The 114,552-nt window shown below is 60.2% G+C and carries 104 protein-coding genes, 2 tRNA genes and 2 pseudogenes (1 of these 108 cut by a window edge); 55 read left to right on the top strand and 53 right to left on the bottom strand.

What is annotated here, in order from left to right:
* From pal to BLU46_RS23200, 14 genes are all read right to left on the bottom strand, one after another.
* Positions 1-491, bottom strand: the 5' portion of a protein-coding gene (pal, locus tag BLU46_RS23265) for a peptidoglycan-associated lipoprotein Pal (protein WP_003209827.1). The gene continues 10 nt to the left of window position 1, outside the view; the window shows 491 of its 501 coding nt (coding positions 1-491); the start codon lies at positions 489-491; its stop codon lies off the left edge, out of view.
* A gap of 55 nt (positions 492-546) precedes the next feature.
* Positions 547-1,827, bottom strand: coding sequence for a Tol-Pal system beta propeller repeat protein TolB (gene tolB / locus BLU46_RS23260; protein WP_032868196.1), 1,281 nt, complete (start codon positions 1,825-1,827; stop codon positions 547-549).
* Between the two features lie 17 nt (positions 1,828-1,844).
* Positions 1,845-2,918, bottom strand: a complete 1,074-nt coding sequence (tolA, locus tag BLU46_RS23255) for a cell envelope integrity protein TolA (protein ID WP_017475681.1) — start codon at positions 2,916-2,918, stop codon at positions 1,845-1,847.
* A complete protein-coding gene (tolR, locus tag BLU46_RS23250; RefSeq protein ID WP_161635741.1) occupies positions 2,918-3,370 on the bottom strand; it encodes a protein TolR in 453 nt (150 codons plus the stop codon). Before tolR ends, tolA begins: the two co-directional genes overlap by 1 nt.
* Before the next feature lie 23 nt (positions 3,371-3,393).
* The gene (tolQ, locus tag BLU46_RS23245) at positions 3,394-4,089 is read right to left on the bottom strand and encodes a protein TolQ (RefSeq protein ID WP_003209819.1); all 696 of its coding nucleotides are present in this window, start codon (positions 4,087-4,089) and stop codon (positions 3,394-3,396) included.
* A 1-nt stretch (position 4,090) separates the two neighbouring features.
* Complete coding sequence (gene ybgC, locus BLU46_RS23240) at positions 4,091-4,546, bottom strand: tol-pal system-associated acyl-CoA thioesterase (RefSeq protein WP_063027614.1); 456 nt, start codon at positions 4,544-4,546, stop codon at positions 4,091-4,093.
* Positions 4,547-4,684: 138 nt separating this feature from the next.
* Complete coding sequence (gene ruvB, locus BLU46_RS23235; RefSeq protein WP_017475679.1) at positions 4,685-5,743, bottom strand: Holliday junction branch migration DNA helicase RuvB; 1,059 nt, start codon at positions 5,741-5,743, stop codon at positions 4,685-4,687.
* Entirely contained in the window at positions 5,744-6,355 is a 612-nt protein-coding gene (ruvA, locus tag BLU46_RS23230) for a Holliday junction branch migration protein RuvA (protein ID WP_010169952.1), read from the bottom strand. It abuts the gene before it with no gap.
* Positions 6,356-6,470: 115 nt separating this feature from the next.
* Positions 6,471-6,995 (bottom strand): crossover junction endodeoxyribonuclease RuvC, encoded by a 525-nt coding sequence (ruvC, locus tag BLU46_RS23225; RefSeq protein WP_003209812.1) that lies wholly within the window; start codon positions 6,993-6,995, stop codon positions 6,471-6,473.
* A gap of 180 nt (positions 6,996-7,175) precedes the next feature.
* Positions 7,176-7,922, bottom strand: coding sequence for a YebC/PmpR family DNA-binding transcriptional regulator (locus tag BLU46_RS23220; protein WP_093205691.1), 747 nt, complete (start codon positions 7,920-7,922; stop codon positions 7,176-7,178).
* Positions 7,923-8,073: 151 nt separating this feature from the next.
* On the bottom strand, positions 8,074-9,849 hold the full coding sequence (aspS, locus tag BLU46_RS23215; RefSeq protein ID WP_003209808.1) for an aspartate--tRNA ligase: 1,776 nt from the start codon (positions 9,847-9,849) through the stop codon (positions 8,074-8,076).
* A gap of 108 nt (positions 9,850-9,957) precedes the next feature.
* Positions 9,958-10,179: an FmdB family zinc ribbon protein gene (locus BLU46_RS23210; RefSeq protein WP_003209804.1), complete on the bottom strand. Its 222-nt coding sequence runs from the start codon at positions 10,177-10,179 to the stop codon at positions 9,958-9,960.
* Positions 10,180-10,397: 218 nt separating this feature from the next.
* On the bottom strand, positions 10,398-10,751 hold the full coding sequence (locus BLU46_RS23205; protein ID WP_081253086.1) for a ribbon-helix-helix domain-containing protein: 354 nt from the start codon (positions 10,749-10,751) through the stop codon (positions 10,398-10,400).
* A gap of 213 nt (positions 10,752-10,964) precedes the next feature.
* Positions 10,965-11,438, bottom strand: coding sequence for a Dps family protein (locus tag BLU46_RS23200; protein ID WP_003209800.1), 474 nt, complete (start codon positions 11,436-11,438; stop codon positions 10,965-10,967).
* 429 nt (positions 11,439-11,867) lie between these two features.
* Between BLU46_RS23200 and BLU46_RS33380 the strand changes: the two genes are divergently transcribed.
* Complete coding sequence (locus BLU46_RS33380; protein ID WP_003209798.1) at positions 11,868-12,470, top strand: cold-shock protein; 603 nt, start codon at positions 11,868-11,870, stop codon at positions 12,468-12,470.
* Between the two features lie 83 nt (positions 12,471-12,553).
* Here the strand turns inward: BLU46_RS33380 and BLU46_RS23190 are convergent, their stop codons facing one another.
* Together BLU46_RS23190 and BLU46_RS23185 are read right to left on the bottom strand one after the other, a co-directional pair.
* On the bottom strand, positions 12,554-12,760 hold the full coding sequence (locus BLU46_RS23190) for a SlyX family protein (protein WP_017475674.1): 207 nt from the start codon (positions 12,758-12,760) through the stop codon (positions 12,554-12,556).
* A 3-nt stretch (positions 12,761-12,763) separates the two neighbouring features.
* Positions 12,764-13,189: an HIT domain-containing protein gene (locus BLU46_RS23185; protein ID WP_063027610.1), complete on the bottom strand. Its 426-nt coding sequence runs from the start codon at positions 13,187-13,189 to the stop codon at positions 12,764-12,766.
* An 883-nt stretch (positions 13,190-14,072) separates the two neighbouring features.
* Between BLU46_RS23185 and BLU46_RS23180 the strand changes: the two genes are divergently transcribed.
* Positions 14,073-15,380, top strand: coding sequence for an OprD family porin (locus tag BLU46_RS23180; RefSeq protein WP_063027607.1), 1,308 nt, complete (start codon positions 14,073-14,075; stop codon positions 15,378-15,380).
* Positions 15,381-15,571: 191 nt separating this feature from the next.
* Here the strand turns inward: BLU46_RS23180 and BLU46_RS23175 are convergent, their stop codons facing one another.
* On the bottom strand, positions 15,572-16,414 hold the full coding sequence (locus tag BLU46_RS23175) for a mechanosensitive ion channel family protein (RefSeq protein WP_093205686.1): 843 nt from the start codon (positions 16,412-16,414) through the stop codon (positions 15,572-15,574).
* A gap of 135 nt (positions 16,415-16,549) precedes the next feature.
* Positions 16,550-17,035 carry a YajQ family cyclic di-GMP-binding protein gene (locus BLU46_RS23170; protein ID WP_093205682.1) on the bottom strand — a complete coding sequence of 162 codons (486 nt, stop codon included), beginning with the start codon at positions 17,033-17,035 and terminating at the stop codon, positions 16,550-16,552.
* Positions 17,036-17,160: 125 nt separating this feature from the next.
* Between BLU46_RS23170 and BLU46_RS23165 the strand changes: the two genes are divergently transcribed.
* From BLU46_RS23165 to BLU46_RS23155, 3 genes are read left to right on the top strand one after another with little or no spacing between them, the layout of a single operon-like run.
* The gene (locus tag BLU46_RS23165; protein ID WP_093205678.1) at positions 17,161-18,078 is read left to right on the top strand and encodes a putative 2-dehydropantoate 2-reductase; all 918 of its coding nucleotides are present in this window, start codon (positions 17,161-17,163) and stop codon (positions 18,076-18,078) included.
* A 46-nt stretch (positions 18,079-18,124) separates the two neighbouring features.
* Positions 18,125-20,161, top strand: a complete 2,037-nt coding sequence (locus BLU46_RS23160) for a sensor histidine kinase (protein ID WP_017475667.1) — start codon at positions 18,125-18,127, stop codon at positions 20,159-20,161.
* Positions 20,162-20,163: 2 nt separating this feature from the next.
* Positions 20,164-20,742, top strand: coding sequence for a cob(I)yrinic acid a,c-diamide adenosyltransferase (locus BLU46_RS23155; RefSeq protein WP_063027599.1), 579 nt, complete (start codon positions 20,164-20,166; stop codon positions 20,740-20,742).
* 73 nt (positions 20,743-20,815) lie between these two features.
* Here the strand turns inward: BLU46_RS23155 and BLU46_RS23150 are convergent, their stop codons facing one another.
* From BLU46_RS23150 to secA, 3 genes are all read right to left on the bottom strand, one after another.
* Positions 20,816-21,760 (bottom strand): Nudix family hydrolase, encoded by a 945-nt coding sequence (locus BLU46_RS23150; RefSeq protein ID WP_093205674.1) that lies wholly within the window; start codon positions 21,758-21,760, stop codon positions 20,816-20,818.
* Positions 21,761-21,801: 41 nt separating this feature from the next.
* Complete coding sequence (gene argJ / locus BLU46_RS23145) at positions 21,802-23,019, bottom strand: bifunctional glutamate N-acetyltransferase/amino-acid acetyltransferase ArgJ (RefSeq protein ID WP_063027595.1); 1,218 nt, start codon at positions 23,017-23,019, stop codon at positions 21,802-21,804.
* A gap of 121 nt (positions 23,020-23,140) precedes the next feature.
* On the bottom strand, positions 23,141-25,876 hold the full coding sequence (gene secA / locus BLU46_RS23140) for a preprotein translocase subunit SecA (RefSeq protein WP_003209775.1): 2,736 nt from the start codon (positions 25,874-25,876) through the stop codon (positions 23,141-23,143).
* A 305-nt stretch (positions 25,877-26,181) separates the two neighbouring features.
* Here secA and BLU46_RS23135 point away from each other — a divergent pair, with 305 nt between their 5' ends.
* On the top strand, positions 26,182-26,637 hold the full coding sequence (locus BLU46_RS23135) for a DUF721 domain-containing protein (RefSeq protein WP_008432358.1): 456 nt from the start codon (positions 26,182-26,184) through the stop codon (positions 26,635-26,637).
* Between the two features lie 122 nt (positions 26,638-26,759).
* On the opposite strand, the gene BLU46_RS23130 is transcribed toward BLU46_RS23135, so the two are convergent.
* Complete coding sequence (locus tag BLU46_RS23130; protein WP_093210185.1) at positions 26,760-28,238, bottom strand: helicase HerA-like domain-containing protein; 1,479 nt, start codon at positions 28,236-28,238, stop codon at positions 26,760-26,762.
* A gap of 197 nt (positions 28,239-28,435) precedes the next feature.
* On the opposite strand from BLU46_RS23130, the pseudogene BLU46_RS33605 reads away from it, so the two are divergent.
* Both BLU46_RS33605 and BLU46_RS33600 read left to right on the top strand, forming a co-directional pair.
* Positions 28,436-29,467: pseudogene (locus BLU46_RS33605) on the top strand (HAMP domain-containing protein); the annotation flags it as partial.
* 93 nt (positions 29,468-29,560) lie between these two features.
* A complete protein-coding gene (locus BLU46_RS33600) occupies positions 29,561-30,325 on the top strand; it encodes a methyl-accepting chemotaxis protein (protein ID WP_373568943.1) in 765 nt (254 codons plus the stop codon).
* A gap of 10 nt (positions 30,326-30,335) precedes the next feature.
* Here BLU46_RS33600 and BLU46_RS23120 read toward each other — a convergent pair whose 3' ends face one another.
* A complete protein-coding gene (locus BLU46_RS23120) occupies positions 30,336-30,536 on the bottom strand; it encodes a hypothetical protein (protein WP_093205669.1) in 201 nt (66 codons plus the stop codon).
* A gap of 83 nt (positions 30,537-30,619) precedes the next feature.
* Complete coding sequence (gene purU / locus BLU46_RS23115; RefSeq protein WP_003209762.1) at positions 30,620-31,468, bottom strand: formyltetrahydrofolate deformylase; 849 nt, start codon at positions 31,466-31,468, stop codon at positions 30,620-30,622.
* Between the two features lie 350 nt (positions 31,469-31,818).
* Here purU and mvaT point away from each other — a divergent pair, with 350 nt between their 5' ends.
* Positions 31,819-32,193 carry a histone-like nucleoid-structuring protein MvaT gene (mvaT, locus tag BLU46_RS23110; protein WP_005790963.1) on the top strand — a complete coding sequence of 125 codons (375 nt, stop codon included), beginning with the start codon at positions 31,819-31,821 and terminating at the stop codon, positions 32,191-32,193.
* A gap of 90 nt (positions 32,194-32,283) precedes the next feature.
* Here the strand turns inward: mvaT and sbcB are convergent, their stop codons facing one another.
* Positions 32,284-33,711 carry an exodeoxyribonuclease I gene (gene sbcB, locus BLU46_RS23105; protein ID WP_063027591.1) on the bottom strand — a complete coding sequence of 476 codons (1,428 nt, stop codon included), beginning with the start codon at positions 33,709-33,711 and terminating at the stop codon, positions 32,284-32,286.
* Positions 33,712-33,900: 189 nt separating this feature from the next.
* On the opposite strand from sbcB, the gene BLU46_RS23100 reads away from it, so the two are divergent.
* Genes BLU46_RS23100 through BLU46_RS23075 form a run of 6 tightly spaced genes read left to right on the top strand, consistent with a single transcriptional unit; the run spans position 33,901 to position 40,556 of the window.
* On the top strand, positions 33,901-34,593 hold the full coding sequence (locus tag BLU46_RS23100) for an RDD family protein (RefSeq protein WP_093205665.1): 693 nt from the start codon (positions 33,901-33,903) through the stop codon (positions 34,591-34,593).
* A complete protein-coding gene (locus tag BLU46_RS23095) occupies positions 34,590-35,570 on the top strand; it encodes a stage II sporulation protein M (protein WP_093205661.1) in 981 nt (326 codons plus the stop codon). Before BLU46_RS23100 ends, BLU46_RS23095 begins: the two co-directional genes overlap by 4 nt.
* Complete coding sequence (locus BLU46_RS23090; RefSeq protein ID WP_093205657.1) at positions 35,557-37,086, top strand: DUF4129 domain-containing protein; 1,530 nt, start codon at positions 35,557-35,559, stop codon at positions 37,084-37,086. Before BLU46_RS23095 ends, BLU46_RS23090 begins: the two co-directional genes overlap by 14 nt.
* Positions 37,083-38,240 carry a DUF4350 domain-containing protein gene (locus tag BLU46_RS23085; protein ID WP_093205652.1) on the top strand — a complete coding sequence of 386 codons (1,158 nt, stop codon included), beginning with the start codon at positions 37,083-37,085 and terminating at the stop codon, positions 38,238-38,240. The genes BLU46_RS23090 and BLU46_RS23085 overlap by 4 nt, the downstream gene beginning before the upstream one ends.
* Positions 38,237-39,217, top strand: a complete 981-nt coding sequence (locus tag BLU46_RS23080; RefSeq protein WP_017475652.1) for an AAA family ATPase — start codon at positions 38,237-38,239, stop codon at positions 39,215-39,217. Before BLU46_RS23085 ends, BLU46_RS23080 begins: the two co-directional genes overlap by 4 nt.
* 7 nt (positions 39,218-39,224) lie before the next feature.
* Positions 39,225-40,556, top strand: a complete 1,332-nt coding sequence (locus BLU46_RS23075; protein WP_063027581.1) for a DUF58 domain-containing protein — start codon at positions 39,225-39,227, stop codon at positions 40,554-40,556.
* A 17-nt stretch (positions 40,557-40,573) separates the two neighbouring features.
* Here BLU46_RS23075 and BLU46_RS23070 read toward each other — a convergent pair whose 3' ends face one another.
* Positions 40,574-40,933 (bottom strand): PilZ domain-containing protein, encoded by a 360-nt coding sequence (locus tag BLU46_RS23070; protein WP_063033907.1) that lies wholly within the window; start codon positions 40,931-40,933, stop codon positions 40,574-40,576.
* Between the two features lie 226 nt (positions 40,934-41,159).
* Entirely contained in the window at positions 41,160-41,534 is a 375-nt protein-coding gene (locus BLU46_RS23065; RefSeq protein ID WP_093205647.1) for a tetratricopeptide repeat protein, read from the bottom strand.
* 175 nt (positions 41,535-41,709) lie between these two features.
* Between BLU46_RS23065 and pyk the strand changes: the two genes are divergently transcribed.
* Positions 41,710-43,161, top strand: coding sequence for a pyruvate kinase (gene pyk / locus BLU46_RS23060; protein ID WP_017475648.1), 1,452 nt, complete (start codon positions 41,710-41,712; stop codon positions 43,159-43,161).
* 196 nt (positions 43,162-43,357) lie between these two features.
* Here the strand turns inward: pyk and BLU46_RS23055 are convergent, their stop codons facing one another.
* Both BLU46_RS23055 and BLU46_RS23050 read right to left on the bottom strand, forming a co-directional pair.
* On the bottom strand, positions 43,358-44,107 hold the full coding sequence (locus BLU46_RS23055; RefSeq protein WP_093205642.1) for an enoyl-CoA hydratase-related protein: 750 nt from the start codon (positions 44,105-44,107) through the stop codon (positions 43,358-43,360).
* A gap of 30 nt (positions 44,108-44,137) precedes the next feature.
* Positions 44,138-45,070, bottom strand: a complete 933-nt coding sequence (locus BLU46_RS23050) for an iron-sulfur-binding ferredoxin reductase (RefSeq protein WP_093205637.1) — start codon at positions 45,068-45,070, stop codon at positions 44,138-44,140.
* A 216-nt stretch (positions 45,071-45,286) separates the two neighbouring features.
* On the opposite strand from BLU46_RS23050, the gene BLU46_RS23045 reads away from it, so the two are divergent.
* The 4 genes from BLU46_RS23045 to BLU46_RS23030 all read left to right on the top strand — a co-directional run bounded on the left by BLU46_RS23045 (position 45,287) and on the right by BLU46_RS23030 (position 51,743).
* Positions 45,287-46,810, top strand: a complete 1,524-nt coding sequence (locus tag BLU46_RS23045) for a fumarate hydratase (RefSeq protein ID WP_003214142.1) — start codon at positions 45,287-45,289, stop codon at positions 46,808-46,810.
* A gap of 232 nt (positions 46,811-47,042) precedes the next feature.
* Positions 47,043-48,809, top strand: a complete 1,767-nt coding sequence (locus BLU46_RS23040) for an ATP-binding protein (protein ID WP_093205633.1) — start codon at positions 47,043-47,045, stop codon at positions 48,807-48,809.
* Positions 48,803-50,134, top strand: coding sequence for a sigma-54-dependent transcriptional regulator (locus BLU46_RS23035; RefSeq protein ID WP_017475644.1), 1,332 nt, complete (start codon positions 48,803-48,805; stop codon positions 50,132-50,134). Before BLU46_RS23040 ends, BLU46_RS23035 begins: the two co-directional genes overlap by 7 nt.
* A gap of 289 nt (positions 50,135-50,423) precedes the next feature.
* A complete protein-coding gene (locus BLU46_RS23030) occupies positions 50,424-51,743 on the top strand; it encodes an MFS transporter (protein ID WP_093205628.1) in 1,320 nt (439 codons plus the stop codon).
* A 62-nt stretch (positions 51,744-51,805) separates the two neighbouring features.
* Here the strand turns inward: BLU46_RS23030 and BLU46_RS23025 are convergent, their stop codons facing one another.
* Positions 51,806-52,561 carry a COG4705 family protein gene (locus tag BLU46_RS23025; protein WP_010169988.1) on the bottom strand — a complete coding sequence of 252 codons (756 nt, stop codon included), beginning with the start codon at positions 52,559-52,561 and terminating at the stop codon, positions 51,806-51,808.
* Between the two features lie 196 nt (positions 52,562-52,757).
* Between BLU46_RS23025 and BLU46_RS23020 the strand changes: the two genes are divergently transcribed.
* The gene (locus BLU46_RS23020) at positions 52,758-53,390 is read left to right on the top strand and encodes a flavin reductase family protein (RefSeq protein ID WP_063027570.1); all 633 of its coding nucleotides are present in this window, start codon (positions 52,758-52,760) and stop codon (positions 53,388-53,390) included.
* A gap of 141 nt (positions 53,391-53,531) precedes the next feature.
* On the opposite strand, the gene BLU46_RS23015 is transcribed toward BLU46_RS23020, so the two are convergent.
* Positions 53,532-53,780 carry a hypothetical protein gene (locus tag BLU46_RS23015; protein ID WP_093205623.1) on the bottom strand — a complete coding sequence of 83 codons (249 nt, stop codon included), beginning with the start codon at positions 53,778-53,780 and terminating at the stop codon, positions 53,532-53,534.
* A 43-nt stretch (positions 53,781-53,823) separates the two neighbouring features.
* Entirely contained in the window at positions 53,824-54,165 is a 342-nt protein-coding gene (locus BLU46_RS23010; RefSeq protein ID WP_003214130.1) for an antibiotic biosynthesis monooxygenase family protein, read from the bottom strand.
* A gap of 327 nt (positions 54,166-54,492) precedes the next feature.
* Between BLU46_RS23010 and BLU46_RS23005 the strand changes: the two genes are divergently transcribed.
* Positions 54,493-55,422, top strand: a complete 930-nt coding sequence (locus BLU46_RS23005; RefSeq protein WP_063027566.1) for an AraC family transcriptional regulator — start codon at positions 54,493-54,495, stop codon at positions 55,420-55,422.
* 152 nt (positions 55,423-55,574) lie between these two features.
* Here the strand turns inward: BLU46_RS23005 and BLU46_RS23000 are convergent, their stop codons facing one another.
* The 4 genes from BLU46_RS23000 to edd all read right to left on the bottom strand — a co-directional run bounded on the left by BLU46_RS23000 (position 55,575) and on the right by edd (position 60,685).
* Entirely contained in the window at positions 55,575-57,044 is a 1,470-nt protein-coding gene (locus tag BLU46_RS23000; RefSeq protein ID WP_003214126.1) for an ATP-binding protein, read from the bottom strand.
* Positions 57,034-57,765, bottom strand: a complete 732-nt coding sequence (locus tag BLU46_RS22995) for a response regulator (RefSeq protein WP_010169994.1) — start codon at positions 57,763-57,765, stop codon at positions 57,034-57,036. The genes BLU46_RS23000 and BLU46_RS22995 overlap by 11 nt, the downstream gene beginning before the upstream one ends.
* A 140-nt stretch (positions 57,766-57,905) precedes the next feature.
* Positions 57,906-58,862 carry a glucokinase gene (locus tag BLU46_RS22990; protein ID WP_063027562.1) on the bottom strand — a complete coding sequence of 319 codons (957 nt, stop codon included), beginning with the start codon at positions 58,860-58,862 and terminating at the stop codon, positions 57,906-57,908.
* A complete protein-coding gene (edd, locus tag BLU46_RS22985) occupies positions 58,859-60,685 on the bottom strand; it encodes a phosphogluconate dehydratase (RefSeq protein WP_093205618.1) in 1,827 nt (608 codons plus the stop codon). The genes BLU46_RS22990 and edd overlap by 4 nt, the downstream gene beginning before the upstream one ends.
* A 221-nt stretch (positions 60,686-60,906) precedes the next feature.
* Here edd and gap point away from each other — a divergent pair, with 221 nt between their 5' ends.
* The 8 genes and pseudogenes from gap (at position 60,907) to BLU46_RS33590 (ending at position 69,923) form a co-directional block, all read left to right on the top strand.
* A complete protein-coding gene (gap, locus tag BLU46_RS22980; protein WP_003214117.1) occupies positions 60,907-61,908 on the top strand; it encodes a type I glyceraldehyde-3-phosphate dehydrogenase in 1,002 nt (333 codons plus the stop codon).
* Between the two features lie 197 nt (positions 61,909-62,105).
* Positions 62,106-62,624, top strand: coding sequence for an RNA polymerase sigma factor (locus tag BLU46_RS22975; RefSeq protein WP_003214115.1), 519 nt, complete (start codon positions 62,106-62,108; stop codon positions 62,622-62,624).
* A gap of 61 nt (positions 62,625-62,685) precedes the next feature.
* Positions 62,686-63,654: a FecR family protein gene (locus BLU46_RS22970; RefSeq protein WP_063027559.1), complete on the top strand. Its 969-nt coding sequence runs from the start codon at positions 62,686-62,688 to the stop codon at positions 63,652-63,654.
* 118 nt (positions 63,655-63,772) lie between these two features.
* Complete coding sequence (locus BLU46_RS22965) at positions 63,773-66,352, top strand: TonB-dependent receptor (RefSeq protein WP_093205613.1); 2,580 nt, start codon at positions 63,773-63,775, stop codon at positions 66,350-66,352.
* Positions 66,353-66,481: 129 nt separating this feature from the next.
* On the top strand, positions 66,482-67,090 hold the full coding sequence (locus BLU46_RS22960; protein ID WP_063027555.1) for a biliverdin-producing heme oxygenase: 609 nt from the start codon (positions 66,482-66,484) through the stop codon (positions 67,088-67,090).
* A 170-nt stretch (positions 67,091-67,260) separates the two neighbouring features.
* The gene (locus BLU46_RS22955; RefSeq protein ID WP_093210184.1) at positions 67,261-67,662 is read left to right on the top strand and encodes a YbaN family protein; all 402 of its coding nucleotides are present in this window, start codon (positions 67,261-67,263) and stop codon (positions 67,660-67,662) included.
* A 122-nt stretch (positions 67,663-67,784) separates the two neighbouring features.
* Positions 67,785-69,065: pseudogene (locus tag BLU46_RS33595) on the top strand (PDC sensor domain-containing protein); the annotation flags it as partial.
* Between the two features lie 102 nt (positions 69,066-69,167).
* Positions 69,168-69,923: a methyl-accepting chemotaxis protein gene (locus BLU46_RS33590; protein WP_371103562.1), complete on the top strand. Its 756-nt coding sequence runs from the start codon at positions 69,168-69,170 to the stop codon at positions 69,921-69,923.
* Positions 69,924-70,071: 148 nt separating this feature from the next.
* On the opposite strand, the gene BLU46_RS22945 is transcribed toward BLU46_RS33590, so the two are convergent.
* Positions 70,072-70,635, bottom strand: coding sequence for an NAD(P)H nitroreductase (locus BLU46_RS22945; RefSeq protein ID WP_003214103.1), 564 nt, complete (start codon positions 70,633-70,635; stop codon positions 70,072-70,074).
* Positions 70,636-70,774: 139 nt separating this feature from the next.
* On the opposite strand from BLU46_RS22945, the gene BLU46_RS22940 reads away from it, so the two are divergent.
* The 3 genes from BLU46_RS22940 to BLU46_RS22930 are packed head-to-tail and all read left to right on the top strand — an operon-like array spanning position 70,775 to position 74,398.
* Positions 70,775-72,202 carry a di-heme oxidoreductase family protein gene (locus tag BLU46_RS22940; protein ID WP_093205605.1) on the top strand — a complete coding sequence of 476 codons (1,428 nt, stop codon included), beginning with the start codon at positions 70,775-70,777 and terminating at the stop codon, positions 72,200-72,202.
* Between the two features lie 31 nt (positions 72,203-72,233).
* Positions 72,234-73,298, top strand: a complete 1,065-nt coding sequence (locus tag BLU46_RS22935) for an imelysin family protein (RefSeq protein WP_093205602.1) — start codon at positions 72,234-72,236, stop codon at positions 73,296-73,298.
* Positions 73,299-73,300: 2 nt separating this feature from the next.
* Positions 73,301-74,398: a DUF1513 domain-containing protein gene (locus BLU46_RS22930; protein ID WP_093210183.1), complete on the top strand. Its 1,098-nt coding sequence runs from the start codon at positions 73,301-73,303 to the stop codon at positions 74,396-74,398.
* Between the two features lie 883 nt (positions 74,399-75,281).
* Here the strand turns inward: BLU46_RS22930 and BLU46_RS22920 are convergent.
* The 5 genes from BLU46_RS22920 to colR form a co-directional block, all read right to left on the bottom strand.
* On the bottom strand, positions 75,282-75,512 hold the full coding sequence (locus tag BLU46_RS22920) for a hypothetical protein (protein ID WP_008433604.1): 231 nt from the start codon (positions 75,510-75,512) through the stop codon (positions 75,282-75,284).
* Positions 75,512-76,228, bottom strand: coding sequence for a lipopolysaccharide kinase InaA family protein (locus BLU46_RS22915; protein ID WP_023659223.1), 717 nt, complete (start codon positions 76,226-76,228; stop codon positions 75,512-75,514). The genes BLU46_RS22920 and BLU46_RS22915 overlap by 1 nt, the downstream gene beginning before the upstream one ends.
* 4 nt (positions 76,229-76,232) lie before the next feature.
* On the bottom strand, positions 76,233-76,913 hold the full coding sequence (locus tag BLU46_RS22910) for a class I SAM-dependent methyltransferase (protein WP_017480192.1): 681 nt from the start codon (positions 76,911-76,913) through the stop codon (positions 76,233-76,235).
* Between the two features lie 188 nt (positions 76,914-77,101).
* A complete protein-coding gene (locus BLU46_RS22905) occupies positions 77,102-78,382 on the bottom strand; it encodes a sensor histidine kinase (RefSeq protein ID WP_063027547.1) in 1,281 nt (426 codons plus the stop codon).
* Entirely contained in the window at positions 78,372-79,055 is a 684-nt protein-coding gene (colR, locus tag BLU46_RS22900; RefSeq protein WP_017480190.1) for a two-component system response regulator ColR, read from the bottom strand. Before colR ends, BLU46_RS22905 begins: the two co-directional genes overlap by 11 nt.
* 201 nt (positions 79,056-79,256) lie before the next feature.
* Between colR and BLU46_RS22895 the strand changes: the two genes are divergently transcribed.
* The 5 genes from BLU46_RS22895 (at position 79,257) to BLU46_RS22875 (ending at position 85,575) form a co-directional block, all read left to right on the top strand.
* Positions 79,257-81,206 (top strand): LTA synthase family protein, encoded by a 1,950-nt coding sequence (locus tag BLU46_RS22895; protein ID WP_093205599.1) that lies wholly within the window; start codon positions 79,257-79,259, stop codon positions 81,204-81,206.
* A 54-nt stretch (positions 81,207-81,260) separates the two neighbouring features.
* Positions 81,261-82,004 carry a phosphatase PAP2 family protein gene (locus BLU46_RS22890; protein WP_063027544.1) on the top strand — a complete coding sequence of 248 codons (744 nt, stop codon included), beginning with the start codon at positions 81,261-81,263 and terminating at the stop codon, positions 82,002-82,004.
* Between the two features lie 74 nt (positions 82,005-82,078).
* On the top strand, positions 82,079-82,777 hold the full coding sequence (locus tag BLU46_RS22885) for a response regulator transcription factor (RefSeq protein ID WP_063027542.1): 699 nt from the start codon (positions 82,079-82,081) through the stop codon (positions 82,775-82,777).
* A complete protein-coding gene (locus BLU46_RS22880) occupies positions 82,767-84,062 on the top strand; it encodes a sensor histidine kinase (RefSeq protein WP_093205596.1) in 1,296 nt (431 codons plus the stop codon). The genes BLU46_RS22885 and BLU46_RS22880 overlap by 11 nt, the downstream gene beginning before the upstream one ends.
* Before the next feature lie 85 nt (positions 84,063-84,147).
* Positions 84,148-85,575, top strand: a complete 1,428-nt coding sequence (locus BLU46_RS22875; RefSeq protein WP_093205594.1) for a glycosyl hydrolase family 8 — start codon at positions 84,148-84,150, stop codon at positions 85,573-85,575.
* 131 nt (positions 85,576-85,706) lie between these two features.
* On the opposite strand, the gene groL is transcribed toward BLU46_RS22875, so the two are convergent.
* From groL to BLU46_RS22855, 4 genes are all read right to left on the bottom strand, one after another.
* Positions 85,707-87,350 (bottom strand): chaperonin GroEL, encoded by a 1,644-nt coding sequence (groL, locus tag BLU46_RS22870; protein WP_003208597.1) that lies wholly within the window; start codon positions 87,348-87,350, stop codon positions 85,707-85,709.
* A gap of 50 nt (positions 87,351-87,400) precedes the next feature.
* Positions 87,401-87,697 carry a co-chaperone GroES gene (locus tag BLU46_RS22865; RefSeq protein WP_003208599.1) on the bottom strand — a complete coding sequence of 99 codons (297 nt, stop codon included), beginning with the start codon at positions 87,695-87,697 and terminating at the stop codon, positions 87,401-87,403.
* A gap of 248 nt (positions 87,698-87,945) precedes the next feature.
* The gene (locus BLU46_RS22860) at positions 87,946-88,422 is read right to left on the bottom strand and encodes an FxsA family protein (protein WP_008433587.1); all 477 of its coding nucleotides are present in this window, start codon (positions 88,420-88,422) and stop codon (positions 87,946-87,948) included.
* Between the two features lie 66 nt (positions 88,423-88,488).
* On the bottom strand, positions 88,489-89,220 hold the full coding sequence (locus BLU46_RS22855) for a HugZ family pyridoxamine 5'-phosphate oxidase (RefSeq protein WP_063027535.1): 732 nt from the start codon (positions 89,218-89,220) through the stop codon (positions 88,489-88,491).
* A 75-nt stretch (positions 89,221-89,295) separates the two neighbouring features.
* On the opposite strand from BLU46_RS22855, the gene BLU46_RS22850 reads away from it, so the two are divergent.
* On the top strand, positions 89,296-90,054 hold the full coding sequence (locus BLU46_RS22850) for an SDR family oxidoreductase (RefSeq protein WP_093205591.1): 759 nt from the start codon (positions 89,296-89,298) through the stop codon (positions 90,052-90,054).
* Between the two features lie 30 nt (positions 90,055-90,084).
* On the opposite strand, the gene BLU46_RS22845 is transcribed toward BLU46_RS22850, so the two are convergent.
* Positions 90,085-91,092 (bottom strand): DUF481 domain-containing protein, encoded by a 1,008-nt coding sequence (locus BLU46_RS22845; protein ID WP_063027531.1) that lies wholly within the window; start codon positions 91,090-91,092, stop codon positions 90,085-90,087.
* Between the two features lie 154 nt (positions 91,093-91,246).
* Here BLU46_RS22845 and BLU46_RS22840 point away from each other — a divergent pair, with 154 nt between their 5' ends.
* The 4 genes from BLU46_RS22840 to BLU46_RS22825 all read left to right on the top strand — a co-directional run bounded on the left by BLU46_RS22840 (position 91,247) and on the right by BLU46_RS22825 (position 96,073).
* Complete coding sequence (locus BLU46_RS22840; protein WP_063027529.1) at positions 91,247-91,609, top strand: MGMT family protein; 363 nt, start codon at positions 91,247-91,249, stop codon at positions 91,607-91,609.
* 43 nt (positions 91,610-91,652) lie between these two features.
* On the top strand, positions 91,653-93,185 hold the full coding sequence (locus BLU46_RS22835) for an AmpG family muropeptide MFS transporter (protein WP_093205589.1): 1,533 nt from the start codon (positions 91,653-91,655) through the stop codon (positions 93,183-93,185).
* Between the two features lie 198 nt (positions 93,186-93,383).
* A complete protein-coding gene (locus BLU46_RS22830) occupies positions 93,384-95,099 on the top strand; it encodes a proline--tRNA ligase (protein WP_003208614.1) in 1,716 nt (571 codons plus the stop codon).
* Between the two features lie 20 nt (positions 95,100-95,119).
* On the top strand, positions 95,120-96,073 hold the full coding sequence (locus tag BLU46_RS22825) for a hypothetical protein (protein ID WP_093205586.1): 954 nt from the start codon (positions 95,120-95,122) through the stop codon (positions 96,071-96,073).
* A 113-nt stretch (positions 96,074-96,186) separates the two neighbouring features.
* Here BLU46_RS22825 and dinB read toward each other — a convergent pair whose 3' ends face one another.
* Positions 96,187-97,245 (bottom strand): DNA polymerase IV, encoded by a 1,059-nt coding sequence (gene dinB / locus BLU46_RS22820; protein ID WP_063027521.1) that lies wholly within the window; start codon positions 97,243-97,245, stop codon positions 96,187-96,189.
* A 291-nt stretch (positions 97,246-97,536) separates the two neighbouring features.
* Between dinB and BLU46_RS22815 the strand changes: the two genes are divergently transcribed.
* From BLU46_RS22815 to BLU46_RS22800, 4 genes are all read left to right on the top strand, one after another.
* A tRNA-Met gene (locus BLU46_RS22815) sits at positions 97,537-97,613 on the top strand.
* A 207-nt stretch (positions 97,614-97,820) separates the two neighbouring features.
* Positions 97,821-97,897, top strand: a tRNA-Met gene (locus BLU46_RS22810).
* Between the two features lie 280 nt (positions 97,898-98,177).
* Positions 98,178-100,820, top strand: coding sequence for a bifunctional lysylphosphatidylglycerol flippase/synthetase MprF (gene mprF, locus BLU46_RS22805; protein ID WP_093205583.1), 2,643 nt, complete (start codon positions 98,178-98,180; stop codon positions 100,818-100,820).
* Entirely contained in the window at positions 100,820-102,106 is a 1,287-nt protein-coding gene (locus BLU46_RS22800; RefSeq protein ID WP_017480176.1) for a virulence factor family protein, read from the top strand. Before mprF ends, BLU46_RS22800 begins: the two co-directional genes overlap by 1 nt.
* Before the next feature lie 54 nt (positions 102,107-102,160).
* Here BLU46_RS22800 and BLU46_RS22795 read toward each other — a convergent pair whose 3' ends face one another.
* Positions 102,161-104,062, bottom strand: coding sequence for a potassium transporter Kup (locus tag BLU46_RS22795; protein WP_063027516.1), 1,902 nt, complete (start codon positions 104,060-104,062; stop codon positions 102,161-102,163).
* Positions 104,063-104,363: 301 nt separating this feature from the next.
* Between BLU46_RS22795 and rimO the strand changes: the two genes are divergently transcribed.
* The 5 genes from rimO (at position 104,364) to tsaA (ending at position 108,302) form a co-directional block, all read left to right on the top strand.
* Positions 104,364-105,704 carry a 30S ribosomal protein S12 methylthiotransferase RimO gene (rimO, locus tag BLU46_RS22785; RefSeq protein WP_003208624.1) on the top strand — a complete coding sequence of 447 codons (1,341 nt, stop codon included), beginning with the start codon at positions 104,364-104,366 and terminating at the stop codon, positions 105,702-105,704.
* A gap of 103 nt (positions 105,705-105,807) precedes the next feature.
* The gene (locus BLU46_RS22780) at positions 105,808-106,281 is read left to right on the top strand and encodes a GNAT family N-acetyltransferase (RefSeq protein ID WP_076015379.1); all 474 of its coding nucleotides are present in this window, start codon (positions 105,808-105,810) and stop codon (positions 106,279-106,281) included.
* Positions 106,282-106,352: 71 nt separating this feature from the next.
* The gene (locus tag BLU46_RS22775) at positions 106,353-107,063 is read left to right on the top strand and encodes an rRNA pseudouridine synthase (RefSeq protein WP_003208627.1); all 711 of its coding nucleotides are present in this window, start codon (positions 106,353-106,355) and stop codon (positions 107,061-107,063) included.
* A gap of 77 nt (positions 107,064-107,140) precedes the next feature.
* Positions 107,141-107,602 (top strand): YehS family protein, encoded by a 462-nt coding sequence (locus tag BLU46_RS22770; RefSeq protein ID WP_063027512.1) that lies wholly within the window; start codon positions 107,141-107,143, stop codon positions 107,600-107,602.
* A gap of 4 nt (positions 107,603-107,606) precedes the next feature.
* Positions 107,607-108,302, top strand: a complete 696-nt coding sequence (tsaA, locus tag BLU46_RS22765) for a tRNA (N6-threonylcarbamoyladenosine(37)-N6)-methyltransferase TrmO (protein ID WP_093205580.1) — start codon at positions 107,607-107,609, stop codon at positions 108,300-108,302.
* Between the two features lie 118 nt (positions 108,303-108,420).
* Here tsaA and fpr read toward each other — a convergent pair whose 3' ends face one another.
* Positions 108,421-109,200 carry a ferredoxin-NADP reductase gene (gene fpr, locus BLU46_RS22760; protein WP_003189055.1) on the bottom strand — a complete coding sequence of 260 codons (780 nt, stop codon included), beginning with the start codon at positions 109,198-109,200 and terminating at the stop codon, positions 108,421-108,423.
* 124 nt (positions 109,201-109,324) lie between these two features.
* Here fpr and BLU46_RS22755 point away from each other — a divergent pair, with 124 nt between their 5' ends.
* Positions 109,325-110,251, top strand: a complete 927-nt coding sequence (locus BLU46_RS22755; RefSeq protein ID WP_003208633.1) for a LysR family transcriptional regulator — start codon at positions 109,325-109,327, stop codon at positions 110,249-110,251.
* Here the strand turns inward: BLU46_RS22755 and BLU46_RS22750 are convergent.
* The 3 genes from BLU46_RS22750 to BLU46_RS22740 all read right to left on the bottom strand — a co-directional run bounded on the left by BLU46_RS22750 (position 110,248) and on the right by BLU46_RS22740 (position 112,301).
* Positions 110,248-110,610 (bottom strand): diacylglycerol kinase, encoded by a 363-nt coding sequence (locus BLU46_RS22750; RefSeq protein WP_063027508.1) that lies wholly within the window; start codon positions 110,608-110,610, stop codon positions 110,248-110,250. The two genes, BLU46_RS22755 and BLU46_RS22750, sit on opposite strands and share 4 nt — an antisense overlap.
* A gap of 75 nt (positions 110,611-110,685) precedes the next feature.
* Complete coding sequence (erdR, locus tag BLU46_RS22745) at positions 110,686-111,336, bottom strand: response regulator transcription factor ErdR (protein WP_003208636.1); 651 nt, start codon at positions 111,334-111,336, stop codon at positions 110,686-110,688.
* 254 nt (positions 111,337-111,590) lie between these two features.
* Positions 111,591-112,301 carry a tRNA-uridine aminocarboxypropyltransferase gene (locus BLU46_RS22740; protein ID WP_093205576.1) on the bottom strand — a complete coding sequence of 237 codons (711 nt, stop codon included), beginning with the start codon at positions 112,299-112,301 and terminating at the stop codon, positions 111,591-111,593.
* Positions 112,302-112,510: 209 nt separating this feature from the next.
* On the opposite strand from BLU46_RS22740, the gene BLU46_RS22735 reads away from it, so the two are divergent.
* Together BLU46_RS22735 and BLU46_RS22730 are read left to right on the top strand one after the other, a co-directional pair.
* Positions 112,511-112,951: a PA3611 family quorum-sensing-regulated virulence factor gene (locus BLU46_RS22735; protein ID WP_017480169.1), complete on the top strand. Its 441-nt coding sequence runs from the start codon at positions 112,511-112,513 to the stop codon at positions 112,949-112,951.
* 375 nt (positions 112,952-113,326) lie between these two features.
* On the top strand, positions 113,327-114,436 hold the full coding sequence (locus BLU46_RS22730) for an LOG family protein (protein ID WP_063027504.1): 1,110 nt from the start codon (positions 113,327-113,329) through the stop codon (positions 114,434-114,436).
* Positions 114,437-114,552: the final 116 nt, after the last annotated feature.

Here is a 114,552-nt window from a genome sequence, read left to right as displayed (position 1 = left end):
AGTTCGACGCGACGGTTTTGAGCCCAGGACTGCTCGTCGTGGCCAGTAGCAACTGGACGCTCTTTACCGTAGGAAACCAGTTCCAGTTGGCCTGGAGCAACACCTTGCAGTACCAGGTAGCGCTGAACGGCTTTCGCACGACGCTCGCCCAGTGCCATGTTGTACTCACGAGTACCACGTTCGTCGGTGTTACCTTCCAGAACAACGCGAGCGCCGTTAGCTTTCAGGTCCTTCGCGTGAACGTCCAGAGCGCGCATGGCTTCTGGTTTCAGGTCCGAACTGTCGTATTCGAAGTAGAAAGTGGTGATAGCGCGCAGAGCAGCTTCTTCGCTCAGGGAGCCGTCAACTGCACCAGTGTTAGCGCCGTAACCAGCGTTTGGATCAACAGCTGCGCCTTCACCGGCATTGTCGCCGCCTTTAGACGAGCAACCAACGGCTACGGACAGAGCCAGAGCCAGAGCAGCAAACTTACCAAACTTCAGCATTTCCATCGTGAAACTCCTAATGAACCCCAGTGTGTTAAGTACTTCTTTTTGTAGCGCCGCGTCAGTTCAGGTAAGGGGACCAGGATGGTTCTCTGACTTCGCCTTGTGCGGTAGGAAGCGGGAGCCTTACGCGTCCATTAATGGACACGAGCATCAAGACTCCCCGGCCCTGCTGGCGGGTGGCGTAGATTACCATGGTGCCGTTGGGCGCAACAGTGGCTGACTCATCAAGGTTGGTATCTGTAAGGATTTTTACGGTTCCGCGCTGCAAATCCTGGGCCGCAACCCGGAAATTAGTGAAACCATCCTGACGGTGAATCATCACCAACGTCTTTTCATCAGCCGAAAGCTTAGGTGCAGCGTTGTAGTTACCAATAAAGGTCACACGTTCGGCGCCGCCGCCGTTGACGCTGGTTTTGTAGACTTGCGGCTTGCCGCCACGGTCGGAGGTGAAGTAGATGGTCGAACCATCCTTACCCCAGAACGGTTCGGTGTTGATGCCAGGGCCGCTGGTAACACGGCTCAGTTGGCGCGAAGCCATGTTCATCACGTAAATGTCCGGGTTACCGTCTTTGGACAATACGAACGCCAGGCGAGAACCATCCGGCGACCAGGCTGGCGCGCCATTCAGGCCTTCGAAGTTGGTGATCTGCTCACGGCGACCGGTGTCGATGTGCTGAACGAAGATGCGTGGACGCTTCTGTTCAAAGGACACGTAGGCGATACGCTTGCCGTCTGGTGCAAAGCGTGGCGACAGGATCGGCTCACGGGATTGCAGCAGCGTCACTGCACGAGCGCCGTCATAGTCGGAGCGCTGCAGCGTGTAGCGAGTGTTGTCTACCGAAAAACGCTCTGCTGTTACATAGAGCAGGCGAGTCGAGAAGGCACCCTTGATCCCGGTCAGCTTTTCAAACGACTGGTCGGAGATGTAGTGCGCCATGTCCCGCAACTGATCCGTGGTACCCGACACGCTGCCGGTCAGCACTTGCTGCTCGGTCGCGACGTTGAACAGGGTGTACTGGATCTGCAGGCGACCGCCGGCAGGCGTGATGCTGCCAACCATCAGGTACTGGGCGTTCAGCGCTTTCCAGTCACGGAAGATGACTTCGCTGGCCTGGGTCGGCTGGCTGATCATGTTGCCTTTGTCGATCGGCGCGTAGTAACCGGAGTTGCGCAGGTCATCACTGATGATCTGCGACATGTCGTCCGGCAGCACGCTGCCGCCCTGCCAGCCAAACGGTACAACGGCGATCGGGGTGGCCCGATCGCTACCGCTGGTGACCAGGATGTTCTTTTCATCCGCCGCCGCTATCCCTGCCATGCAGCAAATAACGACAAGCATTCCTCGAAGAAGGTTTCTCACAAGGCTAGATCCTCAGGTGTGAATGTCATCTTGAATGAACGGTAGGGAGCGAAGTCGCTTGGTTTCATTCCCTGCATCTCGGTCAACCGGCCAATGTTCTTGACCGCTGCTACCGCCGAACTGTCGAACGAACCGTCGCCACTGGACTTGGCCACGCTGACCGAGGTCACCGTACCGTCCGGCAACATGCCGATCTGCAGCACTACTGTCATGCCTTTACGTGCCGAAGGAGGACGGGTCCAACCTTCCGCTGCCCGTGAACGAATCAGGTCATCGAAACTGCCCGCGACTTCATCACCACGTTCATCGGCCAAGGCTTGCTGGCGCTGCGGCGTGTCGGAAAGCAAATCGGCCAAGGCCTGGGCCTTTTTGTCTTCGGTCGATTTACGTGCTGCTTCCTGGGCCTTTTTCTTCGAGGCATCGGCGGCAGCTTTCTTCTTCGCGTCGTCGGCGATTTTCTTCTTCGCCTCGTCAGCTTCAGCTTTCTTCTTGGCGTCGTCCGCGGCTTTCTTCTTCGCGTCTTCGACTATCTTTTTCTTCGCGTCTTCAGCGGCCTTTTTCTTGGCCTCTTCTTCAGCAGCTTTCTTGGCTTCTTCTTCAGATTTCTTCTTGGCTATATCAGCCAATTGTTTCTCTTCAGCCTTCTTGGCTTCAGCAGCTTTATCGGCTTTCTTGGCTTCATCAGCCTTTTTAGCCTCGTCAGCTTTCTTCGCCTCGTCAGCCTTTTTCGATTCCTCGGCCTTTTGAGCCGCCTCTTCTTTCTTTTGTTCCGCAGCAGCCTTCACCGCTTCCTGCTCGACCTTCTTCTGTTCCATCTGCTCGACTTCAGTCTGGCGCGCAGCCGACTTCTGGGCCTCACCCGCAATCTTCTGATTGGTCTGGGTGGTGGCCTGGCTTTTCGATTTCAGCTGATACAGGGTCGCCTGCACGATCGGCTTGGCTGGCGGCAGGTCCGGGGTCATGGCAAAGCTGACGAACAGCATGCCAAACACCAGGACGTGCAGGGCAATTGCCCAGACGCTAGGCCAGAAGAAGCTTTCCGAGGCGGACGGCTCTCGCTGTTGGTGCATCAGGGCGCCTCGGTAATCAAGCCAACGTTACCGACGCCGGCCTTCTGCAGCCCGCCCATGGCGCCCATGACGGAGCCATAGTCGACGACCTTGTCGCCGCGGATGAACACCTGGGTGTGCTTGCCACCTTCGTTGCCGGCGCGAATGATCTTGGTCACAGCATCAGTCATCTGCGGCAAGGTCATGGCCTTGTCCTGCTGTTTCTGAGTGTCGACTTCGCTGCCAAGGTTCCAGTAATAGGTCTTGTCAGCCTTGATCGAAATGGTCAGGACCTGAGTGTTGTTGTCCTGCGGCAAGGCTTCGCTGGAAACCTTGGGCAGATCAACCTTCACGCCCTGATTGAGCATCGGCGCGGTCACCATGAAGATAACCAGCAGCACCAGCATCACGTCGATGTAAGGCACTACGTTCATCTCGGCGACCGGCTTGCGCTTTTTGCGAGCTCGAGCGATTAAAGCCATTGGGAATTACCTGCTTATTCTTCGCTGGTGTGCACTTTACGGTGCAGGATCGCCTGGAATTCATCGGCGAAGGTGTAGTAACGGCTGATCAAGGTTTCGCCACGAGCGGCAAAACGGTTGTAGGCGATTACGGCGGGAATAGCTGCGAACAGGCCGATGGCGGTGGCGATCAGCGCTTCGGCGATACCCGGGGCCACGGTGGCCAGGGTCGCTTGCTGGGCCTGGGCCAGGCCGCGGAAGGAGTTCATGATCCCCCACACGGTACCGAACAGACCGATGTACGGGCTCACGGAACCTACGGTGGCGAGGAACGGCAGGCTTTGCTCAAGCTTTTCTTCTTCGCGGGAAATCGCTACACGCATGGCACGGGCCACGCCTTCCATGACCGCTTCCGGGTCAACGCCTGGCTGCTGGCGCAGACGGGAGAACTCCTTGAAGCCGGCGCGGAAGATCTGCTCGACGCCCGAATCCGGGTCCGGGTTGCTGCCGGCCTGGCGATACAGTTTGGACAGGTCGATACCCGACCAGAAGCGCTCTTCGAAGCTCTCCAGGGCACGTCGACCGGCACGCAGCAGGTTGCTGCGCTGAAAAATCATGACCCAAGAGGTAACCGATGCGGCTACCAGGACCAGCATCACCAGTTGAACCACGACACTGGCATTGCTGACCAGGCTCCACATGGAGGAATGGTCGACGACGGTAGGTTCCACGCTAAATCTCCTGCTCTGAATGTTTACCCGCGCCGCTCACGCCGGCAAAGGCCGCGCGTAGAGCTTCGGGAATGGCCCGGGGTTTCAAACTATTGGTGCGAACACAGGCCACCAGGAACTGCCCCTCACAGAGCAGCGTTGCATCCGTAGCCCGCCTGACCTGCTGTTTAAAGCGCAGGCTGGCACGGTTCAATTCGGTTATTTCTGCGCTGACCAGCAGTTCATCGTCCAGTCGCGCCGGCGCGTAATAACGAGCCTCGCTGGAATGCACGACAAACAACAGGTCCTCCCCTGCCAGCTGGGATTGGGCAAAGCCCAGCTCCCGTAGCCGCTCGGTTCGAGCCCGCTCCATGAACTTTAGGTAATTGACGTAATAAACGATGCCGCCGGCATCGGTGTCCTCGTAATAAACGCGACAGCGATGTGCGAACGACTGATCCCCGTTTTGCGCGCGCATACTCTAGTGCTTACTCCTCAGGTTGCCAATCCGGCCAGGCAACTGTTTTTCATTCTGTGGCACATTTCTAACGAAAGAATGACGACGCCAGCCACTAGGACAGCACAAACGCCGAATAAATCGAATCGCCAAGCGTTTTTAATCGTCTACTGCATCAAGGAATTCGTCTACTACGGGCATCTCGCCCAATCGTGACGGAATGTTTAACCCAAAGTGCAGATACGCATGCCGGGTGACCACGCGCCCCCTCGGTGTACGCATGATGTAGCCCTGCTGGATCAGGTACGGTTCCAGTACATCCTCAATTGTGTGCCGCTCTTCGCTGATGGCTGCCGCGAGGCTGTCCACACCCACCGGGCCACCGTCGAACTTCTCGATCATGGTCAGCAGCAGGCGCCGGTCCTGGTGATCAAAGCCGTGTTCATCCACATCCAGCAGGTTCAGCGCCAGGTCTGCCACGGGCTTGGTGATATGCCCTTTGGCGCGTACTTCGGCAAAATCGCGCACCCGACGCAGCAACCGGTTGGCAATCCGCGGCGTACCACGGGCGCGGCGGGCGATTTCAAACGCGCCTTCCGGGTCCAGGGGCAAGCCGAGGATAGTCGCCGAACGGCTGACGATGGTGGCCAGATCCGCCGTGCTATAGAACTCTAGACGTTGAACAATCCCGAAACGGTCTCGCAGCGGATTGGTCAGCATGCCCGCACGGGTGGTGGCCCCCACCAGCGTGAACGGTGGCAGGTCGAGCTTGATCGAGCGCGCGGCCGGGCCTTCGCCGATCATGATGTCCAACTGGAAGTCTTCCATGGCCGGGTACAACACTTCCTCGACGATGGGCGAAAGCCGGTGGATCTCGTCGATAAACAGTACGTCGTGGGGCTCCAGATTGGTCAGCAGCGCCGCCAGGTCACCCGGACGCTCCAGCACAGGGCCGGAGGTGGACTTGATCGACACGCCCATTTCCTGGGCGATGATGTTGGCCAGGGTGGTCTTGCCCAAGCCCGGCGGGCCGAAGATCAACGTGTGATCCAGGGACTCGCTGCGCCCGCGCGCAGCCTGGATAAACAGCTCCATCTGCTCGCGCACGGTGGGCTGGCCGATGTATTCGGCAAGGCTCAGGGGGCGAATCGCCCGGTCCTGGACTTCTTCACGGTCACGGGGGCCGGTGGCCGCGATCAGACGATCAGCTTCAATCACTTAAATCATTCCCTTCAGGGCGCGGCGGATCATGTCTTCGCTGCTCAGGTTCTTGTCCTTGATGGCCGACACTGCCTTGCTCGCCTCTTGCGGCTTGTAGCCCAGGGAGATCAGCGCGCTGACTGCATCGCTTTCGGCACTGGCCACCGGCACACCCGGCGCATCCGGCTGGTTAGGCACCAGGGCAAACATGCTCGGCACGACCTCCCAGGCCTTGAAGCGGTCCTTGAGCTCCACCAGCAAGCGCTCGGCGGTTTTCTTGCCAACGCCTGGCACCTTGGTCAGCGCTGAAGTGTCCTGGGCCGATACGCAGCGCACCAGCTCATCCACTTCCAGGCTCGACATCAGCGCCAGCGCCAGCTTCGGGCCCACGCCGTTGAGGCGGATCAGCTCACGAAAGAAGTCCCGGTCACGCTTGCCAATGAAACCATAGAGCAATTGTGCGTCTTCGCGCACCACCAGGTGGGTGTGCAAGGTCAGCGGTTCACCGACCGACGGTAGGCGGTAGAGGGTCGTCATGGGCACTTCAAGCTCATAGCCCAGCCCGTTTACATCCAGAATCAGGTGCGGCGGCTGTTTCTCAGCCAGGGTGCCGCGCAAGCGTCCAATCACGTTCGAATCCTTAAGAATCGGCTCAGATCAAGGCCTGACCGGTAATAACGCGGGCATGCCGGCCGACAGCACAGGCCGTTCATGCACCCCACGCAGAATGATTGCGCTGATGCTATCAGAGACGCAGGCGGCCGCCACGACTGCGTGCCGTACCCAAGCCGTGGGGCATCAGGCTGGAACGGGTGTGGGCGTGGCAAATGGCAATGGCCAGGGCGTCGGAGGCATCGATTTGCGGTTTGGCGGTGAGCTTGAGCATGTGCATGACCATCATCATCACCTGCTCCTTATTCGCCGCACCAGTGCCGACCACGGCCTGCTTGACCTGGGTCGCGGTGTACTCCGCGATCTCCATGCCCTCCTCGGCACCGGCCACGATGGCAGCACCGCGGGCTTGGCCGAGCTTCAAGGCGGAGTCGGCGTTTTTTGCCATGAACACTTTTTCGATGCCCATGGTGACCGGGCCGTAAGTCTGGATCACTTCACGCACGCCGCGGTAAACGATCTGCAAGCGCTCGGCAAGCTCGCCGGCGCCGGTACGGATACAGCCCGACGCCACGTACACGCAGCCTCGCGGGGTCTGTTGGACCACGCCAAAGCCGGTGATTCGCGAACCGGGGTCGATACCTAGGATAAGAGTCATAACGCCTGCGGGATGGGTTTAAAGCGGATGCGCCAGGCACATGGTTTGTGTAACAGCATAGATCCCTGTGGGAGCTGGCTTGCCTGCGATACAGGCACCTCGGTGCTTCAGTTACACCGGGTTGATGCCATCGCAGCCTCGCCAAGGCTCGACAGCTCCCACATTGGATCTTTGGTGCTCTTAAACGAGCTGTTCGGCCACCAACTCCGGGATATCGGCATTGGAATAGACGTTCTGCACGTCATCCAGGTCTTCGAGCATATCGAGCATCTTGAGTACCTTCTGCGCCCCGTCCAGGTCCAGCTCGGCGCTGGTGGTGGGCAGCATCACGATTTCCGCATCGGTACCTTTGAAACCGGCCGCTTCCAACGCGTTGCGCACCGAGTAGAAGCCCGCGAACGAGGTAAACACGTCGATGGAACCGTCTTCGTTGGTCACCACGTCGTCAGCATCGGCCTCCATCGCTGCTTCGATCAGTGCATCTTCGTCAACACCCGGCGCGAAGGAGATCTGCCCCTTGCGCTCAAACAGGTAGGCCACCGAACCGTCAGTCCCCAGGTTGCCGCCACATTTGCTGAACGCATGGCGCACGGCAGCCGCAGTACGGTTGCGGTTGTCAGTCATGCACTCGACCATCACCGCCACGCCACCCGGGCCGTAGCCTTCGTAGCTCAACTCGACCATGTCGTCGGTATCGGCCGCACCGGCACCACGGGCCACGGCGCGGTCGATGATGTCGCGGCTCATGTTGGCGCCGAGGGCCTTGTCCAGGGCCAGGCGCAGACGCGGGTTGGAACCCGGGTCACCGCCACCCTGGCGCGCAGCGACGGTCAGCTCGCGAATCCACTTGGTGAAGATCTTGCCTTTCTTGGCATCCTGACGCTCTTTGCGGTGCTTGATGTTCGCCCACTTGGAATGGCCAGCCATAACACAACTCCGAAATTCTGTAGAAACCTGTCAATCCCGCCCCTGGCGGGACTTCCCTCTTTAACGTGCAGCCCTTGTAACGCAAAGGCGCATCCGAAGATGCGCCCTTAGCTGACAATGTAAAACCTTATCGCGCTTTCACGCTGCGGCCTTACTCAGCCTTTGGTGTCTCGCGCAGACGGATATGCAGCTCGCGCAGTGCCTTGGCATCCACCACACCCGGTGCTTGCGTCATGACGTCGGCAGCACTTTGGGTTTTCGGGAAGGCAATCACTTCACGGATCGACTGGGCACCGGTCATCAGCATCACCAGACGGTCCAGGCCGAAGGCCAGGCCACCGTGAGGCGGTGCGCCGTACTTCAGGGCGTCGAGCAGGAAGCCGAACTTCTCTTGCTGCTCATCTTCGTTGATGCCCAGCAGGCGGAAGACCGATTGCTGCATTTCCTTGCGGTGGATACGGATCGAACCGCCACCCAGCTCGGTGCCGTTGAGCACCATGTCGTAGGCACGGGACAGAGCGCCAGCCGGGTTGGCTTCGAGCTCTTGCGGCGTGCACTTCGGCGCGGTGAACGGGTGGTGCAGCGCGCTGAAGCTACCGTCGTCGTTCTCTTCGAACATCGGGAAGTCGACAACCCACATCGGCGCCCACTGGCAGGTCAGCAGGTTCAGGTCGTTACCGACCTTGATCCGCAGTGCACCCAGCGCTTCGCTGACGATCTTCGACTTGTCGGCGCCGAAGAACACGATATCGCCGTCGACCGCGCCAACACGATCAAGGATCACATTGAGGTTGGCTTCAGGGATGTTCTTGACGATTGGCGACTGCAGGCCTTCAACGCCCTTGGCGCGCTCGTTGACCTTGATGTACGCCAGGCCCTTGGCACCGTAGATGCCGACGAACTTGGTGTAGTCGTCGATCTGCTTGCGCGGCATGCTCGCAGCGCCAGGAACGCGCAGCGCGGCAATACGGCATTTCGGGTCGTTGGCCGGGCCGCTGAACACTTTGAAGTCGACGTCTTTGAGTTGGTCTTCAACGTCAACCAGTTCCAGCGGGTTACGCAGGTCCGGCTTGTCGGAACCGTAACGGCGCATGGCTTCTTCGAAGGTCATGTGCGGGAATTCGCCGAACTCCAGGTTCAGCACTTCCTTGAACAGGTTGCGGATCATCTGCTCGGTGATGCCCATGATCTCTTTTTCATCGAGGAAACTGGTCTCGATGTCGATCTGGGTGAATTCCGGCTGGCGGTCAGCCCGCAGGTCTTCGTCACGGAAGCATTTGGCGATCTGGTAGTAACGGTCGAAGCCGGCCACCATCAGCAACTGCTTGAACAGCTGTGGCGATTGCGGCAAGGCGAAGAAGGAACCGGCGTGGGTACGGCTCGGCACCAGATAGTCGCGAGCGCCTTCCGGGGTAGCACGGGTCAGGATCGGCGTTTCGACGTCGAGGAAGCCGTTCTCGTCGAGGAAGCGACGGATACTGGTGGTCATGCGCGAGCGCAGACGCAGCTTCTCGGCCATTTCCGGGCGACGCAGGTCCAGGAAGCGATACCGCAGGCGGGTTTCTTCGCCAACGTCGGAGAACTCGTTCAGTGGGAACGGCGGGGTTTCCGACTCGTTCAGCACTTCCAGTTCGTAACCCAGCACTTCGATCATGCCCGACGCCATGTTGGCGTTGGTGGCACCGGCCGGACGCAGGCGAACCTTGCCGGTGATCTTCACGACGTACTCGCTGCGCACGCGGTCGGCGGCGGCGAAGCTCTCGGCGCGGTCCGGATCGAACACCACCTGGGCCAGACCATCACGATCACGGATATCGAGGAAGATCACCCCGCCGTGGTCGCGGCGACGGTGAACCCATCCGCAAAGGGTGATTTCCTGACCTTCCAGGGTCTCGTTCAGTTGGCCGCAATAGTGGCTGCGCATCATGATAGTGGTTTCGCTTCTCGTAATTCGAAATTCGGTGGAGGCCTGCCTCATCACCGTACAGCTAAGTCAGGTGACGGATAATGCAGGAGCCTGCGCGTAGAGTTCAACTCAGTCTGCTTTGTCGCCGCCGGCCAGATTCTTCTTCGAACCGGTCTTGAAATCGGTCTCGTACCAACCGTTGCCACTCAGGCGAAAGCCCGGCATGGACAACATCTTCTTGAGCTCCGGAGCCTGGCAGGCAGGGCAATCGACCAGCGGCGCTGCGCTGATCTTTTGAATGGCTTCCAACTGATGACCACAGGAAGCGCATTGATAGTCGTACATGGGCATGGAGATGTCTCGGCGATCAGATCATTACTGCGCCACGCCCTGCCCTGGCTCTATCCCGTGGGAAAGTCCCGGCATGCGCAGCAAAGCCCGGGATTATATCTGGTAAATCGAGGCTGTGCAGCCGTAGCGGCGCGCTGCTCTTTATATAGGTGGCTGCAGCAGGCTTCTGCCAGGCGCCCGACCCGGGGCAATCCCGAGCCTGGCGACTGGCACAAGGATCATGCCAGGTCCGGATGGACACCCGACGCATTAAGGCGCTCTTTCAATACATGAACCACACAAACTACCCTGACCAGACCGCTGAAGTTCTTTACGCCGCCATATCGCAAGTGCACTTCACGGTCCACGTAAGACAGCAACGCACTGACCGAACATGTATTGATCCGGGCTATTTCCGCAAGGATATTCCAATAGACTTCTTCGAGTCGCAAACACGTCGAAAAGCCATTAAGCCGAACGGATCGGGACAATGGCCTGGCCAAGTTCATATCGAACCCTTTGGCAAAGGGGTCTACCTTTATCTTGTGCAACCCGCACGTTTCCATAACTCCATTACCTGCTCCGCGTGACATACACTTGACACTCCATTGCCTGACGGCCACTCATCAGTGTTGTCGTTGGCCGTTGAGCTATAAAACATCAAGAAGACAAGTGCAGCCAGAAGACAGGGAGCCGATCGCCGTAGGACAAGCCAACGCGTGTATCAGGAAGCTCGCGGGGTCAGGAAAATCGCCGAAAAACAGGCACGCGAGGGGCGTCAGCTCGACGCCCACCCGCCACCGGCATTACTTGTTTTCGAGCAGGGAACGCAACATCCACGCGGTCTTTTCATGAACTTGCATACGCTGGGTCAGCAAGTCCGCAGTGGGTTCATCGCTGACTTTATCCAGCAACGGGAAAATGCCCCGGGCCGTGCGGGTAACCGCTTCCTGGCCTTCGACCAATTGCTTGATCATGTCTTCAGCGCTCGGCACACCTTCTTCTTCCTTGATGGAAGAAAGTCGTGCGTACACCGAATAAGCACCCGGTGCGGGGAAGCCCAGGGCGCGTATACGCTCTGCAATTGAATCCACCGCCAGCGCCAGTTCGTTGTACTGCTCTTCAAACATCAAGTGCAGTGTGCGAAACATCGGGCCCGTTACGTTCCAATGGAAGTTGTGGGTCTTCAGGTAAAGTACATAGGTATCGGAAAGCAGGCGCGAAAGTCCGTCAACGATTGATTTACGGTCTTCTTCACTGATACCAATATCGATTGCCATGTGTTTCCCCTTCAATTGATAAATATTCATTGATCAGGTGCAGGACCACTCTAGCAAGAGTGCCGGCCTTGCGCAGCCCGGCCGCCCCTCTCGAGGTGCGGCAAATTGCCCCTCGCAGAGCGGGTTTACACGGCAGGCAAAGCTTCAAGCCCTGCCGAAAAAATTATCCGCCGCCGGCGAAAAAACCCCGCACCTGTCTAGGACAAGCGTTTGACGCAGAAATGCCGCATGCCTCGCAACAGCCCGAAATGCTTGATTTGAGTAGGCACAGGCTTTGCTGTTAAATAGGCAGCGTGTCGCCGCCGTTTTTGTTTGCGGCAAGTGGCATAGGCTGATACCCGTGTACGTGTCCAACGCCTCCCATTGTTCAGAAGCGAACCGTGCCAGTCAGCTCTTCCTCGTGATCCGTCTTAACGTGAGTTAATCAAAATGTTGAAAATCGTCCACCTGCTAACGGGCGCTGCAGCTTTGCTGCTGTCCTTTATCCCCAGCCTGCGATCAGAAACCCTGCCTTACCTGCAACAACCTGACGCTCTCTACCTGACCTTTTTTGGTCTTCTTAACCTGACACTGGCTCCAGTCATTCCTTACTGGAACAAAGGCCCGCGTCATCAACTGCAAAACCTGGTCAGCGCCCTGCTGGTCCTGGCTGTTGTCGTGCAAACCCTCACCCTGCTGGCGCCTATGCCTGAAGTCGGTGGCCACCCGGCCGTCCTGCTCAGCCTGGCAATCGCACTGGTCGCCATCGTTCTTCATCTGGCCATCAGTTTCTACCGTTCCTCCCCGGCCGCTGCGTCGCAAAGCTACGACATGACCAACCGGGATACCGGTACCGTGAAGTGGTTCAACACCTCCAAGGGCTTCGGCTTTATTTCCCGGGATTCGGGCGACGATATCTTCGTCCACTTCCGGGCGATTCGCGGCGAAGGCCATCGCGTACTGGTGGAAGGCCAGCGCGTGGAGTTCTCCGTCATGAATCGTGACAAGGGCCTGCAAGCTGAAGATGTGATCGCCGCGTTGCCGCGCCGCTGATTCCAGCACCCCGAAAAAAGAAACCGCGATGCAGCCTGGCTGCATCGCGGTTTTTTTATGCCCGGGGATTCATCCCTGCCTTATTAATAATGAGGCGGCGGCGCTTCTTCCTCGGATGACTCGAACTGGCCGCCCATTTCTTCCTGGCGCTTGAGCAACGCAGTCATCTGCATCTGCAGGCGTTCGACCGCCCGCTGCTGGGTGACCAGGATGTCATTGAGGGTCTCAATGGTGTCGTCCTGAAAGGCCAAGCGGCTTTCCAGGTCGGTCACACGGTCTTGGAGGTCCATGACTCAAGCCTCCAGAAACATGAAATCAGCCGGCAGGATCTCGCGCAGGCGTGCACGAATCGCCGCCAGCTGCTCGTCGCTGTATGGCTTCGCCGGATGCTTGCCCCAGACCGGCGCCGGCCAGGCAGCGTCATCGCGCTTGCGCACGATTACATGCACGTGCAGTTGGCTGACCACGTTACCCAGGGCACCGATATTCATCTTATCGGCGCCAAACCCTTCATTAAGCAGTTGCGCCAGCACCGTGCTTTCCTGCCACACCCGCTGCTGGTCAGCGACATCCAGTTGAAACACTTCGCTGATACCGTCGATGCGCGGCACCAGGATGAACCAGGGGTAATTCGAGTCATTGGACAGCAGCAGCCGGCACAGGGGGAAATCCCCAATGGGCAAGGTGTCTTGTTGAAGACGTGGATCTAAGGCGAACACAGCAGTCACTCCCGTTCGGCGGGTCAGGTTTCAGGCGCCCAGCATACCTGCGAATGCCGAGCGCTTCACGGCGAATGCATCAGGCCAAATACGCGCCCAAACAGCACGTCGCGAAAAAAAGCGCACCATTTCGAGACAGACCAATATTTCAGCTACGCTAAATGACCAATGCAGCCAATCCCAGTCAAAGACGGGACGTGGGATACGCTTAAAGACCTTGAGCCAGAGGGCTCTCAGGATAAGAACGCTGGCCTGGGGCAAAAACGCAGACCGGGAACAATCGCACCAAAATGACCCATTTGTGCCTCAAAGGGATCCGCCGACTACCCACCGAACGGGGTGAACCGGTAACGTTTTGCTCTGGTGCAGGTTTTATGCACCACCGGACAGAAGTGCAGCAGGCGCGTCAAGGCCAAACCAAACGGTGTAAAAAGCCCGCGCTTATGCGGTTTTTACACGGCGTTGACAATTTTCACGAAAAAATCACATTCGGTTTCCGGTTTGTGCACGCTTGTTGCATTCACCGTTGCATCGTCGACAACGGCACCGGCAGGAAGCAGGTGTTTCGCGACGGAAAACAACAGCGGTTCAATGCTTTTCAAGGAAGAGTTAAAACTTTGAGAAGGGAGGTTCCCACCCCCATCTCGATGCTTTTAAACAGTATTGAAGTTGTCAGTCCGGTTACAAGCGGACTGTGAATTTGCGACATGGAGCTAGCAATTTACGACAGGCCCGTAAAGAAGCTGAAAGGATAGATGTGCAAGTATCGTCAATAATGTCTGCGTGATATAACTTTGCGCCGACACAAAAAAGAAAGAGCCGCCCAGACAAAAATATAGGTGGGACGGCAGTACTCTTCCTAAAACCAAAGGAGCAAATCACGATGCGCGTGATGAAGTGGAGCATGATCGCCCTGGCTGTTTCAGCAGGCACCTCGCAGTTCGCAATCGCGTCCTCCCAGGACGATGCCAAGGGCTTTGTTGAAGACAGTACTTTCAGCATCAATACCCGTCTTCTGTATTTCAGCCGTGATATCCGCAACGAACCTGCTGGCGGTTACAAACCTGTTAAAGCAGGCAGTACTGAGAAGAAGAGCATCTCCGAAGAAACGGGCCTGGGCTTCAATGCTCTGTACCAATCAGGCTTCACCCAGGGCACCATCGGCGTCGGTGTTGATGTAATCGGTTTGCTGGGTGTGAAACTGGACAGCGGCCGTGGCCATGCAGGTACAGGCCTGTTCCCTAACGGCGCTGATGGCCGTGCACAGGATGACTACTCCAAAGGTGGCGCCGCCGTTAAATTCCGTTTCTCCGACACGGTCTTGAAAATCGGCGACCAATACACCACCGCTCCTGTCTTCGCTTCCGACGACAGCCGCCTGCTGCCTGAGCTGCCACAAGGTGTCTCGATCACCAGCAACGAGATCAAGGGCCTGAAACTGGAAGGTGGTCACTTCACCGCCAGCACCGCGCAAGCCCAGACCTACCATGACAGCCTGGGCCTGAAGGAAACCAACTTTGTCGGTGGCGTCTACGCGTTCACCCCAGAGCTGACCGGTAGCCTGTACTACGCGAAAACCGAAGACTACTGGAAGAAGACCTACGCCAACATCAACTGGACCCATGCCTTGAGCAAGGAACAGTCGCTGGCCTTTGACTTCAACATCTACAGCACCAAAAGTGATGGCCTTGGTCTGCAACGCGCAGAAAAAGACAACACCACCAAGCTCGACAACCGTGCCTACAGCTTGCAAGGCGCGTACACCATCGACGCTCACACCTTCACCCTGGCCTACCAGAAGGTCACCGGTGACGGCGACTACGGTTACGGCGTAGACGGCGGCGGCACGATTTTCCTCGCCAACTCCGTTGCCCGTTCCGACTTCAACGCTGAAGGTGAAAAATCCTGGCAAGCTCGCTACGACCTGAACATGGCCACCTTCGGCATTCCAGGCCTGAGCTTCATGACTCGTTATGTCACCGGTAGCGGTGCTGACAACGGCGTGACCAACAACGCCAAAGAGTGGGAACGCGACATCGAGGCCAAGTACGTGATTCAGAGCGGCCCGGCTAAAGACCTGAGCCTGCGTGTACGTCAAGCCACTTACCGCTCCAGCGATGGTGTGTACTACGGCTCGGCATCGTTGGACGAACTGCGTCTGATTGCGCAATACCCGCTGAACATCTTGTAATTGGCAGTTTGATTACAACGATGACTTAGGGCCTCGGCTCTAACTAAAAAGCCGCTCACTTGTTCACAAGTGAGCGGCTTTTTTATTGCAACTTAATCTCAACAACCCGATAACTAGCAAGCTAACTATCTAGTTTTGTCTCGCGAATTAAACCTGACACATTGGCCAAGTTTAGTCCGCGAGTCATATCGTCACTTCGCTGCACTTTCCTGCATGACGCGAATAACACGCTGCGGAAATGGAATATCAATCCCCGCGGCTTTCAAACGGTCACGTGCCAGTTCATTGAACATGAACATCACATCCCAATAATCCGAAGTCTTGGTCCAGACTCGCAGGGATACAGTGATCGAACTGTCGCCGAGGGTGGAAACTACCGCTGCCGGCGCCGGATCAGCCAATACCCGGGGATCCTTGGCCAGTTCCAGCAGCACTTCACGTGCTTTCTGCAGGTCGGCTTCGTAGTCGACACCCACATCAAACACTACCTTGCGGGTCGGCTGACGGTTGGTGTTGGTGATCAGGCCGTTGGACAGGCTGCCGTTTGGGATGATCACCGTCTTGTTGTCGCCGGTGCGCAGCACGGTGTGAAAAATCTGGATGCTGTCGACGGTACCGGAAGTGCCCTGGGCTTCGATCCAGTCACCAATGCGGAACGGACGGAACAACAGAATCAGCACGCCGCCGGCGAAGTTCGCCAGGCTGCCTTGCAATGCCAGACCGATGGCCAGGGTAGCGGCACCAATCGCGGCAACGAACGATGTGGTTGCGACGCCGATCATCGAGGCCACGTTAACCACCAGCATGACCTTGAGCGCAATGTTCGCAAGGCTGGTAATGAAGTGTTGCAGCGCCAGGTCAGCATTACGCAGTGCCAGCAAACGCCCCACTCGGTGGGTCAAGACGTTGATCAGCCACCAACCGATGGCCAGGGTGACCAAGGCCAGCAAAAACCGGCTGCCGTATTCCATGATCATCGGTAACCACGACTCCGAGGTCTTGATCAGGTGATCCACTTCAGCGTTCAAATCCATCTACATTCTCCTGTTTGCCGGATGCTCGGCATATTGAGTGGCCATAAATGCAATTGAGCCCCGTAGGGCTCAATGGTGGGCGCAGGCTCTGGGGCGTGGGACGTCAAAAACGCCCGCAGGTTCCCCAAAGAGCCATCAGTCGCGGAAGTTATTGAACTGCAGCGGCATGTCGAAGGTCTTGGCGCGCAAGGCGGCAATGGCCTCTTGCAAGTCATCACGCTTCTTGCCGGTGATACGCACCTGCTCGCCCTGGATCGCGGCCTGGACCTTGAGCTTGGCGTCCTTGACGTGAGCGACGATTTTCTTCGCCAGCTCCTTGTCGATGCCTTCTTTGAACACGACTTCCTGTTTCATCAGCTTGCCGGAGGCATAAGCGTCCTTGATTTCAAGGCACTGTGCATCGATCTTGCGCTTGACCAGCGACAGCTTGAGGATCTCAATCATCGCTTCAAGCTGGAAGTCGGCTTCTGCGGTCAGGTTGACGGCGAGGTCTTTCTCCTTGAACTCGAAGCTGCCCTTGCCCTTCAAGTCATAGCGACGATCCAGCTCCTTGACGGCGTTCTCGACGGCGTTGGTGAGTTCGTGCTTGTCCAGTTCGGATACCACGTCGAACGACGGCATGTAATTTCTCCAATAAAAAGGGGCGCGGCTCAGTAGAGATGGAGCACGCCCAGGCTAAAATGCCCGGGCATTATAGCGGTTCTTTCGCCTCGTTCACTGCGGGCAGCCTTACGGAGTAAAAACTGATGTCGACCACCTGGCATGTCCTCGGCGCTGGCAGCCTCGGAACATTGTGGGCTGCCCGCCTGGCCCGCGCCCGGTTGCCGGTGCGCCTGATCCTGCGGGACCACGCGCGGCTGGCGAGCTATCAGACCGGCAAGGGCCTGACCCTGGTCGAGCACGGCGTGGCTCACACCTATCCAGTCGTCGGCGAAACATCCGACAGCCCTGGGCCGATTCATCGCCTGCTGGTGGCGTGCAAAGCCTACGACGCCCAAGAGGCCGTCGCACAGCTTGAACATCGTCTGGCACCCCACGCCGAGCTGATCCTGCTGCAAAACGGCCTGGGCAGCCAGGATGCAGTCGCCGCCCAACTGCCCCAAGCCCGCTGCATCTTCGCCTCCAGCACCGAAGGCGCGTTTCGCGAAAGCGACTGGCGGGTCGTATTTGCCGGCCATGGCTACACCTGGCTGGGAGATGCGAGCCACCCTACCCCGCCTCTGTGGCTGGATGACCTGCAAGCCGCCGGCATCCCCCATGCATGGAGCACCGATATCCTCACCCGCCTGTGGCGCAAACTGGCCCTGAACTGCGCCATCAACCCGCTGACTGTGCTGTATCAATGCCGCAATGGGGAACTGCAAGCCCATCAGTGCGAAGTGGCCACCCTGTGCGCCGAACTCGCCGAACTGCTGGAATGCTGCGGCCAACCCGCCGCCGCGCAGGATTTGCAGAGCGAAGTGGAGCGGGTGATCCAGGCCACGGCGGCCAATTACTCATCGATGTACCAGGACGTGGCCAATGCCCGGCGCACCGAAATCAGCTACTTGCTGGGCTATGCCTGCCAGGCGGCCGCACGTCACCAACTGACCTTGCCGCACCTGCAACAACTTCAGGTCCGCCTGGTACAGCAACTGTCTGCACGCGGATTGCCCAGCGACTGAAGCACGCGCTACCCTGCCTGCTTGTTCCTTTGCAGCGAAAACCTTGATGCCACTGCGCCAGCGTCTCGAAAATCTACCGGTTGGGCAAAAACTGCTGGCGGCCCTGCTGGTCTTGTTGACCACCGTCTTGCTGGTGGCCAACCTGACCTTTATCAGCGCCGCCTACTGGATCTCCCAGGAAAGCATGGCGCCCCAGGCCTTGCAGGCCATCGGTCGACTGGTGTCGAACCCGTCGCTGGCTGCCCAAGCCCTGGACTCGCCGCTCAAGGCGCAAAACCTGCTGGATGAACTGACCAGCTATTCACCCTTGCGGGCCGCGGCCTTATATGACGGTGAAGGTACGCGCCTCGCCCAACTGCAACATGCCAATCGCCTGCACCTGCCAGCCAATTACAATGAGATCGAAATCTGGCGCGCCACCGAGTTTCGCAGCAATCAGGTGATCACCCTTCCCCGTGCCGGCCAACCGTCCGGGCATTTGCTGCTGGTGGCCAGCAGCGAACTGCCGGTGGCCTTTTACACCGGGACCTTCACCGCCAGCCTGGGCATCCTGATTTTCAGTGTGCTGCTGTGGCTGGTGATTGCCCGACAGATCAAGCGCCTGATTACCCGGCCGATCCATGAACTGGAAGAACTGTCGCGTCAGGTCACCCGGGAAGAGAACTACGCCTTGCGCGCCGGTCGCGGCAACCATGACGAAATCGGCAGCTTGGCCGAAGCCTTCAACACCATGCTTTCGCGCATCGAAGCCCGCGAGCAACAACTCAAGCGCGCGCGGGACGATTCCCAGGCCGCCTACGATCAGGCCCAGGGCCTGGCGGAAGAAACCCGCCACACCAACCGCAAGCTGGAACTGGAAGTCCAGGTGCGCAGCAAGATCGAGAAAAAACTCACCGGTTTTCAGAACTACCTCAACAGCATCATCGACTCGATGCCCTCGGCGCTGATTGCCCTGGATGAACAGCTCTACGTCACCCAGTGGAACCAGGAAGCCAGCGCGCTTTCCGGCACCCGTCTGGATGAGGCGTTGAACCAGCCAATCTTCCTTGCCTTCCAACCGCTCAAACCCTTTTTGCCGCAAATCAAGGCCACGGTGGAGCAACACACCGTGGAGCGGATCGAGCGGGTGACCTGGGTCAAGGATGACGAGCCCAAGCACTACGCCCTGACCTTCTACCCGCTGATGGGCGGCGCCGGGCGTGGCGTAGTGATCCGGATCGACGACATCACCCAGCGCCTGTCCCTGGAAGAGATGATGGTACAGTCAGAGAAGATGCTCTCAGTCGGCGGCCTGGCCGCCGGCATGGCCCACGAAATCAACAACCCGCTGGGGGCGATCCTGCATAACGTGCAGAACATCCGCCGCCGCCTGTCCAACGAACTGCCAAAAAACCTTGAGCATGCCGAACAGGTGGGCATCGACCTGGACATGGTCAACCGCTACCTGCAAAGCCGCGAAGTGCCGCAATTGCTCGATGGCATCCAGCAGGCCGGAGCCCGGGCGGCAAAAATCGTCACCCACATGCTCAGCTTCAGCCGCCGCAGCAACCGCCAGATGGCGCCCTGCGACCTGCCGGCCTTGATCGACCAGGCCGTAGAAATTGCCGGCAACGACTTCGACCTCATCGTCGGTTTCGACTTCAAGGGCCAGGCGATCATCCGCCAGTTCGACCCACAACTGGGCCCGGTGCCCGGCACCGCCAACGAACTGGAGCAGGTACTGCTCAACCTGCTGAAAAACGCCGCACAGGCGATTCACCAGCGTGAAAATGACAGCGAGCCCGGGCGTATCATCCTGCGTACCCGGCTCAACCCGCCGTGGGCGGAGATCCAGGTGGAAGACAACGGCATCGGCATGAGCGAGAACGTGCGCAAACGCACGTTTGAGCCCTTCTTCACCACCAAGGAGATCGGCCAGGGCACCGGGCTTGGCCTGTCGGTTTCGTACTTCATCATCACCAACAATCACAAGGGCCAGATGGAAGTCCAATCGACCCTCGGCCAAGGCACCTGCTTCACCCTGCGATTACCTTTGGCGGGCAGCCAATTGCCCCCCAACGAACTCACTCAACTGGAGCGCTAACCATGGGCTTTCGCCTGTCGAAGATTTACACCCGTACCGGCGACAAGGGCGAAACCGGCCTGGGCGATGGTCGCCGCGTGCCCAAGGACCATCCACGGGTCGAGGCGATTGGCGAAGTCGATGCGCTGAACAGCCAGCTGGGTTTGTTGTTGGCGGGTCTTGAGGAACAGAGCGGGCAGCATCCGGCATTGAAGGATGTGATCGAGGTGCTGACGCCTTGCCAGCATCGGCTGTTTGATCTGGGCGGCGAGTTGGCGATGCCGGTGTACAAGGCGCTGAATGCGGCGGAAGTCGACCGGCTTGAAGCGGCGATCGATCGCTGGAATGAAGAGGTCGGGCCGCTGGAGAACTTCATTCTGCCGGGGGGATCGGCGTTGATTGCCCAGGCTCATGTGTGCCGCAGCCTGGCTCGCAGTGCGGAGCGTCGGTGTCAGCACCTGAATGCTGTGGAACCGCTGGAAGGCGTGGGGTTGGCGTATATCAACCGGCTGTCGGACTTGCTGTTTGTGGCAGCCAGGGTGATCGCCAAGCGTCAGGGCGTTGCGGAGATTTTGTGGCAGGCGGCGGCAAAGCCGCACTAATGCTTACTGACTGATTGAGATTTGTGCCGAGGGAGCTTGCTCCCTCGGCACAACAAGCTCATCGGCCTGGTCCTTACACCTCAGGCCAAAACGCCCGAATCCCCGCCACGCCTTGCGCACCGGCTTCCCAGGCCTTTTCCCGCTCTGCAGGACCCACCCCACCCAGCAAGAACACCGGTTTGCTGAAACCACTGATCAACTGCTGCGCCTGCGCCCAACCTAACGGCTCGGCATCCGGGTGAGTCTGGGTCGGCTGAACCGGCGACAAGGTGACGAAATCCACGTCCATCAACTCCGCCAACGCCAGTTCTTCAGCATTGTGGCAAGACGCCGCCAACCAGCGATCCTTCGGCAAAGGACGTCCCTTGCTCGCGTATTTGCGCAGTTGCGCCGAGGTCATGTGCCAGCCGGCTGCGGGAAAATCCCCCAGCCATTCAAACGGCCCTTTCAGCATAAGCTGAGCCTTGCCCGCACACAGGCCCACGGCGTCCACCGCCAGGTCGCGGTACTTGGGGTCGTAACCGTTGGGAGCACGCAACTGAACCAGCTTGATGCCGCCAGCGATGGCCTTTTGAATCCCGCGCAGCAGGGTCGGCGTTTCCAGCTCACCCGGAGTGATCAGGTATTCAGCCGGCAAACGCGCTGCCGCTACGATCGGTGCGTTGGCCGCCGGAAACTCATAGTTAGGCAGGTCCCGTTGGGCCACCCACTCAAGGGGTTGCCCTTCGGCACCGTGAGGTTCGCCGGTAAAGGCCGAGACTTCCCAGACATCCAGCAACACCTGCTTGTCCGGGTAATCATGCTGCACCTTGATCAACGGACGAGCCGCCGTAACCTGAATACCCAACTCTTCCTGCAATTCACGGGACAGCGCGGTAGCGACCGACTCATCGGCCTCCACCTTGCCCCCGGGAAACTCCCAGAGCCCGCCCTGATGCTGGGTATCGGCGCGGCGCGCCAGCAGAATCCTGCCGTCGACACCCCGGATGACCGCTGCTGCTACATGAACTCGTTTCACCGCACTATTTCCTCTGAATCGGTTTGAAGACCTGCCTGGTATCAGGTGCGGTATTCCGCGTTGATCTTCACGTACTCGTGGGACAGGTCGGTGGTCCAGATGGTTTCGCTGCACTCACCGCGGCCCAATTCGATACGGATGGTGATTTCTTCCTGCTGCATCACCGCAGAACCCTGGGCTTCGGTGTACGTCTCGGCCCGGGCGCCACGGCTGGCGATGCACACCTCGCCGAGGAACACATCGATCTTGCTCACGTCCAGGTTCGGCACACCGGCACGCCCCACAGCGGCCAGGATACGGCCCCAGTTTGGGTCGGAGGCAAACAGTGCAGTCTTGATCAGCGGCGAGTGGGCCACGGTGTAGCCGACGTCCAGGCATTCCTGATGGTTGCCGCCGCCGTTGACTTCAACCGTCACAAACTTGGTGGCGCCTTCGCCATCACGCACAATGGCTTGGGCCACGTCCATGCACACTTCGAACACCGCCTGCTTCAAGGCTGCGAAATACGCGCCGTTGGACGAGGTGATTTCCGGCAGGTCGGCCTGGCCGGTGGCGATCAACATGCAGCAGTCGTTGGTCGAGGTATCGCCGTCGATGGTGATGCGGTTGAACGACTTGTTGGCGCCGTCGAGCATCAGGTTTTGCAGCACATCACGAGAGACTTTGGCGTCGGTGGCGATATAGCCGAGCATGGTCGCCATGTTCGGGCGAATCATGCCAGCACCTTTGCTGATGCCGGTGACGGTCACGGTGACGCCTTCGTGCACAAACTGGCGGCTCGCGCCTTTAGGCAGGGTGTCAGTGGTCATGATGCCGGTGGCCGCGGCCGCCCAGTTATCCACCGACAAGTCATCCAGTGCGGCTTGCAACGCGCCTTCGATTTTCTCGACCGGCAACGGCTCACCGATCACACCGGTGGAGTACGGCAGCACCTGGTTGGCATCAACGCCAGTCAGCTCTGCCAGCTTGGCGCAGGTGCGAGCAGCAGCGGCCAAGCCAGGTTCGCCGGTGCCGGCGTTGGCATTGCCAGTGTTGGTCAGCAGGTAACGCACCGGGCCTTCAACCCGCTGCTTGGCCAAAATCACCGGAGCCGCGCAGAACGCGTTCAGGGTGAACACACCCGCGACGGTCGAGCCTTCGGCACAGCGCATCACCACCACATCCTTGCGCCCCGGGCGTTTGATGCCGGCCGAAGCAATACCGAGTTCAAAACCGGCAACCGGGTGCAACGTGGGCAAAGGACCAAGACCAACAGCCATGAATGCGCTCCTAAAAATAGTGGATGTGTGACCCGTCACTCTCGACGGTGACAAAATGGCAAAACGCCGCGACGGCTGATGCCGGTCGCGGCGCGGGGTGTTGCAGCGTCAGACGAAAATCTTAGTTGATTTCGCCGTGGCAGTGTTTGAACTTCTTGCCCGAACCGCACCAGCACAGTTCATTGCGACCCAGCTTCTGCTCATTGCGCACCGGAGCTTGAGCCAGGGCCACATCGACCTCTTCACCCAACACTTCCGGAGCCTCAAGGCCAGGTGCTTCGTCGTGCTGGAACTGCATGCGCGCAGCCAGTGCCTCGGCTTCCTGACGCAGGCGGGCTTCTTCCTCGATCGGGTCTTCGCGACGCACCTGAACGTGGGACAGCACACGAATCGAATCGCGCTTGATCGAATCCAGCAGCTCGGAGAACAGCGTGAACGACTCGCGCTTGTACTCCTGCTTCGGGTTCTTCTGGGCGTAGCCACGCAGGTGGATGCCGTGACGCAGGTGGTCCATGGTCGACAGGTGGTCTTTCCAGAGGTCGTCCAGCACGCGCAGTACGATTTGCTTCTCGAAGGTGCGCAGTGCTTCGGCACTCGCCTGCTCTTCTTTTTCGTTGTACGCGGCCAGCAGCTCGGTCATGAGCTTCTCGCGCAGGGTTTCTTCATACAGGTGGTCGTCTTCGTCGAGCCATTGCTGGACCGGCAAGTCGACACCGAAGTCGCTCTTCAACGCGGCTTCCAGACCGGCAACATCCCACTGCTCAGGCAGGGACTGTGGCGGAATGTGTGCGCTGACGGTGGCGTTCAGCACGTCCTGGCGGAAATCGGCAATGGTCTCGCCGATGTTGGTGGCGGCCAACAAACTGTTACGCATGTGATAAATCACTTTACGCTGTTCGTTGTTGACGTCATCGAACTCGAGCAGTTGCTTACGAATGTCGAAGTTGCGGCCTTCTACCTTGCGCTGGGCCTTCTCGATGGCATTGGTCACCATGCGGTGTTCAATCGCTTCACCGGACTGCATGCCCAGGGCTTTCATGAAGTTCTTCACCCGGTCCGAGGCGAAAATACGCATCAGGCTGTCTTCCAGGGACAGGTAGAAACGGCTGGAACCGGCGTCACCCTGACGACCGGCACGACCACGCAACTGGTTGTCGATACGACGCGATTCGTGACGCTCTGACGCGATCACCTGCAAGCCACCGGACTCCAGCACTTGCTGGTGACGCTTCTGCCAGTCGGCCTTGATCTGCGCGATCTGCTCTGGGGTCGGGTTGTCCAGGGAGGCGACTTCCACTTCCCAGTTACCGCCCAACAGGATGTCGGTACCACGACCGGCCATGTTGGTGGCGATGGTCAGTGCGCCCGGGCGACCGGCCTGGGCAATGATCTCGGCTTCTTTTTCGTGGAACTTGGCGTTGAGGACCTTGTGCTCGATGCCTTCCTTGGCCAGCAAGCTGGACATGTGCTCGGAAGTTTCGATGGTGGCAGTACCCACCAGCACCGGACGACCCTGGGCCATGCATTCCTTGATGTCGGCAACGATTGCAGCGTATTTCTCGTCGGCGGTCAGGAACACCAGGTCGTTGAAGTCTTTACGCGCCAGCGGCTTGTTCGGCGGGATGACCATCACCGACAGACCGTAGATCTGGTGGAATTCGAACGCTTCGGTGTCGGCTGTACCGGTCATGCCGGACAGTTTGTTGTACAGACGGAAGTAGTTCTGGAAGGTGGTGGAGGCCAGGGTCTGGCTTTCAGCCTGGATGTTCAGGGCTTCCTTGGCTTCGATCGCCTGGTGCAGGCCTTCCGACAAACGGCGACCCGGCATGGTACGACCGGTGTGTTCGTCGACCAGCACGACCTGGCCGTCCTGCACGATGTATTCAACGTTGCGATGGAACAGTTTGTGAGCGCGCAGGCCGGCATACACGTGGGTCAACAGGCCCAGGTTGTGCGCCGAGTACAGGCTCTCGCCTTCGGCCAGCAGGCCGATCTGGGTGAGCATGTCTTCGACGAACTGGTGACCGGCTTCGTTGAGTTCGACCTGGCGGGTCTTTTCGTCGATGGTGAAGTGACCTTCTTTGGTCACCACGCCTTCCACTTCCTCGATATGTTGCTCAAGGCGCGGGATCAGCTTGTTGATTTCGGTATACAGACGCGAGCTGTCCTCGGCCTGACCGGAGATGATCAGCGGGGTACGGGCTTCGTCGATCAGGATGGAGTCGACTTCGTCGATCACGGCAAAATTGAGTTCGCGCTGGAATTTTTCTTCCATGCTGAACGCCATGTTGTCGCGCAGGTAGTCGAAACCGAATTCGTTGTTGGTACCGTAGGTGATGTCGGCAGCGTAGGCGGCGCGCTTCTCTTCCGGCGGCTGGAACGGCGTGACAACGCCGACCGTCAGGCCGAGGAATTCATACAGCGGACGCATCCAGTTGGCGTCCCGGCGAGCCAGGTAGTCGTTCACCGTCACAACGTGCACGCCCTTGCCGGACAATGCGTTGAGGTAAACGCCCAGGGTTGCCACCAGGGTCTTGCCTTCACCGGTACGCATTTCGGCAATCATGCCTTCATGCAAGGTCATGCCGCCGATCAACTGAACGTCGAAGTGGCGCATGCCCATGACACGCTTACCGGCTTCACGGGCGACCGCAAAGGCTTCGGGAAGCAGCTTGTCGAGGGTTTCACCTTTGGCTATGCGGGCCTTGAACTCTTCGGTCTTGGCGCGCAATTGCTCGTCCGAAAGGGCAACCATCTGCTCTTCGAAGGCATTGACCAGCTGCACCGTCTTGAGCATGCGTTTGACTTCGCGCTCATTCTTGCTTCCAAAAAGTTTCTTTAACAAAGGCGCAAACATATCGGCAGGTTCTTCCACACATAGGGATGGAGGGCGCCCCGTGAGTCGCCCGAGCAGCCCTCACGGCCGCATGCGAACGAGCATTCTACCCGGAAACGTGGGTGAGGAAAGTGGCGTTATTCCACGATGCTGGCACGGCGCTCTTAGAGGGCTTGTTTAAAATAAGGGCTTTTTGCTGAACTTCAACCCATTCAGGCAATAAGTTACTCATTGATTTAATGGATAAACTGCCGGTAATGCAATGGCCGCAGCGGTGCAGACGCTTTCTGCTACCATGGCCGCTCTGTTACTTAAGGTGTCTAGTCATGGCATTTCGCCCTCTTACGGCTCGAGCTCCCGCCGTGTTGCTTCGCGAAGCCAAGCCTTTAAAAGCCATCTTCGGCCATGCGCAACGCCTTGGTCATCTGCAACGCCTGGTAGAAAGCCAACTGCAACCCGCCGCCCGCGAACACTGCCATGTGGCTTCGTGGCGTGAAGGCAATCTGCTGCTGATCGTCACCGATGGCCATTGGGCGACGCGCCTGCGCTATCAGCAAAAACGGTTGCAGCGCCAATTGATGGCCTTCGATGAATTCGCCAGCCTGACGCGCATCCAGTTCAAAGTACAACCGCCGACCGTACCGCAAGGTGCAGTGGGGCATACGATGGATTTGTCGGAAATCGCAGCCGAAACCATTCAGGCCACGGCCGACGGGATTACCGATCCGAATTTACGCGCGGCACTGGAGCGGCTGGCCGCTCACGCCAAACCCAAAACCTGAGACCTGGCGCATAACCAAATGTGGGAGCGGGCTTGCTCGCGAAGGCGGCGTGTCAGTCACTGCATATATTGACTGATCCACCGCTTTCGCGAGCAAGCCCGTTCCCACATTTGATCGCATCGTTATTTACGCTTGCTGCCACCCAACAACGACCCGAGTAACCCGCGCACCAATTGCCGGCCCATCTGATTGGCCGCCTGTTGCATCGCCGACTTCAGTGCCTTGCCTGCCGTAGTCCCCAGGAACGCGCCGGCCTTGTCGGTAAAACTCGGTTCTTCAGCAGCGGGCGCCGCCTCCTCCTGCGGCCCCAGGTCCTTGCGGGCCATCAACACTTCGTACGCCGACTCTCGATCAATCGGCTTGTCATAGCGCCCCAGCAACGGCGAACTGGCAATCAACGCCGCCCGCTCGGCTTCGCTCAACGGCCCGATCCGCGATTGCGGCGGCGCCACCAGTACGCGCTGGACTACCTCAGGCGTCCCCTTTTCCTGCAAGGTTCCCACCAGCGCCTCACCCGTTCCCAATTCGGTCAGCACCGCCAGCGCATCAAACGCCGGGTTAGGGCGGAAGCCATCGGCCACGGCTCGCAGGGATTTCTGCTCTTTGGTGGTGAATGCCCGCAGGCCGTGCTGGATGCGCAAGCCTAGTTGCGCCAGTACCGTGTCCGGCAGGTCTCCCGGAGACTGGGTGACGAAATACACACCGACCCCTTTCGAACGAATCAGCCGCACCACTTGTTCCAGGCGATCCTGCAGGGCTTTTGGAGTATCGGCGAATAACAGATGCGCCTCATCGAAAAACAGCGCCAGCAGCGGCTTGTCGGCATCACCGCGCTCCGGTAGTTGCTCAAACAGTTCGGCCAACAGCCAGAGCAGGAAGGTCGCGTACACCTTCGGTGCCTCATGCACCAGCCGGCTGGCGTCCAACAAATGAATACGACCGCGCCCGTCACTGGCGGGCTGCAGGATATCTTCCAGTTGCAACGCCGGCTCGCCGAACAACGCTTCGGCACCCTGCTGTTCCAGCACTGCCAGGCGCCGCAATAGCGCCTGGCTGGAACCGGTGGTCATCAAGGCCGCGTCTTCCCCCAGCAATTCCGGGTGGTAGCGCAAATGATTGAGCAGCGCCTTGAGGTCCTTGAGGTCCAGCAGTAACAGACCTTCGCGGTCGGCCACCTTAAAGGCCGCATAAAGCGCTGATTGTTGACTGTCGGTGAGTTCCAACAGGCTGCCGAGCAACAGCGGGCCCATTTCACTCATGGTGGTACGCAGCGGATGACCGGACTGGCCGTGGATATCCCACAACGTCACCGGATACGCCTTGGGCGTGTAATTAAGGAAAGGCATGCCGGCAATCCGCTCGGCAACCTTGCCCTGAGGGTTGGCCGCGGCGCCCAGGCCACACAGATCGCCCTTGATGTCGGCGGCAAACACCGCGACACCGGCATCGCTGAAGGCTTCCGCCAGGCGCTGCAACGTGACGGTCTTGCCGGTACCGGTAGCACCCGCGATCAGGCCGTGGCGGTTGGCCAGGCGCATCGACTGGGCGATCGGCTGACCTTGAAGATCTGCACCAATAATGAGTTGCGAGGAGTCAGGCATTTTGTCACCCATGGTTAATCTTTAGCACGGCGTGGTCGATACAGTTAAAGCGAGAGACCCAAGAAGTCTTAGAAAAAACGGGCCGGATAATTCCTGCAGGAGCAGATGGAAATATCACACTTTTTTTGACGCAGCCATTTTGCGCGCCCCAAAAGGACGTGCATCGGATATTAAGACCATAGCGGACCCCACAAGCCATGAATAAAAATCTGCGTTTCAGCCATAAAATCCTGCTTGCCGCCGCTCTTATCGTCATTGCCGCCTTTGCGTTGTTTACCCTTTACAACGACTACTTGCAGCGTAATGCGATTCGCGACGATCTGAACAACTACCTGCATGAGATGGGCGACGTCACCGCCAGCAATATCCAGACCTGGCTCACCGGGCGCATTGTGCTGATCGAAAGCGCCGCGCAGAACATCGCCATCAACCCGGATTCAACTAACGTCGCGAGCCTCCTGGAACAGAAAGCCCTGACGTCTTCGTTCATGGCCACCTACCTGGGCGACAGCAAAGGCGGTTTCGTGATCCGCCCCGACACCAAGATGCCCGACGGTTTCGACCCGCGTGTACGCCCCTGGTACAAGGGCGCACAGGGCAGCAACGGCTCAACCCTGACCGAACCGTACATTGACGCGGCCACCGGCCAGTTGATCATCTCCATTGCCACCCCCAGCAGCAAAGCCGGGCAGAGTGTTGGCGTGGTGGGCGGCGACCTGAGCCTGCAAACCCTGGTGGACAACATCGGAGCCCTGAACTTCGGCGGCATGGGGTATGCCTTCTTGGTCAGCGCCGACGGCAAAGTGCTGGTGCACCCGGACAAAAGCCTGGTGATGAAAGCCCTGGCTGACGTCTATCCAAAAAACACCCCGAAGATCAGCAGCGATTTCAGTGAAGTCGAAGTCGACGGCAAAACCCGCATCGTCACCTTTACCCCAATCAAGGGCCTGCCTTCGGTGAACTGGTACCTCGGCCTGTCGGTGGATAAAGACAAATCCTTCGCCATGCTCAGTGAATTCCGCACCTCGGCGATCATTGCCACGATCATCGCGGTGGTCATCATCATCGCCCTGCTGGGCATGCTGATCCGCATCCTCCTGCAGCCATTGCACATCATGACCCGCGCCATGGAAGACATCGCCGACGGCGAGGGCGACCTGACCCGCCGCCTGACCATCCAGAACCACGACGAATTCGGCGTACTCGGTACCGCGTTCAATCGCTTCGTGGAGCGGATTCACACCTCAATTCGCGAAGTGTCCTCGGCCACCGAGCACGTCAATGAAGTGGCCCTGCGGGTGGTCAGCGCCTCCAACTCCTCGATGGTTAATTCCGACGAGCAGGCCAACCGCACCAACAGCGTAGCGGCCGCCATCAACGAACTGGGGGCCGCCGCCCAGGAAATCGCCCGCAACGCCGCACAGGCCTCCAACCAGGCCAGCGATGCCCGACAACTGGCCGAAGACGGGCAGCAGGTGGTGGAGCGCAATATCAAGGCGATGAACCAGTTGTCGCAGATGATCAGCGCCTCCAGCACCAATATCGAAGCGCTTAACAACAAGACGGTGAACATCGGGCAGATTCTGGAAGTGATCACCAGCATTTCCCAGCAAACCAACCTGCTGGCCCTCAACGCGGCGATTGAAGCCGCACGGGCCGGGGAAGCTGGTCGCGGGTTCGCCGTGGTGGCCGATGAAGTGCGTAACCTGGCACACCGTACCCAGGAATCGGCGCAGCAAGTGCAGAAGATGATCGAGGAGCTGCAAGTGGGCGCGCGGGATTCGGTCAGCACCATGAGTGAAAGCCAGCGTCACAGCCAGGACAGCGTGGAAATCGCCAACCTGGCCGGCGAGCGCCTGAACAGCGTGACCCAGCGCATCGGCGAGATTGACGGGATGAACCAGTCGGTGGCCACCGCTACCGAAGAACAGACCTCGGTGGTGGAGTCGATCAACATGGACATCACCGAGATCAACACCCTCAATCAGGAAGGTGTGGAAAACCTGCAATCAACGTTGCGCGCCTGTTCCGACCTGGAACAGCAGGCAGCGCGCTTGAAACAACTGGTGGGCAGTTTCCGGATCTGATTCAACGGCGTCAGTGGCGACCTTGCGCAGGGGCTGACGCCTTTTCTTCCGGCGATTCGGACGTGTCCTGCAGTTGTTCCCACAACTCGGCGGCGCCTGGAAACTCGGTGCCGTCGTCACCGCTCAAGTCATCCGGGTCATATCGACTCAAACAACCCTCTCCCAGCGTCGCAGGGGCTTTGGACGTGGCTTTATCAAGTGGATCGCTCATTCTCCAATCCTCTCCCGAGGCAAAAAAAGGGCCTGTAGCGATTTAACGCCCAGGCCCTTCATTCTTCAATCAGAACACTTCAATCAGAACACGACGGTCTTGTTGCCGTGCACCAGCACCCGGTCTTCCAGGTGATAGCGCAGGCCGCGGGCCAGCACCATCTTCTCGACGTCACGGCCAAAACGGACCATGTCTTCGATGCTGTCGCTATGGCTGACGCGCACCACGTCCTGCTCGATGATCGGACCTGCGTCCAACTCTTCGGTGACGTAGTGGCACGTAGCGCCGATCAGCTTTACACCGCGCAGGGATGCCTGGTGATACGGCTTTGCGCCCACAAACGACGGCAGGAAACTGTGGTGAATGTTGATCACCTTGCCGGCGTACTCACTGCACAGTTCCGGCGGCAGGATCTGCATGTAGCGCGCCAGCACCACGACGTCTGCGTCGTGCTGCTTGACCAGGCGCGAGACCTCGGCGAAAGCCGGCTCCTTGTCCTGCGGGTTGACCGGGACATGGTAGTAAGGGATGCCGTGCCACTCGACCATGCTGCGCAGGTCGTCGTGATTGGAAATCACGCAGGAGATTTCGCAGTCCAGTTCGTCGCTGTGCCAGCGGTGCAGCAAGTCTGCCAGGCAGTGGGACTCACGGCTGGCCATCAGGACCACGCGCTTTTTCTGTTCCGTGTCGGTGATGCGCCAGGTCATCGAGAACTCTTCAGCGATCGGCGCAAATGCCTCGCGAAATGCCTCTAGACCAAAGGGCAGCGTATCGGCACGAATTTCGTGACGCATGAAGAACCAGCCGCTGAGATTGTCCGAGTGATGGCTCGCTTCGGTGATCCAGCCGTTATGGGAAGCCAGAAAGTTACTGACCTTGGCAACGATGCCAACCCGGTCCGGGCAAGCAATCACCAGCCGAAAAGTGCGCATTAGGGGGAAACTCCAGAACTTCACAAAGGCCGCCATTCTAGCGATTGCGCACAAAAACTGCAGTATTCCTCTACGCTTATTCTGATCACGCGAGCCGGCCCTGCCCCTTAATAGCGTAAGGTTTTACCCACTATATGTGTGCTATCCCATGGACTCAGGCAGTAAGCCAGGACTTAACGAGAGTATCTTTAGGCCTTAACCCTTACTAATTAACTCAATTCCACCCTTTTGCCACAAACAACCAAAGTAAATTACATAAATGCGGCCTTAAATGTTTACTTGGGCAAACTGTCTGACTATTATTGGGCCACTATCCCCTTTCACCCAGCGCCCTACATAAGGTAGTCCCCATGTCCCTGATCAACGAATACCGTGCCACCGAAGAAGCTATCAAAGAGCTGCAAGCCCGTTTGAAGAACCTGTCCCAAGACGACAAACTGCAAACCGAGCTGGAATTCGAAGGCAAATTGCGCACCCTGATGGGCGAATACTCCAAATCCCTGCGTGACATCATCGCGCTGCTGGATCCAGAGTCGAAAGTTAAGGCTCCACGTGGTGCCGTAAAAACTACCGGCACCAAGCGTGCACGTAAGGTTAAACAATACAAAAACCCGCATAACGGCGAAGTGATTGAAACCAAAGGTGGCAACCACAAGACGCTGAAAGAGTGGAAAGCCAAGTGGGGCGGCGACGTGGTTGAAGGCTGGGCTACCCTGCTGGGCTAAGCCTCACCAGGACGCCGCGTGATACGCAACGCAATAAAAAACGCCAGCTAGCTGGCGTTTTTTATTGTCCGCATTTTACCTGCGTGCCGATTACAGGCTCATTCGTGCTGCTAAAGAGTCAACATATTCCTGCCACTCATCAAGCACCTGCTGCTGAAACGGTGTAGCACTAACAGCCAACTCAAGACGTGCCTGTTTAAAAGCTTCAAGGGTGTTTGGCGCCCCCCATTGAGGGTCTGACAAACGTTGCTGACAGAAAACTCTCCAGCGTTGTTGCTCCTCACTATTCAAGGTGTCAGGGAAGTTACGCGCGCGATAGCGAAATAATAATTCAGGTAAACGCTCATCATCGAAAGGCCATTGCTGGCGCGCTAGTTGCGCAGGCTCGGCGACTCTCACTTGTTCACATAAACGTCGATCACGATCCCCGATAAAACCATCGTATAGCTGCTGCTCGGGATCAGCGCTTGGCGCAAAATCTTCCTCGGCATAAATCAGCGCTAATTTATCGCGCCATAGTTCCTGTGCGTCGCTTAGCCGCAGGGCTCGCGCCTCACACTCATCCATATCCAGTTGCAGACGCTCGCGGTCTTGTGCCCGAAGCACACTCAACGGTGCGACTACCGGGCAGCGATTGATGTGCAACAATTTGAGCGGTACCGGCAACTCACCTTCGGCAAGGTCATCACGACGGGTATATAAGCGCCGGCGCAAGGTATCGGCGTCCTCGTCCAACAACCCTTGGGGATCGAGCCCAAGGTCACAGACGATCAACGCATTGCGATTGCGCGGATGCCAGGCCAGCGGCAACACCACTCCCAGGTAATGACGCTCGGCGGAAAAACGGCCGGAGATATGCACCATCGGCTGTAATAACCGCACCTGGTCCATCACCCGTTGCTTGCTGCGCAGTTGAAACAGCCAGTCATAGAGCCTGGGTTGCTTTTCGCGGATCAACCGCGCCAGTGCGATGGTGGCGCGCACATCGGACAAGGCGTCGTGGGCCTGGCCGTGGTCGATGCCGTTGGCAGCCGTCAATCGCTCAAGCTTGAGGGTGACGCGCCCATCCTGTTCCGGCCAGACGATCCCGTCCGGGCGCAGGGCGTAGGCGGTGCGTACTACGTCGATCAGGTCCCAGCGGCTATTGCCGCCCTGCCACTCCCGGGCATAGGGATCAAAAAAGTTGCGGTACAGACTGTAGCGCGTCATCTCGTCGTCAAAACGCAAGGTGTTGTAGCCAGCCCCGCAGGTGCCCGGGGCGGCGAGTTCGGCGTGTACCCGGGTCATGAAGTCGGCTTCGGCCAGGCCTTTTTCCGCCAGCACCCCGGGCGTGATACCGGTAATCGCGCACGCAGCCGGGTGCGGCAGGATATCGTCGCTGGGGTGGCAATAAAGATTGACCGGCGACCCGACCTCGTTGAGTTCAAGGTCAGTGCGAATGCCGGCTACCTGCAGTGGGCGGTCGGTACGCGGGTTGATGCCGGTGGTTTCATAGTCGTACCAGAAAATGGTGGTCACGGGCTATTCCTGTGCTGAAGACCGGCAAAGTCTAGGCGCTTGACGGCACCGGGGGCCAGCGCTGTGTTCACTGTACAAACATTCAGTAAATCGTTGAGTGGTTGCTTCCACCGTCGACACTGCTAGCATCCGTCTTTCCAACCCCGCCGCTGCCGCCCAGGCGTCAGCGCAGCACTGCCAAGGACCGCGATGCCATCTGCGCCACTGGATACCCGCTACCAGATCGAGACCCCAGAGGGCATCGACCTGCCCCTGCGCCCGGCCGGCCTGCTGGTCCGCTCACTGGCCTTCGCCTTCGACCTGGGGTTGCGCGGCCTGATTCTCGGCATCCTGTTCATCGCCCTCGCGTTTCTCGGAAACCTGGGCATCGGCCTGGGCTCGCTGCTGCTGTTCCTCGTCAGTTGGTGGTACATGGTGCTGTTCGAAGTGCTCAACCAGGGCTGCTCACCCGGCAAGCAGATCATGGGCTTGCGAGTAGTGCAGGACGACGGTACGCCCATCGGCTGGTCCGCCTCGCTGATCCGCAACCTGCTGCGCTTTGTCGACATGTTGCCGTTCGGCTACGTCCTCGGCGCCATCAGTTGCCTGCAACACCCCAACTTCAAACGCCTGGGTGACCTGGCGGCCGGGACTCTGGTGATCTATCGCGAACAACCACTTTCCCGTCCGCAGGTTCCGCAAGCTCCGGCGCTGCGTCTGCCGTTCGCCCTGGAGCTGAACGAACAACGGGCAATTCTCAGCTTCGCCGAACGCCAGGGCGAACTGTCCGCCGAGCGAGTCAACGAACTGGCCGCAATCCTGGCCACTCCCCTGCAGGTCTCCCCTGCCCGCGCCGTCGCGGAACTGAACGGCGTGGCTCGTGGATTGTTGGGGCCAGCATGAAGCAGAGTCTTTTCGAAAGCCGCCACCAGGCACAATGGCAAGCCTTTGCCACGCAACTGACACAGCTTGAAAAGGGCAAAGCCAAGCGTGCTGACTTCACCGACTTCCCTCATCAGTACCGGCAGTTGTGCCAGCATCTGGCGCTGGCCCAGGAACGCGGCTACAGCAGTTATCTGGTTGATCCATTGCAGCAGCTTGCCTTGCGCGGCCATCAACAGCTGTATCGGCATCGCAGCCAGTTGAGCGCAAACGTACTGAGCTTTCTGCTGGCCGACTTCCCCAGGCTGGTTCGCGCGCAATGGCCATTCGTGTTGGTCGCCAGCCTGCTGTTCTTTGGCAGCCTGATCGGCATCGCGTTGCTGGTGTACCTGTACCCAGACCTGATCTACAGCATCGTCAGCCCCCAGCAAGTGGCCGAGATGCAGGGCATGTACGACCCGGATGCCAGCCGTCTGGGTCGGGCAGCCGAACGTGCCTCCAGCGAAGACTGGATGATGTTTGGCTACTACGTGATGCACAACATCGGCATCGCATTCCAGACCTTTGCCGCCGGGCTGTTGTTCGGCCTGGGCAGCGTATTTTTCCTGTTCTTCAACGGCCTGATCATTGGTGCCGTTGCCGGGCACCTGACACAAATCGGCTACGGCCAGACCTTCTGGTCATTCGTGATTGGCCATGGCGCCTTCGAACTCAGCGCCATCGCCCTGGCTGGCGCGGCCGGCCTGCAACTGGGGTGGGCCTTGATTGCACCGGGGCAACTGACGAGAGGTGAATCCCTGCGACTGGCCGCGCGTAAAAGCGTGCAAATGATTTGCGGTGTGATGGTGTTCCTGCTGATCGCCGCGTTTATCGAGGCGTACTGGTCTTCCACCACTGCGGTGGCGCCGTGGATCAAGTACCTGGTGGGCGCAGCCCTCTGGTTGCTGATGGCTGCCTACCTGCTGTTTGCCGGACGGAACCGCCATGCGCCTGAGTGATGCCAGCGTCGTGATCCGCCCGCGTACCTCCTGGGAAGCCATGGACCTCGGCATCCTGCTGGCCCGCGAACATCGGCTGCTGTTGATGAGCAGTTGGGCCATCGTGACCTTGCCGATCTTCGCCCTGTTCAGCGTACTGCTGTGGAATCACCCCTCTACCGCACTGTTGCTGTTCTGGTGGTTGAAACCGGCATTCGACCGCTTGCCACTGTATATCCTGTCCAAGGCCCTGTTCGGCGAAACACCCAGCCTGAAACAAGCCCTGCGTCACTCGCCACGCCTGCTCAAGGGCCAACTGCTGGCCAGCCTGACCTGGCGACGTTTCAGCCTGAGCCGCAGTTTCGTGATGCCGGTGGTCCAGCTCGAAGGTCTGAAAGGCCAGGCGCGCCAACAACGTCTTGGTGTACTGCAACAACGCAACGCCGGCGCTGCGCGCTGGCTGACCCTGATCGGGGTGCACCTGGAAATCGCCCTGTGGTTCGGGTTGATGGCCGTGTTCTATTTTTTCCTGCCCCAGGAGGTAGAGCGGGATTGGGACTGGCAACAGCTGGTGCTCACCGCGGGGCACGATTGGCTCTGGCTGGAACACCTGACCAACGCCTTCTATGCGCTGATCCTGGTGTTCTGGGAGCCTATCTATGTCGCCTGCGGTTTCAGCCTGTACCTGAACCGCCGTACCGTGCTGGAAGCCTGGGACCTGGAACTGGTATTCCGCCGGCTGCGCCAGCGCTTGAGCGGCGTAGCGCCGGTACTGCTGCTGGTGATCGGGCTGGTACTGGTTCCGGCGCCCCCACCGGCATGGGCCGATGAACCGGCCCCCCAAAAGCCCCTGAGTACACAATCGGCCAGTCAGTCGATCAAGGCGCTGTTGGAGCAGCCACCGTTCAAAAACGCCGAGACCGTCACCCGCTACCGCTTCGGCGAAGAAAAAGCGGCGGACAAAACCAAACCGAAAGATGAAGGCAAGTTGCCGGCCTGGCTGGAAGCATTGCTGAAAAACCTCAACAGCGATTCGTTCAAGCACATCGCGAAGGGCCTTGAAGTGCTGCTCTGGGGATTGCTGGTGGGTGGCCTGGCATTGGTGATCTGGCGATACCGTGACTGGCTGCATGCTTTTGTCAGCCGCCGCAGCCCCCGCAAGCCCAAGGCTGCCAAGCCCGCTCCCTCGCAGTTGTTCGGCCTCGAGCTGGGGGCAGATACCCTGCCCGAAGACATCGCCGGCACCGCTGAACAGCTCTGGGCGACGCAGCCCCGGGAAGCCCTCGGTTTACTTTACCGGGGGTTGCTCAGCCGCCTGCTGCACGACTTCAACCTGCCGCTGAAAAGCGCCGACACGGAAGGCCAGGTCCTGGAGCGTATCCGCCAACTGCAACAACCGCAGTTGTTGGCGTTCAGCGACGAACTGACCCGCTACTGGCAAAACCTTGCCTACGGCCACCGCCTGCCGCCTGCCTTCGCGCAACAACAGCTATGCAGCCGTTGGCGAGCCCTGTTCGGCGCGGGAGCTGCGCAATGAACCGGCCATTGCTGTGGGTCGGACTGCTCGTGGCGTGCCTGCTCGCAGCAGGCGGTTTTTATGCCTGGCACAAGGCGATCCCGTATCAGGAGGTGGTCGACCGCGGCCCTTCGCCAGAAGCCCTCGCCAACCCCTACCTGGCGGCGGAACACTTTCTGCGCCAGCAAGGCCTGGTGGTGGAGCACGCCAACAGCCTGGAACGGCTGGCCAGTCTTTCGCCCAAAGGCAACAGCCTGCTGTTGCTGGGCGAGCGCAGTAACATGAGCCCGCCGCAGGTCGAGCAATTGCTGCAATGGACCCGGGCTGGCGGCCACCTGCTGCTGGTCGCCGAAGCACTGTGGGATGAGGACACCGGCAAAAGTGGTGACCTGCTATTGGATAGTGTGCAGATACACCAATCCTTCAGTGAAACGTTCGACGCTCCAGCACCGGCGCGTAAAAAGAAAACGCCGGACCTGACCAAACTCTATGTGGACAACGAAACGGCCCCGGCCTATTTCAGCTTCGACACCGACTTCAATCTCACCGACCCCAGGCACTTGGCGCAATTCTCGGCCAACAGTGCCAAGTCGACGCACCTGATGCAGGTCAACCTCGGACAAGGCCGTGTGACGGTGGTCACCGACAGCGACCTGTGGAAAAGCCCGGCCATTGGCCAATACGATAACGCCTGGCTGCTCTGGTACCTGAGCCAGGGGACGCAGGTCACGCTGCTGTTCAACACGCATGTCGAGGATCTGTTCAGCCTGTTGCTGCGCTATTTCCCCCAGGCCCTGGTGGCACTCGCCGCATTGATGGCCCTCGGGTTATGGCACGCCAGCCTACGCCAGGGCCCGATCCGGCAACCAGCCCCCAAGGCACGCCGGCAATTGCAGGAACATCTAAAAGCCAGTGCCGACTTCCTGCTGCGCCGCAGCGGCCAAAACAGCTTGTTGCAAGCCTTGCAGCGCGACATCCAACGCACTGCAAGGCGCCGTCATCCCGGGTTCGAACACCTCGACACTGCCGAACAATCGCGGGTCCTTGAACGCCTGACCCGCCAACCCTCCCTCGTCATCAGCCAGGCCCTCGGCCCACTCCCGGCAAAACGGCTCTCCAGTGCCGATTTCAGCCGCCAGGTGGCTAGCCTGCAAACCCTCAGGAATGCCCTATGAGCGAATTTCCAGCCGCAGACCCGATTCAGCGCGCCAGCCAACTGGCCCAGGCCTTGCGCGTCGAACTGCGCAAGGCGGTCATCGGCCAGGAGCAAGTGATCGATGACGTGCTCACGGCGTTGATCGCCGGTGGCCACGTACTCCTTGAAGGTGTTCCTGGCCTGGGCAAAACCCTGCTGGTACGAGCCCTGGCGCGCTGTTTTGGTGGAGAGTTCGCACGTATTCAGTTCACACCGGATTTGATGCCCAGCGACGTGACCGGCCATGCCGTTTACGACCTGCATACCGAGCAGTTCAAGCTGCGCAAGGGGCCGTTGTTTACCAACCTGCTGTTGGCTGACGAGATCAACCGCGCCCCGGCGAAAACCCAGGCGGCGTTGCTGGAAGCCATGCAGGAACGCCAGGTAACCCTCGAAGGCGAGGCGCTGCCCATCGGCCAACCGTTCATGGTACTGGCCACCCAGAACCCCATCGAGCAGGAAGGCACTTACCCGTTGCCCGAAGCCGAACTGGATCGCTTCATGCTCAAGGTGCGCATGGACTACCCCGAGGCGCAGCAAGAACTGGACATGGTGCGCGAAGTCACCCGTTCCTCGCGCGCCGACATGCTCGACGTGCAACCGCTTCGAACGGTGCTGCACGCCGAAGATGTGTTGCAGTTGCAACAGATCGCCAGTGAACTGGCGCTGGATGAACAAGTACTCGACTATGCCGTGCGCCTGGCCCGCACCACCCGCAGTTGGCCAGGCCTGACCATCGGCGCGGGCCCGCGGGCCTCCATCGCCCTGGTGCGTGGCGCCCGGGCCCGGGCCTTGCTGCGTGGGGGCGAGTTCGTTACCCCGGACGACATCAAGGGCTGCGCCCTGGCAGTGCTGCGCCATCGAGTGCGCATTGCCCCGGAGCTGGATATCGACGGGCTGGAAGTCGACCAGGTGCTCAAGCAACTGCTGGACCAAGTCCCGGCGCCACGGCAATGACACGCCCATGAGACCGACCCGCCTGCTATTGATCTGGCTCGGTGTGCTGCTGGGCCTGAGTGTCCTGCTCGGCGCACTGGGGGCGCTGCAGATCAAGGTGCCAGACACCCTGCACGCCGTGACGTGGGGCCTGCTGCTGGCCCTTTTGTTACTGGCCCTGCTGGATGCCGGCCGTTTGCGCCGCCGGCCATCCCCACGCGTGCGACGGCAGATGCCCGGGAGCCTGGCGCTGGGTCGCTGGGGCGAGGTGCGGGTGACGCTGGACCACGACTATCCACAGCCGCTGGTGGTCCAGGTATTCGATCATGTACCGGACGGTTTGACGGTGGAGAACCTGCCACAATCCATCGAACTGCGGCCCGCACAGCAGAGTGAATTGGGTTACCGGTTAAAACCCCAAAGGCGCGGGCATTTCAGTTTTACCCGTTGCGAAGTCCACCTTCCCAGCCCACTGGGATTGTGGTCGGCACGGCGGTTGATAGACGTCAAAGATGCCACCCGGGTCTATCCGGACTTCGCGCGCCTGTATGGCGCGCAGCTGCTGGCGGTAGACAACTGGCTCAACCAGCTTGGCGTACGCCAGCGCCAACGGCGCGGGCTGGGCCTGGAATTTCATCAACTGCGCGAGTTTCGCGAGGGCGACAGCCTGCGCCAGATCGACTGGAAAGCCACCGCTCGGCAACGCACACCCATTGCCCGGGAGTACCAGGATGAGCGCGACCAGCAGATCATGTTCATGCTCGATTGTGGCCGGCGTATGCGCAGCCAGGACGCCGAACTGTCGCACTTCGACCACGCCCTCAATGCTTGCCTGCTGCTCAGCTATGTCGCCTTGCGCCAGGGTGATGCCGTGGGGCTCTGCACATTTGCCTGCGACCAGCCGCGCTACTTGGCGCCGGTCAAGGGCAGCGGCCAGCTCAATCTGCTGCTGAATGCGGTGTATGACCTGGACACTTCCCGGCGTACGGCCGATTACCAGGCAGCCGCCAGCCAGCTGCTGGCGCGGCAGAAACGCCGCTCGTTGGTGATCGTAGTGACCAATTTGCGCGATGAGGATGATGAAGAACTGCTGAGCGCCGTTAAACGCCTCAGTCGCCAGCACCGGGTATTGGTCGCGAGCCTGCGGGAGGAAGTCCTAGACCAGTTGCGCCAAGCCCCTGTGCAAACCCTGCCCGAAGCCCTGGCCTATTGCGGTAATGTCGACTATCTCAATACCCGAGACGAACTCCATGACCGCTTGAACGCCCACGGTCTTTCAGTACTGGACACGCTGCCTTCGGAAATGGGAGCCGCCCTGGTGACCCGTTACCTGGGCTGGAAAAAAGCCGGCGTGCTATGAATGCTGGCGCACGGTGCCTAGGCAGAGGCCTGCAAGGGATCAAAGCTGAAGTAACTCAACAGTGCGTTGATCACCTCTCCATATTCGGCGGGCGCCTGGGACACACTGAACCCGGAGTCGTAATGCCTGGGGTTTATGTCCTCATGGCACCACAGGCAGGTAGCCGTGAGGTCTACCGCCTGTACCTGGCCCTCAGGCCCCGGGATCTTCAAGCGCAGCTCGAACTCCACGTCGACCATCATGGGCAATTGGCTGATCAACATCAGCCCCTGCGCGGAGACATTGCCCAAATAGCCAATAGGCTTGTCTGTCAGGCGATTGAACACTTGAAGGAAGCAAGGTAACTGATGCCGCTCGATCCGTCGGGGAGTAAACATGATGAGGTCGCCATCCAATGGCCATGATTGTGGCCGCTCCAGTGATTCGAAACGAGCCCAAAGGCCCGCTCTCCCCGGATATCGGTGCGACAACCGCAAACGCGTTGCCACTTCTACAACTGCCAAATCCGGGAACTCCATCCGTTTGAATAGAAACTTATACAAACTGACATTCAAAGATTAGCCCAAGACTGGCAACGAGCCAGCTATGGCATGACAAATATCATCACAACGACGCGGGACGCGGCTGGGCGGCGCTCGCGCCGGAGTAATGCCCCAGTTGTTGCAGGGTGTCCAGGCGAGCGCGGGCACGGAAAGCGTATTCGCTCGCCGGGTACTGGCTGATGATGAACTGATAGGTTTGCGCCGCATCAACGAACAGTTTCTCGCGCTCCAGGCACTGCCCGCGCAGCATCGAGACTTCCGGTTGCACATAGCGCCGGGAACGGCTCTCACGGTCGACCTGAGACAACTCAAGGGTGACCCGCTGGCAATCGCCGACACCATAGGCGCGGTACGCATTGTTCAAATGATGGTCCATCGACCAACGGGTGCAGCCGACAACACTGACGGCCAGGGCAGCAATGATCACGATTCGCATGGGGGTTCTCCTGTCTTGTGCAGTGTATCGACCCTTCATCGAAAATCTTCAAGGTTGTTCATCTGTTCATGCAGAGTGAAAACAAGCGAATCATCGATAAGTAGTGCAAACGAACAATGACTACAACCAAAGAGCATAGTAGCCTTCCTCAGCGCTTGAACTCAGGAGTCCGTGCATGTCCGTCCGTCGTACCAAAATCGTCGCCACCCTTGGCCCGGCCAGTAACTCGCCGGAAGTCCTCGAACAGCTGATTCTGGCTGGCCTGGACGTTGCCCGTCTGAACTTCTCCCACGGCACCCCGGACGAGCACAAGGCTCGCGCCAAGCTGGTGCGTGACCTGGCTGCCAAGCATGGCCGCTTCGTTGCATTGCTGGGTGACCTGCAAGGCCCGAAAATCCGTATCGCCAAATTCACCAACAAGCGGATCGAGCTGAAGATCGGTGACCAGTTCACTTTCTCCACCAGCCATCCCCTGACCGAAGGCAACCAGCAAGTCGTGGGTATCGATTACCCGGACCTGGTGAAAGACTGCGGCGTCGGCGACGAACTGCTGCTGGACGACGGTCGCGTGGTGATGCGCGTCGACACCGCAACCCCGACCGAACTGAACTGCACCGTGATCATCGGCGGCCCGCTGTCGGATCACAAAGGCATCAACCGTCGCGGCGGTGGCCTCACCGCTCCAGCCCTGACTGAAAAAGACAAGGCCGACATCAAGCTCGCCGCCGAAATGGAAGTGGACTACCTCGCGGTATCCTTCCCGCGCGACGCCGCCGACATGGAATACGCCCGTAAACTGCGCGACGAAGCCGGCGGTACTGCCTGGTTGGTGGCGAAGATCGAACGCGCCGAAGCCGTGGCCGATGACGAAACCCTCGACGGACTGATCAAGGCGTCCGACGCCGTGATGGTTGCCCGTGGTGACCTCGGCGTGGAAATCGGCGACGCCGAGCTGATCGGTATCCAGAAGAAAATCATCCTGCACGCACGTCGCCACAATAAAGCGGTGATCGTTGCGACCCAGATGATGGAGTCGATGATCCAGAATCCGATGCCGACCCGTGCCGAAGTGTCCGACGTGGCCAACGCCGTGCTCGACTACACCGACGCCGTAATGCTCTCGGCTGAAAGTGCGGCTGGCCCGTACCCGCTGGAAGCCGTGCAGGCCATGGCACGCATCTGCGTCGGCGCTGAAAAGCACCCGACCAGCAAGACCTCCAGCCACCGTATCGGCAAGGTCTTCGAAAGCTGCGACCAGAGCATCGCGCTCGCCGCCATGTACACCGCCAACCACTTCCCGGGCGTGAAAGCGATCATCGCCCTGACCGAAAGTGGCTACACGCCGTTGATCATGTCGCGCATCCGTTCTTCGATCCCGATCTACGCATTCTCCCCGCACCGCGAAACCCAGGCCCGCGCGGCCATGTTCCGTGGCGTCTACACCGTACCGTTCGACCCGGCATCGCTGCCGCCTGAGCAAGTCAGCCAGGCCGCGATCGACGAGTTGCTCAAGCGCGGCGTAGTAGAGAAAGGCGACTGGGTCATCCTGACCAAGGGCGACAGCTACCACACCATCGGCGGCACCAACGGCATGAAGATCCTGCACGTTGGCGACCCAATGGTCTGAGTGACACGCTGAAAAACAAAAGCCCCGCCCTGTGAATGGCGGGGCTTTTTGCATTCCAGATTGGCTTGTGTATTGGCTTTACTGGCCTCTTCGCGAGCAAGCCCGCTCCCACATTTAACCGCGTACATCCTGAAGAAATGCGGTCGAATGTGGGAGCGGGCTTGCTCGCGAAGACGTCCGAACAGTCAACGCCCATTCATCGCCGAACGATAAAGGCCGACAACGCCGCAATCGCCTCCGGCGATTTCAACCGCTGGGTAAACAACGCCCCCTCCTCTTCGATCACCCTGCGCAACTGCTCGCGATCGACGCTTTTCATCAGATGCTTGCTGACCTGCACCGCACCCGGCGCCAGGGTCTCAAACCGTCCAGCGACTTCCCGCGCCTTGGCCAGGGCTGATTCGCCGCTGCCCAATGCCTCAGTGGCAATGCCCCAAGCGGCAGCCTGCTCACCAGTAAAGCCTTCACCCAGCAGCAACAACTCCGCCGCCTTGGCATGCCCCAGCAAGCGCGGCAGAATCAAGCTGGAACCAAACTCCGGACACAGCCCCAGGTTGACGAACGGCATGCGCAACCGCGCATCCCGGCTGACATACACCAGGTCACAATGCAGCAGCAGCGTCGTACCAATTCCCACTGCCACACCCGCCACGGCCGCAATCACCGGCTTGCGGCAATTGAGCAAGCTGCGCATGAAGTGAAACACCGGGCTGTCGAGGTCAGCCGGCGGTTGCTCCAGGAAGTCGCCAATATCATTACCGGCGGTGAAACACTCACTGCTGCCCTGAATCAACACGGCATTGACGCTGGTATCGGCATCCGCCTGCTCCAGCGCCTCGGCCAATTGGCTGTACATGGCGCGGGTCAGGGCGTTTTTCTTGTCCGGGCGGTTGAGCTGCAGGATCAGCAACCCGCGTTCGCGTTGCTGCAGGATGGCATCGGTCATGGCAAATCTCGCGGCTGGAAAATTCAGCGCTCAACCACGGGGCAGGAACACATCGGCCAGCAGTTGATTGCGCGGCAGTCCGGCCAGGAACAGGCGCTTGGAGAAGGCCTCGACGCTGGCAGGGTGCCCGCAGAGTAAGGCCAGAGTTTGCCGGGAAACAAGCCGCAGTTGCGCCAAAGCGTCAGTCGACCCGGCCGCCGTCCATAGCTCGACCGTCACGTTCGGATGCGCCGCAGCCAACTGCGCCAGTGGCTCGGCCAGATAATGACCGTCAGCGTCATGGGCCAGATGAATGACCCGGATGGCGCCTTGGTGATCCTGGCGCAAGGCCTCACGTAGCACGCCCCACAAGGGGCCAAGTCCGGTGCCCGAGGCCAGCAGCCAGAGCGGCCGGGATTGCCAGTCGGGGTCGTACTGCAACGCCCCGCCCCGCAGTTCGCCCAGGCGCAGGCTGTCACCGGGCTTGAATTGGCGGGCGGCGTCGCTGAACTCGCCGGGCAGGCGGCAATCGATGTGAAACTCGAGAAACGGATCGTCCTGGGGCAGGCTGGCCAATGAGTACGGCCGCGCAATGCTGCCCGCCCACAGCACCAGATGCTGCCCCGCCCGGTAGCGCAAGCCGCGCTCGGGTTGCAGCCGCAGGCGCAGTACGTTCGGGGTCAACCAATCGATACTCTGCACCGTCGCAGGCAATCCATCACGCAGCGGGTCAAAGGCTTCGATCTGCAAGTCACCCATGACCTGGCACTGGCAAGCCAGGCGCCAGCCGTCCTGGCGTTGCGCCAGGCTCAGGGCATCTGGTTGATTGTCCTGAAGGTCACCCTGGCAACGTACCAGGCAGGCATGGCAGCTGCCGGCGCGGCAGCTGTAGGGCACAGCCACACCCGCCTGGTTCAGGGCATCCAGCAGGTTACTGCCGGCGGCTACCGACCAGTGGCGTTCGCCGACGTGAAGTTCAGGCATCAAGGGTCTCGAATCAAAAAGGCGTCTACAGGGAATCACGCCCGGCAGAGTTTGACCATAGTCGGGTGTATCGGCCACCGCGGCGGGTTATACTGCCGCGCCTTTTTAGCGTCGCGCCTGCACCACTTTGGCGTGCCTTGGAAAGGTGGCTTCAGCCGACCGATGCAACACTGACGCCACCTTTATTGAATGTTCCCTTATAGAGGAGCGCGACTCATGACCGTGATCAAGCAAGACGACCTGATTCAGAGCGTTGCTGACGCCCTGCAATTCATTTCCTATTACCATCCCGTTGACTTCATCCAGGCGATGCACGAAGCCTACCTGCGCGAAGAATCGCCAGCGGCCCGTGACTCCATGGCACAGATCCTGATCAACTCGCGCATGTGTGCCACCGGCCACCGCCCGATCTGCCAGGACACCGGGATTGTCACCGTATTCGTACGTGTCGGCATGGACGTGCGCTGGGATGGCGCCACCATGAGCCTGGACGACATGATCAACCAAGGCGTGCGCCAGGCGTACAACTTGCCGGAAAACGTGCTGCGGGCCTCGATCCTCGCCGACCCGGCCGGTGCGCGTAAAAACACCAAGGACAACACCCCGGCCGTGATCCACTACTCCATCGTCCCCGGTAACACCGTGGAAGTGGACGTGGCCGCCAAAGGCGGTGGTTCCGAGAACAAGTCGAAAATGGCCATGCTCAACCCGTCCGACTCGATCGTCGACTGGGTACTGAAGACCGTTCCGACCATGGGCGCCGGCTGGTGCCCACCGGGCATGCTCGGCATTGGCATCGGCGGCACCGCCGAGAAGGCCGCCGTGATGGCCAAGGAAGTGTTGATGGAATCCATCGACATCCACGAGCTGAAAAAGCGCGGCCCGTCCAACCGTATCGAAGAGATGCGCCTGGAGCTGTTCGAGAAGGTCAACCAACTGGGCATCGGCGCCCAGGGCCTGGGTGGCCTGACCACCGTGCTCGACGTGAAAATCATGGACTACCCGACCCACGCGGCCTCGCTGCCGGTATGCATGATCCCCAACTGCGCCGCCACCCGTCACGCGCACTTCGTGCTCGACGGCTCGGGCCCTGCGTCGCTGGAAGCACCACCGCTGGACGCCTACCCGGAAATCGTCTGGGAAGCCGGCCCGTCGGCCCGTCGCGTCAACCTCGACACCCTGACCCCGGAAGACGTACAGAGCTGGAAGCCGGGCGAAACCGTACTGCTCAACGGCAAGATGCTCACCGGTCGCGACGCGGCGCACAAGCGCATGGTCGAGATGCTGAACAAGGGCGAAACCCTGCCGGTGGACCTCAAGGGTCGCTTCATCTACTACGTCGGCCCGGTTGATCCGGTGCGCGAAGAAGTGGTTGGGCCTGCCGGTCCGACCACCGCCACGCGGATGGACAAGTTCACTCGCCAGATCCTCGAGCAAACCGGCCTGTTGGGCATGATCGGCAAATCCGAGCGCGGTCCGACCGCTATCGAAGCGATCAAGGACCACAAGGCGGTTTACCTGATGGCAGTGGGCGGCGCGGCTTACCTGGTGGCCCAGGCCATCAAGAAATCCCGCGTCGTGGCGTTCGCCGAGCTGGGTATGGAAGCGATCTACGAGTTCGACGTAAAAGACATGCCGGTTACCGTTGCAGTGGATAGCAAGGGCGAGTCGGTACACATCACCGGTCCTGCCATCTGGCAGAAAAAGATCAGTGAAAGCCTGGCGGTAGAAGTGCAGTAAGCATTTCCGCTGCAAGGATAAAAGGCGACCACTACGGTCGCCTTTTTTTGTGCCATGCACCTCTCACTGTGGCGAGGGAGCTTGCTCCCGCTGGACCGGGCTGGCGCTCCAGTACTCAGCGCTCCCATTTTTTGGGGCCGCTACGCGCCCCAGCGGGAGCAAGCTCCCTCGCCACAACAGCCATGCGCCGCGTGCTATGGTGCTCGCCCCTAATTGCACTGTTCATCTTCGTATGATTGCGATTCCCCGCCCGCTGCGTTTGACCTTCTACTCCTTGCTGATCATCGCCGGCGCGGTCCTGGCTGCCGCCCTGGCTACCCGCCACGCCGAACGCCTGGCCCTGGTGGATGACGCTGCCCGCGCCAATCAGCAGCTCATGCTCTATGGCAACTCACTGCACACCCTGATCGAACGTTACCGCGCCCTGCCCGCCGTACTGGCCCTGGACTCGGAAATGATCAGCGCCTTGAAGGGCCCGCTGGACACCGCCACCCAGGATTTGCTCAACCGCAAGCTGGAGCGCATCAATGGCGCCGCCCAGTCCTCGACCCTGGAACTGATGGACCGCAACGGCCTCGCCGTGGCCGCCAGCAACTGGAACCTGCCCAGCAGTTATGTGGGGCACAACTATGCATTTCGTCCCTATTTCAGCCAAACCTTGAGCCAGGGCACCGGGCGGTTTTATGCGGTGGGGGTGACCACCGGGATTCCGGGGTATTTCCTCTCCAGCGCGGTGGTCGGCGAGAACGAACAATTCCTCGGCGCCATGGTGGTCAAGTTGGAGTTCCCGGAACTGGAGCGCGAGTGGGCCCAGGGCAATGACTTGCTGCTGGTCAGCGATGCGCGGGGTATTGTGTTTATCGCCAACCAGCCGGGCTGGCGCTACCGCGCGCTGCGTCCGTTGTCGGACAGCGACCACGCCGAACTCAAGGCCACTCGCCAATACGACAAGAAACAGCTGCTGCCGCTGGACGCTGAAGCGTTGCAGCGCTTTGACGAGAACAGCCACCTGATGCGCGTCGATGGCCCCGACGGCAAGGCCAACTACATCTGGGAATCCCTGCCGCTGAAAGCCGAAGGCTGGACCTTGCACCTGTTGCGCAAACCACAGGTTGCCTTTGAGGACCAACGCAACGCCGGCCTCGCTGCCGCCGGCTCATGGCTGGCGCTGGTGTTCCTGGTGCTGTTCCTGACCCAACGCTGGCGCCTCGCCCGCCTGCGCCAGCGCAGCCGTGAAGAACTTGAACAGTTGGTGGAGGAACGCACCCGCGCCCTGCGCACCGCCCAGGATGGTTTGGTGCAGTCCGCCAAACTGGCGGCGCTGGGCCAAATGTCCGCGGCCCTGGCCCACGAAATCAACCAGCCACTGACCGCCCAGCGCATGCAGTTGGCGACCCTGCGGCTGCTGCTGGATCACGGCCGGGTGGACGACGCCTACCAGGCCCTGACCCCGCTGGATGACATGCTCACCCGCATGGCCGCGCTCACCGGCCACCTGAAGACCTTCGCCCGCAAGAGCCCCAGCGGCCTGCGCGAACGCCTCGACCTGGCGACGGTGGTGGACCAATCCCTGCACTTGCTCGATGCGCGCCTGCGGGACGAAGCCATCGGCACTGTCCTCGATTTGACCCGCCCGGCCTGGGTACGCGGCGACGCGATCCGCCTGGAACAGGTGCTGATCAACCTGCTGCGCAACGCACTCGACGCCATGGCCGACAAGCCGCGCAAACGCCTGGAAATCCGCCTGCATGCCGATCAACAGCTGTGGTGCCTGACCGTCAGCGACAGCGGCGGCGGGATCGCCGAGGAAAACCTCAACAGCGTGTTCGACCCGTTCTTCACCACTAAGCCTGTGGGCGACGGGCTCGGCTTGGGGCTCGCCGTGTCGTACGCTATCGTCCACGAACTCGGCGGTCGCCTGAGCGCCGGCAATCACGGTGACGGGGCGATCTTTACCCTGACCTTGCCTATCGCGCTGGAGACGCCAGACCTATGTTGAACGCGGTGATTGTGGTCGATGACGAAGCCAGCATTCGCACGGCCGTCGAGCAATGGCTGAGCCTGTCGGGCTTTGAGGTGCAGTTGTTCGGCCGCGCCGAAGAATGCCTGGCGCAATTGCCCAGGGACTTTCCCGGGGTGATCCTGAGCGACGTGCGCATGCCCGGCCTCAGCGGCCTGGAGTTGCTGGCTGAAGTGCAGCGGCGTGACGCCGACCTGCCGGTGATTCTGCTCACCGGCCACGGCGATGTGCCGATGGCCGTCGAAGCCATGCGCGACGGCGCCTACGACTTCCTCGAAAAACCCTTCAGCCCCGAGGCCCTGCTCAGCAGCCTGCGCCGGGCGCTGGACAAGCGCGGGCTGGTGCTGGAAAACCGCCGCCTGCATCAGCAGGCCGATCACCGGGCTCAGTTGGAATCGAGCCTGCTGGGAGTGTCGCGCGGTTTGCAGAACCTGCGCCGACAAGTGCTGGACCTGGCGGGCCTGCCGGTCAATGTGTTGATTCGCGGCGAAACCGGCAGCGGCAAGGAACTGGTCGCCCGTTGCCTGCATGATTTCGGCCCCCGGGCGAAGAAACCATTTGTGGCGCTGAACTGCGCGGCGATTCCCGAGCAGCTGTTTGAAGCCGAGCTGTTCGGCCATGAAAGTGGCGCGTTTACCGGCGCCCAGGGCAAGCGTATCGGCAAGCTGGAATATGCCGACGGCGGCACCCTGTTTCTCGATGAGATTGAGAGCATGCCCCTCGCCCAGCAGGTGAAATTGCTGCGGGTGTTGCAGGAGCAAAAACTCGAACGGCTCGGTTCCAATCAAAGCATCAAGGTGGACTTGCGGATCATCGCTGCCACCAAGCCGGACCTGCTGGACGAAGCCCGCGCCGGGCGTTTCCGTGAGGATTTGGCCTACCGCCTGACCGTCGCGCAACTGCGCCTGCCACCGCTGCGGGAGCGCCGGGAAGACATTCCGCTGCTGTTCGAACACTTTGCGCAAAGCGCGGCCGAACGCCTGGGCCGCAGCTTCGCTCCGTTGAGCGGGCCGGCGCTGGGCCGCCTGCTCAGCCATGACTGGCCGGGCAACGTGCGGGAACTGGCCAACGTCGCTGAACGCCAGGTGCTGGGGCTGGGTGAGCCGGAGCCGGAAGGTATCGAAGCCGAAGCCGGGCAATCGTTGGCGGCCCAGCAGGAAGCCTTTGAAGCCCATTGCCTGAAAGCCGCACTGACCCGGCACAAAGGCGATATCAAGGCGGTGCTGGCCGAGCTGCAACTGCCCCGGCGCACCTTCAATGAAAAAATGCAGCGCCATGGCCTGGCGCGGGACACGTTCCTCTAAACCGATCATTCCCACGCTCCGCGTGGTAATGCAGCTCTGGACGCTCCGCGTCCGCCCTTAAAATCGTGACGCGGAGCGTCACAGGATGCGCGCCCACGCAGAGCGTGGGAGCGATCTTCGTCGGCGGTTTTCCGCTCATCGCCCTTCAATCATCAGCGACTTTCCGCTCAAAAAAATCTCCAAACCCCTCTAGACCGGGCCTTCATCTGTTTGGCACAGCTCCTGCTATAGCCCAGCCAGGCTGCGCTCGGGCGCGCTCCACAAAAACAATTAGATGAAGGATCCTTAAATGGATAACTCCAACTCCCTGCCTCTGGGGTCGGCGGCTGCGCCGGCAAAAGAACGCACCACCTCCAGCCGTATCAAGTCGATCTTCAGCGGATCGGTCGGCAACATGGTCGAGTGGTACGACTGGTACGTCTACGCTGCTTTCTCTCTGTACTTCGCCAAGACCTTTTTCCCGAAAGGCGACACCACCGCCCAACTCTTGAACACCGCCGCGATCTTCGCCGTGGGCTTCCTGATGCGCCCGATTGGTGGCTGGCTGATGGGCCTGTACGCCGACAAGGTCGGGCGTAAAAAGGCCTTGATGGCCTCGGTGTACCTGATGTGCTTCGGCTCGCTGCTGATTGCCCTGAGCCCGGGTTATGAAGCCATTGGTATCGGTGCGCCGATCCTGCTGGTATTCGCCCGCCTACTGCAGGGGCTGTCGGTCGGGGGCGAATACGGCACCTCCGCCACTTACCTCAGCGAGATGGCGACCAAGGAACGTCGTGGCTTCTACTCCAGCTTCCAGTACGTAACCCTGATCTCTGGCCAGCTCATCGCCCTTGGCGTGCTGATCGTGCTGCAACAGACCCTGACTACCGAGCAGCTGTACGACTGGGGCTGGCGTATCCCGTTCGCCATCGGCGCCCTGTGTGCAGTAGTGGCGCTGTACCTGCGTCGTGGCATGGAAGAAACCGAGTCGTTCACCAAGAAAGAAAAAGCCAAGGAAAGCACGATGCGCACCTTGATGCGCCACCCCAAGGAACTGATGACCGTCGTCGGCCTGACCATGGGCGGTACCCTGGCGTTCTACACCTACACCACCTATATGCAGAAATACCTGGTGAACACCGTCGGCATGAGCATCTCCGACTCCACCACCATTTCAGCAGCCACGCTGTTCCTGTTCATGTGCCTGCAACCCATCATCGGCGGGCTGTCGGACAAGGTTGGCCGCCGGCCAATCCTGATCGCCTTCGGCGTCCTCGGCACGCTGTTCACGGTGCCGATCCTCACCACCCTGCACACCATCCAGACCTGGTGGGGCGCGTTCTTCCTGATCATGGCGGCGCTGATCATCGTCAGCGGCTACACCTCGATCAACGCCGTGGTGAAGGCTGAACTGTTCCCCACCGAAATCCGCGCCCTGGGTGTTGGCTTGCCCTATGCGCTGACCGTGTCGATCTTCGGCGGCACCGCTGAATACATCGCGTTGTGGTTCAAAAGCATCGGCATGGAAACCGGGTACTACTGGTACGTCACCGCGTGTATTGCGGTGTCGCTGCTGGTGTATGTGACCATGAAGGACACCCGCAAGCATTCGCGGATTACCACGGACTAAAGGTTCGGTGGCAATAAAAAAGGGGCCATGTCATTGACTGACATGGCCCTTTTTTATTGGCCTCAAGACAGCTCGGCAACCGCCTGGCGCCCATACCGACGCTGGGCATAGGCCGCCCCGGCAATCATCACCACCAGCACTGCCGCCAACACCGCCGACGAGCCGATGGTGCCAAAGTCCAGCCCGCCCTTTTCATGGGGTTTGGTCAGGAAGTCACCCAGGGTGGCACCGAACGGCCGGGTCAGCACAAACGCCACCCAGAACAACAGCACCGACGAAATCCGCGTGAAGTATTTCAGCAACACCACCACCGCGATGCTCGCGCCGATCAGCAAGGCGCCACCGGCAAACCCGAGCCCGGAATCATCCGCCAGGAAATCCCCCAGCGCCGTGCCCAGGGTGTTGGAGAACAGGATCGCCATCCAGTAGAACAGTTCACCGCGAAAGGTCTGCACCTTGTTCACGTTCAGCGAATCGCCGCTGATACGCCACAGGGCAAAGATCGCCACCAGGATCGACACCAGAATCATCGACCCCGTGGCATAACCTAGCCCCAGCGTGCGGTCCATAAAGTCGGACATGGTGGTGCCGGCGGTGCTGGTGGACAGGATCACGATCCAGTACAGCACCGGGTTGTAGGTTTTCGACCAGAGTTGCGTCACCAGGGTGACCAGGAACACGCTGATCAGGATCATTGAGCTGATGGCGTAACCGACATTCAAGGTCATCGACAGCAAGTCCCCGGCGGTTTCGCCCAGGGTCGTGGCGCAGATTTTCATGACCCAGAACGCCAGGGTGATCTGAGGAAGTTTGTTCATCGTGCGGAAGGCTCCAAAGGCTCAGTCTTTCAATCGATCGACTTATCAGGGGGTGTCGACCTGGCGCGCAGACTGAACCGGAAGCTGTGAAAAATAGGTGGGGGCTGTATGAAAATTCCATATGGATGATAGAAATCCGCCGCGCTGGATTGCACTATGGTGCCCTCCCCAGAACCGCGCAGCAGGAACCCCGGCCATGTCCGACGATATTCATTTCTACGAACCCGCCAACGGCCACGGCCTGCCCCATGACCCATTCAATGCGATTGTCGGCCCACGCCCGATTGGCTGGATTTCGTCCCAGGACCGCGAAGGCCGCCTGAACCTGGCGCCCTACAGTTTCTTCAATGCGTTTAACTACATTCCGCCGATCATTGGGTTTTCCAGTGTCGGGCGCAAAGACAGCCTGAACAACATCGAACAGACCGGTGAGTTCGTGTGGAACCTGGCTACCCGCCCGCTGGCCGAGCAGATGAACCAGAGCTGCGCGCCGGTCTCGCCCGAGGTCAACGAGTTTGAATTGTCCGGCCTGACGCCGGTGGCTTCAAAAGTGATCGCCGTGCCTCGCGTGGGTGAGAGCCCGGTGTCGTTCGAGTGCAAGGTGACGCAGATCATTCAGCTGCAGCGCGCCGACGAGGAGCTGGTGCCGAGCTGGCTGGTGCTTGGCGAGGTCGTGGCGGTGCATATCGCCAAGTGGCTGTTGAAAGACGGGGTGTACGACACGGCTGCCGCCGAGCCGATCCTGCGTGGAGGCGGCCCGGCGGATTATTTTCAGCTGGGGCCGGAAGCGCTGTTCAAAATGTACCGCCCAGGCGCCGCGAAACGCTGATTGGAATGCGATAAAAATGTGGGAGCGGGCTTGCTCGCGAAGGGGGCGTGTCAGTCAATGCATAGACCAACTGATCCACCGCATTCGCGAGCAAGCCCGCTCCCACACAAGCCCGCGCCCACATTTGGATCAGCGGTGTTTTTAGTTGGCGGAAGCTGCCCAAGAGAGCTGACCGTCTTCATCTACATCGACCAAACGCTCCAGTTGCAGAGCTGCGGCATCGTCGGCGTCGGAGGCAGTCTTGAACGTCTGTCCATCGAGGATCTTGTGAAAGCGCGGTGCGCCCATGCCATCCAGCGCCTTGACGGCGATGGCGGCGCTATAGCCACCCTCTTCTTCACGCACCAAGGCGGAAACGGCTTCGTGGTGGGCAAACTCTTTACGTGCCATGTTGCAGGTCCTGGCCAATGGGAAAGGCGGCCATTCTAAAGCACTAGCCCGCCAGTTGCAGGTACTCGCCATAGGCGTTGGCCGCCGAGGCGTCGGTGAAGGTCTGGAAGTCCATGCTGCGAACCACCATGTCATTCAACAACTCAGTGAAGACCATCAGCGCCGGCGAGCTGAAGTAGGCACTCATCGCCTGCTCGCTGCTCCAGAAGCCCGACACCAACCACACATCCGGGTCGGCCAGGGAGTGCTGCAACGAGAATTGCAGGCAACCCTGAGCCTGGCGGCCCGGTTCGATCAAACTGCTCAAGCGTGCACCCAGTTCGGTGCTGTACCCGGTACGGGCACGGATAAAGGCCATATGGCTCGCGGGAATGGGGGTGGACATGTTCGACTCTCCCGTTGAGAAGTGATGCTCGGCAAGCACTGTGAGGGCGTGTTGCCACAGGATCAAAGATACGGGCGCAGGGATGGATGCAGTTAGTCGATTCCTGCCGGCTTATTGCACAATCCTGCGAGATGCGCAGAGATAGCAATCGGCGTGCGGGTTTTGTTCCCGGCATGACTGCCGTATTTCAGGGGCATGACAGCCCTGTGCTTGCCTGATTCACGATTTATCGCAGGATCAGGCAAGGATTGTGCAGAATCGACGTACCGCTTTTTGCAAAGCCGCCGTTAAGCTGTGCCCATCGTCAAAAGCACCAGAGGATGTCCCATGTCGTCGCCCGACCTTCGCTCCACGCCCCTCGACGCCGATATGGAAAAGCAGCGCGCAGAACTCGCCGGTATCGTGCGTCGGCATACCTGGGAGGATGGTTCCTACGGCACGGCGATCACTTCGCTGTACCTCAATCGCCATAACACCCCGCGCGACTTCATGCCGGTACTGGTGGAGCCCGCACTGTGCATCCTGGCCCAGGGCAGCAAGGAAGTGCGCCTGGCGGATGAGGTTTTCGCCTACGACCCGCTCAATTACCTGGTGTTCTCGGTTTCGATGCCGGTGGCCGGTCGCATCCTCGATGCGACGCCGGAAGATCCCAACCTGTCGCTTCGGGTCAACATCGACCCGGCCCAAATCACCGCGCTGATTGCCGAAGCCGGTCCCATGGGTGTACCCACACGCCCTACGTCTCGCGGGATGTATGTCGACCGCCTGGATAACCAGTTGCTCGACGCCGTACTACGCCTGACCCGATTGCTGGACACGCCGAAAGACATCGCGATGCTGGCGCCGTTGATCAATCGGGAAATTCTCTACCGTTTGTTGCGTGGCCCGCAGGGTTATCGGCTGTATGAAATCGCGGTTGCCAACAGTCAGAGCCATCGGGTCAGCCAGGCGATCACCTGGTTGAACGGCAACTACGAACAACCCCTGCGCATTGATGACCTGGCCAAGGAAGTGAACCTCAGCGTCTCGACCTTGCACCACCGCTTCAAGGCGATGACCGCCATGAGCCCGTTGCAGTACCAGAAGCAGTTGCGCTTGCAGGAGGCTCGGCGGTTGATGATCGCCGAGGGCCTGGAAGCCTCGGCGGCGGGGTATCGGGTGGGCTATGAAAGCGCCTCGCAGTTCAGCCGCGAATACAGCCGGCTGTTTGGTGCACCGCCGTTGCGGGATCTGGCCCGGTTACGCCAGAGCGTCTAACCGCGGTTATAACGCCGGATACTAATAATGTGGCGAGGGAGCTTGTTCCCGTTGGGGCGCGAAGCGGCCCCAAAAGATGGGACTGCTGCGCAGTCCAACGGGAGCAAGCTCCCTCGCCACAAGTACTCAATCAGCTGCGGTATGGGTGGCGTTCAATCCAGGCCGCGGGGCAACTGCAAGGTCACCCGCAAGCCACCCTCGCGCAAATTCTGCAAACTCACTTCACCGCCATGGCTGTGGGCAATGTTGCGGGCGATGCCGAGACCCAGGCCATAACCCTGTTGCTGCCCGGCCAGGCGGAAGTGCGGTTCGAAGACCTGTTCCAGGCGCTGTTCCGGTACGCCCGGGCCTTCGTCGTCGACGTGGAGGATGAACTCCGCGCCATCGTCTTCGATATGCAAATGGGCGTTCTGCCCGTACTTCAAGGCGTTGTCGATCAGGTTGCCGATACAGCGCTTGAGCGCCAGCGGCTTGCCCGGGTATGTCGTGAGTGCCCGGCCATGTTGGGTCACGCGGCCATTGCCGTTGGGTGCCAGGTACGGTTCCACCAGGCAGTCGAGCACATGGTTGAGGTCTACCGGCTCGATGTTCTCGTGGATATCCGTGTCCTTCACGCACTGCAACGCGCCTTTGACCAGCAACTCCAGCTCATCCAGGTCACGGCCGAATTTGGCTTGCAGGTTCTCGTCTTCCAGCAACTCCACCCGCAACCGCAGGCGTGTGATAGGTGTGCGCAAGTCGTGGGAAATCGCGCTGAACAGCTGGCTACGCTCGGTCAGGTAACGGCTGATGCGTTCGCGCATGGCATTGAACGCGCGGCCCACTTCCACCACTTCGCTGCCGCCGCCTTCGGCCACCGGCTCCACGTCGGCGCCCAGGGACATGTCCCGCGCCGCCCTGGCCAGGCGCTTGAGTGGACGGCTTTGCCAGTGCACCAGCAGGCCGATAAACAGCAGCAGGAAGCCGCTGGTGAGCACGATAAACCACACCTGCTGGTATGGCAGGCCTTGCTCTTCAAGGCTGGTGTAGGGTTCGGGCAGCAAGGAGGCAATGTAGAGCCATTCGCCCTGGGCCAGCTGGATCTGGGTGACCAACACTGGCGGATTCACCGGCTCCAGGGTCAGCGCGTAATGCGCCCAGGAGCGCGGCAGTTCATCGAGTTTCAAACCGGCATTGAAGATGCGCAGGTCTTCGGCACTGACGAATTCCACCGAGACATGCACGTCGCTGCCCAGGGTCTGGCGCAACACTTCTTCGACCGCACCGAGCACCGCGTGCTTGCGCGGGGTTTCCGGCAACACCGCCATGTCCAGGGGCTTGTCATTGAGGGTCACCACAAACCGGGTGCCGCCCATGCTGCGCAATTGGTCCAGCACCAGCGGCCGAAAGGCCACCGGCAAGGAACGGAAATAACTGACGCTGGCCGTCATCGAATGCGCCAGGCTGCGGGCAGCGGTGACCAGGCCTTCGAGCTGGGTAGCCCGCAGTTGCGACACCCAGATCACGCTGGACAACGCCTGGGCAAACAGTACCGCCAACAGGGTCAGCAGTAACATCCGCCCCAGCAGCGAACGCGGTACCGGGATGCGCCGGCGCAGTTCACGCAGGCGCTCAGTGGGCATTGCCGGCAACCACGCTGGCTGCCAATTGATAGCCACTGCCGCGCACGGTGCGGATCAGCCGGGGTGGTTTTTCGGTGTCCCGCAGGCGCTGTCGCAAGCGGCTGACGGCCATGTCGACAATCCGGTCCAGGGGCATCAGGTCGCGGCCCCGGGTGGCGTTGCCGATGGTGTCGCGGTCGAGGATTTGCTGGGGGTGATCGAGAAACAGCTTGAGCAGGGCAAAGTCGGCGCCGGAGAGAATCACTTCCTCGCCGTCGACGTGGAACAGCCGGTGGCTGACCATGTCCAGGCGCCACTCGCCAAACACCAGCACCTCGCCGCCGCTGCGCTCCTGGCCAAACTGGGCACGACGCAGCAGCGCCTTGACCCGCGCCTGCAACTCACGGGGACTGAAGGGCTTGCCGATGTAATCGTCGGCGCCCAGTTCCAGGCCGATCACGCGGTCGGCTTCGTCGGAACTGGCGGTGAGCATGATGATCGGCACTTGCGCCTGGCGCGGGTGCTGGCGGATCCAGCGGCAGAGGCTGAAGCCGTCTTCGTCCGGCAGCATCACATCAAGGATCACCAGGTCGCACGGCGCCTCGTTCATTGCCTGGCGGAACCCCGCACCATCCGGCACGCCACGCACCTGGAATCCTGCGCGGCTGAGGTAGGTTTGCAGCAACTCACGGATTTCCTGGTCGTCGTCCACCAGGAGAATGGATTTACTGATTACGCTCACGGGGTCGTCCTTGTTGTTAGGGATGGGACGGGCTTAATAATTCGTTGTTCTGGAGGGCCTCATCGCAGGCAAGCCAGCTCCCACATTTGGAATGCATTTCCCTGTGGGAGCTGGCTTGCCTGCGATGGCGCCATCACTGCCTACGCAAATGCCTGCTCCAGCGCTACACCAGCCCCGGTCAAACCGGAATACGGTGCGGTCACCAGCCACACCGGAATGCCTTTGAAGTAGTCGCTCATGCAGCCTTTGTCGCAAAAACTCTTGGCAAAACCACTCTTGATAAAGAAATCGGCAAAGCGCGGAATCACGCCACCAACGATATAAACCCCTCCACGGCCGCCGGTGGTCAGCACGTTGTTACCGGCAACGCGGCCCAGCCAGATACTGAACTGGTCCAGCACTTCGAGGGCAATCGGGTCGCCCGCCAGGCCAGCGGCAGTGATGGCCTCGGGGGTTTCCAGCACAGCTTCATGGCCGTCCACCGCGCAGATCGCCCGGTACAACCTCGGCAAACCGCCACCGCTCAAGGCGGTTTCAGCGCTGACATGCCCGATCTCATTGTGGATGTGCTGCCACAGCTGCGCTTCCCGCGGGCTGCTCACCGGCAGGTCGACATGGCCGCCCTCCCCCGGCAGTGCCGCCCAACGACCGTTGCCGAGGTCGAGCAAAGTGCCGACACCCAGGCCGGTGCCCGGGCCAATCACCACCGCAGGCCGCAACGGTTCCGGCGTGCCTTCGCACACCACACGGAATTCATCCGTTTTCAGGCGGGTCATGCCCAAGGCCATGGCCGAGAAATCATTCACCAGCAGCAGCTCGTCCACCTGTAAAGTCTTGCAGAAAGCAGTCTTGCTCAGGCGCCAATGGTTGTTGGTGAATTTAAATTCATCTCCGCTCACCGGCCCGGCGACAGACAGGCACACCGCGCCAATGGAGCCGATGGCCAGGCCTTCTTCCTTCAGATAGACCTGGATCGCCTCTTCGGGGCTGGCATGATCCGCCGTCGCGTGGACGCGGATCGAATGCAGCTCCTGATCACGCCACAACGCAAAACGGGCGTTGGTACCCCCAATATCACCGACCAGCGCAAGCTTCACTTAAGTGTCTCCAAGGCAGAGGTAAAGGCGCTGGCGCCCTGCTCTGCGGAGCTTGCGGCCAAACGCATAAACGCAAACAGCTCGCGACCGGCCCCCACGTTATTGCCCAGAAGGCCCGTGGCAGGCGTGCGCGCTGCAAACTCTTCGGCGTCCACCTTAAGCTCCAAGGTGCCTTTGACGCCATCCACACGAATGATATCGCCATCGCGCACGCGTGCCAGTGGCCCGCCGCTCTGGGCTTCAGGGTTGACATGAATCGCGGCGGGAATCTTACCCGACGCGCCGGACATGCGCCCGTCTGTTACCAACGCCACTTTGAAGCCACGGTCCTGCAGCACGCCGAGGAACGGCGTCATCTTGTGCAATTCCGGCATGCCGTTGGAGCGTGGGCCCTGGAAGCGCATTACCGCGACGAAGTCTTTTTCCAACTGGCCGGCCTTGAACGCATCCGCCAGGTCTTGTTGGTCCTGGAATACCACGGCCGGGGCTTCGACGATTTGATGCTCAAGGGCCACGGCGGAGACTTTCATCACGCCACGGCCGAGGTTGCCTTCCATTACCCGCAAGCCGCCTTCCGGGGAAAACGCACGGGCCACGGGGCGCAGGATGGTTTCGTCGAGGCTTTCGATCGGGCCTTCACGCCATACCAGCTCGCCGTCCACCAGGAACGGTTCCTGGGTGTAGCGGCTCAGGCCGTGACCGGCCACGGTGTTGACGTCGTTGTGGAGCAGGCCGGCTTCCAGCAGTTCGCGGATCAGGAACGACATGCCGCCCGCCGCCTGGAAGTGGTTGATGTCAGCCTTGCCGTTTGGATAGACGTGGGACAGGGTCGGCACGACTTCGGAGAGGTCGGCCATGTCTTGCCAGGTGAGGATGATGCCCGCCGACATGGCGATGGCCGGCATGTGCAGGGTGTGGTTGGTGGAACCGCCGGTGGCGTTGAGGGCGACGATGGAGTTGACGATGGATTTCTCATCGACGATCTCGCCGATCGGCGTGAAGTTACCGTTGGCCTTGGTCAGGCGCGTGACCTGGTGCGCGGCTTCGCGGGTCAGGGCGTCACGCAGCGGCGTGTACGGGTTGACGAACGATGCGCCCGGCAGGTGCAGGCCCATCACTTCCATCAGCAACTGGTTGGTGTTGGCGGTGCCATAGAAGGTGCAGGTGCCCGGGCTGTGGTAGGACTTCATCTCCGATTCCAGCAGCTCTTCGCGGGTGGCCTTGCCTTCGGCGTAGCGCTGGCGCACGTCGGCTTTCTGTTTGTTGGAGATCCCCGACGGCATCGGCCCGCCCGGCACAAAGATCATCGGCAGGTGGCCATAACGCAGGGCGCCCATCATCAGGCCGGGGACGATCTTGTCGCAGATACCGAGCATCAGCGCGGCGTCGAACATGTTGTGGGACAGCGCTACCGCCGTGGACATGGCAATCACTTCGCGGCTCAGCAGGCTGAGCTCCATGCCTGGCTCGCCCTGGGTCACGCCGTCGCACATGGCAGGGGTACCGCCGGCGAACTGGCCAACAGAGCCGACTTCACGCAGGGCCTTTTTGATTTGCTCGGGGAAATGTTCGTACGGCTGGTGCGCCGACAGCATGTCGTTATATGACGAAACAATTGCCACGTTGGCGGCGTTCATCATGCGCAGGCTGTTTTTGTCTTCGGTGCCGCACCCGGCCACGCCGTGGGCAAAGTTGGCGCATTGCAGCTTGCCGCGCATCGGACCGTCGCTGGCAGCGCCGCGAATGAGCGCAAGGTATGCCTCACGGGTTGCACGGCTGCGGGCGATAAGCCGTTCGGTGACCTCAAGTACGCGGGGATGCATGTATAGAACTCCAGGCTAACGGATGTGGCGACCTGAGAGTCTATGCTGGTCAAACGCCCGCCGCGAAGAGGTTGGCAGGGTGTTGCTTGACCAATCGGACCAGTTGATTCAGGTCACTCGTTGTAGATTGAACAAAATATTGCCACTAAAAAGGCTTGTTTTCTATTTTTATGCGAATAATCTTGTAATTCTTACAACAAATCGACGACAGGCACCTTCCAATGACTCTACGTATCGCTATCAATGGTTTTGGCCGTATTGGCCGAAATGTCCTGCGCGCACTTTATACCCAAGGCTACCGCCAGGATTTGCAGATCGTCGCCATCAACGATCTCGGCGACAGCTCGATCAATGCCCACCTGCTTAAATACGACACCGTCCACGGTACTTTCGACGCAGAGGTCGCTCATGATCAGGAAAGCCTGACCGTGAACGGTGACCGGATTGCCGTCAGTGCCATTCGCAACCCGGCCGACCTGCCGTGGGCTGCACACAAGGTGGACGTGGTGTTCGAATGCACCGGTCTGTTCACCGACCGTGACAAGGCCGCCGCCCATATTACCGCCGGCGCGCGCAAGGTGATCATCTCGGCCCCGGCCAAGGGCGCCGATGCCACCGTGGTGTACGGCGTGAACCACGACATTTTGCGTCAATCCCACCAGATCATCTCCAACGCTTCCTGCACCACCAACTGCCTGGCACCGGTGGCCCAGGTGCTGCACCGTGAGCTGGGCATCGAAAGCGGCTTGATGACCACTATCCACGCTTACACCAACGACCAGAACCTGACCGACGTCTACCACACCGACCCGTACCGCGCGCGTTCGGCCACCCAGAACATGATCCCGAGCAAGACCGGCGCTGCCGAAGCCGTGGGCCTGGTGCTGCCGGAACTGGCAGGCAAGCTGACCGGCATGGCCGTGCGGGTACCGGTGATCAACGTGTCGCTGGTGGACCTCACCGTGCAACTGAAAAAAGAAGCCAGCGCCGAGCAAGTCAACGCATTGCTCAAAGAAGCCAGCCAACACTCGAAAATCCTCGGCTACAACACCCTGCCGCTGGTTTCCAGTGACTTCAACCATAACCCGCTGTCGTCGATTTTCGACGCCAATCACACCAAGGTCAGCGGTAAGTTGCTGAAAGTGCTGGCTTGGTATGACAACGAGTGGGGCTTCTCGAACCGCATGCTGGATAACTGCCTGGCGCTGTGCAACGCCGAATAAACCAGCGGTGCTGACCTCTCCTGTGGGAGCTGGCTTGCCTGCGATGCAGTCAACGCGGTCCATCTGACGGACCGTGGTGCGTATATCGCGGGCAAGCCCGGCTCCCACAGGGTCTTGCTTCATGCTCAGAAATAGCCACTTGCCATTTACGTTGATGATAAGCATTATCATTCACTGCAAATCGGTCTGGTATCACTGTGAGCCAATCTCGCTTCAACCAAGTCTTCCTCACCCAGCGGGTGATTCTGCTGCGCACCTTGCAGCGGATGGTGAATAACCACAGCACCGCCGAGGACCTGCTACAGGAAACCTACCTGCGCGTGACCCGGGCCTTGAGCGAACGGCCGATCGATCACCTCGAACCCTTCGTCTACCAGACGGCGCGCAACCTGGCGCTGGATCACCTGCGCGCCCGCAGGATTCAAGCCCGCACCCTGCAGGAAGATGTCCCGCTGGACGTGCTGCAAAGCGTTGCCTCCCCCGTCAGCACCCCCGAAGACGCGACACAGGCCGAGCAATTGCTCGAGCACCTGAGTGTCAGCCTCGGACAGTTGAGCGCCCGCCAGCAGCAGATCTTTATCCTCAGCCGCCTGCACGGTTGCAGCTATCAGGAAATTGCCGACAAGCTCGACGTGTCCCTGAGCACTGTGCAAAAGGAACTGAAATTGATCATGGCCATCTGCATAGGTGTGGCCGAAAGACTGGATCGCCCTTAAGCTTTGTCGGCACAGCCTGCAGGACTATTGATTAAAACGTGGCGAAGACCCGAGGAACACCGTGACGGATCCGAATAAACTGCGCCCTCATGAGCTGGCTCATGAGGTATTGCAAGACACGGCTATGGACCAAGCCCTCGACTGGCTGATCGCCTTGCAGTGCCCGCAGCCCGGGCAGCAAGACGAGTTTGAAGCCTGGCTCGCCCGCGACCCTTTGAACGCCGAAGCCTTCATCAAGGCTCAGACCGCCTGGGCCGGCGCACCCGTGCACAGCGCTGCCGTCGCCCTGAATGCGCCGCGCAAACCCAGTGCGTGGCGTCGTATCAAACCGCATTGGAAACCCTTGGCCACTGCCGCTGTGTTGCTGCTGGGCCTGTTCAGCTTCAGCAACCTGCCGATGCGCCTGCAGGCCGACCACTTGACGGTGGTGGGCGAACGCCAGCGACTTCAATTGGACGACGGCTCAAAAGTCTTGCTGAACACCAATTCCGCGTTCTCCAGCAGCATCAAGGACCACCAGCGCATCGCGCGCCTGTATCAGGGCGAGGCATTTTTCGAAGTGCTGCCCAGCCGTGGCCTGCCCCTGGAAATCGACGCCGGCCCGGTGCGCGCCAGTGTGCGTGATACGTCCTTCGCGGTGCGCTACTTGAACGGTGAAGCCCAGGTTCAGGTACAACGCGGCGACGTCGACCTGAGCAACACCTTTGACGATGCGCGGGTACGCCTGAGCGCCGGTGAAAGTATCCGCATCGGGCCCAAGGGCTTCGGCCAACCCGCCAAGCTGGACACCACCAAGGACCTGGCCTGGGTCGACGGTCGGTTGATCTTCGAAAACTGCCCGATGAGCGAAGTGCTGGCCGAATTGCGTCGCTACTACCCCGGCTGGATCGTCAACAACAACGACAAGCTCGCCAGCGTGGCGGTCACCGGCAATTACCGCCTGGACCAGCCTCTCGACGTCGTGCGCTCCCTGGCCCACATCACTTCCGCCAAGCTCTCGGAATACCCGGCGCTGGTGATCCTGAACTAAATGAGAATTATTTTTACTCGATAGCCATCGGCGGTACGTCTCGTTATAGCCAATGCAACTGATTCCTATTTGATTCAGTGTCGCAACTATAAGATTCGTACCTTCCGGAGCGCTCTCGATGTCGTCTCGTTTCAACCGCCGGTCCTCTTCGCCCGTTCGCCGCCACGGCGTGTCCCTGCTGACGGCCGCAATCCTGTTGGCCGGTGCGCCCGTCATGGCCGCTACCGCCGCTGAGCCTGCCACCCGCAGCCAGGGCAATTACAGCTTCAGCATCGAGCAGCAATCCCTGGTCTCGGCGCTGAACGCCTTCACCGCGGTGACCGGCTGGCAAGTCGGCCTGCCCGCCGAACTGGGCCAGGGTGTGTCGTCCCCTGGCGTACGCGGGGCGTTGCCGGCAGATAAAGCCCTGGACCGGCTGTTGGTGGGGACCAACCTGGGCTATCGCAAACTGAGCAACAACAACATCGTCCTGGAAAAACGCGCCGCCGGCAGCGCCATCACCCTGCAACAAATGACCATCAGCGCCACCCGCCAGGAACAGGCCGTAGACAGCGTGCCCAGCACCGTGACCGTGCATGACCGCGAAGAACTGGACCGCCAGAACGTCAACACCATCCGCGAACTGGTGCGCTATGAGCCAGGTGTGTCGGTGGGGGGTGCCGGGACCCGCTCCGGGAACGCCGGCTACAACATTCGCGGCATCGACGGTGACCGCATCCTGACCCAGGTGGACGGCGTCGAAGTCCCGGACAACTTCTTCAACGGCCCCTACGCCAAGACCCGCCGCAACTATGTCGACCCGGAAATCGTCAAGCGCGTGGAAATCCTGCGCGGCCCGGCCTCGGCGTTGTACGGCAGCAGCGCCATCGGCGGCGCCGTGAGCTATTTCACCCTCGACCCCGACGACATCATCAAGCCCGGCCAGGATTTCGGCGCGCGCCTGAAGACCGGCTACAGCTCCGCCGACGAAAGCTGGCTGACCTCCGGCACCGTCGCCGGTCGCGTACAGGACTTCGACGGCTTGCTGCACCTGAGCCAGCGCAACGGCCACGAAATGGAGTCCTACGACGGCAATAACGCCACCGGCCTGGCCCGCACCGGCGCCAACCCGGAAGATGCGCGCACCACTAACATACTGGCCAAGCTCGGCTGGAATTATGGTGAAGAGAATCGCCTGGGCCTGACCTACGAGAAGTTCAAGGATGATCGCGACACCAACCTGAAAAACGCGGTAGGTGGCCCGTTCGTCGGTGGCCAGGGCTTTAACTTCTACCGCGGCCGTACAGGCAACGACACCATCACCCGCGAGCGTTTCGGCATAGAAAACACGTTCGCCCTCGACTCGCCGATTGCCGATCACATCAAGACCAGCCTCAACTACCAGATCGCCAAGACCGACCAGACCACCGCAGAGATCTACCAGCCATCGCGCAAGGTGCTGCGCACCCGCGACACCCTGTACGAAGAGAAACAGTGGGTATTCGACGCGCAGCTGGACAAGGCTTTCAGCATCGGCGAAACCGATCATGTAGTGACCTACGGCACTACCCTCAAACAGCAGAAAGTCACGGGTTCCCGTGAAGGCTCCGCGACCTGCCTGGCGGTCGGCAGCGGTTGCACGGCCATCGGCGCACCGAGCCCGTCGGCCGCCGACAGCGTGAAAAAGGCCAGCGACTTCCCGGATCCGACCATCAACTCCTACGCGTTGTTTGCCCAGGATCAGATTGCCTGGGACAAGTGGACCTTCCTGCCCAGCGTGCGTTACGACTACATCCAGCTCAAACCCAAGCTGACTCAGGAATTTCTCAATACCGTTGACCCGGCACGCATCTACGACCACAGCAATTCGGAAAAGAACTGGCACCGTGTAACGCCAAAATTCGGCGTGACTTACGCCCTGACCGAGCAATACACCTGGTTCGGCCAATACGCCGAAGGCTATCGCACGCCGTCGGCCAAGGCCTTGTATGGCCGCTTTGAAAACCTGCAACAGAGCTACACCGTCGAACCCAACCCGGACCTCAAGCCGGAAAGCAGCCGAGGTGTCGAAACCGGAATTCGCGGCAACTTCGACTCGGGCTCCTTTGACGTGGCGGTGTACTACAACAAGTACCGTGATTTCATCAACGAAGATGCCTCGGTCGCTGGTGGCACGGTTCAGCAGTTCGAAGCCAACAACATCAAACACGCCACCATCAAGGGCGTGGAAGCCAAGGGCCGCTTGAACCTCGATGCGTTTGGCGCGCCGCAGGGCCTGTACACCAAAGGCTCGATTGCCTACACCTACGGGCGCAACGACGACAACGGCGAACCGCTGAACAGCGTCAACCCGCTCAAGGGCGTATTTGGCCTGGGTTACGACCAGCAGAACTACGGTGCCCTGGTCAGCTGGACCCTGGTCAAGAAACAGAATCGCGTCGACAGCACCACTTTCTTCGCCCCCGACGGCAACAGCGCCAACGGCCCGTTCAAGACCCCGGGCTTCGGCATCGTGGACCTGACCGGCTTCTACAAAGTCACCAACGACGTGACCATCAACGGTGGCCTGTACAACCTGACCGACAAGAAATACTGGGACTGGGACGACGTTCGCAGCTACGACAGCGTCGGCGAAGCGGGTGTGACCGGGCCGGCCAACCTGGACCGCCTGACCCAACCGGGCCGCAACTTTGCGATCAACCTGATCTGGGACATCTGATCAATGGAGCCTCCCCCGCCGGATTTTATCTTCGGCGGGGTGAGGATTTTTTACTGTGACGCGTCTTCTGGTTCGTCTAGTTCATAACAGCCTGGCAACCAGACGCTTTCTCTTCTCAAGGACTTCCCGATGACCGCCTCTCCTAACGCAGAACGTGCCGCCCTGCGCTCCCAGCGCCTGAACCAGATCACCAACGAGCCGCACACCAAGCTCGACGCGCTGGTAAAGGCCCATGCACCGTTTGAAACCCAGGCCAACTTCGCCCGCTTCGTGGTTGCGCAGTACCTGTTCCAATCGGAGCTGGTGGCGCTGTACAACGATGCCGAGCTGATCAAGATCGTCCCCGACCTGGCCGAGCGCTGCCGTGCCGAAGCGGCCAAGCTGGACCTGGGCGACCTGGACACCGAAGTACCGGCACCAGTTGCCGGCGCGGTGAAAAACCCGAGCAAGGCCGAAGCCCTGGGCTGGCTGTTCGTGTCTGAAGGCTCCAAGCTGGGCGCCGCGTTCCTGATCAAGCGTGCCGTGGGCCTGGGCTTGAGCGAAACCTTCGGCGCCCGCCACCTGGGCGAGCCGGCGGGTGGTCGCGCTGAAGGCTGGAAGCGCTTCACTCGCACCCTCGACGCACTGGAATTCAGCGCAGAAGAAGAAGCCGAAGTGGAGAAAGGCGCGATTGATGCGTTCGTGCGCTTCACCGTGTTGCTGGAACAGGCGTACGCTAGCGCTCCTGAACTGGCCTGATTCCCTGATTGGAATGCAATCAAATGTGGGAGCGGGCTTGCTCGCGAATGCGGTGTGTCAGTCAATACATGTACCGACTGATCCACCGTATTCGCGAGCAAGCCCGCTCCCACATTTTGATCCGGTTTCACTTTGAATCCTTCGTAAATCCATCCATGCAAACCGCACCCATGACCGGCAAAACCCAATCATCATCCAAAATCGCCCGTGTCCTGTTCGGCCTGCTGGCCTACGTCAGCCTGGGCATCGGTTTGATTGCGATTGTGGTTCCGGGCTTACCCACCACTGAATTCATCCTGCTGGCCGCCTGGGCCGCCACCAAAAGCTCACCGCGCCTGAGCGCATGGCTGGAAAACCACCGGCTGTTCGGGCCGATCCTGCTTAATTGGCGCAATGGCAAGATCATCGCCCGCCGGGCCAAAGTCAGCGCCACCGTGAGCATGCTGCTGTGCGCCGGCTTGATGCTGGTGATGCTTGACCACGGCTGGCCGATCTACCTGGCCATCGCCGGAATGAGCATGGGCAACCTGTGGATCTGGTCTCGGCCGGAACGCCTCCCGCAACCGACCTGACAACCGCCTACCACCCATCGGCTCCCGCTCATGAACTGCCGGCCCAAGCCGATATTCCGGGCATAGCGCCGAATGGACTCGCCTGAGCTTGCATACTAATAAGTCCATTCGCGGGTACACCTATGCTCGACACCCTCTCCATTCGCTTGAAAATCGTGCTGTTGTCCGGTCTCTGCCTGCTGGGGGTAATCGCCCTGGTGGTCGGCATGAACCTCTACCAGACCAATCAGAACGACCAGTTGATCAACGATTCAAGCTCGCGAATGCTCACCGACAGCGTACAGAACCTGCTGCAGGCCAAGGCCGCTGAACAAGCGGTGCAACTGCAAAAGACCTTCGGTGAAAGCCTGTTGGTGGTCACCGCCCTTGCCGACCAGATCAAAGACCTGCGTACCTTGGCCAGCAAGCGTTCCATGGACGCCGGGGCCTTGCGTGAAGAACTCAACCACAGCCTGAAAACCGCCTTCGACCGCAACACCAAGGTGCTTGGTATCTGGCTGTCGTTCGAGCCCAACGCCCTCGACGGCAAAGACAGCGAATTCGTCAACGACGCCGCCCGTGTGTCCAACGAAAAAGGCCGTTTTTCCAGCTACTGGAGCCGCGCCGGTGGCGAAGGCCTGAACACGGTGATGGTCGAGGATGACCTGACCAAGACCACCCTCAACCTCAGCGGTACGCCTTACAACATCTGGTACACCTGCCCACGGGACACCAAAAACACCTGCCTGCTGGACCCGTATGAAGACACCGTAGCCGGCAAACCGGTGTTGATGACCACCATTTCCCTGCCCCTGCTGGTCGACGGCAAGGTGATCGGCGTAGTGGGGATCGACCTCGCCCTCAACGCCCTTCAAGCGGCCACCGATGCCGCACAAAAAGAGCTGTTCAACGGTGCTGGGATTCTCGAAATACTGTCTGGTAACGGCTTGATCGCCGGCTACAGCGGCGAGCCGGCCAAGGTCGGCAAAAACCTGGTGGACACTCTCGGCGCCGAAGGCAAAGAGATCGTGCAACTGTTGGCCAGCGATACCCGCAAGATCCGCGAGGAAGACGGCACGATTCGCGCCGTGTACCCGGTCAAGCCGATTGCCGACGCCAAATCCTGGGGGGTAGTGATCAAGCTGCCTAAACAAGTGCTGTTGGCAGACTCACTGAAACTCCAGGCCGTGCTCGACAAAGCCCAGGCCAGTGGCACCGTCAAGGCGTTGCTGGTGGGCGCAGCCGCCGGCCTGCTGGGCTTGTTGCTGATCTGGCTGACGGCCACCGGCGTGACCCGGCCGATCAACAGCGTGGCCGCCATGCTCAAGGAAATCGCCAGCGGCGACGGTGACCTCACCCAGCGCCTGGCCTACGGTAAAAAGGATGAACTGGGGGAACTGGTGAACTGGTTCAACCGCTTCCTCGACAAGCTGCAGCCGACCATTGCGCAAATCAAGCAAAGCATCACCGAAGCCCGTGGCACCGCCGACCAGTCTTCCGCAATCGCGCGCCAGACCAGTGAGGGCATGCAGGTGCAGTTCCGTGAGATCGACCAGGTGGCCACGGCCTCGAATGAAATGAGCGCCACCGCCCACGACGTGGCGAACAGCGCCTCCAACGCCGCCAGCGCTGCCCGCGGTGCCGACCAGTCAGCCCGTGAAGGCATGCAGATCATTGAGCGCAGCACCCGCGACATCACCACCCTGGCCGAAGAAGTCAGCAAGGCCGTGACCGAAGTCGAAGCCCTGGCGGTGAACAGTGAGCAGATCGGTTCGGTACTGGAAGTGATCCGCAGCATCGCCGAACAGACCAACCTGCTGGCCCTGAACGCCGCAATTGAAGCAGCACGGGCCGGGGAAAGCGGGCGAGGTTTTGCGGTGGTGGCCGACGAGGTGCGCAACCTGGCCAAGCGTACCCAGGATTCCGTGGAGGAGATTCGCCTGGTGATCGAGCGCATCCAGACCGGCACCCGTGGGGTGGTAGCGACCATGCACTCGAGCCAGACCCAGGCGCAGAACAATGCCGGGCAGATTCATCAGGCGGTGCAGGCCCTGGGCAAGATCAGCGATGCGGTGACGGTCATCAGCGACATGAACCTGCAAATCGCCAGCGCTGCCGAGCAGCAGAGTGCGGTGGCCGAAGAGGTCAACCGCAACGTCTCGGCGATCCGCACAGTGACCGAAACCCTCACCGGCCAAGCCACCGAATCGGCAGCCATCAGCAGCCAGCTCAATGCCTTGGCCAGCCAGCAGATGAAGCTGATGGATCAGTTTCGGGTTTGACCCGAGCTTGAATCCAGTGAGGACCCAATGTGGGAGCGGGCTTGCTCGCGAATGCGGTGGATCAGTCGGTACATGTACTGAATGACACCCCGCATTCGCGAGCAAGCCCGCTCCCACACAAGCCCGTCCACAGCAGAGTTGCGGTGCCTTATTGACCCGTCCAGGCTGCCACAAACGGCGCCAGGTCTTCTTTCGGGGCCGTACGCGGCGGGTTTTGTGGGGTGCCCAGGTAAAGGAAGCCAATCACTTCCTCATCCGCCTTCAGCCCGAGGCCTTTGGCGACATGGGCCGAGTACGACAACTCACCGGTGCGCCACACCGCGCCGATCCCCTGGGCGTACGCCGCCAGCAGAATCCCGTGGGCCGCACAGGCCGCCGCCAGCAGCTGCTCGGATTTTGGCACTTTGAAATGTTCTTGCAGGCGGGCAATCACTACCACCACCAACGGCGCACGCAGCGGGCCGTTCTGCGCCTTGTCGATCGCGGCCTGGGGCGCGTCGGCGTCCTGCAGGCGGGCGGCTTCGGCCAGCAGCGTGCCCATGCGCTCACGTGCCGCACCTTCCACCGTCAGGAAACGCCAAGGCCGTAGCTGGCCGTGGTCGGGCGCGCGCATGGCGGCGGCGAACAGCAGATCGCGCTGCTCCTGGGTCGGTGCCGGGTCCAGCAGTCGCGGCACGGAAACACGGTTGAGCAAAGCGTCGAGAGCCTGCATTGGCCACCTCCAGAGAAAAATGTGCAGTCATTCTAGCGGGAATGAATCGGATACCACCAAACGATAATTGCTCTTATTCAAACCGCCCTGCCCTGTTAGACTTTGCGGCCTTATTTTCAGCCCACGTTCAGGAAGACTGATGTCCCGTTCGCCCCTTCGCCTGTCTGCACTGTTGATGGCCCTGAGCCTGAGTGCCTGCGATGACGCCCCGCGATTCACCAAGGCTGAGCCGGGTGAAGCAAGGGCTGGCGGCGCGACAACGGTCAGGAAGACCGACCAGAACGCCTTCTCGCTGCCCTCGGCCAACCTGTCCCCGACCCGGCGCCTGGACTTCAGCGTGGGCAACAGTTTCTTCCGCAGCCCCTGGGTGATTGCCCCGTCTACCACCACTGCCCGCGATGGGCTGGGGCCGCTGTTCAACACCAATGCGTGCCAGAACTGCCATATCAAGGATGGCCGTGGTCATCCGCCGCTGCCCGATGCAGCCAACGCGGTGTCGATGCTGGTACGCCTGTCGATCCCCGATGCACCGCCCTATGCCAAGGTCATCGAGCAACTGGGTGTCGTCCCCGAGCCCGTCTACGGTGGGCAATTGCAGGACATGGCCGTGCCTGGCGTCGCCCCGGAAGGCAAGGTGCGGGTCGACTACACACCGGTCAACGTCAGCTTCAAAGACGGCACCGTCGTCGAGTTGCGCAAGCCAGCGCTGCAAATCACCCAGCTGGGCTACGGCCCGATGCACCCCGACACGCGCTTCTCGGCCCGGGTTGCCCCGCCGATGATCGGCCTGGGGCTGCTGGAAGCCATCCCCGACGCCGACATCCTGCGCAATACCGACCCGAAAACCGCCGACAAGGAAGCCATCGTCGGACGTGCGAACTGGGTCTGGGACGACGCGCAACACAAGACCGTCCTCGGTCGATTTGGCTGGAAAGCCGGGCAACCGAACCTCAATCAACAAAATGTTCACGCGTTTTCTGGTGATATGGGCCTCACCACGTCCCTGAGACCGTTCGATGACTGCACCGATGCACAAGTGGCCTGCAAACAGGCGCCCAACGGCAACGGACCGGATGGCGAGCCTGAGGTCAGCGACAACATCCTGCGCCTGGTGCTGTTCTACACCCGCAACCTGGCCGTCCCGGCCCGCCGCGGCGTCAACGCACCGCAGGTGCTGGCCGGGAAAAACCTGTTCTACCAGGCTGGCTGCCAGGGCTGCCACACACCGCAGTTCACCACGGCGCCAACGGCCGCCGAACCTGAATTGGCCAACCAAGTGATTCGCCCCTACAGCGACTTGCTGCTGCACGACATGGGCGACGGCCTCGCCGACAACCGTACCGAATTCAAGGCCAGTGGCCGCGACTGGCGCACGCCGCCGTTGTGGGGCATTGGCCTGACGCAAGCCGTCAGTGGCCACACCCAGTTTTTACATGACGGCCGCGCCCGTAACCTGATGGAGGCCGTGCTGTGGCACGGCGGTGAAGCCCAGGCGGCGCAGCAGCATGTGTTGTCGTTCAATGCCGAGCAGCGCGCCGCGTTGCTGGCATTTCTGAATTCTTTATAAGCTTTGTCCTAATTACAGAAGGGAGCTCGACATGTTCCGTCCCAAGTTGTTGTTCACCAGCCTGGCCGCCCTCGCCCTCGGTGCGTGCTCGCCCCAGGACCCGCAAGCGGTGACCTCGGCGGCCATCGCCAAGCAAGTGATCCTGCCCACCTACAGCCGCTGGGTTGAAGCCGACCGCCAACTGGCCGTCAGCGCCCTGGCCTATTGCCAGGGCAAGGAAAGCCTGGAGACCGCCCGTGCCGACTTCCTGCACGCACAAAAGGCTTGGGCCGAGTTGCAACCACTGCTGATCGGCCCGCTGGCCGAGGGCAACCGCTCGTGGCAGGTGCAGTTCTGGCCGGACAAGAAAAACCTGGTGGGTCGTCAAGTCGAGCAACTGGTGACCGCCCAGCCGCAGATCGATGCCGCCGCCCTGGCCAAATCCAGCGTCGTGGTGCAGGGGCTGTCGGCCTACGAATACATCCTCTACGACGCCAAGACCGATCTGGCGGACGAGACGCAAAAAGCCCGTTACTGCCCGTTGCTGGTAGCCATCGGCGAACGCCAGAAACTGCTGGCCGAAGAAATCCTGTCGAGCTGGAACAGCACCGACGGCATGCTGGCGCAGATGACCAAGTTTCCTAACCAGCGCTACGCCGATTCCCACGAAGCCATCGCCGACCTGCTGCGGGTTCAAGTGACTGCGCTGGACACCCTGAAGAAAAAACTCGGCACCCCGATGGGCCGCCAGACCAAGGGCATCCCGCAACCGTTCCAGGCCGATGCGTGGCGCAGCCAGTCGTCCCTGCAAAGCCTGGAAGCCAGCCTGGCTGCCGCCCAGACCGTCTGGATCGGCGTTGACAACAAAGGCCTGCGCGGCCTGTTGCCTGCCGATCAAAAGCCATTGGCTGACAAGATCGACGCCGCGTATGCCGCGTCCCTGAAACTGTTCGCCAGCAACCAGCGTACGCTGAATGAACTGCTGGCCGACGATGCCGGGCGCCAGCAACTCAACGATATCTACGACAGCCTCAACGTGGTCCACCGCCTGCACGAAGGCGATCTGGCCAAAGCGCTGGGCATCCAACTGGGCTTTAACGCCAACGACGGTGACTGATGATGCTCAGGCGACAGGCTTTGGCCCTCGGCAGCGTGCTGCTCAGTGCAATTACCCTGGGTGGCTGGACGCTGTTCAAGCAGAAGGGCAAAAGCCCGCTGCTGCTCTCGGCGCGTGATGACAGTGATGGCAAACACTACGCCGTCGGCTTCCACCTGGACGGCAAGCAGGTGTTTGCCACCCAGGTCGGTCAGCGCTGTCACGACATCATCAACCACCCGACGCTGCCGATTGCGCTGTTTGTCGCCCGCCGGCCGGGCACCGAGAGCTACCTGATCGACTTGCGCGACGGGGCGCTGCTGCAGACCATCACCTCGAAGGCCAATCGACACTTTTATGGGCACGCGGTGGTGCACAAGGATGGCGAGTGGTTGTATGCCACGGAAAACGACACGTCTGATCCGGGGCGCGGCTTGCTAGGGGTATATCGGTTCGAGGGTGAGCGGTTGGTGCACACCGGGGAGATTTCTACCCATGGGATCGGGCCGCATCAGGTGTCGTGGATGCCTGATGGCGAGACGCTGGTGGTGGCTAACGGCGGGATTCGTACCGAGGCGGAGAGCCGGGTGGAGATGAACCTGAATGCCATGGAGCCGAGCCTGGTCCTGATGCAACGCGACGGTACGCTGCTGAGTAAGGAAACCCTGAGCCAGCAGATGAACAGTGTGCGGCATATGGGGATTGCCAGCGACGGGACGATCCTCGCGGGGCAGCAGTTCATGGGGGCGTCTCATGAGCGGTCGGAGTTGCTGGCGATCAAGCGACCGGGGCAGCCGTTTGTGGCGTTTCCGGTGGCGGATGAGCAGTTGCAGGCCATGGGGCATTACACGGCCAGCGTTGCGGTGCACAGTGAGTTGCGGCTGGTGGCGTTGACGGCGCCTCGGGGGAATCGGTTCTTTATCTGGAACATGGACAGCGCGGAGTTGCTGCTGGACGGGCCGTTGCCGGATTGTGCCGGGGTGGGTGCGGTGGCTGACGGGTTTGTAGTGACTTCCGGGCAGGGGCGTTGCCGGTTTTATGATTGTCGGCAGGTGCCGTTGGTGGCCAAGCCGCTGGAGTTGCCGGCGGGGCTTTGGGATAACCATCTGCATCTGGTTTGATCGGGGGGCTGATGGGGGGCATATCCGTTGCTGCGGTCAGGGCTGCTATGGGTTCCGCTCTTACAGCGGCTCACTTTTGAAAAGCGCAAAAGTAAGCAAAACGCTCTTGCCCCACCACTCGGCACCTCGCTTAGGCTCGGTGTGCCCTCACTCCGGCTTTGGACCGTGGGCCGCCGTCATGGGCCATCCCTGGCCCAGGACGGCTAACCCGGCGTCCTGCCGGGTTACCCACGCTCCAAAGCCTGCGTTCGGCCAGCGTGGTTAACGGGGCGCCTAAGATCAAGATCAAAAGCAAAAGCACAGCGGCCTCCCGGCCGGCTTGAGTGTTGAAGAGCAAAAACCAAATCAAAATCTAAAGCGGGCACGGTCAAATGTGGGAGCTGGCTTGCCTGCGATGGCATCAACTGGGTGTACCTGATGTACCGAGTTGTCTGCATCGCAGGCAAGCCAGCTCCCACAGAAAAGCAGCTCTGCTTTCGCTCTTAACACTCAAGCCGGCCGGGAGGCCGCTGTGCTCTCGCTTTTGATCTTGATCTGCGGGCCCCGTCAACCACGATGGCCGCAAGCAGGCACGGTGGAGCGGGTAAATCGGCAAGGATGCCGATTTAGCCGCGCCGGGCCATGGATGGCCCGTCGCGGCGGCCCGCGGAATCGGGCCGGAGTGCGGGCATGCCGAGCCTAAGCGAGGCACCGAGTGGTGGGGCAAAGACCTTTTGGTTACTTTTGGGGCGTTTGCCAAAAGTGACCCGCTGTAAGAGCGGAACCCTAAGTAGCCGCTACCGCAGCAACGGATATGTACTCGATCAACCAACCAACCCCAAAAACCCAAGCCCAAATAAAAGGCCTCGAACTAGCGAGGCCTTTTATTTGGGCTTCAATCTCTTCAACTCTGTGGCCTCATCCCTTGGGACATCCCAAACATGAACAACAACAACTCATGATCAGGCTTGGCCGCAACACCGACCTTGGCGATCCGCGGCATCGGGCACTGCTGCCCGACACCCTGCACCGCACTGAGGACTTGTGTCCGGGGCTGCTCCCAAGCAGCCAGGGCGAGGGCCGCTATGCCCAACGCCCCCAACAGAAACAAACCTCGTGCAATTTCTAGCTTCATTACGTTAAACCTTTGATAGCGCTGCCAAACGCCGTCTCGTAAAAGTAGCTGAGTTTCTGCCAGTCCGTAGCATTCCACGACGAATGGCGGCGCAACTGCAACATGTCATGCCGCGCCGCTCGCAAAGCGGTCAAGCGCTGGCGGCACTTCTCGAAGTCCAGCAGCGCCACTTCAACCTTCGCCGCGTCACCCTCACCCGTCACCCGCACAAAGATGTGCTTGATATACAGGCAACCATGCTGCCAACGGCCCTTGTGCATCCGAGCCAACGTACCCGCGAGTTCCTTGAGCAAACGCTCATGCACCAACTCGCCATACTGCTCACGACCACCCGCGGCGTACCAGTTTTCGATCTCGTCGAAACCGTCCAGCGAAGCTGTCACCAACAACGCCTTCCATTGGTGCTCAGGATCGCGACGGGCTTCGCAGAACACCAGTTCCGGCACACGTACATCCAGCAAGCGCAGGCCCTTCAGGGCGTCACGCTCACGCAACACAGTGGGGCGTCCAAAAGGATGGAGCCAACTGCGGTAGATATGGCCCGTCTGGCGCTTGCTATAGAGCAAACGACCATTGGTGCCCGTCACCCGTTGCACACCACTTTCACCGCCGCGACGACGATTGGGCTCTTCGACCCACTCGCCCTGCTGGCGCCAGAAATAATCAAATCGCTCCTCGGGAGCTACTTCACTACCTGGTAAACACTCGACAGCCATCCTGTTACCTCTTGCGCAATACATACACTCGCCACATGGCGTAGAGCGGTATGAAGTCCAGAGATTCCTGAACACGGAAACCGGCTTGTTCAAACTCTGCCTCAACAGTAGCAGCCGGTAACACGAACCGATTTTGGTAACCTTGTTGCTCACCTTTGTTGCGACGCCGCACTTCGGCACGCTTGCGTTTCCAGGCCTTGAAGTTGCCGTCCACCCACAACGAGATAATCACGCTGTCTCGGGTAACACGCTGAAATTCGCGCAGTATTGCCAGCCTGTGCTCAGGGTCACCGATGTGGTGCATCAAGCGCATGCAGAAAATGCTGTCGACCGCGTTATCCGGCAAATCGATATCAAACGCAGACGTTTGCAAGGGCCGTACCCGTTTCACCACATCCGCCGGTTGGGCGACCGTGGCGATCTTCAGCATCGACTCTGAATTGTCGGCACCGATGATCACGCGGTTGGGCTTTTCTGCCAGCAAAGGCCAGAAACGCCCAGCCCCACATGGCAAGTCCAGCACCAGGCCAGGCTCACCCGCCATGGCTAACGCACCGCGCGCCAGTTGCTCGTCGCGTTTGTGGGACAACCGGCGAGCCAGATTGTCCTGATGTTTGAGCAAATAATTCTGCGCGTGTTGATCGTCGTACTTTTCGGAAAATTCAAGCTTGATCGGGGTAGGCATCACCGGGTCTCCAGTTACTGATGCCTACAACCTTAAGAAGCGTCCCGTGATCAACAGGTCAACACATTGTGAAAAACTTGTCCTGTCGAATCGTATACATTACAAAACTTTGCAGATACAAGTCATAGCATGGTGCCATCTTCGGCGAAAATGAGGAAGTCTGCCGCAGGTTAGCGGCAGAGCAGGTACTAGGCCTTGACCTGACTCAACTCCACATGAAAGCGGCAGCCATTGGGCTCCATGGTACTGAGGCTGACGCTCCAGCCTTGGTTCTCGCAGATCCGCTGAACCAGGGACAACCCCAATCCCAGGCCTTCGCCACGCTTCTCGCTGCCGCGTACAAACGGCTCGAACATCGCTTCGCGCTTGTCTTCAGGTATCCCGACACCGGAGTCTTCCACCACAAAGCCGCTCGGCTCCAGGGTGAGGCGAATAAAGCCGTGTTCGGTGTAATGCAGTGCATTGCGCAGCAGATTACCCATCACCGCGTGCAGGAAGGTCGCGTTGTAACGGGTATCCAAGGGCGCGCCGGGCTGATAAATCAGCTCAAGGCCTTTGCGCTCGATCGGCTCACGCCAGATCCCCAGCAGATCATCGGCCACCTGGGCCAGGTTGGCTTGGGGAGACATGCCAGCCTCCTCACGCTGGGCACGGGCCAGCATCAGGAAGGTCTGTACCAGTTCGCGCATTTCTTCACAGGCCCGTGCAATCCGTTCGACCTGGTTACGGCCGCGCTGGTCAATTGCCGGGTTCTCCAGCAACAGTTCGCAGGAACTGGCGAGCACCATCAGCGGGGTGCGCAACTCGTGGCTGACATCACTGGTAAACAGCTGCTCCCGGGACAACGCCTGGCGCAAGCGGCCCAGGGTCGCGTCGAAGGCCACGGCCAGTTCACCGACCTCATCCGCCGCGTAATCCGGGGCCAGGGGCGGCGCCAGGCCGAGTAACTGGTCGCGATGACGCACTTGGCGGGCCAGGCGGACCACCGGGGCCATGACCTTGCGCGCCAGTACCCAGCCGAGAAATACCGCCAACGCCAGGCTGAGCACAAACCCCACCAGCACCACGGCGAACAGCACGCGCTCGCGCTCTTCGAAGTCGCTCTGGTCTTGCAGCAGCACATAGCGGCGACCGTCGACGATTTCGACCATCGCGTGGTAGGAAAGCTGTTCGCGGAATACCTCATGGAAACCGGCGTCGAGATGGCGCAAGTCCTTGGGCAACTCGAAATCGCCGGGGCCGCCGCTGAAATAGAACAATTGGTCGGGCTCGGGACGGTGGCTCCAGTCCTCGACGCTGTCCATCAGCAACAGGCGTTGCAGGTCACCCCCCAGGCCCGCCGAAATGAGCTTTTCTTCCACCAGGTGCACCGTGGCGACGATGCCCATGGCGAAGGCCCCCGCCACCAACGCGCTCATCAAGGCGAAGGCGATGATGATCCGCTGGGCAAGGCTTTGCTTAAACTCCATCACGACCCTCGGCCAGGCGATAACCCACACCGTGAACCGTTTGCAGCAACGGTTTGGCGAAGGGTTTATCAATTACCTGACGCAGTTGATGGACATGGCTGCGCAAGCTGTCGCTGTCCGGGCAGTCATCGCCCCACAGGGCTTCTTCGAGAATTTCACGGCGCAATACGTGAGGGCTCTTTTGCATCAGCACCGCCAGCAGCTTCAGGCCAACCGGGTTGAGCTTGAGCAGGCGCCCTTCGCGGGTGACTTCCAGGGTGTCGAGGTCATAATTCAGATCACCGACCTGCAAGGTCCGGCGACCGCCGCCCTGGGCACGGCGCAGCACCGCTTCGATACGCGCGGCCAATTCCGACAGCGCAAACGGCTTGAGCAGGTAGTCATCGGCGCCGGACTTGAAGCCCTGCAGCCGGTCATCCAGTTGGTCGCGAGCCGTGAGCATGATCACCGGCGTGTCGCGCCGTGCGTCTTCGCGCAGGCGTTTGCACAGGGTGTAGCCATCGATGCCAGGCAGCATGATGTCGAGCACGATCAGGTCGTAATGCTCGGTGGCAGCCAAGTGCAGGCCTGACAAGCCGTCCTGCGCGCAATCCACGGTGTAGCCCTTCAGCCCCAGGTAATCGGCCAGGTTGGCCAGAATATCGCGGTTGTCTTCAACCAATAAAATTCGCATGGGCAGTGTCTCCGTACGCGGTAACGGCCGTGTTGGCTCGCGCAGCTTAAGGCCAAGTATGACTCAGGGCTAGGGCTGAGGGCCGTGTCCATTACTCTTTTCAACCGATTGCGAGACTTAACGAGTTTTTCACTATAGGTTCACAACCTGACTACAGTGTCAGCGCGAAGATCGCGCCCATCGAAAATAAGGAACATTGACATGGGTTTCCCAAAAACGGCGCCAATGCGCTATTTGCTGTTGGTGACCGGTGCATGGCTGGTTGTTTTTCTACTAACCCGCATTCTGCTGCTGGTAACCCATCTGGATGAAGTGAGCGGTAACCTGCTGCCGGTATTCGGCGTGGGCCTGCTCTATGACCTCGGTTTCCTCGCCTACGCCGCCCTGCCCCTGGGCCTGTATTTGCTGCTGTGCCCACCAGGGTTGTGGCGTCGCCGTGGCCATCGCTGGTTCCTGCAAGCGGTACTGACCGTCAGCCTGTTCGCCATGCTCTTTACCAGCGTGGCCGAGTGGTTGTTCTGGGACGAGTTCGGCGTGCGCTTCAACTTTATTGCCGTGGATTACCTGGTTTACTCCAAAGAGGTGCTGAACAACCTGCTGGAGTCTTATCCGATCGGCAAGCTGCTGAGCCTGCTGGCAGTCTTGGCGATAGTCTTGAGCCTGGCGTTGCGTAAACCGTTCAACGCGGCGATGAATTCGCCATTACCTGCAATGCGCCAACGGCTACTCAGCGCCCTTGGCTTGCTGGTGGTGGCCGGCCTGAGCCTGCAACTGATCAATCAGGACAGCCCGCGCAGCCAGGGCGGTAACGCCTACAACAACGAACTGGCCAGCAACGGCCCCTATCAGTTCTTCGCCGCCTTCCGTAATAACGAGCTGGACTACAACCAGTTCTACAAGAGCCTGCCAACCGATGTCGTCGCCAAGCAGTTGCGCGCCGAACTCAGCGAACCCAACGCACGGTTTATCGGCACGGATCCGCTGGATATCCGTCGCGCCATTACCAACCCGGGCACGCTGCGCAAACCCAATATCGTACTGGTGACCATCGAAAGCTTCAGTGCCAAGTACATGGGCAGCAACGGCGACCCGAATAACCTGACACCCAACCTCGACGCGCTGCGCAAACAGAGCCTGTACTTCAATAACTTCTACGCCACCGGCACCCGCACCGACCGTGGCCTGGAAGCCATCACCCTGGCCATTCCACCGACGCCGGGACGTTCGATCGTCAAGCGCATCGGCCGCGAAAGCGGTTTCGGCAGCCTGGGCCAACAGCTCAATGCCATCGGCTATGACAGCGTGTTTGTCTACGGCGGCCGCGGCTACTTCGACAATATGAACGCGTTCTTCAGCGGCAACGGCTACCGCGTAGTGGACCAGAGCAGCGTGCCTGAAGCGGAAATCAGCTTCAAAAACGCCTGGGGCATGGCCGACGAAGACCTCTATAAACAGACGCTGAAACTGGCAGATGCCGACTACGCCAAGCAGCAACCGTTCCTGCTGCAACTGATGACCACCTCCAACCACCGCCCGTATACCTACCCGGCAGGCCGCATTGATATCAAATCCGGCGACGGTCGCGACGGTGCGGTGAAGTACACCGACCACGCCATCGGCCAGTTCCTGGAGGCGGCCCGCCAGAAGCCATGGTTCGACAACACAATCTTTATCTTCGTCGCCGACCACACAGCCGGCAGCGCGGGCAAGGAAGACCTGCCGATGGTGAACTACCAGATCCCACTGTTCATCTACGCCCCCAAGCTGGTGGACGCCGGCGAGAACGCGAAGCTGGCCAGCCAGATCGACCTGGCCCCGACGCTGCTGGGCTTGCTGAACCTGAGCTACGAGTCGACGTTTTTCGGCCGCAACCTGCTGCAAGACAACCCGTTGCCGCCACGGGTAGTGGTGGGCAATTACCAGTACCTGGGGTTGTTCGACGGCAATGACCTGGCGATTCTCAGCCCACGCCAAGGCCTGCGCCGCCATGACCAGGCACTGGGCGACAGCCACGAGTCCCGTGTGGGCAGCGATGACCCGTTGATTCAGCGAGCCATTACTTACTACCAGGGCGCCAGTTATGGCTACAAACAACAGTTGTTGAGCTGGAGGGTACCCAAGGACGAGGTTCCCAAAGTGAGTACGCGCTAACCAAAATGCCCCGGCCAGGTCTGACCGGGGCTTTTTTTAGAGTCTGAGTTCACCATGCACGCAATCGCTGTTCGTCCGGGATCCCAACCCCTCAATTTTTGGCTGTGCCTCGGTGTGCCTGCCGTGCTGGCGGTGGTCATGCTGTTGCTGGAGCTGACGTCGCTGGACATGGACGTCGCCAAGCTGTTTTACAACGCCTCCGAAGGCGGCTTTGTGGGCCGGCACAGTTTTTTTCTAGAGGACATTCTTCACGATCGCGCCAAGCAGATGGTGATCGTGTTTTCGGTGCTGGCGATCGCCGGGTTTGCCGGGGCCTTTATTGTTGAGCGGCTTAAGCCCTACCGCCGGGAATTGGGCTGCCTGGTGCTCTCGCTGGCCCTGGCTACCTCGTTTGTTTCGCCGTTGAAGACCGTGACCGGGGTGCAATGCCCGTGGAGCGTCAAGGAGTTCGGCGGCCAGGAGACTTACAGCGAGCTGCTGAGCCCGCGGCCGCCGACCGACAAGCCGGGCCGGTGCTGGCCGGGCGGGCATGCGGCGACGGGGTTTGCCTTGTTCGCGTTGTTTTTTGCCCTGAGGGATCGTCGGCCGCGGATGGCGCGCTCGGCGTTCATGTTTGCACTGGGGCTGGGCACGGTGCTTTCGGTGAGCCGGACGATGCAAGGGGCGCACTTTCTTTCCCATAACGTGTGGACGGCGATTTTCAGCTGGCTGATTTGTTTGGGCGCCTATTACTTCTTGCTGTACCAGCCGGTGAAAGCACCGCAGCCCGCCTTCCAGAAGCAGCCCGCAACGCCTTGATGAACAGCCCTTGCCTCGCCGGGGGCAAGGGCGCAACACTCTGCGCACTTTTTTGGCAACGATCCCGCTGAGCCATGTCCGATACCCTGCTGCTGATCGAAGACGACCTGCCCCTGGCAGCACTGACGGCCGAGTTCCTGCGCGCCGAAGGGTTTACCGTGGCGGTAGAACACCGTGGCGACCGCGCGGCCCAACGTATTCACGAGGAACAGCCAGCGCTGCTGATCCTTGATGTGATGCTGCCGGGCATGGACGGCTTTACCCTGTGCCGACAGATTCGCGACCACTACCCCGGGCTGATCCTGATGATGACGGCCCTGGACGAGAACGCCGAACAATTGGTGGGATTTGCCGCCGGGGCCGACGACTACGTGGTCAAGCCGATCGATCCGCAACTGTTGCTCGCGAGGATCCGCTCACTGCTGCGTCGCCATCCCCAGGCGCCCCGCAATTTCTATCAGTGGGGCGCTTTTCGCCTGGACCTGAACAACCACTTCGCCTGGCTTGGCGAGGCGCCCTTGCAGTTTTCGGTGGCCGAATTCGAGTTGCTCGCCATCTTCGCCCGTCACTGCGGCGTGTTGCTGACCCGGGAAAAACTGCTCCAGCGCCTGCGGGGCCTGGAGTACGACGGACTGAACCGTTCGATTGATATGCGGGTGTCGCGCTTGCGCAAGAAACTGATGAGCCTTGAGTGCCCCGTGACCATCCAGACCATCACGGCGCAGGGATACCTGTTCGTCGAAATCCCGAGCGGGAGTCAACATGCTGTCTAAAGTGCGCCCCTGGATGGCAATCGCGGCCGGCACCAGTTGGGCCGCCCTCACCCTTTACCTGTTGTGGCTGTGCACCAACGCTGCGGTGTTTATCGGCGACTACAGTTTTCTGCGCCTGATGGCCGGGCCGGGTTATCTGGTTGCCGAGCAACTCAAGACCCTGCCCCCCGAACAATGGGAGGCGCGTGTCGAGTCGCTGCAAGCACGCTTTCAGTACCCGGTGAGCGTGGTGAAAAAAGACGATATCGAGCTGCCACCCGAAGCCATTGTGATGCTCGACCATCATCAACCGGCGCAGAACAGTGATGAGGACGTCACCTACTTCCCGCTGGACGATGACACGGTGATTCAATTCGGCCCTATGTGGGGAACCGCCGAAGTGAAGGACCTGCTGCAATATCCGGTGTATTGGGTGACCGCCTGTGTTGCCGGCCTGCCGGTGTTGCTGTTGCTCTGGATCGCGTTGCGTGCCCGACGCAAATACACCCACGACCTCAACACCCTAAACGCCTGTATGAGTGCCCTTGCCCGCACGCCCAGCACGCTGCTACCGGCGATGAGCCAGGAATGGACGCCGCTGCTGCAAACGTTGCGCAAGCATGCCCAGGACATCACCTCGATGGGTGAACGCCACCGAGAAGTTTCCCAGGCGGTGTCCCACGAACTGCGCACGCCCCTGGCCCGGATGCGGTTTGCTCTGGCACTGCTGAGTAAAAGTGCCGACCCCGACACCCGCACCCGCCTGCAAGAGCGCCTGCAAACCGACATCGAAGAGCTGGAGTCGCTGGTTCGCGCCAGCCTCGCCTTTGCCCGGCTGGCCGATGCACCCAGCGACCTGCAGCATGAGCCGATCAATATCCACGACTGGCTGCAGCAGGAGTTCGCCCTGTTGGACGGGCACCATCGCCTGCTGACCCTAAACACCGACCCGGCCGACCTGGAACTGATCGGCGACCGCGCCCTGCTGCATCTGATCGTGCGCAACCTGCTGAGCAACGCCATCACTTACGCCCGCGAACGGGTGAACGTCAGCGCTGCGTGCCAGGACCAGCACCTGGTGCTGCATGTAGATGATGACGGCCCGGGCGTGCTGCCGGAAAACCGCGAAAAGATCTTCGAACCCTTCGTGCGCCTGGCCATGGGCGGCGACGAGCCCAGCGGGTTTGGCCTGGGCCTGGCGCTGGCCAAGCGCGCCACCCATTGGCACCGTGGAGAACTGTCGATCACCCGCAGCCCGTTGGGCGGCGCACGCCTGACCCTGACCCTGGCGCTGCGCCCAGGTTAGGCTGTTACAGCCTGTGACAGTGGAACGTCCGCGCTGCCGCTAACCTCGCGACCTTGTCCTTTGGATCAGGTTGGAGAGTCAGTTCATGCGTCACCCTAGACGGCATCTGCCCACGCTGCTGTTATCACTGTGCATGGCCGCCGGTTCATGGTCAGGCAGCAGCGCGGCCCAGAGTGCTCACGCGCCCTACTACCCCGGCACCATCCTGCCCAATCGCCAGACCCAGGCGATCATGGATAAACAATTGGTCACGTTCTACAAGGACTGGAAGGCGGTGTATCTCTCAGGGGATTGCGGCAGCGGCCGGTATTTCGTCAAGGTCAACGCCGACCACAAACCGGTGGGCGGTGGCGCCGCGCCCAACACCATCACGGTGTCCGAGGCTCATGGCTACGGCATGCTGCTTACGGTGATGATGGCCGACTACGATGACGAGGCCCAAAAAATCTTCGACGGCATGGTGCGCTACTTCCAGGATCACCCGGCAGCCTCCGATCCCGGCCTGATGGCCTGGAACCAGATAGAGGGCTGCGGCGACTCCACCGACCCTTTCCGCGGCGACGTCAGTGCCACCGACGGCGACCTGGACATCGCCTACGCCCTGCTGCTGGCCGACCAGAAATGGGGCAGCCAAGGCACCATTGACTACCGCAGCGAGGCCAACACGGTCATGGCGGCGATCATGAAGCACGAAGTGCACCCCAGGACTCAGCATCTGATGCTCGGCGACTGGGCCGGCACCGATGGCGACGCGGAGCTTGAGTACACCACCCGCAGCTCGGACTTCATGCAGTCGCACCTCTACAGCTTTTTCGCCATGACCGGGGATAAACGCTGGCAGGCGGTGCGCGACAAGACCTATTCGATCATCAGCGACTTTACCCAGCGCTACAGTGCCAAAAGTGCTTTGGTGCCGGACTTCATCAGCCACTTGGACACTTCGCTCACCCCTGCACGGCCCGAACTGGTGGAAGGTCAATACGACGGCGGCTACTCGTGGAACGCGGCCCGTTACCCCTGGCGCATAGGCCTGGATTACCTGATGTACGGTGACCCTCGCGCGCTGTACACCTTGACCACCTTCAACCGCTGGGCACGCGCCACCACCCACGATGAACCGGGCAACTTCAACAGCGGTTACCGGATCGACGGCAGTACCATTGAGGAAGCGCCGAATGAGCCGGCCTTTGTGGCGGCACTCGGGGTCAGCGCGATGATCAGCCCCGACAATCAGCTGTGGCTCAATAACATTTGGGACAACCTGCAACGCCGGTCCATCCGGGACCATGATTACTACGGCAACACCCTCAAACTGCTGGGCATGGTCGTCATGTCCGGCCACTGGGAGCGGCCCCAACCGGCGTCCCTCAAAAAAACCGCACACGTGCCTGTCCATCCGTCATCCGGCACTGCGGCACCGAGACCCATGGCATCTTTGCCGGCTGCCTCGCAGCTGATGCTGGCGCGCGGCTTCATGTTCAAGAAGCTCCTGGGGCGTCGCGGCGTCAGTTGAAACGTGCGCATAAAGCGGCACGCGGAGCGTCCCTGGCGGCATTCCCACGCAGAGCGTGGGAACGATCAGCATAAAAAAACCCCACCTGCATCGCTGCAGGCGGGGTTTTTCAGTATCGGGGTAAGGCTGGCTTACATCATGCCGCCCATGCCGCCCATACCGCCCATGTCTGGCATACCGCCGCCAGCTGGAGCATCTTCTTTGATCTCGGCGATCATTGCTTCAGTGGTGATCATCAGGCTGGCAATCGACGAAGCCGCTTGCAGAGCCGAACGAGTCACTTTAGCTGGGTCCAGGATGCCCATTTCGATCATGTCGCCGTATTCGCCGGTAGCAGCGTTGTAACCGAAGTTACCCGAACCCTGCTTGACCTTGTCGACCACTACGCTTGGCTCGTCGCCGGAGTTGGCAACGATCTGGCGCAGAGGTGCTTCAACCGCACGACGCAGCAGAGCGATACCGACGTCTTGGTCAGCGTTGTCGCCTTTCAGCTCGGAGATAGCCTGCAGAGCGCGAACCAGTGCCACGCCACCGCCAGGTACCACGCCTTCTTCAACGGCTGCACGGGTAGCGTGCAGGGCGTCTTCAACGCGGGCTTTCTTCTCTTTCATTTCAACTTCGGAACCAGCGCCAACCTTGATCACTGCAACGCCGCCGGACAGCTTGGCCAGACGCTCTTGCAGTTTTTCACGGTCGTAGTCGGAAGTGGTATCAGCCACTTGAGCGCGGATCTGGGTAACACGTGCCTGGATGTCAGCTTCAACACCAGCACCGTCGATCACGGTGGTGTTTTCCTTGGTCACGGTGACGCGCTTGGCATTACCCAGGTGTTCCAGGGTAGCGCTTTCCAGGCTCAGGCCGATCTCTTCGGAGATAACGGTACCGCCAGTCAGAACAGCGATGTCCTGCAGCATGGCCTTGCGACGATCGCCGAAACCAGGTGCTTTGACAGCAACCACTTTCACGATACCGCGCATGTTGTTCACAACCAGAGTCGCCAGGGCTTCGCCTTCAACGTCTTCGGAAACGATCAGCAGTGGGCGACCGGCCTTGGCAACAGCTTCCAGAACTGGCAACAGTTCACGGATGTTGGAGATCTTTTTGTCAACCAGCAGTATCAGCGGGCCGTCGAGCTCGGCGGTCATGGTGTCTGGCTTGTTGACGAAGTACGGGGACAGGTAGCCACGGTCGAACTGCATGCCTTCAACAACCGACAGTTCGTTTTCCAGGCCCGAGCCTTCTTCAACGGTGATCACGCCTTCTTTACCGACTTTTTCCATGGCTTCGGCAATGATGTCGCCGATGGAGCTGTCGGAGTTGGCCGAGATGGTGCCGACCTGAGCGATAGCCTTGGTGTCAGCGCATGGCTTGGACAAGGACTTCAGCTCTTTGACAATGGCGATGGTCGCCTTGTCGATGCCGCGTTTCAGGTCCATCGGGTTCATGCCGGCAGCGACGGCTTTCAGGCCTTCGTTGACGATCGACTGAGCCAGAACGGTAGCGGTGGTGGTGCCGTCGCCTGCGTCGTCGTTGGCACGGGAGGCAACGTCTTTGACCAGCTGCGCGCCCATGTTTTCGAAGCGATCTTTCAGCTCGATTTCTTTGGCGACGGACACGCCGTCCTTGGTGATGGTCGGAGCGCCGAAGCTCTTCTCGATGATCACGTTACGGCCTTTAGGGCCCAGGGTCGCTTTTACTGCGTCAGCCAGGACGTTGACACCGGCGAGCATTTTCTTACGGGCGGAATCGCCGAATTTAACTTCTTTAGCAGCCATGATCGATATTCCTTAAATACTTTGTAGTAACGGGAAGATGAGCGGGGAAATCAGCCTTCCAGAACAGCGAGAATCTCGTTCTCAGCCATTACCAGCAGGTCTTCGCCGTCGATTTTCACAGTGTTGCTGCCGGAGTAAGGGCCGAAAACAACCTTGTCACCCACTTTCACAGCCAGCGCACGTACTTCACCGTTTTCCAGGGTCTTGCCTGGGCCAGCAGCGAGAATCACACCGTGGTTGGCTTTTTCAGCAGCCGAACCTGGCAGCACGATACCGCCAGCGGTTTTCTTTTCTTCTTCACTGCGACGGATGACGACGCGGTCATGCAGAGGACGAAGCTTGCTCATTGTCGATCTCTCCTAATTGTGTTTTTCATCAGCCGGTGTCAATTCCGGCAGGTTAAATTCCGGCGGTGCCGGTCGCGGTTCGCGGCGCGAAACGCGGAAGTCTGTCTGGTGTCGCCACCAGAAACCTTGCGGTGACCGTTACATAAGGGCGCATAAGCTTATTACAAGGGTGCCAAGATGAAATTTTTCGTGTCGGGGGAGGCTTCAAAAGCCGCACGACACCCGCAGGTGCCGTGCCAGTGAGGGGATTACTTGGGGTCGCGGTGTTCGAACTCGCCTTCGATCACGTCACCTTCACGCCCCAGGGGCTGGCGCGGAGCCGGGCCACCACGGGGTTGCAGGTCGTCGGCAAAGGCGCGCTGGCGAATGGCAGCCTCTTCGGCACGCTGGCGCATCTTGCCCGCCAGCAGCTTGCGAGTGAACGGCAGCAGCATCACCAGGCCGACCACATCGCTGATGAAGCCTGGCAGGATCAACAGGCCACCGGCCAATGCCATCATCAAGCCTTCGAGCATGGTCTGGGCCGGCAGTTCGCCGCGATTCAGGCTTTCACGGGCACGTAGCGCCGTGGCCAGGCCGGCGACGCGCAGCACCAGAACGCCGAGCATCGAGCCGAGAATGATCAGCAGCAGCGCCGGGAAAAACCCAATGGCCCCGCTGACTTGTACGAATACGAACAGCTCCAGCACCGGAAATAACAAAAAAAGCAACAAAAAAGGGCGCATCAAATGGTTCCTCAACGCAAGAATGCCTTGCTACTTCACCTTAGATGACGTCGCCGTTTCGTGAATTCAAGCTTCAGCGGCCGCTTTTTTCGGCCACACCTCGGCGTGAGCCAGGAAAACCAAGGCTTCGCGTACTTGTGTCGGCGTGTTGCAAGGCTCGGCAAAGGGCAGCCAGTAGAGTGCCTGGCCAATGCGCAGGTGCATGCCTTCACTGTCGATGCCCGCCAGTTGCGCAGGCTCGGTGGTCGGCAAGCCGGCCAGTTCGACGTAGTGGGCAATGGCCTTGGTATGGTCGCTGTTCATGTGTTCGATCATGCTCAGCTCGGCCTTGCCGGCGAACGGATTGGCCAGGGTCAGTTGGTCGACCCAGTGGATCGCGCCAAACCCGCCGATATAACGATGGCGCACCGGCTTGAGCACCCAGAAGTCAAAATCATGGGCCTTGTGGTAGTTGGCCGAATCCGGGAAATAGCGGTAATAACGCTCGGCTGCGGCTTCAATCTCAGCGCTGTCTTCCAGCTTTTCGGCCTCGGCCAGGTAGGTCAGGCGCCCTACCGCTTGAACGTCGTCCGCCTCACGCTCCCCCACCAGCAGTGAGCACTTGGGGTCTTTCTGCAAATTATGGGTGTGCTGGGCGATACGGCTGATCAGGATCAGCGGCCGGCCCTCGGCGTCCAGGCAGTACGGCACCACTGAGCCGAACGGAAAGCCGGGCATGGCCTTGGACAAGGTGGCAAGTGCCCCACGGTATTCCTTGAGCAGTAGTTCTCGGGCATTCTTGGCAACGTGCGCGCTCAACTTATGACTCCTTTGATAAATTCCGTCAAAAAACAAACTTGGGTAGCCGCTTAATTCTGCTCACAGGACTTGCGAATGGATCTCAACGACAAAGTAATCATTATCACCGGCGGTTGCCAGGGTTTGGGCCGTTCCATGGCCGAGTATTTTGCAGCCAAGGGCGCGCACCTGGCGCTGGTGGACCTCAATCAGGAAAAACTCGACCAGGCCGTGATCGCCTGCCAGGCCCATGGCGTGAAGGCTAGAGCCTATCTGTGCAACGTGGCGAATGAAGAACAGGTAACCCAGACCGTGGCCCAGATCGCCGAAGACTTCGGCGCGATCAACGGTTTGATCAACAACGCAGGGATTTTGCGCGACGGGCTGCTGCTGAAGGTCAAGGATGGCGAGATGACCAAGATGAGCCTGGCCCAGTGGCAGGCGGTGATCGACGTGAACCTCACCGGGGTGTTCCTGTGTACCCGCGAAGTGGCGGCGATAATGGTGGAACTGAAGAACCAAGGCACCATTATCAATATCTCGTCGATCTCCCGGGCCGGTAACGTCGGCCAGACCAATTACTCCGCCGCCAAGGCCGGTGTAGCAGCCGCCACCGTGACCTGGGCCAAGGAGCTGGCGCGCTACGGCATTCGCGTGGCGGGCATTGCACCGGGGTTTATCGAGACGGAGATGACCCTGGGCATGAAGCCTGAGGCCCTGGAGAAGATGACGTCGGGCATTCCCCTCAAGCGCATGGGGCGGCCTGAGGAGATTGCCCATTCAGCGGCGTATATCTTCGAGAATGACTACTACACCGGGCGGATCCTGGAAATGGACGGCGGGTTGCGCCTTTAATTACCAGGTGACTCCTTACCCAGTGGCCCTTTACCAGGTGACGCCGAACCCTGCGGTGTAGCGGGTCTTGCTCAGCGCGCTTTCCGAGTCGCCACTAATAATGTCGCGCTCGGCCTTGAGGTTGAGGGAAGCCCACTCGGTGACTTTGTAGCGCAAGCCCATTTCCGCATCCAGGGAATAGTCGGATGGCCCTGCCAGCGGCTTGCCCAGCTCGCCATTGGTGAAGAACTCGACGGACTTGCCCACCAGGTAGCGGTTGTAGTTCCACTTCATCGCCAGCGAGTAGAAGTTGTCCTTGCCGCCATCCTGGTATTCATAGTCAGTGCGGTTGACCAACGAACCGAGGGAGAACGCGCCCAGTTCGTCATCCCAGAATTGGTAGCCCGGGCCGGTACCCACGGTGCGCTGGCGAGACAGGTCTTCGACTTTGTCGCGCTTGTAGGTCAAGCGCCCCTGCCAGAACCAGTGTTCGGTGAGAAAGCGGTCCAGGTCGTACTCCAGCGCCCAGTTGTCGGTGGTGGTCACGTCGTCCTGGAATTCGCGGTTGTATTCGCCCTGGGCGGTATGGCGCCACTGGCCATGGCGGGCGGTGGTCTTGAAGTCGATGTCGTAGTCGTTGGTGTCTTTTTCCGCGCGCTTGTAGTCCAGCGCCATGTCGACATTGCCCTTCCACACCAAGTCTTCGATCACGGGCTTGGGCTTGATGATCTGCTGGATGCTCGCCAGTTCGACAGTCTTGGGCGCCTCACCATTGGCCAGAATGACCTTGCCGTCATCAGCCGCCTTCAGGGATTTGGCTTTCTCGCCGGTGTAGGCATCCTGCTTGACCAGCAATTCCTGATCGCTTTCCAGGGTCTTGACCTGTTTCCAGTCCACCGGGATGGCGCCGGCATAATCGGTCTGGATCAGCAGTTTGCCACCGTCGAAAACCTTGATCTTGCCGGTCAGGCGGTCACCATTTTTCAACCAGACGGTATCGGCGAGCAGCGGGGTGGAGGCGCTGAAAACAGCAAGGCATAGCAGGGTTCTGGACAACATAAGCGAATACAGGCTCAAGTTTGGCGGAAAAAACGGGCATTATCGGGTTGGATAACTTCTTAGCAAGGACTGACTCGGGTATTTGAATCGAGTTCCGTTCCCAGCGTTACATTTGCAGACATTTCCCACGAATAGACGGATATTTTCATCGGATATGCCCACCGTGAACAAAACGACCGACGCCCCGCAAAGCCCGGCCGAAATGCGCCGCACCGTGCTGTACCTGACCCTTGCCCAAGTGCCCGAGGGTTGCGTCATCAGCTATGGGGAGCTGGCGCACCTCGCCGGTTTGGGTCGTGCCGCACGCTGGGTGGGCCGTACCCTGAGCCAGCTGCCCGAGGACACCAAATTGCCCTGGCACCGCGTGTTGGGTGCCGGTGGTCGGATAAGTCTGCCGGTGGGCAGTGCCTCAGGGGACGAGCAACGCGCGCGTTTACGCGCTGAAGGCGTCAGCATCCTGAACAATCGTGTTGATATTCAGCGTCATGGCTGGCGCCCGGTAGAGCACAGCGGTTAGAGTGCGCGCTTTATTTGCGTAATTCTGAGGCAGACTCCAGCCCATGCCCCGTAAAACCTGGCGCGCCGCGCTCGCCGCCTATGCCAGCCCCTCGACGTTAGTGCTGCTGTTGCTCGGCTTTGCTGCCGGCTTGCCTTACATGTTGGTGTTCTCGACGCTCTCGGTGTGGTTGCGTGAGGCCGGTGTGGCCCGCGAAACCATCGGGTACGCGAGCCTGATCGGCCTGGCCTATGCCTTCAAGTGGGTCTGGTCGCCCTTGCTCGACCAATGGCGCCTGCCACTGCTCGGCAAGCTCGGACGTCGTCGATCCTGGTTAGTCTTGTCCCAGACGCTGGTTATCCTCGGATTGATCGGCATGGGGTTCTGCGATCCGCAAAAACACCTGTCCTGGCTGATCGCTATCGCGGTTATCGTCGCCTTCGCTTCCGCCACCCAGGATATCGCGGTAGACGCCTACCGCCTGGAAATCGCCGACGACAGCCAGCAGGCCGCGCTCGCCGCCAGCTATATGTCCGGTTATCGCGTGGCCGCCCTGCTTGCCACCGCAGGCGCACTGTTTTTTGCTGAAGGCTTCGGTTCCACCGGGTTCAATTACAAGCACTCGGCATGGACCGGCACCTACGTGCTGTTTGGTGTACTGATGGTGCCTGCACTGCTGACCACCCTGTTCATGCGCGAACCCAATGTGCCACTGCGTACCCAATTGCAGGCCGGACGCTACAGCTTTGCTCACCAGTTAGTCTCGGTGTTCGTGTTGATCGTGCTGTTGGTGTCGGTGCCGGCGATGTTCACCCAGCTGTACAACACTGACTTCGCCAGCGTGCTGTTCCATGGTGTCAGCCTGCTCGACTTGTTGCTGGAAGACCGCGCGTTCCTGCGGGCCATCCTCTATATCATTCTGACCACCCTGTGCCTGTCGACTATGGGCCGCCGGGGCCTGGCGCCGGTACTCACGCCGGTCAACGACTTTATCCTGCGCTACCGCTGGCAGGCCCTCCTGCTGTTGGGGCTGATTGCCACCTATCGCATGTCGGACACGGTGATGGGCGTCATGGCCAACGTGTTCTATATCGACCAGGGTTTCACCAAGGACCAGATCGCCGGCGTCAGCAAGGTCTTCGGCCTGATCATGACCCTGCTGGGTGCCGGTATGGGCGGCCTGCTGATCGTGCGTTTCGGGATCCTGCCGATCCTGTTTATCGGCGGCATTGCATCGGCCGGCACCAACCTGCTGTTCGTGATGCTCGCCGACATGGGCCCGGACCTGCAGATGCTGATTTTCACCATTTCCCTGGACAACTTCAGTTCAGGCATGGCGACCTCGGCGTTTGTCGCGTACTTGTCGAGCCTGACCAACCTGAAGTTCTCTGCCACCCAATATGCGTTGCTCAGTTCGATCATGTTGCTGCTGCCGCGCTTGATCGGCGGGTATTCGGGGGTGATGGTCGAGAAGTTCGGTTACCACAACTTCTTCATGATCACCTGCCTGCTGGGTGTGCCGACGCTGATCCTGATCGCCTTGCACTGGTTTCAGGAAAGCCGGCGGATTCGGTTGAATCCAACCAAAGAAGACTGAAAACACGCGGTGAATGTGGGAGCTGGCTTGCCTGCGATTGCATCACCGCGGTGTAACTGACACACCGTGTTGCCTGTATCACAGGCAAGCCAGCTCCCACAGAACCCCTGCTCCAGCAACCAGATGCCTGTACGTCGGCGGCAAGCGCCCGTACAATCCCAAGTCATTTCAAGTCCAAGCAACCGACAACGGCCTACCATGCGCACCAGTCAATATTTGCTCGCCACACAGAAAGAAACGCCTTCCGACGCGGTCGTGATCAGCCACCAGCTGATGCTGCGCGCCGGCATGATCCGCAAACTGGCCTCGGGCCTGTACACCTGGCTGCCCATGGGTTTGAAGGTGATGCGCAAGGTCGAAGCCATCGTTCGTGAAGAAATGAACGCTGCCGGCTCTCTGGAAGTGTTGATGCCGAGCACCCAACCGGCTGAACTGTGGCAGGAATCCGGGCGCTGGGAAGAGTACGGCCCTGAATTGCTGCGCTTCAAGGATCGTCATGGCCGCGACTTCTGCGCCGGCCCGACCCACGAAGAAGTGATCACCGACCTGATGCGCAACGAGTTGAGCAGCTACAAGCAGCTGCCCCTCAACCTGTATCAGATCCAGACCAAATTCCGTGACGAAATCCGCCCACGTTTCGGTTTGATGCGTGGCCGCGAGTTCATCATGAAGGACGCCTATTCGTTCCACGCTGACCAGGCGTCCCTGCAGGTCACCTATGACCGCATGCACACCGCCTACTGCAACGTGTTCACCCGCCTGGGCCTGAAATTCCGCCCGGTTGAAGCAGACAACGGCTCCATCGGCGGTGCCGGCTCCCACGAATTCCACGTGCTGGCCGAATCCGGTGAAGACGACATCGTGTTCAGCAACGGTTCCGACTACGCGGCGAACATCGAGAAAGCCGAAGCCGTGCCACGGGAAACCTCCCGCCCTGCGCCAAGCGAAGAGCTGCGCCTGGTGGACACGCCTGAGACCAAGACCATCGCGGCCCTGGTGGAAAAATTCAATCTGCCGATTGAAAAGACCATCAAGACCCTGATCGTGCGCGCCGAGGAAGAAGGCAAGCTGATCGCCCTGGTGATCCGCGGCGACCACGAACTCAACGAAATCAAAGCCGCCCAGCAGCCTGGTGTTGCCAGCCCGCTGGTCATGGCCACCGACTCAGAACTGCGCGACGCCATTGGCGCCGGTGCGGGTTCCCTCGGCCCGCTGAACCTGCCGTTGCCAATCATCATCGACCGTTCGGTTGAGCTGATGAGCGACTTCGGCATTGGCGCGAACATCGATGACAAGCACTACTTCGGCGTGAACTGGGAACGTGACCTGCCGGTTCCGACCGTGGCCGACCTGCGCAACGTGGTGGCCGGCGACCCGAGCCCGGACGGCAAGGGCACCCTGGAAATCAAGCGCGGCATCGAAGTCGGGCACATCTTCCAGCTGGGCAACAAGTACAGCAAGGCGATGAAGTGCGAAGTGCTGGGCGAGAACGGCAAGCCGATCACCCTGGAAATGGGCTGCTACGGCATTGGTGTTTCCCGCGTGGTTGCGGCTGCCATCGAGCAGAACAACGACGAGAAAGGCATCATCTGGAGCGACGCCCTGGCGCCATTCCAGGTTGCCCTGGTACCGCTGCGCTACGAAACCGAGCAAGTACGCGAAGCCACCGACAAACTGTATGCCGAACTCACGGCCGCCGGTTTTGAAGTGCTGCTGGATGATCGGGACAAGAAAACCAGCCCGGGCATCAAGTTCGCCGACATGGAACTGATTGGCATCCCGCACCGGATCGTGGTCAGTGACCGCGGCCTGGCCGATGGCAACCTGGAATACAAGAGCCGGACCGAAGCCGAAGCCCAACCGTTGCCGGTGGCTGACGTGCTGTCTTTCCTTCAGGCGCGTATTCGTCGCTGAAAACCAGATCAAGAGTCGTCATGTTCAAGCGAAACACCATAGGCCTGGGGGGCGCCACGTTATGTGGCGCCCTGCTGGTCAGCGGCTGCGCCAACCAAATGTCGCAACGCAGCGAACACGAGGAACGTATCGAGCGAAAATTGCTCGATCACAGCCTGCAGATCGACGTGGGCGAACCCAAGGTGCTGGAGCTGCCGCAACGCAGGGTTCGCATTCACGAACAAAAGACCTTTGAGGTCACCGAATTCGAAGTCACCCGTCGTTACGACCGCTACACGCCCTACCAGCCTTGGCGCAAACTCTACGAGATGCCCTTTGGCGCGGTGGCGCTTGTGGCGGGCGTCGGCGCTAACGTGGCGAATGTCTTTGCCCTGGGCAACCTGCCTTCCAGCATGACCCGCGATTGGCTCACCTACGGCGTGGACGGGATCAACCCGTTCATGAACGTGCAATCCAACGGTCGGGCGCAACAGAACCTGGCGGGTATCGATGAAGTCCAGCGCGACAAGCGCGTGGAGTATTCGAGCCTGCCCTGGAGCGAACGCCCGGTGCAGGTGACCGCCGGCAAGCAAACCCATGAGCTGACCACCGACCGTAACGGCGTGCTGCGCCTGAACCTGTTGGACAGCCCGTTTGCCGAGCAGGACCTGAACCGCATCAGCACTCTGAAGATCAGTGTGGAAGATGCCCAGGACGATGTGCACTCAGACTCGTCCCTGGCCGTCAGCGGCACGCTGCGCAGCAAATTGCTCGAAGCCCACGCCTTGATCTACGACGACCTGGAAGACGACGAAGTCAACGAGTGGGTACACCGGGTCAAGCGCCTGTCGGAGCTGGGCCTGGAAGAAGAAGCCAGCGAGCTGGAACAAAGCCTGATTGAACTGACCCGCAATGATCCCGAGTTGCAGCAGGAATTCTTGCAGGCATTGACCAAGGATGCGGGTCGCCTGGTGGCGGATCCCGGGGAACGCTGAAGCACTTAATGTGGGAGCTGGCTTGCCTGCGATGACGGTCTGGCATTCAACATTGAGGTTGACTGTTACTCCGCTTTCGCAGGCAAGCCAGCTCCCACATTTTTATCCGGTTTCTACCAGGGAAATTGGAGCTGCTCGTTGCCGTTGCTCAAATCCAGCAAGCGCACACCTATTCCCAGCAATCGCACCGGCTTGCCGCCGCGATTGAACGCCTGGGTCAGCAACTGCCGGTAACTCTCCAGGTCCCGCCCTGCCCCGGCCTGCTCCAGGGTGGTCTGGGTAAAGTCGTGAAACTTCACTTTGACGAACGGCTTACCCGCCCGATAACTGCTGTCGATGCGTGCCATCCGCCCGGCCAGGGTGTCCATCAGCTCAGGCAGTTTTTCCAGGCAACTGGGCAAGTCCGGCAGGTCGACATCGTAGGTGTTTTCAACGCTGATGGATTGCCGGCGGCTGTCGTTCTGCACCACACGGTCATCAATCCCACGGGCCAGGCTCCAAAGCCGCTCGCCGAAGCTTCCAAATTCACGCACCAGAGCCAGCTTGTTCCACTCTCGCAGTTGCAGGCAGTCTTCGATCCCCAGCCGCGTCAGCTTGTCGGCCGTTACCTTGCCCACGCCATGGAGCTTTTTCACCGGCAGCGCCGAGACAAAGTCTTCCACCTGATCAGGGGTGATCACAAACAGCCCGTTGGGCTTTTTCCAGTCGCTGGCGATCTTGGCGAGGAACTTGTTCGGCGCCACGCCCGCGGAAACGGTGATGTGCAATTGATTGGAGACCCGCCGGCGAATGTCCTGGGCAATGCGCGTGGCACTGCCGCCGAAATGCGGGCTGTCAGAAACGTCCAGGTAGGCTTCGTCCAGGGACAACGGCTCGATCAGGTCGGTGTAGTCACGAAAGATCGTCTGGATTTCCTTGGAGGCTTCTTTATAGGCATCCATGCGCGGCTTGACGATGGTCAGGTCCGGGCACAGCTTCAAGGCGTGCCGGGACGACATGGCCGAACGCACACCGTAGGCCCGTGCTTCATAGTTGCAGGTAGCGATCACGCCGCGACGGTCTGCCGAGCCGCCAACCGCCAGGGGCTTTTGCGCCAGGGTCGGGTCGTCGCGCATCTCGATGGCGGCGTAGAAGCAATCACAGTCAACGTGGATGATTTTGCGCTGCGTCATATATAAGGCAGTGGTTCTGGGCAGAAAACGAACAGGCGGGCAGTATCTCACTCACACCTGTATATAGCACCAGTAGTTTGAATCTTCCGCCTAAGCGGTAGGAAAATTCGTAGATGAATTCATTTTCTCAATCGAAACACACCCCCCAATAGAGCTGAAAGCCTCGGCCAGACTGGCCCCGAGCCCGATCAAGGGGCCACCTTGGAGAGCTAACCGATTGAACCACAAGCGCTTTTCTTTGAATCAGCGGTTGACACACTCCCGTTCCTCTGTAGAATGCCGACACACAGACGCGGGATGGAGCAGTCTGGTAGCTCGTCGGGCTCATAACCCGAAGGTCGTCGGTTCAAATCCGGCTCCCGCAACCAAACATCAAAAAAGGCTACTCGAAAGAGTGGCCTTTTTTGTGCCTGTCTGTTTTTACCCGTCTTTTCAATTGTCAGACAAAAATCCTTTCTCTATCGCGCACTTACCACTGGTGCGCGACAATCCGACGCTAATTTGCACTTATTTGACCCATCGTTCGATTAACGGTTGACACCCCGCCGTTGCTCTGTAGAATGCCGCCACACAGACGCGGGATGGAGCAGTCTGGTAGCTCGTCGGGCTCATAACCCGAAGGTCGTCGGTTCAAATCCGGCTCCCGCAACCAAACATCAAAAAAGGCTGCTCGAAAGAGTGGCCTTTTTTGTATCTGACGAAAAAGTCCTTTTGAAACAATGGCATGGCATCTTTCATGAAACCGTACACGGTTTGTAGAGTCCATCTCATTGCAAGCTATGCTAAGTCTTCAAGCACTGTCCTTCTACGACCATTGGGCGCTGTCGCCGCACCGCGCGATACGCGTTAATATTTGTAATTATTTTGTACATAGGGATTGGTAACTTGGCTGGATACCTCCATCCTGTCGCGCACAATCCACGAGGTGATTGATGCGCGCCAACTCGTCTGAACCACAAGACTCTGTCACAGCGACACAACCGATCACTCCCACCCGTTTGCGCTGGCTGGATCTGTTGAGCAAGTACCGCCAACCCATCGGATTGGCCGTCACCTTGTTGCTGTTCGCAATCGCCCTTATCGCCTGTCGCCACCTGCTGCTTGAGCTGGACCTGTACGCGCTCCACGATTCGATCCTGGAAGTGCCGAAGCCTGCCCTGCTCGGCGCATTCGGTGCCGCTGTTGCCGGTTTCATCATTCTGTTGGGCTATGAATTTTCCGGCGCCCGTTATGCCGGCGTGAAACTGCCTGCCAAGACCCTGGCCTACGGCGGCTTTACCGCTTTCGCCATCGGCAATGCGATTGGCCTGTCGATGCTCTCGGGTGGTTCGGTACGCTACCGTTTATATGCACGGTACGGCATCGGCGCCTCCGAAGTGGCCCGTATGACCGTGTTTGCCAGCCTGGCCCTGGGTTGCGCACTGCCGCCACTGGCTGCACTGGCCACCCTGAGCAACCTGCCCGCTGCGTCCAACGCGCTGCATTTGCCCGCGAGCTTGCTCGGCGGCATCGCCGGCGCTGTGTTGTTGTTAACAGCCGCACTGTGCATCGGCATCTACCGCCGCCGCCTGCCGGAACAACCGTACCCGGACAACCTACTGGTCAAGGCCGGGCGCCGCACCCTGCGCCTGCCGGGCCGTCGCCTGACCATCCTGCAACTGATCATCACCGCCCTCGACGTCGCCGCGGCCGCCACCGTGCTGTATATGCTGCTGCCGGAAGCGCCACCCTTTGGCCCATTCCTGCTGGTGTACCTGCTGGCCCTGGCCGCCGGCGTGCTCAGCCATGTACCGGGCGGCGTCGGGGTGTTCGAAGCAATCCTGCTGGCCGCCTTCGCCGACAAGCTTGGCGCCGCACCACTGGCCGCCGCATTGCTGCTGTACCGGATGATCTATGTGGTACTGCCGCTGTTGATCGCCTGTGTGTTCCTGCTGGTCAATGAAGCCCAGCGCCTGTTCCATACGCAACAGAGCCTGCGGGCGGCCTCGGGCCTTGCTGCACCCATCCTGGCCGTACTGGTTTTTTTGTCAGGCGTGGTCTTGCTGTTTTCCGGCGCAACCCCGGAAATCGACTCACGCCTGGAAAACATCGGCTTCCTGATTCCTCATCGCCTGATTGACGCTTCGCACTTTGGTGCCAGCCTGATCGGCGTGCTCTGCCTGCTCTTGGCCCAGGGACTGCGTCGCCGGTTGTCCGCCGCGTGGATGCTGACCATGGTGCTGCTGCTGACGGGCGCCCTGCTCTCCCTGCTCAAGGGTTTCGACTGGGAAGAAGCCAGCCTGATGACCATGACCGCGGTGCTGCTGGCGATCTTCCGACGCTCGTTCTATCGCGCCAGCCGCCTGACCGAACTGCCCTTCTCGCCGCTGTATCTTGTTGCCAGCGTGTGCGTACTCGGTGCGTCGATCTGGCTGCTGCTGTTCGCCTACCAGGACGTGCCCTACAGCCATCAGCTGTGGTGGCAGTTCACCCTCGACGCCAACGCCCCGCGCGGCCTGCGCTCGTTGTTGGGCGCCGCCGTGGTGTTGGTGGTGGTGTCGCTGACCTGGCTGCTGCGTACCGCGCGCCCGATCATCCACCTGCCAACGCCTGAGGAACTGGAGCGCGCCACCAAGATCCTGATGAACTCGGCGCAACCCGATGGCGGCCTGGCACTGACCGGCGACAAAGCCCTGCTGTTTCACCCCAACGACGAAGCGTTCCTGATGTACGCTCGTCGCGGTCGCAGCCTGGTGGCCTTGTACGATCCGATCGGCCCGACCCTGCAACGGGCCGAGATGATCTGGCAGTTCCGCGACCTGTGCGACATTCACCACGCCCGTCCGGTGTTCTACCAGGTGCGCGCCGAGAACCTGCCGTATTACATGGACATCGGCTTGACCGCGATCAAGCTGGGTGAAGAAGCCCGGGTCGACCTGAAACGCTTTGACCTGGAAGCCAAGGGCAAAGAGATGAAGGACCTGCGCTACACCTGGAACCGCGGGACCCGTGATGGCTTGTCCCTGGAGATCCACGAACCCGGCCAGGCCCCGATGGAGGAGCTGAGAGTCATCTCCGACGCGTGGCTGACCGGCAAGAACGTGCGGGAAAAAGGCTTTTCCCTCGGACGATTCAGCGACGACTACCTCAAGCACTTTCGTATTGCGATCATTCGCTTCGAAGGGCATCCGGTAGCGTTTGCGAACCTGCTTGAGACCTACAGCCACGACCTGGCCAGTCTCGACCTGATGCGTGCGCACCCGGACGCGCCGAAACTGACCATGGAATTCATGATGGTCGGCCTGATTCAACATTATAAGAACCACGGCTACGCCCGCTTCAGCCTCGGCATGGTGCCGTTGTCGGGCCTGCAACCACGACGCGGCGCCCCGCTGACCCAACGCCTGGGCTCGATGGTGTTCCGTCGTGGCGAGCAACTGTATAACTTCCAAGGCTTGCGCCGCTTCAAAGACAAGTTCCAGCCTGACTGGGAACCCCGTTATATGGCCGTGCCCGCAGGACTTGATCCGCTGGTGGCACTGGCCGACACCGCCGCCCTGATTGCGGGTGGCTTGACTGGATTGGTGAAACGCTGATGATTCGACGCTCCTGGCGGTATGTATTGGCAATCTTGGTGGTACTGGCACTGATCCTCGGTGGTGGTTACTGGTACTGGAACCGCCCTGCACCGCAACCGACTCTGGAACAACTGCCCCAGGCCGATGGCACGGTCCTGACCCGCGTAACTCCAGGCACCGCACCTAAAGCCCGGGTGGCCGTGGCCGTGCTGGCCGACGAAACCCTGACCGACAGCCAGCTGATCGCCCTCAGCCAGGGCGGCGCGGCGCAGATCGTCCAGGTGATCTTGCCCAAGGACGACTGCAAGCTGCAGGAACAAGCCCTGCAAACCGCCCTGGGCCAGCTTGCCGGCCCGGCGACCCTGGTGAGCGGCATCGGCCCTGGCGCATCGCTGGCCTGGCGCTGGCTGGCCGCACAGAACGACGACAAGGCCAATGCCATCTCCGTCGGCTTCGCGCTGGCGCAGCCGGGCTGCAACGACCCGCTGCCGAAAACCTCGGCCCACGGCAGCTGGCTGGTGGCCTGGAACGATAACCCTGACGATGATGCCGCCAGTTTCGTACGCGACACGCCGCGCGCCACCACCAGCATCAGCGACTACGACGTTCACTACCCGCAAGTGCTGAACAACGAGCTGCGCAAGCAACTGGTGGGTTCGGACAACGGCGGCCTGGCGATCCCGGTGGTCGAAGTGCCGGCTGGCCAGGCTAAGGACACCGTCACCCTGTTCCTCTCCGGTGACGGCGGCTGGCGTGACCTGGACCGCGACGTGGCCGGTGAAATGGCCAAGATCGGCTACCCGGTGGTCGGCATCGACACCCTGCGCTACTACTGGCAGCACAAGACCCCGGAACAAAGCGCCAAAGACCTCACCGAGCTGATGCAGCACTACCGGCAGAAATGGGGCACCAAGCGCTTTGTGCTGACCGGTTACTCGTTCGGCGCCGACGTGTTGCCGGCCATCTACAACCGCCTGCCGGAAAACGAGCAGCAGCGTGTAGACGCGATCATCCTGCTGGCCTTCGCCCGCACCGGCAGCTTCGAGATCGAAGTGGAAGGCTGGTTGGGCAACGCTGGCAAAGAAGCCGCTACCGGCCCGGAAATGGCCAAGCTGCCGCCTGCCAAGGTTGTGTGCATCTACGGTGCCGAGGAAGTCGACGAGAGCGGCTGCACCGATAAGACAGCAGTCGGCGAAGCCGTGAAGCTGCCTGGTGGCCATCACTTCGACGAGAACTACCCGGCGCTGGCCAAGCGTTTGGTCGATATCATCGAGAAGCGCCAGGGCAAGACCCCCGCCGAATAAGCGCCCACAAAAAAGCCCCCGCTGCCGCAAGGCACCGGGGGCTTTTTGTTGGGCTTACATTTCTACTTGAGTGCCGAGCTCGATCACCCGGTTAACCGGCAGCTTGAAGAAGCGCAGGTTGCCATTGGCGTTCTTGAGCATGAAGGCGAACAACCCTTCACGCCAGCGCGCCATGCCCTTGATGCGGGAGGCGATCACGGTTTCGCGGCTGAGGAAGTAGGTGGTGCGCATCGGGCTGAAGTCCAGGTCATCCAGATGGCACAGCTTCAGCGCCTCGGGCACGTCCGGCTCATCGACAAAACCGAAGTGCAGGATCACCCGGAAGAAACCCTCACCATAGGAATCAACTTCGAACCGACGCTGGGCGGGTACACGCGGGATGTCTTCGTAGACCACCGTCAACAACACCACCTGTTCATGCAACACCTGGTTATGCAGCAGGTTATGCAACAAGGCGTGAGGCACGGCATCCGGGCGCGCAGTCAGGAACACTGCCGTGCCTTGGACGCGATGAGGCGGCTGCACACGGATACTGCTGATAAAGATCGGCAGCGGCAGCCCACCTTCGTCCAGCCGGTCCACCAGCAGCTCCTTGCCGCGCTTCCAGGTGGTCATGAGGATAAACAACACAATCCCCGCCAATACCGGAAAGGCACCGCCCTGCACGATCTTGGGCACGTTGGCAGCGAAGAACAGCCCATCCACCAGCAGGAAACCGATCAACACCGGGATCGCCAATACCGGCGGCCATTTCCACAGCAACAGCATCACCGCCGATACCAGGATGCTGGTGATCAACATGGTGCCGGTCACCGCCACACCGTAGGCCGAGGCCAGGGCGTTGGAAGATTCGAAGCCCAGCACCAGCAGGATCACACCCACCATCAGCGACCAGTTCACTGCGCCGATGTAGATCTGGCCTTGTTCGGCGCTGGAGGTGTGCTGGATGTGCATGCGCGGGATGTAACCGAGCTGTATCGCCTGGCGGGTCAGGGAGAACGCCCCGGAGATCACCGCCTGCGAGGCGATCACGGTGGCCAACGTCGACAGCGCCACCAGCGGGACCAGAGCCCACTCCGGTGCCAGCAGGTAGAACGGGTTACGGGCCGCCTCTGGATTTTCCAGCAGCAGCGCACCCTGGCCAAAGTAGTTGAGCACCAGCGCCGGCAGCACCAGGGCGAACCAGGCACGGGCAATCGGCTTGCGCCCGAAGTGGCCCATGTCGGCGTAGAGCGCTTCAGCACCGGTCAGTGCCAGCACCACCGCGCCGAGAATCGCCACGCCCATGCCAGGATGAGCGGTAAAGAAGCGCACGCCCCACACCGGATTCAGCGCATTGAGCACTTCAGGGTGCTGACTGATGCCGTGCACACCCAAGCCGGCCAGCACCAGGAACCACACCACCATCACCGGCCCGAACAACTTGCCGATGCGGTCAGTGCCGTGTTTCTGGATCAGAAACAGCCCGACCAGCACCACCAGCGAAAGCGGCACTACCCAACGCTCAAGGCCATCAAAGGCCAACTCCAGGCCCTCCACCGCCGACAATACCGAGATCGCCGGGGTGATCATGCTGTCGCCGTAAAACAGCGCCGCACCGATCAGGCCGAGAATCACCAGCACCGAACGCAACTTGGGATAAGGTGCCGCCGCCCGCCGAGCCAGTGCCGTCAGGGCCATGATGCCGCCCTCGCCCTGGTTATCCGCGCGCAGGATAAACAGCACATACTTGATCGAAACGACCCAGACCAGCGACCAGAAAATCAGTGCCAGGATCCCGAAGACCCCGTCATGATTGACCTGAACCCCATAACCGCCAGCAAACACCTCTTTAAGGGTGTAGAGCGGGCTGGTGCCGATATCGCCGTAAACCACACCCACTGCCGCCACGAGCATGCCGATCGGCTTTGCGTTGGACTGCTCGGCACCTGCTGCCTGACTACTTGCCTGACCCATCAACCACTCCTGCCCTTTGACCTGCGGTCTTTTATAAACAGCGCGCCTGCTGCGGGCGCCTATGCTGTCCACAGCATGCGCTGTTTTACTTCTCGTTACAGACGATTTATTGACCGAGGAAACTCACTCAGGTGCAACGGCGCGAAGCATAGCGCAGCACTCGTCGTATTTCCCTGCATAAAGCTGGTCAAGAGCGATTCCCGTCGCTAGAATTGCGCACTTTTTGATCAGAGGCGCGCTAAGCGCCCGTCCGCAGCCTTTCGTGCACGACTGGCGGCGTCATTCAATACCGAGGTTAGACATGTCCACCACCATCGCAAAAGCCAACCCCAAGGTCGGCTTTGTATCCCTGGGTTGCCCAAAGGCTCTGGTCGACTCCGAACGCATCCTTACGCAACTGCGCATGGAAGGCTATGACGTCGTGTCCACCTACCAGGACGCGGACGTGGTGGTGGTCAACACCTGCGGCTTCATTGACTCGGCCAAGGCAGAGTCCCTGGAAGTGATCGGCGAAGCCATCAAGGAAAACGGCAAGGTGATCGTCACCGGCTGCATGGGCGTGGAAGAAGGCGCCATCCGCAACGTTCACCCGAGCGTGCTGGCCGTGACCGGCCCGCAGCAGTACGAGCAAGTGGTCAACGCCGTGCACGACGTAGTGCCGCCGCGCCAGGACCACAACCCGTTGATCGACCTGGTGCCGCCGCAAGGCATCAAGCTGACGCCGCGCCACTACGCCTACCTGAAGATTTCCGAAGGCTGCAACCACAGCTGCAGCTTCTGCATCATCCCGTCGATGCGCGGCAAGCTGGTGAGCCGCCCGGTGGGCGACGTACTGGACGAGGCCCAGCGCCTGGTGAAATCCGGCGTGAAAGAGCTGCTGGTGATCTCCCAGGACACCAGCGCCTATGGCGTCGACGTCAAGTACCGCACCGGTTTCTGGAACGGCGCACCGGTGAAAACCCGCATGACCGAACTCTGCGAAGCCCTGAGCAGCCTCGGCGTGTGGGTGCGCCTGCACTACGTTTACCCGTACCCGCATGTCGACGAGCTGATCCCGCTGATGGCCGCCGGCAAGATCCTGCCGTACCTGGACATCCCGTTCCAGCACGCCAGCCCGAAAATCCTCAAGGCCATGAAACGCCCGGCCTTCGAAGACAAGACCCTGGCGCGCATCAAGAACTGGCGCGAGATCTGCCCGGACCTGATCATCCGTTCCACCTTCATCGTCGGCTTCCCCGGCGAAACCGAAGAAGACTTCCAGTATCTGCTGGACTGGCTGACCGAGGCCCAACTGGACCGCGTCGGCTGCTTCCAGTACTCGCCGGTGGAAGGTGCTCCAGCCAACCTGCTGGACGCTGCCATCGTTCCAGACGACGTCAAGCAGGACCGTTGGGAGCGCTTCATGGCGCACCAGCAGGCCATCAGCTCGGCGCGCCTGCAACTGCGCATCGGCCGTGAGATCGAAGTCCTGATCGACGAAGTCGACGAACAAGGTGCGGTTGGCCGCTGCTTCTTCGATGCACCGGAAATCGACGGCAACGTGTTCATCGACGACGCCAGCGGCTTGAAGCCTGGCGACAAGGTCTGGTGCACCGTGACCGACGCCGACGAGTACGACCTGTGGGCTGAAAAGCGCGCATAAGGTGTAAAGAATTGAAAAAGCCCTGCCTCTGGACAAGATGCGGGGCTTTTTTAGGTCTATCGTTTTGCCCATCAGTGCCAAACATCAGCAAGGGGCAGCGGGCATGCGCCAGCATTCGGTTATCCATACACCAAAATCCAGCGATTATCAGGAACTGACCCGCATCTGGGAGGCTTCGGTGCGGGCCACCCACGACTTCCTGCCGGACAGTTACATCGAGTTGCTGAAAAACCTGGTGCTGACCCGCTACCTCGACGCCGTGATGTTGATCTGCACCAAGGACTCGCGCCAGCGCATTACCGGGTTTGCCGGAGTAGCAGCGGGCAAGGTCGAGATGCTGTTTATCGACCCCGAACACCGTGGCCAGGGCCTGGGCCGACAATTGCTGCGCTATGCCATCGAGTCCATGAACGCCGACCAACTGGACGTCAACGAACAGAACCCGCAGGCACTGGGCTTTTACTTCAAGCAGGGCTTCGAGGTGATCGGACGCACGGACCACGACGGCATGGGCCAGCCTTATCCGTTGCTGCACATGCGTTTGCGCCAGGCCCAGCAACAGGCCCGCCGCGGCTAAATGAAATGGAGCCGGGATTAACCGGCGCCACACAGGTACAATAGCCGCCCCCTTTTGTTTCGGCCCTTGTCATGACTGAACCCCTACGCCTCTCCAAACGCCTCATCGAACTGGTCGGTTGCTCCCGTCGGGAGGCTGAGCTGTTCATCGAAGGCGGCTGGGTCACGGTGGACGGCGAAGTGATCGACGAGCCGCAGTTCAAGGTCACCACCCAGAAGGTCGAGCTTGACCCTGAGGCCAAGGCCACTGCGCCGGAGCCGGTGACCATCCTGTTCCACGCCCCCGCCGGTGTGGATGCCGAGACGGCCATGGCGTCGATCAACGCCGAGACCCTGTCGGAAGAACACCGCTTCAGCAAACGCCCGCTCAAAGGCCACTTCCTGCGCCTGACCGCCAGCAGCGACCTGCAAGCCAAGGCCAGCGGCCTGCTGGTGTTCACCCAGGACTGGAAGATCCTGCGCAAGCTGACCGCTGACGCGAACAAGATCGAACAGGAATATGTGGTGGAAGTGTCCGGCGACATGGTCGCCCACGGCCTGAACCGCCTCAACCACGGCCTGACCTACAAAGGTAAGGAATTGCCGGCGGTGAAAGCCAGCTGGCAGAACGAGAACCGCCTGCGCTTTGCGTTGAAAAACCCGCAACCGGGTGTGATTGCCTTGTTCTGCGAAGCCGTTGGCCTGAAAGTCGTCGCCATTCGACGCATCCGCATTGGCGGAGTCTCCATCGGCAAAGTGCCGGTAGGCCAATGGCGCTATCTGTCCGGCAAAGAAAAGTTCTAAGACTTTTTTCGCCGCCGAATCTCTCGACACCGCCTGCCTGGGCGGTGTCCACAGTTGAATGACCAGGATTGCCCACCATGATTCACAATGACGTACTGCGCAGCGTGCGCTACATGCTCGACATCAGCGACAACAAGATGGTCGAGATCATCAAGCTCGGCGGCATGGAAGTCACCAAGGAAGACTTGCTGACCTACCTCAAGAAAGACGAGGAAGAAGGCTTCGTGTTCTGCCCGGACGAAGTCATGGCGCATTTCCTCGATGGCCTGGTGATCTTCAAGCGCGGCAAGGACGAAAGCCGTCCACCGCAGCCGATCGAACTGCCGGTGACCAACAACATCGTCCTCAAGAAGCTGCGAGTGGCCTTCGAACTGAAAGAAGACGACATGCACGCGATCCTCAAGGCTTCCGAGTTCCCGGTGTCCAAGCCAGAGCTGAGCGCGCTGTTCCGCAAGTTCGGCCACACCAACTACCGCACCTGCGGTGACCAGTTGCTGCGCAACTTCCTCAAGGGCCTGACCCTGCGCGTTCGCGCCTAAGCCTGTGAGCTACAGCGTCTCGCCCATCGGCTTTGTCCGCTCCTGCTTCAAGGAGAAGTTCGCCATCCCGCGCCAGCCACAACTGGCGCCTGCCGCCCGGGGCGTGCTGGAGCTGGTGGCGCCGTTCGACCAGGGTGAGGCGGTGCAGGGGCTGGAGCAGGTCAGCCATGTGTGGTTGCTGTTCCTGTTCCACCAGGCGCTGGAAGACAAACCCCGGCTGAAAGTGCGCCCGCCGCGCCTGGGCGGCAACACGTCCATGGGCGTATTCGCTACCCGCGCGACTCACCGACCGAATGGCATTGGCCAATCGGTGGTCAAGCTGGACAAGGTGGAGGACGGCCGTCTGTGGATATCCGGCATCGACCTGCTGGATGGCACGCCGATTCTCGACATCAAGCCGTACGTGCCGTACGCAGACATCGTTGACACCGCGAGCAACAGCATCGCCAGCGCTGCGCCACAGCTGATTCCCGTGCAGTGGCTGAAGACTGCGCTGCAACAGGCGCAGGGCCACGCTCAGCGCCTTGACGAGCCATTGGTGGCGTTGATCGAGCAGTGTCTGGCGCAAGATCCACGGCCGGCGTACCAGACGCCGGGGCCAGAGCGGGAATACGGGGCGCAGTTCTGGGACGTGGATGTGCGGTGGCACTATCCCGAAGCCGGGATGATTTGTGTGCTGGAAGTGGTGTCGGCTGGATAAACCGGAAACAAATGTGGGAGCGGGCTTGCTCGCGAAGGCGGTGTAACAGTCACCAGATGTATTGACTGATCCACCGCCTTCGCGAGCAAGCCCGCTCCCACATTTTTTTACGTCGCCCTTATTTCTCGACGAACGCACGCTCGATCAAGTAGTCACCCGGCTCACGCATACGCGGGGAGACCTTCAACCCGAAGCTGTTCAGCACTTCGCTGGTTTCATCCAGCATGCTCGGGCTGCCGCACAGCATGGCGCGGTCGTCTTCAGGATTGATCGGCGGCAGGCCGATGTCACTGAACAGCTTGCCGCTGCGCATCAGGTCGGTCAGGCGGCCTTCGTTTTCGAACGGCTCGCGGGTCACGGTCGGGTAGTAGATCAACTTGTCACGCAGGGCCTCGCCGAAGAACTCGTTCTGCGGCAGGTGCTCGGTGATGAATTCGCGGTAGGCGACTTCGTTGACGTAACGCACGCCGTGGCACAGGATCACTTTTTCGAAACGCTCGTAGGTTTCCGGATCCTGGATCACGCTCATGAACGGCGCCAGGCCGGTACCGGTGCTGAGCAGATAGAGGTGCTTGCCCGGCTTCAAATCGTCGAGCACCAGGGTGCCCGTCGGTTTTTTGCTGATGATGATCTCGTCGCCTTCCTTCAAGTGCTGCAATTGGGAAGTCAGCGGGCCATCAGGCACCTTGATGCTGAAGAACTCCAGATGCTCTTCCCAGTTCGGGCTGGCAATGGAGTAAGCGCGCATGAGCGGGCGGCCATTAGGCTGTTGCAGGCCGATCATCACGAACTGACCGTTCTCGAAGCGCAGGCCCGGATCACGGGTGCACTTGAAGCTGAACAGAGTGTCGTTCCAGTGATGAACACTGAGGACACGCTCGTGGTTCATGTTGCTCATGTACGGGGGACTCCTGGAAATGGGTCTGCGCCAAATGATAGATGCGCAATTGCACAGCATTCTAATGGCGGCGACAATATCTGTTAACTGGATTATTAAGATAAGGGTTATCGGTTATATCGATATGCGATTTACTCTACGTCAACTGCAAGTCTTCGTCGCCGTCGCCCAGCAGGAAAGCGTCTCGCGCGCTGCTGGCCTTCTGGCCTTATCTCAGTCCGCCGCCAGCACCTCGATTACCGAGCTGGAGCGTCAATCCAGCTGCCAATTGTTCGACCGCGCGGGTAAACGCCTGAGCCTCAACGCCCTGGGCCACCAGCTATTGCCCCAGGCGGTGGCACTGCTGGACCAGGCCAAGGAGATCGAGGACCTGCTCAACGGCAAGTCGGGCTTCGGCTCCCTGGCCGTCGGCGCCACCCTGACCATTGGCAATTACCTGGCCACGCTGCTGATCGGCAGCTTCATGCAACAACATCCCGAGAGCCAGGTGAAGCTGCATGTGCAGAACACTGCGCATATCGTGCATCAGGTGGCGCACTACGAAATTGATCTGGGTCTAATTGAAGGCGACTGCAGCCACCCGGACATCGAGGTGCAAACCTGGGTGGAAGACGAGTTGGTGGTGTTTTGTGCGCCCCAGCATCATCTGGCCAAGCGCGGCCAGGCCACCATGGAAGAGTTGACCCATGAAGCGTGGATCCTGCGGGAACAAGGCTCCGGTACGCGCCTGACCTTTGACCAGGCCATGCGGCATCACCGCAGCGCGCTGAACATTCGCCTGGAGCTGGAACACACCGAGGCGATCAAACGCGCGGTGGAATCAGGCTTGGGGATTGGCTGCATTTCCCGGCTGGCGCTGCGCGACGCCTTCCGGCGCGGCAGCCTGGTACCGGTGGAAACCCCGGACCTGGACCTGGCCCGGCAGTTCTACTTCATCTGGCACAAGCAAAAGTACCAGACCTCGGCCATGCGCGAATTCCTCGAGCTGTGCCGTTCCTTCACCGCCGGGGTGCAGCGCAGCGACGAGATTGTGCTGCCGACCATTGCCTAGATCAGAATCACGGCCCAGACCAGGGTAATCATGGTCAGTGCGACAAACTGCGCGGCGCTGCCCATGTCCTTGGCGTTTTTTGACAACGGATGCAGGTCCAGGGAAATCCGGTCAATCGCCGCTTCGACGGCGGAGTTGAGCAATTCGACGATCAACGCCAGCAGGCACACGGCAATCAGCAGCGCCCGCTCTACCCGGCTGACGTTCAGGAAGAAACTCAGCGGGATCAGGATTGCATTGAGCAACACCAACTGACGAAAAGCCGCCTCGCCGGTGAAAGCCGCACGCAGGCCATCCAGGGAATAGCCCCCCGCGTTGAAGATACGTTTGATACCGGTTTGACCTTTGAAAGGCGACATAGAGTAGGCAACTGAGCAAAAAGGTGTGGGGAAACTAGAGCAAGCAAAGTCAAAAAAACGTGAATGAACAGCGTCTTAATGCTGCGAAATTGACTCAAGTTGTTGCAGGAGCAATGCAGCCTGGGTTCGCGTTCGCACGCCCAGTTTGCGGAAAATCGCCGTGACGTGGGCTTTGATGGTCGCTTCCGACACGCTCAACTCGTAGGCAATCTGCTTGTTCAACAGGCCTTCGCAGACCATTGTCAGCACGCGGAACTGCTGGGGCGTCAGGCTGGCCAGGCCATCACGGGCGGCCTTGGCTTCGTCGGAGACATTGATCTCTTCAAAGGCTTGGGGCGGCCAGGAGACATCGCCATCCAACACCGTGCGCACGGCTTTCTGGATATCTTCCATGGAGCTGGACTTGGGAATGAAACCGCTGGCACCGAACTCCTTGGAGCGCACCACCACCGAAGCCTCTTCCTGCGCCGAGACCATCACCACCGGAATTTGCGGGTATTGCCCGCGCAGCAGCACCAGCCCGGAAAAACCGTAGGCACCCGGCATGTTCAGGTCCAGCAGGACCAGGTCCCAGTCGGACTTTTCGGTGAGGCGGGTTTCCAACTCGGCAATGCTGGCGACTTCGACGAGGCGTACATCCGGCCCCAGGCCCAGCGTGACCGCCTGGTGCAGCGCGCTGCGAAACAGCGGGTGGTCATCGGCAATCAGGATTTCGTATGTGGCCATTGATTAAATGATCCTGTTTTTTATGGGGGCACTGATGGGTTCAGTGCTCGCCAACACGCAAGGTGGCTGCCAGGCCAGCAGTCACCAAAGGGCGCGCTCAACGTCAAAAGACGACGTATCCAATCTGTGACAACGCCCCAATCGGCGCCAAGCATGCCCAGCGTAGCCTGGGTGGTCAAGCGCTACGCCCGTGGCTATTCTAGCGGGCCGCGCATTTGCGCGGCCATCATGCAAAGGTCGGCTGGCCATGACACCTACAGATAAGGTGCAAGGCGAGTATGGACGACATCGGCCGGGTCCAGCGCCAACTGAAACTTGGCGGCCAGGTAGTGGGTGCTGAACACGTCCAGATAGGCGTCGAGCACTTCGCTGGCCGCCTGATCCTCAGCGAGCTCCAGGCACAGGGCCGCCACTTCGGCGGTGCAGAAATGATCATCACGCTTGGAGCGGCGCAGTTTGTAGCGCGAGAGTTGCTCGGGGGCCAGGCTCAGCACCGGCAAGTGCTCCAGGTACGGGCTCTTGCGGAACATCTTGCGCGCCTCGCTCCAGGTACCGTCCAGCAGAATGAACAGCGGGCGCTTGCCCTCTTCCAGACTGACCTGGTTGACCACCCGCTCCGGCGCCACGAATTCGCCGGGAAAGACGATATAAGGCTGCCACTGCGGGTCGGCCAACAAGGCGAGCAACTCAGGCTCGACTTCAGTCCGTGACCAGGGGAATGCAGTGGTGTCGTTGATCACATCGGCAATCAGCCAGCCGGTGTTGCTGGGCTTCATCGGCTCTACGTCATGCATCAGCAGGCACATGCCGGATTTGGCCTGGACCTTGGGCCGCCAGGCACACAGGCAATACTCGGGAATCACCCGGCAGCCGGGGCAGCGCTCGGCACGGGAGCCTCGCGCAACAAACGGTTTAACGGCGCGGGCCAGGCGCTGGGTGCGCAAACGGGAGACTGCATGGCTCATCGGGTGCGCCGCTGCATGAACGTGGAAATCGACACGGATAGAACTCGGGAAGGCAAAAGTTACCGCAGTTTACCAGAGGCGCCCTCGCCTACCTGCACTTCCCGGCAATAGGCTGGCCGTAGTGGCAGGCGGTCACCTATAATCCCGCGCCACTGAACGCACAGCGCAGTGGCTGGTCTATGCACCAGTAACCGAATCAGGAGAGTTTCATGCTGCGTCTTATGCCACGCCTTGTAGTTCCGTCCGTCGCCCTTGCGTTGGTGTTGCCCCTGGGTGCCCAAGCGGCCTCGTTGCTGGAGGCTCAACTGAACAGGAAGCTGCAAAGCGTCGCAGAGGAAAGCAACAAGAACTTGCCTCGGGAAATTGACGATAAAACCCTGGAAGTGGCCTACACCGTTGAAGGCCTGCAACTGATTGATCATCTCAGCGTACTGCCAGACCGCGCCGAGCAAATGCGTGCCAATCCCAAGGCGGTGTACTTCCAGCTGGGTCAAAGCGTGTGCCTGAACACGGGTTATCGCGAGCTGATGGCCAAGGGCGCGATCATGCGTTACGAAATCACCGAGAACAAAACCAACCGCCCGGTGGCGTCGGTGAAGTTCCAGGAAGCAGACTGCCCGGCGCCTGCGGCGGCGAAGAAGAAAAAGTAAGCGATGCCCCCTGTCGCGCGCCGCTGATCAGCGGCGCGCAATACGCCCCTCTGCACTCTGCGCCATTGCCCGCCCGCGGCACCGTCTAAACTCCCTCACAAGTGATCAATAAGCGATTGCCAGCCAAGACTTTATAGGCTCATGATCAATTCATCCTGAAAGCCTGGAGCATCGGGTTTTCACACCGTTCTGTAACATTTTCAGGGCAAAAGAGGGTTGCCCTCCTGAGCGTGCAGTGCAAAGGTTTTTAAACATAAGGAATATACAGAACCGGTTTCGCCCACCTCGTTAATCAGAGGCAACGACACATGCAGTGTCGTGGTCCCGACGAATTTCTCGCCGGCACCCAGGGTTCTGTGAAGAAGGAGAAGTTGAATGCCTTACGAACCGAATGAACTCCTGATCCGTCAATTTCAAGAAAACGGCACCGACCTCACGCAGCAGGTCGACGCACAACTCCACCTGATTGCGCCCAGCAGCCCGAACATCCCCCTTTATCGCGACATGATCTTTACCGTGTTGCGCATGGCCCAAGACGACCGCAGCCGCTGGAACGCCAAGATCACCCTGCAGGCAATCCACGAACTGGACCACGCCTTCCGGGTGCTCGAACAGTTCAAAGGCCGACGCAAAGTCACGGTGTTCGGTTCGGCGCGCACGCCAGTGGAAAGCCCGCTGTATGCCTTGGCCCGGGAAGTGGGCGCGGTCCTGGCCCGCTCGGACCTTATGGTGATTACCGGCGGTGGCGGCGGCATCATGGCGGCGGCCCACGAAGGGGCGGGGTTGCAACACAGCCTGGGGTTCAACATCACCCTGCCGTTTGAACAGCATGCCAACCCGACCATCGATGGCACCGAGAACCTGCTGTCCTTCCACTTCTTCTTTACCCGCAAGCTGTTCTTCGTCAAGGAGGCCGACGCCTTGATCCTGTGCCCAGGCGGTTTCGGCACGCTGGATGAAGCGTTGGAAGTGCTGACCCTGATCCAGACCGGCAAAAGCCCGCTGGTCCCAGTGGTACTGCTGGATGCACCGGGCGGCAGCTTCTGGCAAGGCGCCCTGGACTTTATCCGCAGCCAGCTTGAAGCCAATCGCTACATCTTGCCCACTGACCTCAAGCTGGTGCGCCTGGTGTACAGCGCTGAGGAGGCGGTGGAAGAGATCAATCAGTTCTACGCCAACTTCCACTCCACCCGCTGGCTGAAGCGCCAATTTGTGATTCGCATGAATCATCCATTGAGTGACCGTGCACTGGCCCACCTGCAGGAGGCATTTGCCAGTCTTCGCCTCAGTGGCGACTTCCAACAAATTGCGTACACCGGCGAGGAGCATGACGAACCAAGCTTCAGCCATCTGACACGCCTGGTATTCAACTTCAACGGGCGTGACCAGGGACGGTTGCGGGAGTTGGTGGACTACATCAACTTGCCGGAAAACTGGGCTCAGGCTCAGGGAAAAACGCAGCAGCGGGTGACGGAGACGGCGTGATTTGCCCCTGAAACGCAAAAAGCCCGCTATTTTCATAGCGGGCCTTTTGGGTTGTGTCAGGTAGAACGATGCGCAGGTTGGGGCCGCTGCGCAGCCCAGCGGGAGCAAGCTCCCTC

It is taken from the genome of Pseudomonas yamanorum, assembly GCF_900105735.1.
GTDB lineage: Bacteria > Pseudomonadota > Gammaproteobacteria > Pseudomonadales > Pseudomonadaceae > Aquipseudomonas > Aquipseudomonas yamanorum.
This window is presented reverse-complemented; position numbering and strand designations above follow the sequence as displayed.

Bases quoted from the DNA above. Each gene is read 5' to 3' on its own strand.
- BLU46_RS23035 (WP_017475644.1), top strand. From the start codon at position 48,803: ATGTTGAACGCGGTGATTGTGGTCGATGACGAAGCCAGCATTCGCACG.
- BLU46_RS23160 (WP_017475667.1), top strand. From the start codon at position 18,125: ATGCCACTGCGCCAGCGTCTCGAAAATCTACCGGTTGGGCAAAAACTG.
- BLU46_RS23095 (WP_093205661.1), top strand. From the start codon at position 34,590: ATGAAGCAGAGTCTTTTCGAAAGCCGCCACCAGGCACAATGGCAAGCC.
- BLU46_RS23190 (WP_017475674.1), bottom strand. From the start codon at position 12,760: ATGGACCTCCAAGACCGTGTGACCGACCTGGAAAGCCGCTTGGCCTTT.
- BLU46_RS23205 (WP_081253086.1), bottom strand. From the start codon at position 10,751: ATGTCACGCGGAGCAGGTAATGGAGTTATGGAAACGTGCGGGTTGCAC.
- BLU46_RS22875 (WP_093205594.1), top strand. From the start codon at position 84,148: ATGCGTCACCCTAGACGGCATCTGCCCACGCTGCTGTTATCACTGTGC.
- BLU46_RS33380 (WP_003209798.1), top strand. From the start codon at position 11,868: ATGTTGAAAATCGTCCACCTGCTAACGGGCGCTGCAGCTTTGCTGCTG.
- BLU46_RS23080 (WP_017475652.1), top strand. From the start codon at position 38,237: ATGAGCGAATTTCCAGCCGCAGACCCGATTCAGCGCGCCAGCCAACTG.
- BLU46_RS22935 (WP_093205602.1), top strand. From the start codon at position 72,234: ATGTTCCGTCCCAAGTTGTTGTTCACCAGCCTGGCCGCCCTCGCCCTC.
- fpr (WP_003189055.1), bottom strand. From the start codon at position 109,200: ATGAGCAACATGAACCACGAGCGTGTCCTCAGTGTTCATCACTGGAAC.
- BLU46_RS22800 (WP_017480176.1), top strand. From the start codon at position 100,820: ATGATTCGACGCTCCTGGCGGTATGTATTGGCAATCTTGGTGGTACTG.
- tolA (WP_017475681.1), bottom strand. From the start codon at position 2,918: ATGCACCAACAGCGAGAGCCGTCCGCCTCGGAAAGCTTCTTCTGGCCT.
- BLU46_RS23010 (WP_003214130.1), bottom strand. From the start codon at position 54,165: ATGTCCACCCCCATTCCCGCGAGCCATATGGCCTTTATCCGTGCCCGT.
- BLU46_RS22865 (WP_003208599.1), bottom strand. From the start codon at position 87,697: ATGAGCAAGCTTCGTCCTCTGCATGACCGCGTCGTCATCCGTCGCAGT.
- BLU46_RS23180 (WP_063027607.1), top strand. From the start codon at position 14,073: ATGCGCGTGATGAAGTGGAGCATGATCGCCCTGGCTGTTTCAGCAGGC.
- mprF (WP_093205583.1), top strand. From the start codon at position 98,178: ATGCGCGCCAACTCGTCTGAACCACAAGACTCTGTCACAGCGACACAA.
- BLU46_RS23200 (WP_003209800.1), bottom strand. From the start codon at position 11,438: ATGGCAATCGATATTGGTATCAGTGAAGAAGACCGTAAATCAATCGTT.
- BLU46_RS23050 (WP_093205637.1), bottom strand. From the start codon at position 45,070: ATGCCTGAACTTCACGTCGGCGAACGCCACTGGTCGGTAGCCGCCGGC.
- BLU46_RS23135 (WP_008432358.1), top strand. From the start codon at position 26,182: ATGGCATTTCGCCCTCTTACGGCTCGAGCTCCCGCCGTGTTGCTTCGC.
- BLU46_RS23130 (WP_093210185.1), bottom strand. From the start codon at position 28,238: ATGCCTGACTCCTCGCAACTCATTATTGGTGCAGATCTTCAAGGTCAG.
- BLU46_RS22890 (WP_063027544.1), top strand. From the start codon at position 81,261: ATGCACGCAATCGCTGTTCGTCCGGGATCCCAACCCCTCAATTTTTGG.
- BLU46_RS22945 (WP_003214103.1), bottom strand. From the start codon at position 70,635: ATGCAGGCTCTCGACGCTTTGCTCAACCGTGTTTCCGTGCCGCGACTG.
- BLU46_RS23120 (WP_093205669.1), bottom strand. From the start codon at position 30,536: ATGAGCGATCCACTTGATAAAGCCACGTCCAAAGCCCCTGCGACGCTG.
- BLU46_RS22735 (WP_017480169.1), top strand. From the start codon at position 112,511: ATGCTGCGTCTTATGCCACGCCTTGTAGTTCCGTCCGTCGCCCTTGCG.
- aspS (WP_003209808.1), bottom strand. From the start codon at position 9,849: ATGATGCGCAGCCACTATTGCGGCCAACTGAACGAGACCCTGGAAGGT.
- BLU46_RS22905 (WP_063027547.1), bottom strand. From the start codon at position 78,382: ATGGAGTTTAAGCAAAGCCTTGCCCAGCGGATCATCATCGCCTTCGCC.
- dinB (WP_063027521.1), bottom strand. From the start codon at position 97,245: ATGACGCAGCGCAAAATCATCCACGTTGACTGTGATTGCTTCTACGCC.
- BLU46_RS22955 (WP_093210184.1), top strand. From the start codon at position 67,261: ATGACCGGCAAAACCCAATCATCATCCAAAATCGCCCGTGTCCTGTTC.
- BLU46_RS23070 (WP_063033907.1), bottom strand. From the start codon at position 40,933: ATGTTTACTCCCCGACGGATCGAGCGGCATCAGTTACCTTGCTTCCTT.
- BLU46_RS22895 (WP_093205599.1), top strand. From the start codon at position 79,257: ATGGGTTTCCCAAAAACGGCGCCAATGCGCTATTTGCTGTTGGTGACC.
- ybgC (WP_063027614.1), bottom strand. From the start codon at position 4,546: ATGCGCGCGCAAAACGGGGATCAGTCGTTCGCACATCGCTGTCGCGTT.
- BLU46_RS22775 (WP_003208627.1), top strand. From the start codon at position 106,353: ATGACTGAACCCCTACGCCTCTCCAAACGCCTCATCGAACTGGTCGGT.
- BLU46_RS22755 (WP_003208633.1), top strand. From the start codon at position 109,325: ATGCGATTTACTCTACGTCAACTGCAAGTCTTCGTCGCCGTCGCCCAG.
- pyk (WP_017475648.1), top strand. From the start codon at position 41,710: ATGTCCGTCCGTCGTACCAAAATCGTCGCCACCCTTGGCCCGGCCAGT.
- BLU46_RS22835 (WP_093205589.1), top strand. From the start codon at position 91,653: ATGCCCCGTAAAACCTGGCGCGCCGCGCTCGCCGCCTATGCCAGCCCC.
- BLU46_RS22920 (WP_008433604.1), bottom strand. From the start codon at position 75,512: ATGAAGCTAGAAATTGCACGAGGTTTGTTTCTGTTGGGGGCGTTGGGC.
- BLU46_RS23210 (WP_003209804.1), bottom strand. From the start codon at position 10,179: ATGCCCATGTACGACTATCAATGCGCTTCCTGTGGTCATCAGTTGGAA.
- mvaT (WP_005790963.1), top strand. From the start codon at position 31,819: ATGTCCCTGATCAACGAATACCGTGCCACCGAAGAAGCTATCAAAGAG.
- BLU46_RS23020 (WP_063027570.1), top strand. From the start codon at position 52,758: ATGTCCGACGATATTCATTTCTACGAACCCGCCAACGGCCACGGCCTG.
- BLU46_RS33590 (WP_371103562.1), top strand. From the start codon at position 69,168: ATGCAGGTGCAGTTCCGTGAGATCGACCAGGTGGCCACGGCCTCGAAT.
- BLU46_RS22825 (WP_093205586.1), top strand. From the start codon at position 95,120: ATGTTCAAGCGAAACACCATAGGCCTGGGGGGCGCCACGTTATGTGGC.
- BLU46_RS22930 (WP_093210183.1), top strand. From the start codon at position 73,301: ATGCTCAGGCGACAGGCTTTGGCCCTCGGCAGCGTGCTGCTCAGTGCA.
- BLU46_RS23100 (WP_093205665.1), top strand. From the start codon at position 33,901: ATGCCATCTGCGCCACTGGATACCCGCTACCAGATCGAGACCCCAGAG.
- BLU46_RS22840 (WP_063027529.1), top strand. From the start codon at position 91,247: ATGCCCACCGTGAACAAAACGACCGACGCCCCGCAAAGCCCGGCCGAA.
- BLU46_RS22965 (WP_093205613.1), top strand. From the start codon at position 63,773: ATGTCGTCTCGTTTCAACCGCCGGTCCTCTTCGCCCGTTCGCCGCCAC.
- BLU46_RS22740 (WP_093205576.1), bottom strand. From the start codon at position 112,301: ATGAGCCATGCAGTCTCCCGTTTGCGCACCCAGCGCCTGGCCCGCGCC.
- edd (WP_093205618.1), bottom strand. From the start codon at position 60,685: ATGCATCCCCGCGTACTTGAGGTCACCGAACGGCTTATCGCCCGCAGC.
- BLU46_RS23045 (WP_003214142.1), top strand. From the start codon at position 45,287: ATGACCGTGATCAAGCAAGACGACCTGATTCAGAGCGTTGCTGACGCC.
- erdR (WP_003208636.1), bottom strand. From the start codon at position 111,336: ATGGCCACATACGAAATCCTGATTGCCGATGACCACCCGCTGTTTCGC.
- groL (WP_003208597.1), bottom strand. From the start codon at position 87,350: ATGGCTGCTAAAGAAGTTAAATTCGGCGATTCCGCCCGTAAGAAAATG.
- BLU46_RS22910 (WP_017480192.1), bottom strand. From the start codon at position 76,913: ATGCCTACCCCGATCAAGCTTGAATTTTCCGAAAAGTACGACGATCAA.
- secA (WP_003209775.1), bottom strand. From the start codon at position 25,876: ATGTTTGCGCCTTTGTTAAAGAAACTTTTTGGAAGCAAGAATGAGCGC.
- BLU46_RS22730 (WP_063027504.1), top strand. From the start codon at position 113,327: ATGCCTTACGAACCGAATGAACTCCTGATCCGTCAATTTCAAGAAAAC.
- BLU46_RS23090 (WP_093205657.1), top strand. From the start codon at position 35,557: ATGCGCCTGAGTGATGCCAGCGTCGTGATCCGCCCGCGTACCTCCTGG.
- gap (WP_003214117.1), top strand. From the start codon at position 60,907: ATGACTCTACGTATCGCTATCAATGGTTTTGGCCGTATTGGCCGAAAT.
- BLU46_RS22830 (WP_003208614.1), top strand. From the start codon at position 93,384: ATGCGCACCAGTCAATATTTGCTCGCCACACAGAAAGAAACGCCTTCC.
- BLU46_RS23055 (WP_093205642.1), bottom strand. From the start codon at position 44,107: ATGACCGATGCCATCCTGCAGCAACGCGAACGCGGGTTGCTGATCCTG.
- BLU46_RS22845 (WP_063027531.1), bottom strand. From the start codon at position 91,092: ATGTTGTCCAGAACCCTGCTATGCCTTGCTGTTTTCAGCGCCTCCACC.
- BLU46_RS22880 (WP_093205596.1), top strand. From the start codon at position 82,767: ATGCTGTCTAAAGTGCGCCCCTGGATGGCAATCGCGGCCGGCACCAGT.
- BLU46_RS22885 (WP_063027542.1), top strand. From the start codon at position 82,079: ATGTCCGATACCCTGCTGCTGATCGAAGACGACCTGCCCCTGGCAGCA.
- BLU46_RS23015 (WP_093205623.1), bottom strand. From the start codon at position 53,780: ATGGCACGTAAAGAGTTTGCCCACCACGAAGCCGTTTCCGCCTTGGTG.
- argJ (WP_063027595.1), bottom strand. From the start codon at position 23,019: ATGGCTGTTGGTCTTGGTCCTTTGCCCACGTTGCACCCGGTTGCCGGT.
- BLU46_RS22770 (WP_063027512.1), top strand. From the start codon at position 107,141: ATGATTCACAATGACGTACTGCGCAGCGTGCGCTACATGCTCGACATC.
- BLU46_RS23220 (WP_093205691.1), bottom strand. From the start codon at position 7,922: ATGGCTGGCCATTCCAAGTGGGCGAACATCAAGCACCGCAAAGAGCGT.
- BLU46_RS22940 (WP_093205605.1), top strand. From the start codon at position 70,775: ATGTCCCGTTCGCCCCTTCGCCTGTCTGCACTGTTGATGGCCCTGAGC.
- BLU46_RS23040 (WP_093205633.1), top strand. From the start codon at position 47,043: ATGATTGCGATTCCCCGCCCGCTGCGTTTGACCTTCTACTCCTTGCTG.
- BLU46_RS22795 (WP_063027516.1), bottom strand. From the start codon at position 104,062: ATGGGTCAGGCAAGTAGTCAGGCAGCAGGTGCCGAGCAGTCCAACGCA.
- purU (WP_003209762.1), bottom strand. From the start codon at position 31,468: ATGCGCACTTTTCGGCTGGTGATTGCTTGCCCGGACCGGGTTGGCATC.
- ruvC (WP_003209812.1), bottom strand. From the start codon at position 6,995: ATGACTCTTATCCTAGGTATCGACCCCGGTTCGCGAATCACCGGCTTT.
- BLU46_RS23165 (WP_093205678.1), top strand. From the start codon at position 17,161: ATGTCGACCACCTGGCATGTCCTCGGCGCTGGCAGCCTCGGAACATTG.
- BLU46_RS22780 (WP_076015379.1), top strand. From the start codon at position 105,808: ATGCGCCAGCATTCGGTTATCCATACACCAAAATCCAGCGATTATCAG.
- BLU46_RS23005 (WP_063027566.1), top strand. From the start codon at position 54,493: ATGTCGTCGCCCGACCTTCGCTCCACGCCCCTCGACGCCGATATGGAA.
- BLU46_RS23175 (WP_093205686.1), bottom strand. From the start codon at position 16,414: ATGGATTTGAACGCTGAAGTGGATCACCTGATCAAGACCTCGGAGTCG.
- BLU46_RS23085 (WP_093205652.1), top strand. From the start codon at position 37,083: ATGAACCGGCCATTGCTGTGGGTCGGACTGCTCGTGGCGTGCCTGCTC.
- BLU46_RS22915 (WP_023659223.1), bottom strand. From the start codon at position 76,228: ATGGCTGTCGAGTGTTTACCAGGTAGTGAAGTAGCTCCCGAGGAGCGA.
- colR (WP_017480190.1), bottom strand. From the start codon at position 79,055: ATGCGAATTTTATTGGTTGAAGACAACCGCGATATTCTGGCCAACCTG.
- BLU46_RS22860 (WP_008433587.1), bottom strand. From the start codon at position 88,422: ATGCGCCCTTTTTTGTTGCTTTTTTTGTTATTTCCGGTGCTGGAGCTG.
- BLU46_RS22850 (WP_093205591.1), top strand. From the start codon at position 89,296: ATGGATCTCAACGACAAAGTAATCATTATCACCGGCGGTTGCCAGGGT.
- tolB (WP_032868196.1), bottom strand. From the start codon at position 1,827: ATGCTTGTCGTTATTTGCTGCATGGCAGGGATAGCGGCGGCGGATGAA.
- BLU46_RS23065 (WP_093205647.1), bottom strand. From the start codon at position 41,534: ATGCGAATCGTGATCATTGCTGCCCTGGCCGTCAGTGTTGTCGGCTGC.
- BLU46_RS23025 (WP_010169988.1), bottom strand. From the start codon at position 52,561: ATGAACAAACTTCCTCAGATCACCCTGGCGTTCTGGGTCATGAAAATC.
- BLU46_RS23000 (WP_003214126.1), bottom strand. From the start codon at position 57,044: ATGCCCACTGAGCGCCTGCGTGAACTGCGCCGGCGCATCCCGGTACCG.
- BLU46_RS22960 (WP_063027555.1), top strand. From the start codon at position 66,482: ATGACCGCCTCTCCTAACGCAGAACGTGCCGCCCTGCGCTCCCAGCGC.
- BLU46_RS22750 (WP_063027508.1), bottom strand. From the start codon at position 110,610: ATGTCGCCTTTCAAAGGTCAAACCGGTATCAAACGTATCTTCAACGCG.
- BLU46_RS33600 (WP_373568943.1), top strand. From the start codon at position 29,561: ATGGTTAATTCCGACGAGCAGGCCAACCGCACCAACAGCGTAGCGGCC.
- BLU46_RS23030 (WP_093205628.1), top strand. From the start codon at position 50,424: ATGGATAACTCCAACTCCCTGCCTCTGGGGTCGGCGGCTGCGCCGGCA.
- rimO (WP_003208624.1), top strand. From the start codon at position 104,364: ATGTCCACCACCATCGCAAAAGCCAACCCCAAGGTCGGCTTTGTATCC.
- BLU46_RS23075 (WP_063027581.1), top strand. From the start codon at position 39,225: ATGAGACCGACCCGCCTGCTATTGATCTGGCTCGGTGTGCTGCTGGGC.
- BLU46_RS23170 (WP_093205682.1), bottom strand. From the start codon at position 17,035: ATGCCGTCGTTCGACGTGGTATCCGAACTGGACAAGCACGAACTCACC.
- BLU46_RS23155 (WP_063027599.1), top strand. From the start codon at position 20,164: ATGGGCTTTCGCCTGTCGAAGATTTACACCCGTACCGGCGACAAGGGC.